General features: G+C 68.2%; 118 protein-coding genes, 1 tRNA gene, 2 pseudogenes and 1 riboswitch (1 of these 122 cut by a window edge). Of the genes and pseudogenes, 81 read left to right on the plus strand and 40 right to left on the minus strand.

Annotated features, from left to right (window positions below; genetic code table 11):
* Together ON37_RS01775 and ON37_RS01780 are read left to right on the plus strand one after the other, a co-directional pair.
* A pseudogene (locus ON37_RS01775) lies at window positions 1-515 on the plus strand (DNA polymerase III subunit delta'); the annotation flags it as partial.
* Window positions 516-595: 80 nt separating this feature from the next.
* A tRNA-Thr gene (locus ON37_RS01780) sits at window positions 596-671 on the plus strand.
* Window positions 672-733: 62 nt separating this feature from the next.
* Here the strand turns inward: ON37_RS01780 and ON37_RS01785 are convergent.
* The 3 genes from ON37_RS01785 to ON37_RS01795 all read right to left on the minus strand — a co-directional run bounded on the left by ON37_RS01785 (window position 734) and on the right by ON37_RS01795 (window position 2,745).
* Window positions 734-1,024, minus strand: coding sequence for a hypothetical protein (locus tag ON37_RS01785; protein WP_040715778.1), 291 nt, complete (start codon window positions 1,022-1,024; stop codon window positions 734-736).
* A gap of 120 nt (window positions 1,025-1,144) precedes the next feature.
* Complete coding sequence (locus tag ON37_RS01790; protein ID WP_040715780.1) at window positions 1,145-1,924, minus strand: MerR family transcriptional regulator; 780 nt, start codon at window positions 1,922-1,924, stop codon at window positions 1,145-1,147.
* Between the two features lie 23 nt (window positions 1,925-1,947).
* Complete coding sequence (locus tag ON37_RS01795) at window positions 1,948-2,745, minus strand: alpha/beta fold hydrolase (protein WP_245552929.1); 798 nt, start codon at window positions 2,743-2,745, stop codon at window positions 1,948-1,950.
* 141 nt (window positions 2,746-2,886) lie between these two features.
* Here ON37_RS01795 and ON37_RS01800 point away from each other — a divergent pair, with 141 nt between their 5' ends.
* On the plus strand, window positions 2,887-3,093 hold the full coding sequence (locus ON37_RS01800; RefSeq protein WP_040715783.1) for a CsbD family protein: 207 nt from the start codon (window positions 2,887-2,889) through the stop codon (window positions 3,091-3,093).
* A 154-nt stretch (window positions 3,094-3,247) separates the two neighbouring features.
* Here the strand turns inward: ON37_RS01800 and ON37_RS01805 are convergent, their stop codons facing one another.
* Together ON37_RS01805 and ON37_RS01810 are read right to left on the minus strand one after the other, a co-directional pair.
* Window positions 3,248-4,105: a cyclopropane mycolic acid synthase family methyltransferase gene (locus ON37_RS01805; RefSeq protein WP_040715785.1), complete on the minus strand. Its 858-nt coding sequence runs from the start codon at window positions 4,103-4,105 to the stop codon at window positions 3,248-3,250.
* Between the two features lie 96 nt (window positions 4,106-4,201).
* A complete protein-coding gene (locus ON37_RS01810; RefSeq protein ID WP_083892644.1) occupies window positions 4,202-6,205 on the minus strand; it encodes a heavy metal translocating P-type ATPase in 2,004 nt (667 codons plus the stop codon).
* Between the two features lie 44 nt (window positions 6,206-6,249).
* Between ON37_RS01810 and ON37_RS01815 the strand changes: the two genes are divergently transcribed.
* A complete protein-coding gene (locus ON37_RS01815) occupies window positions 6,250-6,612 on the plus strand; it encodes an ArsR/SmtB family transcription factor (RefSeq protein ID WP_040715791.1) in 363 nt (120 codons plus the stop codon).
* Window positions 6,613-6,756: 144 nt separating this feature from the next.
* Window positions 6,757-7,101 carry a YrdB family protein gene (locus ON37_RS01820; RefSeq protein WP_040715794.1) on the plus strand — a complete coding sequence of 115 codons (345 nt, stop codon included), beginning with the start codon at window positions 6,757-6,759 and terminating at the stop codon, window positions 7,099-7,101.
* Window positions 7,102-7,182: 81 nt separating this feature from the next.
* On the opposite strand, the gene ON37_RS01825 is transcribed toward ON37_RS01820, so the two are convergent.
* Entirely contained in the window at window positions 7,183-7,698 is a 516-nt protein-coding gene (locus ON37_RS01825; protein WP_040715797.1) for a L,D-transpeptidase, read from the minus strand.
* A gap of 177 nt (window positions 7,699-7,875) precedes the next feature.
* Window positions 7,876-8,664: an SDR family oxidoreductase gene (locus ON37_RS01830; RefSeq protein ID WP_040715798.1), complete on the minus strand. Its 789-nt coding sequence runs from the start codon at window positions 8,662-8,664 to the stop codon at window positions 7,876-7,878.
* 109 nt (window positions 8,665-8,773) lie between these two features.
* Between ON37_RS01830 and ON37_RS01835 the strand changes: the two genes are divergently transcribed.
* From ON37_RS01835 to ON37_RS01850, 4 genes are read left to right on the plus strand one after another with little or no spacing between them, the layout of a single operon-like run.
* Entirely contained in the window at window positions 8,774-9,388 is a 615-nt protein-coding gene (locus ON37_RS01835; protein ID WP_040716029.1) for a TetR/AcrR family transcriptional regulator, read from the plus strand.
* Between the two features lie 18 nt (window positions 9,389-9,406).
* Window positions 9,407-9,784 (plus strand): glyoxalase superfamily protein, encoded by a 378-nt coding sequence (locus tag ON37_RS01840; RefSeq protein ID WP_040716030.1) that lies wholly within the window; start codon window positions 9,407-9,409, stop codon window positions 9,782-9,784.
* A 46-nt stretch (window positions 9,785-9,830) separates the two neighbouring features.
* Window positions 9,831-10,283, plus strand: coding sequence for a DUF2752 domain-containing protein (locus ON37_RS01845; RefSeq protein ID WP_040715800.1), 453 nt, complete (start codon window positions 9,831-9,833; stop codon window positions 10,281-10,283).
* 29 nt (window positions 10,284-10,312) lie between these two features.
* Window positions 10,313-10,501 (plus strand): hypothetical protein, encoded by a 189-nt coding sequence (locus ON37_RS01850; protein WP_040716031.1) that lies wholly within the window; start codon window positions 10,313-10,315, stop codon window positions 10,499-10,501.
* Between the two features lie 83 nt (window positions 10,502-10,584).
* Here ON37_RS01850 and ON37_RS01855 read toward each other — a convergent pair whose 3' ends face one another.
* Both ON37_RS01855 and ON37_RS01860 read right to left on the minus strand, forming a co-directional pair.
* On the minus strand, window positions 10,585-11,997 hold the full coding sequence (locus ON37_RS01855) for an aminotransferase class V-fold PLP-dependent enzyme (RefSeq protein WP_083892662.1): 1,413 nt from the start codon (window positions 11,995-11,997) through the stop codon (window positions 10,585-10,587).
* 41 nt (window positions 11,998-12,038) lie between these two features.
* Window positions 12,039-12,152: riboswitch (SAM riboswitch) on the minus strand.
* 107 nt (window positions 12,153-12,259) lie between these two features.
* Window positions 12,260-12,724: a flavin reductase family protein gene (locus ON37_RS01860; RefSeq protein WP_083892663.1), complete on the minus strand. Its 465-nt coding sequence runs from the start codon at window positions 12,722-12,724 to the stop codon at window positions 12,260-12,262.
* A 170-nt stretch (window positions 12,725-12,894) separates the two neighbouring features.
* Between ON37_RS01860 and ON37_RS01865 the strand changes: the two genes are divergently transcribed.
* Window positions 12,895-13,716 (plus strand): crotonase/enoyl-CoA hydratase family protein, encoded by an 822-nt coding sequence (locus tag ON37_RS01865; protein ID WP_040715809.1) that lies wholly within the window; start codon window positions 12,895-12,897, stop codon window positions 13,714-13,716.
* Between the two features lie 106 nt (window positions 13,717-13,822).
* On the opposite strand, the gene ppa is transcribed toward ON37_RS01865, so the two are convergent.
* On the minus strand, window positions 13,823-14,314 hold the full coding sequence (gene ppa, locus ON37_RS01870) for an inorganic diphosphatase (protein WP_030517366.1): 492 nt from the start codon (window positions 14,312-14,314) through the stop codon (window positions 13,823-13,825).
* A gap of 211 nt (window positions 14,315-14,525) precedes the next feature.
* Between ppa and ON37_RS01875 the strand changes: the two genes are divergently transcribed.
* The 5 genes from ON37_RS01875 (at window position 14,526) to ON37_RS01895 (ending at window position 20,067) form a co-directional block, all read left to right on the plus strand.
* Window positions 14,526-15,983 (plus strand): D-alanyl-D-alanine carboxypeptidase/D-alanyl-D-alanine-endopeptidase, encoded by a 1,458-nt coding sequence (locus tag ON37_RS01875; protein WP_040715816.1) that lies wholly within the window; start codon window positions 14,526-14,528, stop codon window positions 15,981-15,983.
* A gap of 13 nt (window positions 15,984-15,996) precedes the next feature.
* Window positions 15,997-17,238, plus strand: coding sequence for an Rv3626c family coenzyme F420 biosynthesis-associated protein (locus ON37_RS01880; protein ID WP_210741001.1), 1,242 nt, complete (start codon window positions 15,997-15,999; stop codon window positions 17,236-17,238).
* Window positions 17,214-18,233 carry a tRNA lysidine(34) synthetase TilS gene (gene tilS, locus ON37_RS01885; RefSeq protein ID WP_051031045.1) on the plus strand — a complete coding sequence of 340 codons (1,020 nt, stop codon included), beginning with the start codon at window positions 17,214-17,216 and terminating at the stop codon, window positions 18,231-18,233. Before ON37_RS01880 ends, tilS begins: the two co-directional genes overlap by 25 nt.
* Window positions 18,234-18,257: 24 nt before the next feature.
* Window positions 18,258-18,812, plus strand: coding sequence for a hypoxanthine phosphoribosyltransferase (gene hpt, locus ON37_RS01890; RefSeq protein ID WP_040715817.1), 555 nt, complete (start codon window positions 18,258-18,260; stop codon window positions 18,810-18,812).
* Window positions 18,813-19,188: 376 nt separating this feature from the next.
* On the plus strand, window positions 19,189-20,067 hold the full coding sequence (locus ON37_RS01895; protein ID WP_040715820.1) for a LysR family transcriptional regulator: 879 nt from the start codon (window positions 19,189-19,191) through the stop codon (window positions 20,065-20,067).
* Window positions 20,068-20,080: 13 nt separating this feature from the next.
* Here ON37_RS01895 and ON37_RS01900 read toward each other — a convergent pair whose 3' ends face one another.
* The 3 genes from ON37_RS01900 to ON37_RS01910 form a co-directional block, all read right to left on the minus strand.
* The gene (locus tag ON37_RS01900; RefSeq protein WP_040716034.1) at window positions 20,081-21,415 is read right to left on the minus strand and encodes an amidase; all 1,335 of its coding nucleotides are present in this window, start codon (window positions 21,413-21,415) and stop codon (window positions 20,081-20,083) included.
* A 392-nt stretch (window positions 21,416-21,807) separates the two neighbouring features.
* The gene (locus ON37_RS01905) at window positions 21,808-22,647 is read right to left on the minus strand and encodes an SDR family oxidoreductase (RefSeq protein WP_040715825.1); all 840 of its coding nucleotides are present in this window, start codon (window positions 22,645-22,647) and stop codon (window positions 21,808-21,810) included.
* Complete coding sequence (locus tag ON37_RS01910) at window positions 22,644-24,212, minus strand: aldehyde dehydrogenase family protein (RefSeq protein ID WP_051031046.1); 1,569 nt, start codon at window positions 24,210-24,212, stop codon at window positions 22,644-22,646. The genes ON37_RS01905 and ON37_RS01910 overlap by 4 nt, the downstream gene beginning before the upstream one ends.
* A 73-nt stretch (window positions 24,213-24,285) precedes the next feature.
* On the opposite strand from ON37_RS01910, the gene ON37_RS01915 reads away from it, so the two are divergent.
* The gene (locus ON37_RS01915; protein WP_157171324.1) at window positions 24,286-24,609 is read left to right on the plus strand and encodes a hypothetical protein; all 324 of its coding nucleotides are present in this window, start codon (window positions 24,286-24,288) and stop codon (window positions 24,607-24,609) included.
* Window positions 24,610-24,697: 88 nt separating this feature from the next.
* Complete coding sequence (locus tag ON37_RS33390; RefSeq protein ID WP_051031047.1) at window positions 24,698-26,098, plus strand: helix-turn-helix domain-containing protein; 1,401 nt, start codon at window positions 24,698-24,700, stop codon at window positions 26,096-26,098.
* 34 nt (window positions 26,099-26,132) lie between these two features.
* Here ON37_RS33390 and ON37_RS01930 read toward each other — a convergent pair whose 3' ends face one another.
* Window positions 26,133-26,384: a DUF2277 domain-containing protein gene (locus tag ON37_RS01930; RefSeq protein WP_040715832.1), complete on the minus strand. Its 252-nt coding sequence runs from the start codon at window positions 26,382-26,384 to the stop codon at window positions 26,133-26,135.
* Between the two features lie 207 nt (window positions 26,385-26,591).
* On the opposite strand from ON37_RS01930, the gene ON37_RS01935 reads away from it, so the two are divergent.
* Window positions 26,592-27,413, plus strand: a complete 822-nt coding sequence (locus tag ON37_RS01935) for a DUF1266 domain-containing protein (protein ID WP_245552931.1) — start codon at window positions 26,592-26,594, stop codon at window positions 27,411-27,413.
* A gap of 7 nt (window positions 27,414-27,420) precedes the next feature.
* Here ON37_RS01935 and ON37_RS01940 read toward each other — a convergent pair whose 3' ends face one another.
* Window positions 27,421-28,344 carry a hypothetical protein gene (locus ON37_RS01940; RefSeq protein ID WP_040715835.1) on the minus strand — a complete coding sequence of 308 codons (924 nt, stop codon included), beginning with the start codon at window positions 28,342-28,344 and terminating at the stop codon, window positions 27,421-27,423.
* Window positions 28,345-28,655: 311 nt separating this feature from the next.
* On the opposite strand from ON37_RS01940, the gene ftsH reads away from it, so the two are divergent.
* From ftsH to ON37_RS33950, 21 genes are all read left to right on the plus strand, one after another.
* Window positions 28,656-31,031, plus strand: coding sequence for an ATP-dependent zinc metalloprotease FtsH (ftsH, locus tag ON37_RS01945; RefSeq protein WP_040715838.1), 2,376 nt, complete (start codon window positions 28,656-28,658; stop codon window positions 31,029-31,031).
* 126 nt (window positions 31,032-31,157) lie between these two features.
* Window positions 31,158-31,826 (plus strand): GTP cyclohydrolase I FolE, encoded by a 669-nt coding sequence (folE, locus tag ON37_RS01950; RefSeq protein WP_040715841.1) that lies wholly within the window; start codon window positions 31,158-31,160, stop codon window positions 31,824-31,826.
* A gap of 10 nt (window positions 31,827-31,836) precedes the next feature.
* Window positions 31,837-32,751: a dihydropteroate synthase gene (gene folP / locus ON37_RS01955; protein ID WP_083892647.1), complete on the plus strand. Its 915-nt coding sequence runs from the start codon at window positions 31,837-31,839 to the stop codon at window positions 32,749-32,751.
* On the plus strand, window positions 32,748-33,140 hold the full coding sequence (gene folB, locus ON37_RS01960; protein ID WP_040715844.1) for a dihydroneopterin aldolase: 393 nt from the start codon (window positions 32,748-32,750) through the stop codon (window positions 33,138-33,140). The genes folP and folB overlap by 4 nt, the downstream gene beginning before the upstream one ends.
* Window positions 33,137-33,673, plus strand: coding sequence for a 2-amino-4-hydroxy-6-hydroxymethyldihydropteridine diphosphokinase (gene folK / locus ON37_RS01965; RefSeq protein WP_040715847.1), 537 nt, complete (start codon window positions 33,137-33,139; stop codon window positions 33,671-33,673). The genes folB and folK overlap by 4 nt, the downstream gene beginning before the upstream one ends.
* 22 nt (window positions 33,674-33,695) lie before the next feature.
* Entirely contained in the window at window positions 33,696-34,166 is a 471-nt protein-coding gene (locus tag ON37_RS01970) for a DUF3180 domain-containing protein (protein ID WP_210741052.1), read from the plus strand.
* Between the two features lie 70 nt (window positions 34,167-34,236).
* Complete coding sequence (locus ON37_RS01975) at window positions 34,237-35,271, plus strand: DUF6779 domain-containing protein (protein ID WP_210741000.1); 1,035 nt, start codon at window positions 34,237-34,239, stop codon at window positions 35,269-35,271.
* Window positions 35,272-35,360: 89 nt separating this feature from the next.
* Window positions 35,361-36,344 (plus strand): AurF N-oxygenase family protein, encoded by a 984-nt coding sequence (locus ON37_RS01980; RefSeq protein WP_040715852.1) that lies wholly within the window; start codon window positions 35,361-35,363, stop codon window positions 36,342-36,344.
* 237 nt (window positions 36,345-36,581) lie between these two features.
* Window positions 36,582-37,565 (plus strand): Rossmann-like and DUF2520 domain-containing protein, encoded by a 984-nt coding sequence (locus ON37_RS01985; protein WP_083892649.1) that lies wholly within the window; start codon window positions 36,582-36,584, stop codon window positions 37,563-37,565.
* A gap of 23 nt (window positions 37,566-37,588) precedes the next feature.
* On the plus strand, window positions 37,589-38,515 hold the full coding sequence (gene panC, locus ON37_RS01990; protein WP_245552948.1) for a pantoate--beta-alanine ligase: 927 nt from the start codon (window positions 37,589-37,591) through the stop codon (window positions 38,513-38,515).
* A gap of 14 nt (window positions 38,516-38,529) precedes the next feature.
* Window positions 38,530-38,949, plus strand: coding sequence for an aspartate 1-decarboxylase (gene panD, locus ON37_RS01995; protein WP_040715858.1), 420 nt, complete (start codon window positions 38,530-38,532; stop codon window positions 38,947-38,949).
* Window positions 38,950-38,973: 24 nt separating this feature from the next.
* Window positions 38,974-39,768, plus strand: a complete 795-nt coding sequence (locus ON37_RS02000) for a type III pantothenate kinase (protein ID WP_040715861.1) — start codon at window positions 38,974-38,976, stop codon at window positions 39,766-39,768.
* A 181-nt stretch (window positions 39,769-39,949) separates the two neighbouring features.
* The gene (locus ON37_RS02005) at window positions 39,950-40,609 is read left to right on the plus strand and encodes a cysteine dioxygenase (RefSeq protein WP_083892650.1); all 660 of its coding nucleotides are present in this window, start codon (window positions 39,950-39,952) and stop codon (window positions 40,607-40,609) included.
* Between the two features lie 65 nt (window positions 40,610-40,674).
* Complete coding sequence (locus ON37_RS02010) at window positions 40,675-41,097, plus strand: rhodanese-like domain-containing protein (RefSeq protein ID WP_040716048.1); 423 nt, start codon at window positions 40,675-40,677, stop codon at window positions 41,095-41,097.
* Between the two features lie 165 nt (window positions 41,098-41,262).
* Window positions 41,263-42,729, plus strand: a complete 1,467-nt coding sequence (gene lysS, locus ON37_RS02015) for a lysine--tRNA ligase (RefSeq protein WP_040715864.1) — start codon at window positions 41,263-41,265, stop codon at window positions 42,727-42,729.
* A 115-nt stretch (window positions 42,730-42,844) separates the two neighbouring features.
* The gene (locus tag ON37_RS02020; RefSeq protein WP_040715867.1) at window positions 42,845-43,210 is read left to right on the plus strand and encodes a histone-like nucleoid-structuring protein Lsr2; all 366 of its coding nucleotides are present in this window, start codon (window positions 42,845-42,847) and stop codon (window positions 43,208-43,210) included.
* A 193-nt stretch (window positions 43,211-43,403) separates the two neighbouring features.
* Entirely contained in the window at window positions 43,404-44,027 is a 624-nt protein-coding gene (locus ON37_RS02025) for an FHA domain-containing protein (protein ID WP_040715870.1), read from the plus strand.
* 118 nt (window positions 44,028-44,145) lie between these two features.
* Window positions 44,146-45,120 (plus strand): esterase/lipase family protein, encoded by a 975-nt coding sequence (locus ON37_RS02030; RefSeq protein WP_245552933.1) that lies wholly within the window; start codon window positions 44,146-44,148, stop codon window positions 45,118-45,120.
* Between the two features lie 258 nt (window positions 45,121-45,378).
* Window positions 45,379-47,928 (plus strand): ATP-dependent Clp protease ATP-binding subunit, encoded by a 2,550-nt coding sequence (locus ON37_RS02035; RefSeq protein WP_040715876.1) that lies wholly within the window; start codon window positions 45,379-45,381, stop codon window positions 47,926-47,928.
* Between the two features lie 155 nt (window positions 47,929-48,083).
* Window positions 48,084-48,500 (plus strand): phytanoyl-CoA dioxygenase family protein, encoded by a 417-nt coding sequence (locus ON37_RS33945; RefSeq protein ID WP_245552935.1) that lies wholly within the window; start codon window positions 48,084-48,086, stop codon window positions 48,498-48,500.
* A complete protein-coding gene (locus tag ON37_RS33950) occupies window positions 48,467-48,859 on the plus strand; it encodes a phytanoyl-CoA dioxygenase family protein (protein ID WP_339374461.1) in 393 nt (130 codons plus the stop codon). The genes ON37_RS33945 and ON37_RS33950 overlap by 34 nt, the downstream gene beginning before the upstream one ends.
* A gap of 39 nt (window positions 48,860-48,898) precedes the next feature.
* Here ON37_RS33950 and ON37_RS02045 read toward each other — a convergent pair whose 3' ends face one another.
* The 4 genes from ON37_RS02045 to ON37_RS02060 all read right to left on the minus strand — a co-directional run bounded on the left by ON37_RS02045 (window position 48,899) and on the right by ON37_RS02060 (window position 52,173).
* The gene (locus tag ON37_RS02045; RefSeq protein ID WP_040715879.1) at window positions 48,899-49,693 is read right to left on the minus strand and encodes an LLM class flavin-dependent oxidoreductase; all 795 of its coding nucleotides are present in this window, start codon (window positions 49,691-49,693) and stop codon (window positions 48,899-48,901) included.
* Between the two features lie 33 nt (window positions 49,694-49,726).
* A complete protein-coding gene (locus ON37_RS02050; protein ID WP_040715882.1) occupies window positions 49,727-49,990 on the minus strand; it encodes an SHOCT domain-containing protein in 264 nt (87 codons plus the stop codon).
* Between the two features lie 100 nt (window positions 49,991-50,090).
* A complete protein-coding gene (locus tag ON37_RS02055; protein WP_040716050.1) occupies window positions 50,091-50,750 on the minus strand; it encodes a response regulator transcription factor in 660 nt (219 codons plus the stop codon).
* An 85-nt stretch (window positions 50,751-50,835) separates the two neighbouring features.
* Window positions 50,836-52,173, minus strand: a complete 1,338-nt coding sequence (locus ON37_RS02060; RefSeq protein WP_245552937.1) for a sensor histidine kinase — start codon at window positions 52,171-52,173, stop codon at window positions 50,836-50,838.
* A 125-nt stretch (window positions 52,174-52,298) separates the two neighbouring features.
* Between ON37_RS02060 and ON37_RS02065 the strand changes: the two genes are divergently transcribed.
* The 3 genes from ON37_RS02065 to ON37_RS02075 all read left to right on the plus strand — a co-directional run bounded on the left by ON37_RS02065 (window position 52,299) and on the right by ON37_RS02075 (window position 54,828).
* Window positions 52,299-53,327, plus strand: coding sequence for an ABC transporter ATP-binding protein (locus tag ON37_RS02065; protein ID WP_083892653.1), 1,029 nt, complete (start codon window positions 52,299-52,301; stop codon window positions 53,325-53,327).
* Window positions 53,324-54,250 carry an ABC transporter permease subunit gene (locus ON37_RS02070; RefSeq protein WP_306306445.1) on the plus strand — a complete coding sequence of 309 codons (927 nt, stop codon included), beginning with the start codon at window positions 53,324-53,326 and terminating at the stop codon, window positions 54,248-54,250. Before ON37_RS02065 ends, ON37_RS02070 begins: the two co-directional genes overlap by 4 nt.
* Window positions 54,251-54,384: 134 nt before the next feature.
* A complete protein-coding gene (locus ON37_RS02075; RefSeq protein ID WP_040715885.1) occupies window positions 54,385-54,828 on the plus strand; it encodes an OsmC family peroxiredoxin in 444 nt (147 codons plus the stop codon).
* A 160-nt stretch (window positions 54,829-54,988) separates the two neighbouring features.
* Here the strand turns inward: ON37_RS02075 and mhuD are convergent, their stop codons facing one another.
* Window positions 54,989-55,303 carry a mycobilin-forming heme oxygenase MhuD gene (gene mhuD, locus ON37_RS02080; protein ID WP_040715887.1) on the minus strand — a complete coding sequence of 105 codons (315 nt, stop codon included), beginning with the start codon at window positions 55,301-55,303 and terminating at the stop codon, window positions 54,989-54,991.
* A 44-nt stretch (window positions 55,304-55,347) separates the two neighbouring features.
* Between mhuD and ON37_RS02085 the strand changes: the two genes are divergently transcribed.
* The 3 genes from ON37_RS02085 (at window position 55,348) to ON37_RS02095 (ending at window position 58,421) form a co-directional block, all read left to right on the plus strand.
* Complete coding sequence (locus ON37_RS02085; RefSeq protein ID WP_040715890.1) at window positions 55,348-56,088, plus strand: alpha/beta fold hydrolase; 741 nt, start codon at window positions 55,348-55,350, stop codon at window positions 56,086-56,088.
* A gap of 138 nt (window positions 56,089-56,226) precedes the next feature.
* Window positions 56,227-57,396, plus strand: a complete 1,170-nt coding sequence (locus ON37_RS02090) for an acyl-CoA dehydrogenase family protein (protein WP_040715893.1) — start codon at window positions 56,227-56,229, stop codon at window positions 57,394-57,396.
* A 200-nt stretch (window positions 57,397-57,596) separates the two neighbouring features.
* On the plus strand, window positions 57,597-58,421 hold the full coding sequence (locus ON37_RS02095) for an enoyl-CoA hydratase/isomerase family protein (RefSeq protein WP_040715896.1): 825 nt from the start codon (window positions 57,597-57,599) through the stop codon (window positions 58,419-58,421).
* On the opposite strand, the gene ON37_RS02100 is transcribed toward ON37_RS02095, so the two are convergent.
* From ON37_RS02100 to carD, 6 genes are all read right to left on the minus strand, one after another.
* Window positions 58,418-58,714, minus strand: a complete 297-nt coding sequence (locus ON37_RS02100; protein ID WP_040716056.1) for a DUF4190 domain-containing protein — start codon at window positions 58,712-58,714, stop codon at window positions 58,418-58,420. The two genes, ON37_RS02095 and ON37_RS02100, sit on opposite strands and share 4 nt — an antisense overlap.
* 75 nt (window positions 58,715-58,789) lie before the next feature.
* Complete coding sequence (gene rlmB, locus ON37_RS02105) at window positions 58,790-59,755, minus strand: 23S rRNA (guanosine(2251)-2'-O)-methyltransferase RlmB (RefSeq protein ID WP_040715900.1); 966 nt, start codon at window positions 59,753-59,755, stop codon at window positions 58,790-58,792.
* Between the two features lie 61 nt (window positions 59,756-59,816).
* Entirely contained in the window at window positions 59,817-61,202 is a 1,386-nt protein-coding gene (gene cysS, locus ON37_RS02110) for a cysteine--tRNA ligase (RefSeq protein WP_040715903.1), read from the minus strand.
* Between the two features lie 239 nt (window positions 61,203-61,441).
* Window positions 61,442-61,924, minus strand: a complete 483-nt coding sequence (gene ispF, locus ON37_RS02115; protein ID WP_040716059.1) for a 2-C-methyl-D-erythritol 2,4-cyclodiphosphate synthase — start codon at window positions 61,922-61,924, stop codon at window positions 61,442-61,444.
* Between the two features lie 14 nt (window positions 61,925-61,938).
* Window positions 61,939-62,667 (minus strand): 2-C-methyl-D-erythritol 4-phosphate cytidylyltransferase, encoded by a 729-nt coding sequence (gene ispD / locus ON37_RS02120; protein WP_040715906.1) that lies wholly within the window; start codon window positions 62,665-62,667, stop codon window positions 61,939-61,941.
* A 10-nt stretch (window positions 62,668-62,677) separates the two neighbouring features.
* Window positions 62,678-63,166 (minus strand): RNA polymerase-binding transcription factor CarD, encoded by a 489-nt coding sequence (gene carD, locus ON37_RS02125; protein WP_019931623.1) that lies wholly within the window; start codon window positions 63,164-63,166, stop codon window positions 62,678-62,680.
* A 271-nt stretch (window positions 63,167-63,437) separates the two neighbouring features.
* Between carD and ON37_RS02130 the strand changes: the two genes are divergently transcribed.
* The 3 genes from ON37_RS02130 to disA are packed head-to-tail and all read left to right on the plus strand — an operon-like array spanning window position 63,438 to window position 66,812.
* Window positions 63,438-64,166, plus strand: coding sequence for a copper chaperone PCu(A)C domain-containing protein (locus ON37_RS02130; protein ID WP_051031050.1), 729 nt, complete (start codon window positions 63,438-63,440; stop codon window positions 64,164-64,166).
* A 58-nt stretch (window positions 64,167-64,224) separates the two neighbouring features.
* Window positions 64,225-65,628, plus strand: a complete 1,404-nt coding sequence (gene radA / locus ON37_RS02135; RefSeq protein WP_040715915.1) for a DNA repair protein RadA — start codon at window positions 64,225-64,227, stop codon at window positions 65,626-65,628.
* Window positions 65,625-66,812, plus strand: a complete 1,188-nt coding sequence (disA, locus tag ON37_RS02140) for a DNA integrity scanning diadenylate cyclase DisA (protein WP_083892654.1) — start codon at window positions 65,625-65,627, stop codon at window positions 66,810-66,812. The genes radA and disA overlap by 4 nt, the downstream gene beginning before the upstream one ends.
* Here disA and ON37_RS02145 read toward each other — a convergent pair.
* Both ON37_RS02145 and ON37_RS02150 read right to left on the minus strand, forming a co-directional pair.
* Window positions 66,809-67,465, minus strand: coding sequence for a DUF4232 domain-containing protein (locus ON37_RS02145; RefSeq protein ID WP_040715918.1), 657 nt, complete (start codon window positions 67,463-67,465; stop codon window positions 66,809-66,811). The two genes, disA and ON37_RS02145, sit on opposite strands and share 4 nt — an antisense overlap.
* 148 nt (window positions 67,466-67,613) lie before the next feature.
* A complete protein-coding gene (locus ON37_RS02150; protein WP_040716064.1) occupies window positions 67,614-68,237 on the minus strand; it encodes a carbonic anhydrase in 624 nt (207 codons plus the stop codon).
* 167 nt (window positions 68,238-68,404) lie between these two features.
* Between ON37_RS02150 and ON37_RS02155 the strand changes: the two genes are divergently transcribed.
* Together ON37_RS02155 and ON37_RS02160 are read left to right on the plus strand one after the other, a co-directional pair.
* A complete protein-coding gene (locus ON37_RS02155) occupies window positions 68,405-69,277 on the plus strand; it encodes an iron-sulfur binding domain-containing protein (protein ID WP_040716066.1) in 873 nt (290 codons plus the stop codon).
* Between the two features lie 68 nt (window positions 69,278-69,345).
* On the plus strand, window positions 69,346-69,720 hold the full coding sequence (locus ON37_RS02160) for a hypothetical protein (RefSeq protein ID WP_157171325.1): 375 nt from the start codon (window positions 69,346-69,348) through the stop codon (window positions 69,718-69,720).
* Window positions 69,721-69,789: 69 nt separating this feature from the next.
* Here ON37_RS02160 and ON37_RS02165 read toward each other — a convergent pair whose 3' ends face one another.
* Window positions 69,790-70,131, minus strand: coding sequence for a MerR family transcriptional regulator (locus ON37_RS02165; RefSeq protein ID WP_040715923.1), 342 nt, complete (start codon window positions 70,129-70,131; stop codon window positions 69,790-69,792).
* Window positions 70,132-70,194: 63 nt separating this feature from the next.
* Between ON37_RS02165 and ON37_RS02170 the strand changes: the two genes are divergently transcribed.
* Complete coding sequence (locus ON37_RS02170; RefSeq protein WP_040715928.1) at window positions 70,195-71,385, plus strand: MFS transporter; 1,191 nt, start codon at window positions 70,195-70,197, stop codon at window positions 71,383-71,385.
* Here ON37_RS02170 and ON37_RS02175 read toward each other — a convergent pair.
* From ON37_RS02175 to kstR, 5 genes are all read right to left on the minus strand, one after another.
* A complete protein-coding gene (locus tag ON37_RS02175; RefSeq protein ID WP_051031051.1) occupies window positions 71,375-72,298 on the minus strand; it encodes a metal ABC transporter permease in 924 nt (307 codons plus the stop codon). The two genes, ON37_RS02170 and ON37_RS02175, sit on opposite strands and share 11 nt — an antisense overlap.
* On the minus strand, window positions 72,295-73,296 hold the full coding sequence (locus ON37_RS02180) for a metal ABC transporter ATP-binding protein (RefSeq protein WP_083892656.1): 1,002 nt from the start codon (window positions 73,294-73,296) through the stop codon (window positions 72,295-72,297). The genes ON37_RS02175 and ON37_RS02180 overlap by 4 nt, the downstream gene beginning before the upstream one ends.
* 11 nt (window positions 73,297-73,307) lie before the next feature.
* Window positions 73,308-74,237 (minus strand): metal ABC transporter solute-binding protein, Zn/Mn family, encoded by a 930-nt coding sequence (locus tag ON37_RS02185; RefSeq protein ID WP_083892657.1) that lies wholly within the window; start codon window positions 74,235-74,237, stop codon window positions 73,308-73,310.
* Between the two features lie 141 nt (window positions 74,238-74,378).
* Entirely contained in the window at window positions 74,379-76,952 is a 2,574-nt protein-coding gene (otsB, locus tag ON37_RS02190; protein WP_040715930.1) for a trehalose-phosphatase, read from the minus strand.
* Window positions 76,953-77,117: 165 nt separating this feature from the next.
* Window positions 77,118-77,774 (minus strand): cholesterol catabolism transcriptional regulator KstR, encoded by a 657-nt coding sequence (gene kstR, locus ON37_RS02195; RefSeq protein WP_040715933.1) that lies wholly within the window; start codon window positions 77,772-77,774, stop codon window positions 77,118-77,120.
* A gap of 150 nt (window positions 77,775-77,924) precedes the next feature.
* On the opposite strand from kstR, the gene ON37_RS02200 reads away from it, so the two are divergent.
* The 16 genes and pseudogenes from ON37_RS02200 (at window position 77,925) to ON37_RS02270 (ending at window position 94,789) form a co-directional block, all read left to right on the plus strand.
* On the plus strand, window positions 77,925-80,180 hold the full coding sequence (locus tag ON37_RS02200; RefSeq protein WP_040715936.1) for an acyl-CoA dehydrogenase family protein: 2,256 nt from the start codon (window positions 77,925-77,927) through the stop codon (window positions 80,178-80,180).
* 56 nt (window positions 80,181-80,236) lie between these two features.
* A complete protein-coding gene (locus tag ON37_RS02205; protein WP_040715938.1) occupies window positions 80,237-81,304 on the plus strand; it encodes an acyl-CoA dehydrogenase family protein in 1,068 nt (355 codons plus the stop codon).
* Window positions 81,289-82,458: an acyl-CoA dehydrogenase family protein gene (locus ON37_RS02210; RefSeq protein ID WP_040715942.1), complete on the plus strand. Its 1,170-nt coding sequence runs from the start codon at window positions 81,289-81,291 to the stop codon at window positions 82,456-82,458. Before ON37_RS02205 ends, ON37_RS02210 begins: the two co-directional genes overlap by 16 nt.
* Window positions 82,459-82,470: 12 nt before the next feature.
* Complete coding sequence (locus ON37_RS02215; protein ID WP_051031053.1) at window positions 82,471-83,436, plus strand: bifunctional MaoC family dehydratase N-terminal/OB-fold nucleic acid binding domain-containing protein; 966 nt, start codon at window positions 82,471-82,473, stop codon at window positions 83,434-83,436.
* Complete coding sequence (locus ON37_RS02220) at window positions 83,433-83,852, plus strand: MaoC family dehydratase (protein WP_040715945.1); 420 nt, start codon at window positions 83,433-83,435, stop codon at window positions 83,850-83,852. Before ON37_RS02215 ends, ON37_RS02220 begins: the two co-directional genes overlap by 4 nt.
* Window positions 83,849-85,024: a lipid-transfer protein gene (locus ON37_RS02225; protein ID WP_040715947.1), complete on the plus strand. Its 1,176-nt coding sequence runs from the start codon at window positions 83,849-83,851 to the stop codon at window positions 85,022-85,024. The genes ON37_RS02220 and ON37_RS02225 overlap by 4 nt, the downstream gene beginning before the upstream one ends.
* A gap of 178 nt (window positions 85,025-85,202) precedes the next feature.
* Window positions 85,203-86,252 carry a cell division protein ZapE gene (gene zapE / locus ON37_RS02230; protein ID WP_245552944.1) on the plus strand — a complete coding sequence of 350 codons (1,050 nt, stop codon included), beginning with the start codon at window positions 85,203-85,205 and terminating at the stop codon, window positions 86,250-86,252.
* A 215-nt stretch (window positions 86,253-86,467) separates the two neighbouring features.
* The gene (locus ON37_RS02235; RefSeq protein ID WP_245552946.1) at window positions 86,468-87,409 is read left to right on the plus strand and encodes a DUF4129 domain-containing protein; all 942 of its coding nucleotides are present in this window, start codon (window positions 86,468-86,470) and stop codon (window positions 87,407-87,409) included.
* Window positions 87,410-87,414: 5 nt separating this feature from the next.
* A complete protein-coding gene (locus tag ON37_RS02240) occupies window positions 87,415-87,909 on the plus strand; it encodes a hypothetical protein (RefSeq protein WP_040716078.1) in 495 nt (164 codons plus the stop codon).
* A gap of 29 nt (window positions 87,910-87,938) precedes the next feature.
* Window positions 87,939-88,901, plus strand: a complete 963-nt coding sequence (locus ON37_RS02245; RefSeq protein ID WP_040715950.1) for an AAA family ATPase — start codon at window positions 87,939-87,941, stop codon at window positions 88,899-88,901.
* The gene (locus tag ON37_RS02250) at window positions 88,898-90,172 is read left to right on the plus strand and encodes a DUF58 domain-containing protein (RefSeq protein WP_040715953.1); all 1,275 of its coding nucleotides are present in this window, start codon (window positions 88,898-88,900) and stop codon (window positions 90,170-90,172) included. The genes ON37_RS02245 and ON37_RS02250 overlap by 4 nt, the downstream gene beginning before the upstream one ends.
* The gene (locus tag ON37_RS02255; RefSeq protein WP_040715957.1) at window positions 90,169-90,618 is read left to right on the plus strand and encodes a hypothetical protein; all 450 of its coding nucleotides are present in this window, start codon (window positions 90,169-90,171) and stop codon (window positions 90,616-90,618) included. The genes ON37_RS02250 and ON37_RS02255 overlap by 4 nt, the downstream gene beginning before the upstream one ends.
* Window positions 90,619-90,939: 321 nt before the next feature.
* Window positions 90,940-91,473 (plus strand): annotated as a pseudogene (locus ON37_RS33955) (YqgE/AlgH family protein); the annotation flags it as partial.
* Between the two features lie 48 nt (window positions 91,474-91,521).
* Window positions 91,522-92,817, plus strand: coding sequence for a tetratricopeptide repeat protein (locus ON37_RS30735; RefSeq protein ID WP_245552952.1), 1,296 nt, complete (start codon window positions 91,522-91,524; stop codon window positions 92,815-92,817).
* 350 nt (window positions 92,818-93,167) lie between these two features.
* Window positions 93,168-93,653: a pyridoxamine 5'-phosphate oxidase family protein gene (locus tag ON37_RS02265; protein ID WP_040715961.1), complete on the plus strand. Its 486-nt coding sequence runs from the start codon at window positions 93,168-93,170 to the stop codon at window positions 93,651-93,653.
* 380 nt (window positions 93,654-94,033) lie between these two features.
* Window positions 94,034-94,789: a hypothetical protein gene (locus ON37_RS02270; RefSeq protein ID WP_157171326.1), complete on the plus strand. Its 756-nt coding sequence runs from the start codon at window positions 94,034-94,036 to the stop codon at window positions 94,787-94,789.
* A 524-nt stretch (window positions 94,790-95,313) separates the two neighbouring features.
* Here ON37_RS02270 and ON37_RS02275 read toward each other — a convergent pair.
* The 4 genes from ON37_RS02275 to kstD form a co-directional block, all read right to left on the minus strand.
* Complete coding sequence (locus ON37_RS02275; RefSeq protein ID WP_040715968.1) at window positions 95,314-95,661, minus strand: hypothetical protein; 348 nt, start codon at window positions 95,659-95,661, stop codon at window positions 95,314-95,316.
* Between the two features lie 2 nt (window positions 95,662-95,663).
* Entirely contained in the window at window positions 95,664-96,116 is a 453-nt protein-coding gene (locus ON37_RS02280; protein WP_040715971.1) for a prevent-host-death protein, read from the minus strand.
* Window positions 96,117-96,305: 189 nt separating this feature from the next.
* A complete protein-coding gene (gene chsH3 / locus ON37_RS02285; protein WP_040715974.1) occupies window positions 96,306-97,169 on the minus strand; it encodes an enoyl-CoA hydratase ChsH3 in 864 nt (287 codons plus the stop codon).
* Between the two features lie 177 nt (window positions 97,170-97,346).
* The gene (kstD, locus tag ON37_RS02290) at window positions 97,347-99,059 is read right to left on the minus strand and encodes a 3-oxosteroid 1-dehydrogenase (RefSeq protein ID WP_040715977.1); all 1,713 of its coding nucleotides are present in this window, start codon (window positions 99,057-99,059) and stop codon (window positions 97,347-97,349) included.
* Between the two features lie 143 nt (window positions 99,060-99,202).
* Here kstD and ON37_RS02295 point away from each other — a divergent pair, with 143 nt between their 5' ends.
* From ON37_RS02295 to ON37_RS02320, 6 genes are all read left to right on the plus strand, one after another.
* Window positions 99,203-99,988, plus strand: a complete 786-nt coding sequence (locus tag ON37_RS02295; RefSeq protein WP_040715979.1) for a 2-keto-4-pentenoate hydratase — start codon at window positions 99,203-99,205, stop codon at window positions 99,986-99,988.
* A 10-nt stretch (window positions 99,989-99,998) separates the two neighbouring features.
* Window positions 99,999-100,910, plus strand: coding sequence for an acetaldehyde dehydrogenase (acetylating) (locus ON37_RS02300; protein ID WP_040715981.1), 912 nt, complete (start codon window positions 99,999-100,001; stop codon window positions 100,908-100,910).
* 12 nt (window positions 100,911-100,922) lie between these two features.
* Complete coding sequence (gene dmpG / locus ON37_RS02305; RefSeq protein ID WP_040715983.1) at window positions 100,923-101,975, plus strand: 4-hydroxy-2-oxovalerate aldolase; 1,053 nt, start codon at window positions 100,923-100,925, stop codon at window positions 101,973-101,975.
* Window positions 101,976-102,217: 242 nt separating this feature from the next.
* Entirely contained in the window at window positions 102,218-102,760 is a 543-nt protein-coding gene (locus tag ON37_RS02310; protein WP_157171327.1) for a hypothetical protein, read from the plus strand.
* 112 nt (window positions 102,761-102,872) lie between these two features.
* A complete protein-coding gene (locus tag ON37_RS02315; protein WP_051031064.1) occupies window positions 102,873-103,478 on the plus strand; it encodes a TetR/AcrR family transcriptional regulator in 606 nt (201 codons plus the stop codon).
* Window positions 103,475-103,894, plus strand: coding sequence for a cupin domain-containing protein (locus tag ON37_RS02320; RefSeq protein WP_040715989.1), 420 nt, complete (start codon window positions 103,475-103,477; stop codon window positions 103,892-103,894). The genes ON37_RS02315 and ON37_RS02320 overlap by 4 nt, the downstream gene beginning before the upstream one ends.
* A gap of 71 nt (window positions 103,895-103,965) precedes the next feature.
* On the opposite strand, the gene ON37_RS02325 is transcribed toward ON37_RS02320, so the two are convergent.
* Window positions 103,966-104,283 (minus strand): hypothetical protein, encoded by a 318-nt coding sequence (locus ON37_RS02325; protein WP_051031056.1) that lies wholly within the window; start codon window positions 104,281-104,283, stop codon window positions 103,966-103,968.
* Complete coding sequence (locus tag ON37_RS02330; RefSeq protein WP_083892670.1) at window positions 104,283-105,578, minus strand: 3-ketosteroid-9-alpha-monooxygenase, oxygenase component; 1,296 nt, start codon at window positions 105,576-105,578, stop codon at window positions 104,283-104,285. The genes ON37_RS02325 and ON37_RS02330 overlap by 1 nt, the downstream gene beginning before the upstream one ends.
* A 225-nt stretch (window positions 105,579-105,803) precedes the next feature.
* Between ON37_RS02330 and hsaA the strand changes: the two genes are divergently transcribed.
* From hsaA to ON37_RS02370, 8 genes are all read left to right on the plus strand, one after another.
* On the plus strand, window positions 105,804-106,973 hold the full coding sequence (gene hsaA, locus ON37_RS02335; RefSeq protein ID WP_040715993.1) for a 3-hydroxy-9,10-secoandrosta-1,3,5(10)-triene-9,17-dione monooxygenase oxygenase subunit: 1,170 nt from the start codon (window positions 105,804-105,806) through the stop codon (window positions 106,971-106,973).
* A complete protein-coding gene (hsaD, locus tag ON37_RS02340) occupies window positions 106,973-107,854 on the plus strand; it encodes a 4,5:9,10-diseco-3-hydroxy-5,9,17-trioxoandrosta-1(10),2-diene-4-oate hydrolase (protein WP_040715995.1) in 882 nt (293 codons plus the stop codon). Before hsaA ends, hsaD begins: the two co-directional genes overlap by 1 nt.
* Before the next feature lie 67 nt (window positions 107,855-107,921).
* On the plus strand, window positions 107,922-108,821 hold the full coding sequence (gene hsaC / locus ON37_RS02345; protein ID WP_040715997.1) for an iron-dependent extradiol dioxygenase HsaC: 900 nt from the start codon (window positions 107,922-107,924) through the stop codon (window positions 108,819-108,821).
* Between the two features lie 23 nt (window positions 108,822-108,844).
* Window positions 108,845-109,432 carry a 3-hydroxy-9,10-secoandrosta-1,3,5(10)-triene-9,17-dione monooxygenase reductase subunit gene (hsaB, locus tag ON37_RS02350; protein ID WP_040716082.1) on the plus strand — a complete coding sequence of 196 codons (588 nt, stop codon included), beginning with the start codon at window positions 108,845-108,847 and terminating at the stop codon, window positions 109,430-109,432.
* Between the two features lie 105 nt (window positions 109,433-109,537).
* Window positions 109,538-110,818 (plus strand): threonine/serine exporter family protein, encoded by a 1,281-nt coding sequence (locus ON37_RS02355; protein WP_040715999.1) that lies wholly within the window; start codon window positions 109,538-109,540, stop codon window positions 110,816-110,818.
* Between the two features lie 18 nt (window positions 110,819-110,836).
* Window positions 110,837-111,211 carry a type II toxin-antitoxin system RelE/ParE family toxin gene (locus ON37_RS02360; RefSeq protein ID WP_040716001.1) on the plus strand — a complete coding sequence of 125 codons (375 nt, stop codon included), beginning with the start codon at window positions 110,837-110,839 and terminating at the stop codon, window positions 111,209-111,211.
* A complete protein-coding gene (locus tag ON37_RS31445) occupies window positions 111,208-111,492 on the plus strand; it encodes a helix-turn-helix domain-containing protein (protein ID WP_040716002.1) in 285 nt (94 codons plus the stop codon). Before ON37_RS02360 ends, ON37_RS31445 begins: the two co-directional genes overlap by 4 nt.
* Window positions 111,493-111,546: 54 nt before the next feature.
* Window positions 111,547-111,805, plus strand: partial view of an AraC family transcriptional regulator gene (locus ON37_RS02370; protein ID WP_040716005.1) — the 5' end (the start) only. 650 nt of this gene lie beyond the right edge of the window; the window shows 259 of its 909 coding nt (coding positions 1-259); it begins with the start codon at window positions 111,547-111,549; its stop codon lies off the right edge, out of view.

A 111,805-nucleotide genomic window follows, 5' to 3' on the forward strand; every position in this document is an offset into this window, starting at 1 on the left:
CCGTCGCCCGGCCGGCGGCCGCCTACGCCGCGGGCGACGAACTGGTGAAATCCGCCGAGGAGGAAGCCAAGCAGGTCAGCGCCGAACGCGACGAGCGTGAACGTGACGAGTTGGCGACGGCGCTCGGCGCGGGCGGCACCGGCAAGGGCGCCGCATCGGCCACCCGGGGATCCGCCGGCGTGCTGAAGGATCTCGAACGGCGGCAGAAATCGCGTGCGACCCGCACCAGCCGCGACGCCCTGGACCGCGCGCTCATCGATGTGGCCGGTCTGTACCGCGACGCCCTGGCGCTCCGATTTCGCACCTCCACCACGGATCCGTCCCCCACGATCACGCTCACCCATCCGGATCTCTTCGACCAGATCCGCGACCTGGCCGACGAGGTCCGCCCCGAAGGTTTGCTGCGGTCCATCGAGGCGGTCCTCGCCTGCCGCGAGGCCCTCGACCTGAACGTCAAGCCCCGCTTCGCCGTCGCCGCCATGGTCGCCGGATTGATCGCCGCCCGATCCGCCTGACCAGCATCGACCGCCGCCGCTCACCGGCCGATTTTCGTCTTGCGCCCCCGAGGCGATAGACTCGCACCGCCGAACGGCATGCCGCCTTAGCTCAGTCGGTAGAGCGCTTCACTCGTAATGAAAAGGTCGGGGGTTCGATTCCCCCAGGCGGCTCCACATTTCTTCTCATCCCCACCGCTCGATGCCGTCGAGGACGGTCGTCGATGCCGAGCGTCCGCCTACTCGTCGGGGGACAACGGCCGGGCGTACATGTGCCCGTCGCGGATGCCGAATTCGATGCGGCAGGGGAAGACCGGGACTTCCTCGTCGGCGCGGTGGTGGTGGGTGACGAGCATGCTCATCGCCCAGTCGCGCAGCGGTAGCGGCAGCGGAACGGTGCTGCCGTCGCGCAGCTGCAGGTGGGGTTCGCCGCGGCCGAGGGGGTCGGCGATGGTGATGGTGGTGATGTCGAGGACGAGGCCGGTATCGGTCGCGGAGGCGACCACGGGTGGGTCGAGCGCGAGAACCATATCGGCAACTTAGCTGGTAGAGCCGGTCGGAAGCATCGTCTGCGGCTCGTGTCGCGGGGAGTGGCCGGACGGGGATTCGGGTCGCGGCACGACCGGCCGCGTCTACTCGCCGGCAACTCGCTATCGGTGATCGGGCGGGGTCAGTGGCCGGAGTTTGGTCCAGCCGGTCCAGCCGCGTTGCTCCAGGAGTTCGACCAGGCGGCGGGCCGGTGGCCAGGTGTCGAATGCCAGGGTGTCCAGTAGTTGAGCCATCGCCGGCTCGATACCGGTGTCATCGAGGGAGTCCGCGCCCTGCGCGGTGGTCAGGTGCGCGAGATAGGCGGCCATCCGGTCGGCCAACCGGGACAGCTGATGGTCGTCGGGTCGATCCAGAGCCTGGCCGAGGGTTCGGTAGAAGTCGACGAGTTGTGGGTCGGCGATCTGTTTCCGCTTGCGGGCGATCAACTCCGCGGCACGCTCGGGGGAGCGAGCCAGTAGCGGCAGCCAACCGTCGCGTTCGACCCGGATGATTCGTTCGTCGACGCCGAGTGTTCGCAGGTGGTCGAGAAACTCGATCAACGGCGCCGGCAGCGCCAGGTCGTCGCCGGCGGCGAGGCGGGCGATCCGCTCGCGGAGGCATCGGCGCTGCCGAATCTCTGCCCGCAGCTGTTCGTCGATTTCCGCGATCGCTGCCGCGAATTCCTCCGGCCCTGCCCGGAGCAGCTCGCGCACGCGTGCCAGCGGAACCCCGGCTTCGGCGAGGGTCCGGATCCGGATCAGCTCCACCACGGTCGCGGCGTCGTATCGCCGATAACCGGAGTGGTCGCGCATCGGCTCGGGGAGCAGTCCCTTGGCGTGATAGTGCCGCACGGTGCGGATCGTCACCCCCGCGTACGCGGCCACTTCACCGATGGTCAGCATCGAATCAGTGTCTTCCTCCCGGGTTACGTGTTGCCCGCCGGCTCGGGCATGTCCCGAATGATCCGGGCGATTTCCCGCGCGTGCGTGCGCACCGATCCGTGCCCGGCCGCCAGCCACCGGACGCCGATGTGCGGTTGCTCGCGTACCAGGCGCCGAATCCCGGCCTGCCAGTTCCGATTACGCCACGCGGCACGTTCGGTATCGCTGTCGCCGGCCATCGAGGTCGACATGATCATGCTGATCGGACAGTCGATGGCGCGGAATCGGTCGAGGATCTCCGTCCGGACCTTCTCCACTTCGAGGTTCAGATCGAGTATTTCCCGGCCGGTGAGCCGCACGGTCGGCGCACCGGCCTCGCCCTCGCGCACGAGGCTGTCGAACAGCGCGCGGAACTCCGGTAGGTCGGCGGCGGTGATGAACGGCTCGGGGACCGGATTCGCGCCGTCGACCAGAACCAGCCCGGCGACGGTGCCGGGATGTGCCGCCGTGTAGTGGACGATCAGGTCTGCGCCGAGCGAATGACCCACCAGGATGGGCCGGCCGGTCGGATCGAGCCGATTCACGTGGGCCAGGACGGCGGTGAGATCGTCCAGGAAGGATTCGAAGGAGTACCGGTCCGCGGCCGCGGAGTCGCCGTGTCCGCGCAGGTCGAAGGCCACCACATCGTGATCGCGGCGAAGCGACGTGATGAGCTCGTGCAAATCTGCCTGCGTCGTCAGCAGTCCCGGGCAGAGCACGAGCGGCCGTCCGCTACCGCCGCGCGATGCCGCGATCGTGACTCCGTCTCGGCGGACCGTGAAATGGTCGGTATGCGCGGTCATGCCGACCATGCTGCGAGGTTGACCCAGGGTCAAGGTCAACTGTGACGGGGCTCTCGGCCGCGGGCCCGTGCCGTTCGATCGTCACCGGTGTCCTATCAGTGCTGCAGCAACGTTGACGAACTACCGAAATGGAGAGTTTCGATGTCGTTGGGTGACAAGATCGGAAACAAGGCCGACGAGTTCGGGGGCAAGGCGAAAGCGGCAGCCGGAGCGGTGACCGGTGACGACGACTTGCGCGCCGAAGGTAAGGCCGATCAGGCGAAGTCGGCGATCAAGGGTGCGATCGAGAACGTCGAGGACGCCGTCGGTGACGCGGTCGCCAAGGTCCGGAAGGCGCTGCAGGACTGATCATTGTGCCCGGCATGCTGCCGGGTCCGAGACTCGGCGTCGGTGCCCGGGTCTGAGCCGCCCCACCGACGTCGCCGGGCCTGCCGGTCCCGCCCCGCAATCGCGGATTCGTGCGGGATCGGCAGGCCCGAAACCTGTTGCCGGACAAGAGTTCTCAGCTGACCAGAAGGTGTTGGCGGACGTCGATGTAGCCGTCGCGGAACAGCTCGGCGCAGCCGGTGAGGTATCGCAGATACCGTTCGTACACGGTTCGCGAGGTGAGGTCGATCGCCTCGTCGCGGTGCTCGCGCAGGTTCTGCGCCCACAGGTCGAGGGTGCGCGCGTAGTGCGGTTGCAGGGATTGGACGTCGGTGAGCGTGAAACCCGCGCGTTCGGCGTACTCCCCGATCCATTGGGGTTGGGGGAGTTGGCCGCCGGGGAAGATCTCGTCGAGGATGAACTTGGCGAAGACGAGATATTCGTGGGTGAGCGGAATGCCCAGCTCACGCAGTTGATGGCGGTGGAAGCCGATGATGGTGTGCAGCATCATCCGGCCGTTCGCCGGCAGCAGCTGATGACAGCGGTCGAAGAACGCCGCGTAGCGCTCGCGCCGGAAGTGTTCGAATGCGCCGATCGAGACGATCCGGTCGACCGGCCGGTCGAATTCCTCCCACCCGCGCAGCTGCACCTCACCGCACGGCTCGGGCAGCGCGGCCAGCCGTTCGCGGACGTGCTCGTACTGGTTGCGGCTCAAGGTCAGTCCGATCACCCGCACCTGGTACTTCTCGATCGCGCGCAGCATGGTGGAACCCCAGCCGCAGCCGATGTCGAGCAGGGTCATGCCCGGACGCAGATCGCATTTGCCGAGCGAGAGATCGATCTTGGCGAGTTGCGCCTGCTCGAGGGTGAGATCCGGCTCCCGGAAGTAGGCGCAGCTGTAGGTGCGGGTCGGGTCGAGGAAGAGGGCGAAGAATTCGTCGGACAGGTCGTAGTGGGCCTGCACGTCGGCATAGAACGGTGACAGATCGGTCATGGCGACCTCTGATCGGGTGAAACGAACTGTGGAACGTTGTGTCGGGAGAACGAAGTGGGTCGCTAAAGGGTTCGGAGCGGCGCGGCTTTCGGACGATCACCCGGCCGCGCGGTCCCACGCCCGGCGACGGAGCAGGCGTAGCCCGTTGAGGCCGACGACGACCGTGGAGCCCTCGTGGCCCGCGACGCCGAGGGGCAGCGGCAGGTGGCCGGCGAGATCCCAGGTCACCAGGACGGCGATGAACAGGGCTGCGATCACCAGATTGGCGATGACGATCCGGCGGGCGCGGCGGGCGAGGGCGATCACCGCCGCAACCGTGGTGAGGTCGTCGCGGACGATGACGGCGTCGGCCGTCTGCAGGGTGAGGTCGGCCCCCGCGCCGCCCATGGCGATACCCGTGGAGGCGGCGGCCAGCGCGGGCGCGTCGTTGATGCCGTCGCCGACGACGGTCACCCGGGCGCCTGCGGCCTCGAGTTCGCGGACGGCGGCCACCTTGTCGTCGGGCAGCAGTCCCGCGCGCAGATCGGTGATACCGACTCGTTCGGCCAGCGGCCGGGCGGCGGCGTCGATGTCGCCGGTGAGCAGAACCGGTGGGGCGCCGGTGATTCCGGTGACGGCGGCGACCGCGGCGGCTGCCTCGGGCCGCAGCTGGTCGGTGATCCCGAGCACCGCGACCGGGCGGTGGTCACAGCGCACGATCACCGCGGTGCGCCCCGCGCGCCGCAGCTCGGTGACCGTACGGTCCAGCTCGGCGGAGGTGGTGTCGGCCAGGGCGGCGGGTGAACCGATTTCGACCAGGTGTCCGGCGACGTGGGCCGTGACGCCGCGCCCGGGTTGCGCGCTGAACCGGTCGGCCGGTAGCAGTGCGAGTTCCCGCTCGCGAGCTGCCCGCACGATCGCGGTGGCCAGCGGATGTTCACTGAAATGCTCTGCGGCAGCGGCCCATTGGAGGATCTGCTCCGCCGGGTGGTCGCAGTCGGAGAGGACCCGGATCGATTCGAGTTCCGGCACGCCCCGGGTGAGGGTTCCGGTCTTGTCGAAGGCGACCCGGGTGGTGCTGCCCAGGCTTTCCAGTACGGCGGCGGATTTGACCAGTACGCCGTGGCGCCCCGCGTTGGCGATCGCGGCGAGCAGGGGCGGCATGGTGGCCAGCACCACGGCGCAGGGCGATGCGACGATCATGAAGGTCATCGCCCGCAGCAGTGCCTCGCGAAGCGCCGCACCGAACAGCAGTGGAACGACGAAGACCGCGACCGTCACCGCGACCATTCCGATCGAATAGCGCTGTTCGATCTTCTCGATGAACAGCTGGGCCGGCGCTTTGGTCCGGCTCGCGTGCTCGACCAGTGCGGCGATCCGGGCCACGACGGATTCTTCGGCGCGGCGACCCACTCGGACCTGGAGGGCTCCGGTGCCGTTCAGCGTTCCGGCGAACACCTCGTCCCCGGGCGCCTTGTCCACCGGCATCGGTTCCCCGGTGATGGTGGCCTGATCCACCTCGCTCGCTCCGGCGAGTACCGAGCCGTCGGCGGCGATCCGTTCGCCCGGACGGACCAGTATCACATCGTTCACCGCGAGATCGGTTGCGCGGACCGCTCTTTCGCCGGTGTCGTCGAGCAGAGTGGCGGTCTCCGGCGCCAGGTCGAGCAGGCCGCGCACCGAGTCCTCGGTGCGGGCGGTCGCGAAGGCCTCGAGCGCGCCGGAGGTGGCGAAAATGACGATGAGTAGAGCGCCGTCGGTGATTTGCCCGATGGCCGCGGCCCCGATCGCGGCCACCACCATCAGCAGATCGACATCGAGTGTCTTCTCGCGCAGCGCCCGCAGTCCGGCCAGCGCCGGCTCCCAGCCGCCGGCGAGGTAGCAGGCCAGATAGAGCGTCCACCACAGTTCGGGCGGGCAGTGCAGCAACCGCGCGACCGAAGCCACTGCGAAGAGGGCGGAAGCGACTGCTGCCCAACGAATTTCGGACAGTTCGAACAATCCGGTGCGATGCAACCGCGGTGGCGCGGCCACGGCCGGACGAGTGGTCGTGGCGGACGGTGCGGACACGGTGGACCTCCGGCGGATCGGGGAGCGAACGATCCGAGAATAACAGAACATGTGAAGAGGTCTTCATGTGTGCTGCTCGGCTAGAATGCACGTCTATGGGACATGGGGTCGAGGGCCGTGATCGGCCGGTTGCTCGGCTGGACGGCGAGTCGGCCGCCCATGTCGCAACCACCCTGCAGGCCTTGGCCACTCCCAGTCGCCTGTTGATCCTCAGTGAACTGCGGCAGGGTCCGCGTCCGGTCTCCGAACTGGCGGAGGCGGTGGGAATGGAGCAGTCCGCGGTATCGCATCAGTTGCGACTGCTGCGCAATCTCGGCCTCGTGATCGGAACGCGGGCCGGCCGCAGCATCGTGTACAGCCTCTACGACAACCACGTCGCCCAGTTGCTCGACGAGGCCGTCTATCACAGCGAACATCTCCGGCTCGGGCTGTCGGATCGGGCCGAGACCGCCGGCTGAGCCCCGGCCTTCCTGTCCGTCGTTCCCGGGGCTGCGGCGCGGCAGCTCGTTGCCGGCTCGTTCGCGCCTTTCGGTTGACAACCGTCGCTGCCGCGAGCACACTTCTCTCACTAGAGAGCGCTGCTCTCGGAGAATGAGGCGGACATGCACGAATTGTGGAAATGGGCGAATCTCTCCCTGGCCCTCGCCGTGGAGATGGCGGCGCTCGTCGCGCTGGGGTGGTGGGGCTGGCAGGTGTCCGATGTGCTCGCATCGAGGATCGTGGCCGCTATCGGCATCCCGCTGGCGGCGGCCGTGCTCTGGGGTTTGTTCGCCGCTCCCAAGGCCGCGTTCGACATTCCGCTGCTCGCGATCGCCACCAAGGTGGTGGTATTCGGTGCGGCGACCGCGGCGCTCTGGGACCTCGGTTTCGGAGCGGCCGCGATGATCTTCCTGATCGTCGTGGTCGCCAATCTGTCGGTGATCGAGCTCGGTCATCTCGCGGCGTAATGCAGGGGCGTGGGCCGCGGCTCGCACGACAGCGACGGCCCACGTGATCGGCGGGCCGTCGGCACATACCGGGAACCGGCGCTACGGCACCACTTCGAAAACGTCACCCGGGTTGACGTAGTCGTAGAAGGCCTTGGCCCCGTCCGGCGTCATCCGGATACAACCGTGGGATTTCTCCTCGATCGGCCCGATATGGGTGGCGATATCGCCGTTGAAGAAGACTGCCCACCGCATTTCGGCGTTGTGCATGGTGCTCCAGTGATAGGGCTCCTTGAACGCCACGTGGAAGGTGCCGGGCGGGGTTTCGTAACCGGGACGACCGTGGGAAATCGGCGTCGGCCCGTAGACGACGCGCCCGTTGTCCATCAACCAGCCCTGATTAGCGGACAGGCTCAGGCAGGCGCGGGCCGCCGCCGAGCAGGGTGCGCTCACCTGGCCGGGCGGTGCGGGCACGAGTTGCGGAATGCCGGGGATGTCGGGCCCGCCGGGCCACACCGGATCGGCGCCCGCCGGAACCGTGACGGCGAATCCGGCGGCCGCGATCGCCGTCGCGGCCGCCGCTCGGACCGTCCATCGGGTGATACTCGCGCGGTTCATATGCCTCCGACCTCTCTTACCCGGCCCGCCGGTCCGGGCCGGGCCGGAGCAAGCGGGCGCATTCGTCGACGAGCTGGACGGCACCGTATGCGATCGATATGGGCTCGATCACAGTGCGTTGATGATCATTGTGAACCGCCGTCACCACCGATGGTGGCAAAAGACGCGCGGTCGATATCACAAATCGGGCAGGCCGAGTTCGAGATTGGGCGCCGCGATACCTCCGTCGATTTCCAGGATCTTCCCGGTGAGGTAACTGCCGGCCGGGGAGCACAGGTAGACGATGCCGGCCGCGATATCGGTGGGATCGCCCAGTCGGTGCAGCGGCGTATCGGCCTCCATCTTCGCCTTGACCTCGGGGTTCTGGGCCACCACCTCGAGTGCCGAGGTCAGCACCGAACCGACCGCGATCGCGTTCACCCGGATCCGGGGCGCCAGATCCGATGCGGCCAGCCGGGTCCAGTGCGCGAGGGCGGCCTTGGCGGTGCCGTAGGCCAGGAACCCACGCCCGGGCGCCCGGCCCATCATCGAGGAGATATTGACGACCGAGCCGCCGTCACCGGCGAGCATGTGCGGGACCGCGGCGCGGGTCAGCGCATGAGCGGTGGAGACGTTGAATCGGAATGCCTCCTCGAGGAATTCCGGCGAGGTGGTCAGGAATGTGTTCGGCATGGTGCCGCCGACATTGTTGATCACGATATCGATGCGGCCCAGCTCGGCCGCGGTGGTTTCGGCCAATGCCGTGACGGCGTCCAGGTCGGACAGGTCGCAGGCCACGGCGACCGCGCGGCGGCCCGCCGCCCGGATCTGTTCGGCGACGGCGTCCAACTGGGACCGGGTTCGGGCCGCGATCGCCACATCGGCGCCGGCTTCGGCGAGCGCGACGGCGGTGGCGGCGCCGATGCCGCGGCCGGCGCCGGTGACGATGGCGACGCGGCCGTCGAGGCGGAATTTGTCCAGGATCATTGCGAGTCCTCTCGATAGATCGTTCTCGCAGTGTTAAGACTTAATTCTTAACTGTCAAGGTGTACTTCTCAAACGCCTGGTAGCGCCTATTGTGCTCAGGGTGGAACCGATGAGTGCCCGGGAGCGGTTGATGGTGGCGGGCGAACGGCTGATCGCCGAACGCGGATATCTGGTACCGCTGCGCGATATCGCGGCCGCGGCCGGGCAGCGCAACAATTCGGCGATCCCCTACCACTTCGGATCGCGCGACGGACTCGTCGAGGCGATCGTGCAGCAGCGGCTGGCCGTCCTGGAGGTGCGGCGGCTCGAGTTGCTGGCGCAGCGGCCACCGGCGGACGCCGACGAGGTCCACACCCTGCTCGCGGCGTTGGTGATCCCCATGTTCGAACTGGGCGAGCGAAACGAAAGCGCTTACTACGCAAGGTTTCTCGAACAGATCCGCACCCATCCGGCCGTCTCCGACGCGGCCAACCTCGACAGCGCCGAGCGGACCTCGGTGCGGGTGATCGTCGGCGGCCTGGACCGCGCCCTCGCGGAGCTGCCACCGCGGTTGCGGCATCGCCGCCTGCGCAGCCTGACCACGGTGCTGTTCGCGCTGCTGGCCGACCACGAGCGTGCCGTGCAGGACGGGCGGGTCGCCGCCGCCGACCGCGACGCGTGGGCCGAGGTGATCGACATGCTCGCGGGCATCCTCACCGCGCCGGTCACCACGCGGGACCGCTGAATGTGTGACGATCGCAGCATGTCCAGCGATGTCATCGGTTTTGCCGCTCCCGTCCCGGTCCTGCGGATCTACGACATCGACAAGGCATACGAGTTCTATCGCGATTTCCTGGGTTTCACCGTCGACTGGGAACACCGCTTCGAACCGAATTTCCCGTTGTACGCACAGGTTTCGCGCGGACGCGCCCGGCTGCACCTCAGTGAGCACCACGGTGACGGCACCCCCGGTTCGGTGGTGTGGATCGCGGTGGACGATATCGACGCATGGCAGGCCGAATTGGCCGCCACGGAATACCGGTTCGCCAAACCGGGCCGCCCGGAGGACGGCCCGGACGGTCGCGAATTCGAGGTGACCGATCCGTTCGGCAACATCCTGCGGTTCGCCCAGCCGAGCTGACCGGCGACCTGGCGGCCGGCCTCGCCCCCCGATTACCGTGAACCCTGTGGATATCGCGTCCGAACTGCCCGCTGAACGGTCGGCACCGCGTACGGGCTGGCGCAGCCAGGGCGCCCCGCTGCTGGTGGCGGGAGCGATGGCCGCGGCGGCGACGGTGCTGCACTTGCGTGATCCGCACGCGCCGGGCGCCTACGGGATCTGCCCGTTCTACGCGCTGACCGGCTGGTGGTGCCCGGGGTGTGGCGGCCTACGGGCGATGCACAACCTCACCGAGGGGCGGCTGTTCGAGGCCGTGCACAGTAACGTCTTCCTGCTGCCGCTGCTGGTCACCCTCGCGCTCTGGTGGGGGCGGTGGGCGCTCGGGCGCTGGCGCGGCCGATCCGAGACCGACTTCCCGTTCACGCTGCGCGGCCGGGCCCAATGGTGGCTGATCGCGGCGCTCGCGGCGTTCACGATCGTCCGCAATACGCCCTGGGGCACGTGGTTGGCCCCGGTATAGGCGGGCATGCTGAAGATATGACCCAGGAAATCACTGATTCGCTGAAAGCCCGGGTGCGCGAGAAGATGGTGCGCCAACTGCACGAGGACGGCGCGCCGAGCACCGAGCAGGACGACCCACGCCAGATCGCGATCGAGCAGGATCTCGAGGCACTCGACTCCGTCGCCGAGGGCGACCCGCTGGTCGAGGAACTGGCCGCCCGCTACCTCGTCCCGTGAATCGGATCTTCCCGGGTGATGGGCCGTATCGGAGTGCGCACCGTGCCGCGCGGTATCGGATTGCGTGGGCCGGCCGCGCCGGATCAGATCGTGCAGGGCGCCGCGCCGTCGGCGGTCGCCGTCAAACCGGGCCGCGTCTCCGGCGACGGTGACCACTGCCCGTCGGCGCACGTGTAGTTCCAGGACGCACCGTCGCGAACCAATCGGCGCAGGGCGTCGATGAGCCGGTCCACGTCGGCGGCGGAGGTGCCGAGGCCGACACTGGCGCGCACCGCACCGTCGATCCCCAGACGCCGCAGCAGCGGATGGGCGCAGAATTTTCCGTCCCGTACACCGATGCCGTGCTCGGCCGACAGATAGGCGGCGATCCGGCCGGGTTCGAAGCCGTCGACGGTGAACGCCACGATGCCCACGCTGTCGTCACAGTCGGAGAAGATGCGAAGCTGCCGAACGCCCGCAATGCTGTTCAACCCGGCGCGCAACCGTCCGATCAGGTGGCGCTCGTGGGCGGCCACGGCCGTTTCGTCGAGCGTGGCCAGGGTGTCGCAGGCCGCCGCGATCGCCGCCGCACCCAGGACGTTCGGCGACCCGCCCTCGTGCCGCTGCGGAGCGGGCGCCCAGTGGGCGGTCTCGGTGCTGACGGCGGTGACCGCGCCACCGCCCGCCAGATACGGCGGCGCCGCGTCGAGCCAATCGCGGCGTCCGACCAGTACGCCGACGCCGAACGGCGCATAGAGCTTGTGTCCGGAGAAGGCCAGATAATCGATGCCGGACCCGCCGGACTCCGGCGAGGCGAACGATTGCAGGTCGATGCGACGGTGTGGCGCCAGTTGCGCGGCATCGACGAGAATGCGCGCTCCACAGCGGTGTGCGATAGCGGTCAGTTCGGCCAGCGGCAACACCTCGCCGGTCACATTCGACGCGCCGGTAACAGCAAGCAGTGCAGCGGGTTTCGCGCACAGCTCGGCAACGATCCGGCGCAGCGTCTCGGCCACGGTATCGGCGGCCGGCACCACCCGCCGGCCGTGCCGCGCCCAGGGCAGGAAGTTCGCGTGATGTTCGATATCGAGCACCACGGTGTCGCCCGGGACGCAGGCCGCGAGCAGGTTCAGCGAGTCGGTGGTGTTGCGGGTGAACACCACCACCTGATCCTCGGCGGCGTTCACCGCGCGAGCGACCGAACGGCGAGCTGTCTCATAGCACTCCGTGCTGATGCGGGAGGCGTACCCGGCCCCGCGATGCACGCTGGCGTACGAGGGGAGCAGCTGATTCACCCGATCGGTGACCTGTGCCAGCGCGGGTGCGCTGGCGGCGTAGTCGAAGTTGGCATAGGTGCGAAAACCGCCTTGTACCAACGGGACTCGGAGATCGCAGCCGGAGACTCGGGCGAGCGGCGCGCCGGCGCCGCACGTGCACAGCGCCGCCGAGTCCAGCGGGCCGTGGCAGCAAACCCCTTCGGGGGCAAGAGTTTCGGAGGAGAATACGGCAGTGCTCATCAGACATCCCTCGTGCCAGGGACTCCGGAACGGATGATCGGAGTCCGCGCTTGCCGCGCCCGGTCGGGCAGCAGCCAGGTCGTCACCCGGAGCACCCCACCGCGGAGGAGGGTTGCCGACCAGCTAGCCGGGGCTTGACGCTGGTACTCGTGACCTGAGCCGAGAGTGGCAGAAACCGGCCGGACTTGTCAAGGGCGGCCCCGGCACGAGGGCCGGCGACGCCCTCGGCGGTTGCCGGGCTGGAATCGAAAAGTGCTGTGCCTCAGTCCAATCCGACCGGCCGGTGATAGCTGCCGTTGTAGTACAGCAGGGGATTGCGCATCGGTTTGCCACCGGTTTCGTCGTGTACCCGGGTCACCAAACCGACCACCAGGGTGTGGTCGCCGATCGGCATCAGCCGGTCCACCGTGGCGCGCACCCAGATGGGAGTGCCGTGCAACACCGGCTCCCCGGTGTCGAGCGTCGACCACAGCGACGGGTCCGCGAATCGCTCTTCGGCGGCGCGGGAGAAGCGCTGGGCGAGGTGCTGTTGATGGTCGCCGAGGAAGTGGACCACCACCGAATCCGCCTGTGTCATCGCGTCGATGGAGGAGGAGGTGTGCGCGATGTTGAACGAGATCAGCGGCGGATCGAGCGAGAGCGAGGCGAAGGAGGTGGCGGTGAAGCCCACCGGCCGATCGGGACGCGACAGCGTGACGATCGTCACGCCCGCCGGATAGTGGCGCATGGCCGCTCGGTACTGGGCTGCGGTGACGCCGTCGTGTGCGGGGTCGAGATCGGCCAGCTCGGCGTCGGGTCGCTGGGAACTGCTCACGCCCCCAACCTACGTGCCGACCGAGCCCGGCGTAGCCGGACCACTGCCCGTCGGCCCCCGAACTGCCCCGATACGCTGAGCGAATGAGTGATTGGAAGGCTTTCGATGTCGAGCGCACCGGTCACGTCGCGCGAGTGACGCTGACCGGCCCCGGCAAGGGCAACGCGATGGGCCCGGATTTCTGGCGGGAACTGCCGCAAGTCTTCGGGGAGCTCGACGCCGACCCGGAGATTCGGGCGATCGTGCTCACCGGTTCGGGGAAGCACTTCTCCTACGGCCTCGATCTGCCCGCGATGAGCCCGACCTTCGGTCCGCTGCTCGCCGAGAAGGCCCTGGCCGCACCGCGCACCGATTTCCTCTACGAGATCCGGCGCATGCAGGCCTCGGTCACCGCGGTCGCCGACTGCCGCAAACCGGTGATCGCCGCCGTTTCCGGCTGGTGTGTGGGCGGCGGGCTGGACCTGATCGCCGCCGCCGATATCCGCCTGGCCAGCGCCGAGGCCACCTTCAGCCTGCGTGAGGCGAAGGTCGCGATCGTCGCCGATATCGGATCGCTGCACCGGCTGCCCGGGATCATCGGCGAGGGGCATGTCCGCGAGCTCGCCTACACCGGCAAGGACATCGATGCGGCCCGCGCCGAGAAGATCGGCCTGGTCAACGACGTCCACCCGGATCAGGAGGCGGTGCTGGCGGCCGCGCATGCGCTGGCCGAGGAGATCGCCGCGAATCCGCCGCTGGTGGTGCAGGGCATCAAGGATGTGCTCGACCAGCCCAAGGCCGGCAAGGTGGCCGACGGGCTGCGCTACGTCTCGACCTGGAATGCGGCGTTCCTGCCCTCGGAGGACCTGACGGAGGCCATCCAGGCCGTATTCGAGAAGCGCAAGCCGAACTTCCAGGGCAAGTAGGGCATTCGCCGCGCGGAAAGCCGGCGAGGGCGCGCGGACGGCATCCGCCCGCGAACGCCCTCGCTCGCTCCGTCGGCGGTCGCCCGCTCGCGGCGACCGGCGGGAATCAGTGCCCGCCCTGCTCCTGCAGCCGCTTGAAGGCCTCGTCGGCCAGGGTCTCGGCCTTCGCCCGGCCGTCCCAGCCGTCGACCTTGACCCACTTGCCGGGCTCCAGGTCCTTGTAATGCTCGAAGAAGTGCTCGATGGCCTTGCGCTCGAATTCCGGGATGTCGTTCACGTCCTGGATGTGGTCCCACCGCTTGTCGCCGGCCGGAACCGCGACGACCTTCTCGTCGCCGCCGGCCTCGTCGCTCATCAGCAGCACACCCACCGGGCGGGCCTCGACGATCACGCCGGGGAACACGGATTCGGGCAGCAGCACCAGGCAGTCCAGCGGGTCGCCGTCGGAGCCCAGGGTGTTCTCGATGTAGCCGTAGTCGGCCGGGTAGACCATCGGGGTGTAGAGGTAGCGGTCCAGCCGCACTCGGCCCGTCTCGTGGTCGACCTCGTACTTGTTGCGCTGACCCTTGGGGATCTCGATGGTGACGTCGAACTCCACGTCATCTCCTTCGCTCGGTGCGTATGCGGGTGGTGCGTATGGCTGCTCGCCGGCCCGCGCGGTGGGCTGCCGACTCGCCAGCTCGTTCGAGGGAACGCCGGCGAGGTGAGGATAGTGTGGTCGATGCGCGCATGGGTGCGGCAGGGAGCGTCCGCCTCACACGGGTGAATAGGGAGACAGCTGTCACGTGGTAGGTCGAGGTAGGAAGAACATGGGTGGGCTGGCCGCTCGCCGACGCCGCAATATGTGGGTCGCGGTGCTGGTCGCAACCGTTGTCGCCGTGGTGGTGGCCACGGTCGCCCTGGTGACGGTGCGTCCGTGGACCGAGGAGTTCCGGCACGGTGGTTTGACGATAGCCGCACCGCCGGCGCCCGTGAAGCCCTTCCCGCAGCTGAGCCCCGCCGCGCCGACCGCGCCCGAACCCAGCCGCAGCGGGTTGGCGAACGCGCTCGCCCAGGTGGCCAAGAGTCCGGACCTGGGCAGTTTCGCCGGTTCGGTCTCCGACCCCGATACCCGGGACACGCTGTGGAGTGTCGATGCCGACAAGCCGATGATCCCGGCCTCCACGCTCAAGGTGATGACCGCCGCCGCGGCCTTGCTGGTGCTGCCGCCGGACCATCGGGTCACCACCCGGGTGGTGGCCGGTACCGCGCCCGGTGAGGTGGTGCTGGTCGGTGGCGGCGATCCGACGCTGACGGCGCAGGCCGACGGGAAGGGCTATTACCCGGACGGCCCCAAACTGTCGGATCTGGTGGCTCAGGTCCGGGCGAGCGGGCACCCGGTGGATTCGGTCGTGGTCGACACCTCGCTGTACTCGGGTCCGGCCTGGCCCGCGGGCTGGGATCCGATCGATATCGCCGGCGGTTCCTGGGCTCCGATCGAGCCGGTCATGATCGACGGCGGCCGGCTGGATCCGCTGGTCGAATACTCTCCCCGCTCGGCCACGCCCGCGCTGGATGCCGGTCGCAGGCTGGCCTTGGAGCTGGGCGCGGACCCGGCCAAGGTGCGGTTGGGCCAGGCGCCGGCCGGTGCGGCGGAACTGGCGCACGTGGATTCCGCGCAACTGCGGGATCGACTGCGGGACATGATGATTCACTCCGACGACGTGCTGGCCGAGACGATCGGCCGGGAGATCGCCGCCGCCACCGGCGGGGAGCAGTCCTTCGCCGGGGCGGCCGGCGCCACGCTGACCGCCCTGCGGGCCGCCGGATTCGACACCGCCGGCGTCACCCTGATCGACAACAGCGGACTGTCCACCGACGACCGGGTTCCGGCCCGGCTGCTCGATCGGATCCTCGCCCAGGCGGCCGCGTCGCCGCAGCCGGAGAATTCGGGGTCGACCGGGACGGCCGTTCCGTCGGTCGTCGCCACGGGCGACAGCGCCACGGTCGCCTCCCCGCTGGCCCCGCTGCTGGACTACCTGCCGGTGGCCGGGGGGACCGGTTCGCTGGCGGTGCGGTTCGTCAACGGCGGTGAACACGCCGGCGCGGGCTGGGTGCGCGCCAAGACCGGAACTCTGTCGGTGTCGAGCGCGTTGGCTGGATATGTGTTGGATCGCGACGGGCGGGTCATGACCTTCGCTCTGATGTCGAACGATCGGCCGCCCGAGGCCAGTCGCCCGGCACTGGACGCGGTCGCCGCCACGCTGCGCAACTGTGGATGCTCCTGACGGGTGGTACACGATGACCGGATCCGGTGACCCCGCCGATGGCCGTACCGCCGACGACGCAGTGGTCGCCGGTAGCGATTCCGCGGCCACCGACAGACCGCCTGCCGACAGATCCCCGGCCGAGCAGTCCGCAGCCGAGAAGTCCGCAGCCGAGAAGTCCGCAGCCGAGAAGTCCGCAGCCGAGAAACCCGAGGCCGACGGAACGTCCGGAAAGCGGTCGGTACTCGCCGGCTCGGTCGACTGGCAGCTCGCCGCGCGGACCGGCAGCGCCGTGGTTCCCTCCGGACCTCGGACCACCCGATATTCCGCCGAGCAGGTGGTGGCCGAACTGTCCGAGGCGTCGGTGCGCGCCGAAGGGCCCGTCCGCGAGGTGAGTCTGCTCGCCGACGAGCTGCCGATTCCGCAGGCCACCATCGTCGATCGGCGCGGCTGGATCCGGGCCGCCGCCGAATCCATGTCCGAACTCACCGGGTCCGGCGCCGACGCCGAGCGCGGCCGGTTCGCGGGAAAGCCGGCCGGCGTGCAGGCCGGCGCGATGCTGGCCTTCCTCTCGACCGCGATCCTCGGGCAGTACGACCCGTTCAGCGGGCCCGACGGCACGCTGCTGCTGGTCGCCCCGAACATCATGGCGGTGGAGCGGGCGCTGGGCGTCGTACCGAGCGATTTCCGGCTGTGGGTCTGCCTGCACGAGGTCACCCACCGGGTCCAGTTCTCCTCGGCCCCCTGGCTGGCCGACTACATGAAGCAGAACGTGGACACGCTCGGCGCGGTCGGCGACGAATCGCTGAACGAGGTGCTGACCCGGCTGCTCGAGGAGGTCCGCCGCCGCCGCGAGAACGGCGTCGGCGACGACCCGGCCGATCGTGGTGTGCTGGGCCTGCTGCGCGCCACCCAGCCGCCCCCGCAGCGCGAGGCACTCGATCGCCTGCTGATGCTCGGCACCCTGCTCGAGGGACATGCCGACCACGTCATGGATGCCGTCGGCCCGGCAGTGGTGCCGACCGTCGCCCAGATCCGTGCGGCGTTCGACCAACGCCGTCGACGGCCCGCCAATCCCATTCAGCGCTTGCTGCGCGCGCTGCTCGGTGTCGATGCCAAGGTCGCCCAGTACGTCCGGGGGAAGGCGTTCGTCGACGAGGTGGTCGGCAAGGTCGGGATGCAGCGTTTCAACACCGTGTGGACCGATGCCGACACCCTTCCGCGCCCCGACGAGATCACCACACCGCAACGATGGATCGACCGCGTCCTGGTGTGAGCGGGCCCGGTCGCCCGGCGCCGGGCCGCGCTCGGCTCCCCGAGACCCCGGCGGTGCTGGAGATGCGGCATGCCGTGCGTGATTGGCTCGCACGGTATCGGCCGGAAGGCGCGGTCGCGGTGGCGTTGTCGGGCGGCGCCGATTCGCTGGCACTGACCGCCGCGGCGGTCGCAGAGGCCGCAGCGGTCGACGCCGTCGTCGTCGATCACGGTTTGCAGGACGGATCGGCCGAGGTCGCCGCCGCCGCGGCGGGTGTTGCCCGGGAGCTGGGCTGCCGATCCGCGCGGGTGTCGCGGGTACGCGTGCAGGGTCCGGGCGGGCTCGAGGCCGCGGCCCGGCGGGCCCGCTACCGGGCGCTCGACGAGGCCCGCGCCGGCTTGCCGGTGCTGGTCGGGCACACCCTCGACGATCAGGCCGAAACGGTGCTGCTCGGTTTGGCGCGCGGGTCGGGGCAGCGGTCGATCCAGGGGATGGCGGAATTCGACGATCCGTGGGGCCGGCCGCTGCTGGCGGTGCGGCGCGCGGTGACCTGGGAAATGTGTCGCGATCTGGGACTCGAACCGCACGTGGATCCGCACAATAGCGCATCGGAATTCGCTCGGGTGCGGTTGCGGACCGAGGTGCTCCCGCTGCTGGAGGAGGTCCTCGGCGGCGGCGTGGCCGCGGCGCTGGCGCGCACCGCCGCGCACCTGCGGGAGGACGGCATCGTCCTGGACGAGATTGCCGATCGATTGCTGTCCGAGGCGTGTGATGGTTCGACGCTGTCGGTCGAGATACTCGCCACGGCACAGCCCGCGATCCGTCGGCGCGTCATTCGCTCCTGGTTGCTCGCCGGTGGTGCAAAAGCCTTGACCGACAAGCATTTACGCGCGGTGGAAGCGTTGGTCACCGATTGGCACGGCCAGGGCGGGGTCGCGGTCGGCGGTGGAAAGCCGGGGATCAGGTTGGTTGCCAGGCGCGAACATGGCAGGCTGACGTTGGCGTTCGCACGATAACGACCCGAAGGGAAGCCAGCACACGTGTACGGGGACGACATTGCGTCGGTGCTGATCACCGAGGAGCAGATTCAGGCCAAGGTCGACGAGCTCGCCGAACTGATCGCCAAGCGGTATCCCCCCGATGCGCCCGAAGGCGACCTGCTGCTGGTCGGCGTCCTCAAGGGCGCGATCTTCTTCATGACCGACCTGGCCCAGGCGCTGCCCATCCCCACCCAGATGGAGTTCATGGCCGTCTCCTCGTACGGGTCGTCCACCTCGTCCTCGGGTGTGGTGCGGATTCTCAAGGACCTCGACAAGGACATCGCCGGGCGCAATGTGCTCATCGTCGAGGACATCATCGATTCCGGTCTCACCCTGTCCTGGCTGATGCGCAACCTGTCCAGCCGCAACCCGGCCTCACTCGAGGTCGTGACGTTGCTGCGCAAACCCGATGCGCTGCGCACCCACATCGACGTGGCGCACGTCGGTTTCGACATTCCGAACGAGTTCGTGGTCGGTTACGGCCTGGACTATGCCGAGCGGTACCGCGATCTGCCGTATATCGGCACTCTGGATCCGCGGGTGTACAGCGCCTGAACCGGGCGAGTAGCGGGCGAAACGTCCGAATCCCGCCGGAGTGTGGCGAAGATCACCGTTTGAACATGTGCCCTGCGCAACCGGTATGACCGGAAGTTGCTGGGCGCTCGTATTCGCGCGCAGTGATGCGGGTCGCCTCGACCGAGTCCGTCCACCGCTCGGCATCGCTGCTGGTCATCGGTCCGACTTTGCTGTGATTGTCGGGCCCGTTGAAGGCCGGCTGGTTCGCTGGAGATTGTCCGGGGCGATTGTACTGGGATTATGGCGAAGCCCTATGCTGTCGGTAACAAACCGTTCGGCTGTTTATGACCCTCTATTCAAACTCGAAGGTCTGAACCGGCTGGATTTCCAAGACCGATTCTGATAGCAAGGTGCTATGGACCCGCATTTGCGCGACCTGCGGTACTTCGTCGCCGTCGCTGAGGAACTGCACTTCACCAATGCCGCTCAGCGGCTGCACATCGCTCAACCCACGCTGTCGCGGCAGATCCGTCAGCTCGAGCGTCAGCTCGACGTGGTCCTGTTCGACCGGAACCAGCGCAGCGTGGCGCTGACCGTCGCCGGTAAGGAACTGCTGGAGGGCGCTCGCCGGATTCTGGAGCTGTGGGAGGTCACCAATGTGGCCCTGCAGGAAGCCGGCGAGGTGCTGCGCGTCGGTATCCAGAGCTCGATCGGCCGCGGCCTGATCGCCGAACTGGAGAGCGCCAGCGGGCATCGGCTGGCCCTGCACTCGGCCTCGTGGACCGATCCGTCCAGCGGTCTGTCCGGGCGGCAGGCCGATCTGGCGCTGATGTGGTTGCCGGTTCCCGATTCCGGCCGCTACCGCTGGCAGGTACTGCGCACCGAGCCGCGGTGGGTCCTGCTCCCGGAGAACCATCGCCTGGCCGATCAGGAGAGCATCGACTTCGCCGATCTGATCGACGAGCCGTTCATCGCGATGCCGGCCGAAGCCGGTGCCGCCCGCGACTTCTGGCTCGGCAACGACGCGCGCGCCGGCCGGCAGGCGAAGGTGGGCGGCGAGGCCGCCACCGCCGAGGAACGGCTCGAGGCGGTCAGCCTGGGCCTGGGTGTGTGCCTGCTCGCCGAGAACAATGTGCCGATGTACCGCTGGCCCGGGCTGACCGCCCGCCCGGTCGCCGGCCTGGCGCCGTGCGAACTGGCCATGGTCTGGCGCGCCGACGACGATCGGCCCACCATCCTCGACTTCGCCAATCGCGTTGTCGCCGGTGGGTTTTCCGTCGTCGAAGCCGAGTAGCCGCCGGCCGTCCTCAGGCGCCCGGTGTGCGCTGCCAGGGCTGGGCGGCTTCCAGCTGCGCGGCGAGCCGCAACAGCGTCGACTCGCTTCCCGGCGGGCCGGCCAGTTGGGCCGCCAGCGGCGTCCCGGTGCGCGGATGCCGTCCCATCGGCACGCTCGCCGCGGGCCAGCCGATCAGATTCCACAGCGGTGTGAACGGCGAGAAGCGGACGCTGGCAACGACATTGGCCAGCCAGCCGCGGGCATGCCAGTTCCGCGCCGCGGGCGCCGGTGCGGCCAGGGTCGGGGTGATCACCACATCGTGCTGTTCGAAGAAGTCCAGCATCCGGGCCTCGATCCGGTCGACCTGACCGGCGTGCACCAGACCGGTCCGCAGTACCGCCCGGCCCAGCGCGATGTGCACCCGGGTACGGCGTTGCAGCAGCCGGTGATCGGCGACCGCACCCGCCTCCCGGGCCGCGTTCGCCGGCCAGCGTAACGCCAGTGCCGTGGTGGCGCCCTGATAGGGAAGTTGGGTCGGCGTGACGTCGTGCCCGACCGCATCGGCCAGCCGGGCCGCGGTCCATGCGGCCGCGGTCCAGTGCCGGTCCACGCGGATCAGCGGCGAGGGCGATCCGGCCGCCAGGGCGATCCGCAAGGTGCTCGGCGGCTCCAGATCGGCCAGGGCGGGCCGGTCGGCCAGTACCGACAGCATGAGCGCGGCGTCGGCGACCGTGGTCGCCAGCACCCCGTTCTCGGTCATCCCACCCCAGGAATCGACGCCCACCTGGGACGGAACCACACCCCGTCCCGGCTTGATCCCGAAGACGCCGCAGCAGGCCGCCGGAATCCGGACCGAACCCAGACCGTCGTTGCCGTGCGCGATCGGCACGAGACCGGCACTCACCGCCGCACCCGAACCACCCGACGAACCACCCGCGCTGTAGCGAAGGTTCCACGGCGACCGGACGATTCGGTCCGGGGTGTCGGAAACGCCCCACAGGCCACCCTCCGGCATCTCGGTGAGACCGACGATCACCGCTCCGGCTGCCCGCAGCCGACGCACCACCGGGTGATCCGTTTCCGCCGGGACGCCCGTACCGGCCCGCGACCCCGCCGCGGTGATCTCGCCGGCCACATCGATGTTGTTCTTCACCGCGACCGGAACTCCCGCCAGCGGAAGGATATCCAGATCGGCACGATCGGCCAGGGCGCGACTTTCGGCGCGCGCTCGCTCGTCGCGGACGGTGGTGAAGGCATCGATACGGGCATCGCCCCGGTGGATCCGGTCCAATGCGGTATCGACGATCTGCCCGGCCGTCACGGTACCGTCTCGCACCGCCGCCGCGATCGCCGTCGCGGTGCGCAACGAGGCCGGATCCGGTGCCGGCTCCGCCGCCGTCTCCCCACTCTGCCGCCGGCTCGAATTCGCTTCGGCCGGGGACGAATCCGCCTCGGCCGCAGCCGCATCCGCTGATCTCGAACCGCTGGTCTCGTCTGCGTCCACTGCTACCTCCCGAGCGGCGCGCGTGACGGCGTTCGAAGTCGCGTCGGCAAGTGCGGTGCCCTCGTTGTGCATATGTCAAAGCCCCCGTCGCGTCGTGGTCGATATGGGCTGTTTCGATGTTCTCGCGCAATTATCACTTGCCCCGACCCGCCCCGACGGTGATCACGGGGCGTGGCGAACGCATTCGCGGCCCGAACCGGCGATGGCCGCGGTGCCCGGTGGACACCGCGGCCGGACAGCCGAATTCGAGCGCGCTACTGCGTCCCGCTGCGGACCCGCTCCTCGTAGGCCTTGCGCGCGGCCGAATCCACATCGCCGAGGAAGGCCTGCTGCGCGCCCAGCGCGCGGCCGATCGCATCGCCGACCGCTTGCGGCAGCAAACCGACGACCTGGGAGATCACCCCCGCCACCCGGGTGACCCGAACCTTCGCCTTCGGCTCGACCAGCAGTTCGGCGATGGCCTCGGCGATCTCCTCCGGTTCGGCGGGGCGCAACAGCTTCGGTGCCGTCACACCGGACCCCAGTTCGGTATTGGTCAGTGTCGGCAGCACCGAGGAGAACGACACACCGGTATCGCGATACTCCTCGCGCAGGGTGTCGGTGAAGCCCAGCACTGCGTGCTTGGTGGCGTTGTAGGTCGCCAGTCCCGGGATGTGGGTCTCGCCCGCGAGTGAGGCGATGTTGACGACGTGCCCGCTGCGCCGGGGCAACATGCGGGCCAGTGCCAGCTTCGACCCGAGGATGACGCCGTAGACGTTGATGTCGATGATGCGGCGGGTCAACGCGTCCGGCTCGTCGACCACCCGGCCGGTGGGCATGATGCCGGCGTTGTTGATCAGCACATCGATCGGGCCGAGCTGTCGTTCCACCTCGTCGAGGAAACCGCTGAACGATCGATGGTCGGTGACGTCGAGGACCCCGTAGTAATCGAAATCGTGATCGGTGCCGGACTGTTTGACCGCGGTCTCGTCCACATCGCCGATCGCGATCTTCGCGCCCAGCTGCTGCAACCGGGTCGCGGTCGCCAAACCGATGCCGCGCGCGCCGCCGGTGATGACGACGACCTTGCCGTTGATCTTGCCGAAGTCGGTCACTTCTTCCCTCCGACCGTGTCGAGCACGTCCTTGATACCCAGGCGGCGGATGCCCCGCGCCCCGGCGGCGCGCATCGCGGCGAGCGCGAAACCGAGTTTGGTGGTGTTGTACGGGAACCACAGGAGTTCTTTTTCCTGCGTGGGCAGGATCGGAACGGTGATGGCCTGTTTGCGGCAGTACTTGCGCACGCCGTCGGCACCGCCCCAGCGCGCGCCTACCCCGGACTGCTGCCAGCCGCCCATCGGCAGCGCGAAGCTGAACATGTTGGCGAAGACGTCGTTGATGTTCACCGCGCCCGCGTTCAATTGCCGCGCAACGCGTTCCCCCCGCGCCTTGTCACCGGTCCACACCGATGCGGACAGGCCGTAGATCGAATCATTGGCCAGCCGAACGGCTTCCGCTTCGTCGGCGACCTTCATCACCGGAATGGTCGGGCCGAAGGTCTCCTCGGTCATACACGTCATCGAGTGGTCGACATCGGCGAGGACCGTCGGCTCGTAGAAGGTGCCGACGCCGGTGGCCTTGCCGCCGGTGACGGCTCGGGCGCCCTTGGCGATCGCATCCGCGACATGGTCGGTGACGATGGACTTCTGCGCGTCGTTGGCCAGCGCGCCGACATCGTATTTCGGTTCCCGGCCGTCGGCGCCCTGCCGCAGTTCGCGCACGTGCGCGGCCAACTTCCGAACGAAGGTGTCGTAGACCGGCGCCTCGACGTAGACCCGCTCGACCGAGATACACACCTGGCCCGCGTTGAACAGCCCGCCGAAGGCGATGCCGTAGGCGGCGCGGTCGAGATCGGCGTCGGCGAGCACGATCGCCGGATCCTTACCGCCGAGCTCCAGGCTGTAGGGAATGAGCCGCTCCACACAGGCGGCCGCGATCCGCTTACCGGTCCTGGTCGAGCCGGTGAACTGCACGTAGTCGACATTGTCGACCACCGCGGCGCCGGTCTCCCCGGCCCCGGTGACCACCGCCAGCACCGGCGGCGCACCGATCTCGGCCCAGCCGCGCGCCAGCTCGAGCGCCGACAGCGGCGTGACCTCCGACGGCTTCAGGATCACCGCCGCGCCGGCCGCCAGCGCCGGAATCACATCGATGACCGGCATGGCCAGCGGGAAGTTCCACGGCGTGATCACGCCCACCACCGGATACGGGCGGTAGGCGGTGGTCAACTTCTTCACCCGGGCCAGCGGACTGTGCGGCGACGGATGCTCGTCGGCGAGGAATTTACCGGCGCGACGGGCGTAGTAGCCGGTGAGATCGACCGAGAAGCTCGGATCGATCAGCGCGTCCACCCGGGCCTTGCCGGTCTCGGACTGCAGCACGTCGGCGAGATGATCGGTGTGGTCGATGATCCAGTCCTGCAGCTTCAGCAGCCACTCCTTGCGCCCCTCCGGGCCGATGGCCTCCCATTCGGGTTGGTAGAGCCGCAATTCACGGACCTTGGCGGCCACCGCGTCGGCGGATTCGGCGGGTACGGTGCCCACCACCTCGCCGGTCGCCGGGTTGTGCACCTCGATCTCGGCGGGCGTCGCTGGTTCGGCCGGGGCGGACTCGGTCGCCACGGCCGCGCGCCGACCGTTCGCCGAGGACTTCTCGGCAGCCGCCCGGCCGGTGGTGGCCGGGGCCGATCGGGTGGTGGCGGGTGCTTCCTGCTCGGTGTCGGCCGTCCGGTTCTGCTTCGCGGTGGCCGCGCCTCGCTTCGCGGCGGGCGGGGCCGACTTGTCGGTCGCTCTCGTGCGTTTCGCGGTGGCCGATTTCGCGGTCGATGCCGACTTCGCGGCCGCTTTTTCAGCCGCCGGACGACCGGTGCTCCTGCGGGCGGCCGGCTTATCCGCGCCGGACGATGGACCGGCGGTGGATTCGCCGGGTGACGGTTCGGTATTCGGCACGATGCTGTCTCTCCCCACGTGCGCTGCGCTGCGAACGGTTGACACTGTGAATCACTTCACTGATCTATGATCGTGGCACAACGGGCCTCGCTCTGCTTGGTCTCCGCGGTCAACGATGTGACCGGAATTTGTACTCGAAACACAAACGGAGGTCGGCGATGGCCACAGCACCGTCCGGTGTGGCCGTCCGGCGGTGGATGGCCGATTTCGTCGCCGAAACGCTGCGCGGTGAAGCTCTCGACCGGTTGGTGACCCGGCTGGACGCCGTGATCCTCGACCGGGTTCCGGAACTCACCGACCGAGATATTCGCCGCGACCTCGAATCCAGCACCCGGGCACACGCGTTGGCGGTGCTCGGCGGGCTGACCCAGGACACGATGGACTACTCGGTCCCCGAGCAGGCCCACGCCTTCGCCCGCACCCTCGCCCGGCGCGGCTACGACCTGCGGTTACTGCTGCGGATCTATCACATCGGGCAGGAGGCGGCGATCGACTATCTGACCGATGTGATGGACGAGCGGCGGCTGCCCGAGGAATTCGAGCGTTCGGCGCTGCTGCGGCTGTTCGAGCGGTCGACTCGCTGGATCAACACGTCGGTGGAGGCGCTCACCGACACCTATATGCGCGAACGGGAGCGCGGGCTGCGCGCGGCCCTGAACCAGCGCACCGAGATCGTGCGGGCGCTGCTGTCGGGCGAGGACGTCGACACCGATTACGCCTCGGCGCGACTGGGTTTCCGCCTCAACCAGCGGCACCTCGCGGCCGTGGTCTGGACCGATCCGGACCCGGGACCACAACCGGGTGCGGGGACGTTCGACGGCACCGAAGGCTTCGGCGCCCGACGTCGAGCCGATCGCGGGGCGCAGCGGGGCGGGTACGACGGAATCGGGCTCGATGCCGCCGCCGGGCACCCGGCCCGGGTCGGCGAGCCCGCGGGCGAGGGGGAGTGGGACGATCGGACGGCCGCGACCAGCGACGAACTCGTCCGGCTCGAGCGTGCGGTGACCAGGCTGGCCAACGCCCTCGGCGGCGCGGGCGTCCTCACGGTTCCGGCCGGATCATCGGCGCTGTGGGCCTGGATCGCCGTCGATGCCGACGAGATCGCGATCCCGTCCGATGTCGTCGCCGCACCGGTGCGGGTCGCGCTGGGCGTGCCCGCTACGGGTGCGGCCGGGTTCCGGCAGAGCCACCGCGATGCGCTCGCGGCGCGGCAGGTGGTCGAGCGAGCGGCCGTGGATCTCGGTCGGGTGCTGTCCTACAGCCAGGTGGAAACGGTATATCTGGCCGGCGCCGACCCGGTGGCCATGCGGGCGCTGATCGGTCGGGAACTCGGGTCGCTGGCCGTGGCGGACGCGAACGCGGCGCGGCTGCGCGAAACGCTGCTCGCCTATCTGCGTTGCCATCGCAGTCCGGAGGGTGCGGCGGCGCGCCTGGGCGTGCACAAGAACACGGTGCGCTATCGGATTCAGCGCATCGAGGAATTGCTCGGCCGCCGCGTCGAGGAATGTGGCCTGCGGCTCGAGCTGGCGCTGGAATGTGTCGCGGTCTACGGGGTGTGACCGGCGGAATCGGTTCGGGGCGAACTCGATGCGCTCACACCAGATCGCCGGTGCGGCGCAGCGGCGGTTCGGCCGCCGGCGTCACCGGATGATCGGGTAGTTCCGCCAGCAGTGTGGTGGTCGCCGCGGCCACCGCCGCCACCGCCTTGTCGAAAGCCGGCTTCGTGGCGTACGACAGACCGGTCAGGCCACCCACCCGGCGCACGTATTCCTGTGCGGCAGCGAAGATTTCCTGTTCGGTGGCGCGGGGTTCGAGCCCGCGCAGCACGGTGATGTTGCTACCCATGGCGCCGAGAGTAGCCCTCGGTCGGGGCTTGCGGCGCCCGATGAAACGGCAAATGTGAAAAAAGTGTGTATCGGAATGTGGCGGGATGTCCGGACGCACCGATCCGCGGCCGATTCCCGCGGTGTCCGGCCCGGCTCCGGACCCCCGTCGACACGGCATCGGAAGATAATCGAACCCCGGCCCGGCCGATGCGACACAATCGGAACCATGGCTGCCCGCGACATGCCGACCCTGACCACCTTCCCCTATCCGGAACTGGACGAGCGCGAGGACGATCACTGGTCCGGCGCCCAGGTTTCCGACGACGAATTGCGCGCTCTGTCCCTCGGCGCCTTCTATTCCGCCCGGTGGGACGCCTTCCACGACGCTCTGCTGCTCGGCCCCGAACGCGAACATCCACTGGGCGACCGGCGCGAGCTGGCCATCGACACCCTGACCGGGGCGTGGGGGATCACCGACGGCACCGAGGCGATGGCCTCGATGGAGCAACTGCTGGAGGGCATGCACGCGCCGCTGTACGCGCTGGTCCATCCGCTGGTGATGGCGGCGGTCAACTCGCCCGAGCGGGATCGCTTCGGTGAGCGCGCCGACCGGCACCGCGCCTTCCTGCGGCAGGTCGGGTCGTTTCGGGGGATGGACAATCCGGAAGCTCTGGTCCGCGATTACGACATCTGGTCGCAGGCGATCAAACTCGACCTCACCGGCCATCTGGTGCAGCCGCTGCCGGCCGATATCCAGGCCTGGGATCTGGCCCGGGTGGTCGCGGTGGCCCGGATGGCGTTCACCGCGGGCTATCTCGAGGCCGATGCGGCCTGGGATTACGTGATGCGCGCCCTACCCGCGGCGCAGAAGCGCTACCGCAACTGGCGGCAGTTCGGCGACGCCTACCTCACGGGCTGGACCTATTGGCAGGCGTGCGAGGACCTGGCGGAACTGAAATCGGGCGGGATCGACCGCCGGCTCGAGCTGGTTCGGCTGTGGATGCGCCCGACCAGCCCGTGGCGCCGGATCACCCTGCAGGGCGAGTAGCGGGCGATCAGTCGGGGAGCGAGCGCAGGATCCCGCGGCCGTAGCGCTGGAACTGCGCATCGTCGACCATCGCCAGCGAATGCCGCTCGACCAGCAGTTCCCACTCCGAATACAGCTGGGCCACCCCGGGATCCGGCGGCGCCACCGCGCCGTCGGCCGATTCCCGCTGAATCGCGAAGTTGACCGCGCCGACGATGCGGTCGGTATCGGCCCGATCGGTGCCGAGGAAGCGCAGCGTCGTATTGCCGTCGGTCAGATCGATGCCGTATTCGCCCTCGGGCTCGTCGCCGGTTCCCTTCCCGACCTCGGCCGAGATCAACGCCGATACCGGCATCTCGTGGGCGTATCGGGGGGTTGACCCGATCGACAGGAACAGCACCCGCCCGGTGGTGACGGCCAGGAGTCCGCGCCCCCGGCCGGCCGGGGGCACGGCGGTGACGAGAGCCGTCTCGAGCATGAATTCGTCGGGAGTGACCATCGAATGCAGCGCGCTCGCGGCCGAGCGGGTCTCGCGCCGCGGCGCCATCCGGCGCACGGCCCGATCCACATCGGCCCGGGTGGGGCCGGATCGACCCCAGACCGGGGCGGGCGGAACCAGATCCGGTGCCGCCATGTCGATACGTTGAGTGGCCAGGATCTGGGAGTTGATCCGCTCCACGATCACGGTGGCGGCCGGCACGTCGTGCTCGGCGATCAGTACCGGAAGCGGGGTGCGGTCGGCCGGAACGCCGGTGAGGACCGGACTGGGATAACGCAGATAGATCTCGATCACGACGGCGTCGTCGGCGCGCCGGTTCAGCCGGACCTTGAGCAGGTCCGACACCGGAACGTCGAGCACCCGCTCGCCGTCGGTGCCCGGCCGCAGGACCTGTAGCCGCCCGCCGCCGTGGCGCAGAATCGCCGTGGGTGTCCGTAGCTCGACTATGTCCATACCCCCTGCGTTCGTCCTGTGTTGTCGCTCACAATAGGTCGTGCATGCCATGATTGGGACCACTTGGACGGACACCGCGAGGTGATCGCCCGATAGGTCGGGAACCACCTGCGTTCTCCGACCGTTTACCTGTTGAACTGCATCAGCTGCCGAACTGCGCGATGTATCGAGTAGACCGTACGCGGTAACGTGGCTTGTCCGCATCCGTTCTGCCCGACCCGGTCGGTGCCGGTATGGATACGGCCCCGCCCGACGCATAGTAGGCATACACCGGAAACACCGGAAAGGACTGGCCCGCCGGCCGACGCTCTATGAACCGCAAGACAGTGTTTCGCAACCTGGCCATAGTCGCGGGCATCCTGCTCGTGATCTATCTGGTCAGCTACTTCAGCAACGACACGCGCGGCTGGAAGAACGTCGATACCTCGGTGGCGCTCACCCAGCTTGCCGACAAGCAGAACGTCAAGCAGGTGCAGATCGATGACAAAGAGCAGCAGCTGCGCATCACCCTGAAACAGGGCAACGACGCCACCGACGGCCAGACCCAGATCATGGCCAAGTACCCCGGCGGCAGCGAGGTCTCGGCGCAGATCCTCAAGGACGTGCAACAGTCCGGCGCGCCGTACAACACGGCGGTCAAACAGGACAGCTGGTTCACCCAGGTGCTGCTGTTCGTCCTGCCGATGGTGATTCTGCTCGGCCTGTTCGTCTTCGTGATGGCGCGGATGCAGGGCGGTGGCCGCGGCGGCATGATGGGCTTCGGCAAATCCAAGGCCAAACAGCTGTCGAAGGATATGCCCAAGACCACGTTCGCCGATGTGGCCGGCGCCGACGAGGCCGTCGAAGAGCTGTACGAGATCAAGGACTTCCTGCAGAACCCGGCCCGCTATCAGGCGCTGGGCGCCAAGATCCCCAAGGGTGTGCTGCTCTACGGCCCGCCCGGAACCGGTAAGACGCTGCTGGCCCGCGCGGTCGCCGGTGAGGCCGGGGTGCCGTTCTTCACCATCTCCGGTTCGGACTTCGTCGAGATGTTCGTCGGTGTCGGCGCCTCCCGGGTGCGCGACCTGTTCGACCAGGCCAAGCAGAACAGCCCCTGCATCATCTTCGTCGACGAGATCGACGCGGTCGGCCGCCAGCGCGGCGCGGGCCTCGGTGGTGGGCACGACGAGCGCGAGCAGACGCTGAACCAGCTGCTGGTCGAGATGGACGGATTCGGCGACCGCACCGGTGTGATCATCATCGCGGCCACCAACCGGCCCGACATCCTGGACCCGGCGTTGCTGCGTCCGGGCCGTTTCGATCGCCAGATCCCGGTCGGCAATCCGGATCTCGCCGGTCGGCGCGCGATCCTGCGCGTGCATTCACAGGGCAAGCCGATCGCGCCCGATGCCGACCTGGACGGCCTCGCCAAGCGGACCGTCGGCATGTCGGGTGCCGATCTGGCCAACGTGATCAATGAGGCGGCGCTGCTCACCGCGCGTGAGCACGGCAACGTCATCACCGGTCCGGCGCTGGAGGAATCGGTCGACCGCGTGATCGGCGGCCCGCGGCGCAAGAGCCGGATCATCAGCGAGCACGAGAAGAAGATCACCGCCTACCACGAGGGCGGCCATACCCTCGCCGCCTGGGCGATGCCGGATATCGAGCCCGTCTACAAGGTCACGATCCTGGCCCGCGGTCGCACCGGCGGTCACGCCATGACCGTGCCCGAGGACGACAAGGGCCTGATGACGCGCTCGGAGATGATCGCCCGCCTCGTGATGGCGATGGGCGGCCGGGCGGCCGAGGAGTTGGTCTTCCACGAGCCGACCACCGGCGCCTCCTCCGATATCGACCAGGCCACCAAGATCGCCCGCGCGATGGTCACCGAATACGGCATGAGCGCGCGGCTGGGCGCGGTGCGCTACGGCCAGGAACAGGGTGATCCGTTCCTCGGTCGCACGATGGGCACCGCGTCGGACTACTCGCACGAGGTCGCCCGCGAGATCGACGAGGAGGTGCGCAACCTCATCGAGGCCGCGCACACCGAGGCCTGGGCGATCCTCAACGAGTACCGCGACGAGCTCGACGCCCTGGCCAGTGCCCTGCTGGAGCGGGAGACGCTGCACCGCAAGGATCTCGAACAGGTGCTGGCGACCGTGGACAAGCGGCCGCGCATCACGGCGTTCAACGACTTCGGCGAGCGGGTGCCGTCCGATCGGCCGCCGGTGAAGACCCCGCGCGAGCTGGCCGCCGAACGCGGCGAGCCGTGGCCCGACGAGGACGAGACCCGCAAGTCCGGTCAGCCTGCGCCGCAGCCGGTGCCGGCCAACGGCTACCCCCATCCGCAGGAGGGGTATCGCAACCCGACCCCGGCGTACGGCTACCCGGCGCCGCAGCCCGGTGGCTATCAGCGCCCGGCAGCCGGCCCCGGATATCCGCGGCAGGGCACCCACGGGTCCCGTCCCGATTACGGCGCTCCGGCCGGCTGGTCGGCCCCGGGCTGGCCGCCGCAGGAGGACTCGTCCGCGGGCGGGGCGCAGCAGCCGGAATACGGCGGCGGATACGGCGGCCCGCAAGGGTACGGCGATCCGCAGCGTTACGGTGGCGGCCACCGGCGAACCGAGTGGTCCGGCGATCAGGAGGGCTCGCCGCAGAACGGCACCCAGGATCACGACGAATGGAACGGACCGAACAGCCGGCGCTGACCGCCTGCGATTAGGCTCGACGGTCGGATGCGGCGGGAGAGCCCGGCGCATCCCGCGGCGGGCGGTTACCGCCGCGAACCGCGCTCTCGGCGCGTTGATTACGTGATTGTGTGGAGGTGTCCTCGAATGTCGGCCAACAACAGCGCTCCCGCTGGGTCCGATTCGGCGTCCACGGGTGTCTCCGTGGCCACGGAGGCGCCTGCCCTGGTCGCGTTGAGTACCGGACGACCGTTCGACCAGGACCGCGCCGAGGCCGCCGTACGGGAATTGCTGATCGCGGTCGGTGAGGACCCGGATCGCCCCGGCCTGCTCGACACTCCCGCCCGGGTTGCCCGGGCCTATCGGGAGATGTTCGCCGGGCTGTACGTGGAGCCCGATTCGGTGTTGAACACAACCTTCGACGAGGGACATCAGGAACTCGTGCTGGTCCGCGACATCCCGATGTACTCCACCTGCGAGCACCACCTGGTGTCCTTTCACGGGGTCGCCCACGTCGGCTATATTCCCGGCCCGCAGGGCCGCGTGACCGGCCTTTCGAAACTGGCCCGCCTCGTCGATCTGTACGCCAAGCGGCCGCAGGTGCAGGAGCGGCTGACCAGCCAGATCGCCGACGCGGTGATGCGCAAACTGGATCCGCGCGGTGCGATCGTGGTGGTCGAGGCCGAACATCTCTGCATGGCGATGCGCGGTATCCGCAAGCCCGGCGCGAGCACCACCACCTCCGCGGTGCGCGGGCTGTTGCAGACCAACGCGTCCTCGCGCGCCGAGGCGCTCGACCTGATCCTGCGCAAGTGAGCGGTCGCCCATGAGCCCATTGATCACGCCGCGGGACGGCCGTTCGTGTGTGGTGATGGGCGTGGTGAACGTCACCAGCGACTCGTTCTCCGACGGCGGCCGCTACCTGGACCCGGCCCTCGCGGTGGCGCACGGGATCCGGCTGTACGAGGCGGGCGCCGACATCATCGATGTCGGCGGGGAATCCACCCGGCCGGGTGCGGTGCGCATCGATCCCGAGACCGAGGCGGCACGCGTGGTTCCGGTGATTCGTGGCCTGGTCGAAGCCGGGGTGCCGACCAGCGTCGACACCATGCGCGCCGGGGTGGCGGCGGCGGCGATCGAGGCCGGGGTGAGTGTCGTCAACGACGTCTCCGGTGGCCGCGCCGACGCGGATATGGTGAAAGTCGTTGCGGCGGCCCAGATCCCGTGGATCCTGATGCACTGGCGAGCCAACGCCGACCATCGTCACCTCGGTCCGGCCGAACAGTACGACGATGTGGTGCGCGAGGTGCTGGCGGAACTGTCGGCCCAGGTCGATCTCGCGATGGCGGCCGGCGTCCATCCCGATCGCCTGGTGCTGGACCCGGGCCTCGGATTCGCCAAGAACGCCGAACACAACTGGGCACTGCTGGGTGCCCTCCCGGAACTGACGGCCCAGGGTCTGCCGATTCTGGTCGGCGCCTCACGCAAGCGTTTCCTGGGTTCGTTGCTCGGCGACGCCGCCGGCCCGCGCCCGCCGGACGGGCGCGAGGTCGCCACCGCGACGATTTCCGCCCTCGCCGCCGAACACGGCGCCTGGGGCGTGCGCGTGCACGATGTGCGGTCCTCACTCGACGCCATCGCAGTCGCGGATGCATGGCGGCGAGCCGCCGATCGAGAACAGCGGCGAGCCGCCGATCGAGCCGCCGAACAGGGACGTTCACACAGTCAGGGGAGCCGGTGAGTACCGATCGCATCGAGCTGCGCGGCCTGCGCGCCTACGGTCATCACGGCTGCTTCGATTTCGAGCGCCGCGACGGTCAGGAATTCGTCGTGGATCTCACGTTGTGGCTGGATTTCGCGAAGGCGGCCGCCACCGACGAGCTGTCGGCGACCGTGGACTACGGCGAGTTGGCGCAGCGGGCCGTCGCGATCGTCTCCGGGCCGCCCCGCAATTTGATCGAGACGGTCGCCGCCGAAATCGCCGACGACGTGATGCGGGACGAGCGGGTCGCCGCGGCCGAGGTGGTCGTGCACAAGCCCGCCGCGCCGATTCCGCACACCTTCGCCGATGTCCGGGTGGTGGCCACCCGGCGTCGGGATTCGGCAACCGGGCCGGGGGTAGCCGGATGAGCCGTGCGGTGTTGTCGATCGGATCGAACCTGGGGGATCGGTTCGCCCATCTCCGCAGCGTGGTCGAGGCGCTGGAGCCGCAGTTGGTGGCGGTGTCGTCGGTCTACTCCACGCCGCCGTGGGGTGGCGTGCCGCAGGAGAACTATCTCAATGCCGTGCTGGTGGTCGAGGATTCCGCCCTGGGGCCGCGCGATTGGCTCGAACGCGGGCAGGAATTGGAGCAGCGCGCCGGACGGGTTCGCGAGATCCGCTGGGGGGCACGGACTCTCGATGTCGACGTGGTGTGGTGCGCGGTGCCGCGCGCCGACGGTCCGCATCCGGTGGTCAGTACCGATCCCACTCTGACGCTGCCGCATCCGCAGGCGCACAATCGCGCGTTCGTCCTGATCCCGTGGCTGGAGATCGAGCCGGAGGCGACGTTGGCGGTCGGTGGCCGGGTGCGCCCGATCCGCGAGCTGCTGGCCGAACTCGATCTCGCCGAAATCGATGGTGTGCGGGCCACCGAACTGTCGCTGCACGCGACCGATCGATGAACGGTGAGCGGGCATGAATGTGATGCGGCCGACCAAGGTCTTGGACCTGCTCGCGAACGTGGCGATCGCCGCGGCGGTGGCGTGGGTGGCGACCCGGTGGTCCTACTCCAGTTTTCCGCCGATCACGGTGATCGCGGGTGCCTCGCTGTATCCGGTGGCCGCGCTGGAGGCGGTGCTGGCCTTCGTGATCCGCGCCCGGGTGGGTGATCAGCGCATCGGCGACGGGCCCAAGCAGTTGCATCCGATCACCGCGGCTCGTGCGGTCGCGTTGGCGAAGGCTTCCGCGCAGGTCGGTTCGCTGGCGGCGGGGGTCTGGCTCGGCTTCCTGATCTGGGTGCTGCCGCAGCGCTCGCAGGTGCGAGCGGCGGCCGCGGATACTCCCGGTGCGATCGTCGGTCTGGTGGCCGGTGTGGTGCTGGTGGCGGCGGCGTTGTGGCTGGAGTATTGCTGTCGCGCGCCACACGAACCACCAGACGAACCAGCTACCCCATAGCTATCACTGTTCACTGAGGTTCCGAGGTGGCTGCGAGCCGAAATCCGCTATTCGAGCTACCCTTGCGGGCATGGTTTCACCCTCCCGTAGCAGTGCTTCCCCGCGACAGCGGGACAACGCGGGAAAAATCGTCGTCGGCGTATTAATTCTGCTCGGTCTGATTGCCAGTGTGTTTCTGATTTTCAGTGACAACGTGCAGTTGGTCCGGGTCGGTTTGGTCGCGGCCCTGTGGGCTGCCGCGGTGGCCGCGTTGGCGGCGACCCGCTATCGCCGAGATGCGGCGATCGATCAGGCCAAGGCGCGTGACCTGCAGAAGGTCTACGAGCTTCAGCTCGAACGCGAGATCACCGCGCGCCGCGAATACGAACTCGGCGTCGAATCGCGAGTGCGTCGCGAAGTGGGTGCGGATGCGGCTGAACTGGCCGCGCTGCGCAGCGAGCTCGCGGTGCTCCGGCAAAGTCTGCAACGGCTCTTCGAGGGCGACCTGCTGGTCGATCGACCGGCTCTGCGTGCGGAGGTGGTGCGGGTGCAGGAGCTGACCCGTGCGACCGTGGCGAACGGTAGCTCGCAGGAAACCGACAACTGGGACGCGTGGAGCGCGCCGGCCGTTCCGCTGCACGTGGTCGCGCCGATCTTCGATCCCGATCATCCCGAGCCCCCGGCCTTCGCCAGCCCGTACGACGACCCGGTGACGGCGGAAACGGCGGTGGTGTCGGCGGATACGCCGGCCGAGGGCGACGAGCCCGATGAATCCAGCGACGCGAAGGCAGCAGCCCCGGACTCGCCCGATGCCGCGTCGGACGCCGCGGCGACCGAGCCGGACGGGGCCGAATCCTCCGAGACGGCGGAAGCGGCGACCTCCCGAACTCCGGGGCAGCCGGGAACGGACGGTGCGTCGAATTCGAAAGCCGGTGGTGATGCGGCCGAATCCGTCACGGCATCCGCGGTGCCTCGGCTGGCTCCCGTGCAACCGGCGACGACGATGGGGACCGCCGGTTCTCGGCGCCGCCGGCATGCCGATTCGGATGGGGACCATCGCGGCCGCAAGCTGACCGTCGCGGAGATCATGGCGAATCTGCGTTCGGAGCAGAACGGCGCCCAGTGATTCCCGGAAACGGTGGCTTGAAACCTGTTGCATGTAACACGCAGTATCGGTAACTTTCGGTGTAGGAGCACGCGAAGGAGACACCGAAGATGCTGTCCACTGCCGTAAAGAACACCTCGGTCGATCCCGAATATCACGAGATCCTGCGCGGTCTGTCCGAGGGATCGGTGCACAAGAATTTCGACCCGTATGTCGATATCGACTGGGACTCACCGGAATTCGCGGTCGACCCGACCGATACCCGCTGGATCATGCCCGAGGAGGACCCGCTCGGTCGTCATCCCTGGTACAAGGCGCAGCCGGTGGAACGGCAGATCGCGATGGGTATGTGGCGGCAGGCCGGAATCGCCAAGGTCGGCCTGGATTTCGAGCAGCTGCTGATCCGCGGGCTGATGCAGTACCTGGTCTCGGTGCCCAACGGTGACCCGGAGTTCCGCTACGTGACCCATGAAGCGGCCGAAGAGTGCAACCACACGATGATGTTCCAGGAGATGATCAACCGCATCGGCGAGGATGTGGTCGGCATGGGCACCATCGACCGCAAGCTGACGATGATCATCTGGCCGGCCGTGAAGTACTTCCCGGAACTGTTCTTCACGATGGTCCTCGGCGGCGAGGAGCCGATCGACCACCTGCAGAAGTCGCTGCTGCGCGGGGGAACGGATCTGCACCCGATGGTGCAGCGGGTGATGCAGATCCACGTGGCCGAGGAGGCCCGCCACATCTCCTTCGCGCACGAGTACCTGCGCCGCAACGTGCCCGGTATGAACCCGGCCATGAAATTCGTGCTGTCGCTGCTGTTCCCGACCGCGATGCGGATCATGCTCGACATGATCATGACTCCGCCGAAGGAATTCGTGGAGAAGTTCGACATCCCGGCCGAGGTAATGCGCGAAGCGTACTGGAGCAGCCCGAAATCCCAGGCCACCATGCGCGGTGTCTTCGGCGACGTGCGTGCCCTCGCCACCGCCAGCGGCCTGATGAACCCGGTCGCGAAGCTCGCCTGGCGCCTGCTCGGCATCGACGGCCCGGCCTCCCGCTACCGCAGCGAACCGGACCGCAAGGTCGCCTGACCCCACCCACCGAAAACTGAACAGCCCCTCCGGTCGAGGTACACGTCCACGAGACGGATACCTCGGCCGGTCTCGGCCCAGGGGGCCGAGACCCGCCGCAGCGAAGCGGAGGCAAAAGGCACTGAGGTAAATATCACGCGCCCCCGCTCTGGTAGCGCCCCCGGTCACTCCCTATTCTCGACTCGTAACGTCCGGTACCCGCCAAGCGGGACTGGAACGCCTTCCGAGAGGACAACGGTGACCTCCGATTTTTCGCGGCCCGACGAGGCCGGTTCATCGCGCCCCGCCGCGCCCGCGGTTCCGGGGTCTTCGGCTGTCCCCGATGCCGATCCTGCTCCCGCTCGCCTGACGGTGGGCATTGTTTCCGCAGGCAGGGTGGGTTCGGCGCTGGGTGTCGCGTTGGAGCGAGCCGGGCATGTGGTGTTCGGTGTCTCGGCGATTTCCGATGCTTCCCGGCACCGGGCTCGCACGCGTCTACCGGAGTCGCAGATTCTGTCGCCGGAGGAGATCGCGGCCCGTAGCGAACTGCTGATTCTGGCTGTTCCGGATGACGAGTTGGCGGGTCTGGTGGCAGGTTTGGCCGCGGCGAAGGTGGTTCGTCCCGGGACGATCGTGGCGCACACCTCGGGCGCGAACGGGGTGGCGGTGTTGTCGCCGCTGGCCGATATTCGGCCGCTGGCGATTCATCCCGCGATGACGTTCACCGGGCACGACGAGGACACCGCCCGGCTGGCCAACGCCTGTTTCGGCATCACCGCGGCCGACGAGATCGGTTACGCGATCGCCCAGTCGCTGGTGATCGAGATGGGTGGGGAACCGGTGCGGGTTCCGGAGGAGAATCGCGCGCTGTATCACGCGGCCCTCGCGCACGGCAGTAATCACCTGGTCACCCTGATCGTGGATGCGGTCGCCGCGTTGCGATCGGCCTTGGCCGGTCCGGGGTTGCTGGGGCAGCCGGTGGTGGACGATCAGCCCAACGGTTTGGCGGAGCGGATGCTGGCGCCGCTGGCCTCGGCGGCCCTGGACAATGCGTTGCGGCGTGGGTTGCCCGCATTGACCGGTCCGGTGGCGCGTGGTGACGCTCCCGCGGTCTCGGCTCATCTGGAGGCGCTGGCCTCGGTCGATGCGGAGCTGGCCGCGGGGTACCGCGCGATGTCGCTGCGGACCGCGCAGCTGGCCCGGACGAATCCCGATCTGATCGGTCTGCTGGAGGGACACTGATGTCGAATTCGCGCGTGCGGAAGCTGACCCCCGAGCAATTGCGCAACCTGTACCGCCCGGGCGAGTTGACGGTCGTCCACGAGCCGGCGGCGCTGTCGGCGGTGACCTCCGCCCTGCGTGGGGTCGGTCGCACGGTCGCCCTCGTGCCGACGATGGGCGCGTTGCACGAGGGGCACCTGGAATTGGTGCGCCGGGCCAAGCGCACGAATCAGGTTGTGGTGGTGTCGATCTTCGTCAATCCGCTGCAGTTCGGCGAGAACGAGGATTTCGACAAGTACCCCCGCACGCTGGACAGCGACGTGGCGTTGCTGCGTGCGGAAGGTGTCGCGCTGGTGTTCGCGCCGAGCGTCGCCCAGATGTATCCGGACGGCCCGCGCACCTCGGTTCATCCGGGTCCGCTGGGTGCGGAGCTGGAGGGTGCGAGCCGCCCGACCCATTTCGCCGGAATGCTGACGGTGGTGGCGAAGCTGTTGCAGATCGTCCGCCCGCACGAGGCCTTCTTCGGTGAGAAGGACTATCAGCAACTGACGTTGATCAGGCAGATGGTCCGGGACCTGAACTTCGATGTCGATATCGTCCCGGTGCCGACGGTCCGGGAATCCGACGGCCTGGCGCTGTCGTCGCGCAACCGCTATCTCGACGAGCGGCAGCGCGAACTGGCGATCACCCTGTCGGCGGCGTTGGCGGCCGGCCGGCATGCGGCCGGGCTCGGCCCCGAGGCGGTGGTGAACGCCGCCCGCTCGGTGCTCGACGGCGCGACGGGTGTCGATGTGGACTATCTGGAGCTGCGCGGTGCCGATCTGGGTCCCATCCCGAGCAGCGGCAATGCCCGCCTGCTGGTGGCCGCCCGGATCGGCAGCACCCGGCTGATCGACAACATGCCCGTCACGATCGCCGTGGACGGTCACTCCACCACTCCCGATTTCCAGCCTGCCCAGGCCGACGCATAGGAAAGGCGAGCACGATGTTGCGCACCATGATGAAGTCCAAGATCCACCGTGCGACGGTGACTCACGCCGATCTGCACTATGTGGGCTCGGTGACCGTGGACCCGGATCTGATGGATGCCGCCGATCTGCTCGAGGGCGAGCAGGTCTGCATCGTCGATATCGACAACGGCGCCCGGCTGGAAACCTATGTGATCGCCGGTGAGCGTGGTTCGGGGGTGATCGGAATCAACGGCGCCGCAGCCCATCTCGTCCATCCGGGTGATCTCGTCATCCTGATCGCCTACGGCATGATGGACGAGGCCGAACTGCGCGAGTATCAGCCGCGGGTGGTGTTCGTCGACGACCGCAACCGCCCGGTGGAGCTGGGTTCGGATCCGGCGCACGCCCCGGAGGGTTCGGGGTTGTCCTCGCCGCGCTCGCTGACCTTCGCCTGAGCCGCGGACAGCGGGGCATCGAGGATGCTGCTCACGATCGACGTCCGCAACACCAGCATCGAGATCGGCCTGTTCTCGGGTAGTGGCGCTCATGCGAAACTGGTGCAGACCTGGCGGGTGCACACCAATCCGCTGCTGACCGCCGACGAATTCGCCATGCAGGTCCGGGGTTTGGTGGGCGAGCGGCTGGAACAGGTGGTCGGGGTTTCGGCGCTGTCCACGGTGCCGCCGGTGTTGCGCGAGTTGCGCACGATGTTGGGCCGCTATTGGTCGCACGTGCCGCATGTGCTGGTGGAACCTGGTGTGCGGACCGGGATTCCGCTGTTGGTCGACAATCCCAAGGAGGTCGGCGCCGACCGGATCGTGAATTGCCTGGCGGCGTATCACCGCTTCGACTCACCGGCGATCGTGGTCGACTTCGGCACCGCGATCTGTGTGGATCTGGTGTCCGCGAAGGGTGAATTCCTCGGCGGGACAATCGCTCCCGGCGTGGAGATATCCACCGAGGCGCTGGTGGCCCGCAGCGCGTTGCGGCGGGCGGAGTTGACCCGGCCGCGTTCGGTGGTGGGCAAGAACAGCATGGAGTGCATGCAGTCGGGTGCGGTGTTCGGCTTCGCGGGCCTGGTGGACGGATTGATCGATCGGATCCGGGACGAGTTGGACGCCTTCGCCGGTGACGACGTGTCGGTGGTGGCGACCGGCCCGACGGCTCCGCTGATCGTGCCGGAGTCCGAGACCATCGACCATCACGAACCGCATCTGACGCTGGACGGCCTGCGCCTGGTGTACGAGCGCAATCAGCAGCGCCGTCGGCCGTGACCTGCGCCACGAAGTGGTGCGGTGCGACACACGACGGTTGCGTCCCGCGATCGCCCTGCTAGACTTCGGCTCGTGACTTTTCGCGTGAGCATTCAGGAGTGTTGTCGAGGCTGATTCGCCTCGGCTGATGTCGAGGCTGCGTATCCGCCCTCGGCCATCCACTACTCCTGGAGCTTCGCTCATGCGTTCCTCTGTTATCACCTCCGCTGTCGATTCCGCCCGCACCGGCGATGCCTCCCGGCGTCGATCGGGTCAGCTCCCGCCGGCTCGGCCGGGTAGCCGCCTGGCGGCCGACCTCGCCGAGCGTTCGGTGTCGCCCGCGCTGCCGACGCGGCTGCGCCCGGCGGATCTGCTGCGACTGACCGACGAGGGCGCCGAGGACGTCCTCGCGGGCCGGTTCGATCATCTGTTGCCGGCGGGCGGGGCCTGGCCGACCGAGAATCGTTGGGCGGTGCGAATTCTCGCCGACGAAGAGGTCGATGTCTGGCTCATCAGCTGGGTTCCGGATCGGTCGACGGAATTGCACGACCATGCCGGATCGCTCGGCGCGCTGACCGTGCTCAGTGGCGCCTTATCCGAATTCCGCTGGAACGGAACGGAATTGCGGCAGCGCACGCTGTCCGCCGGCGATCAGGCCTCGTTCCCGCTCGGCTGGGTGCACGACGTGGTGCGTGCCCCGGATCAGTTCGCCGGCGTGCCCGAACCGTCGAATCCGACGCTGTCCGTACATGCCTATTCACCACCGCTGTCCGCCATGTCCTATTACGAGGTGACCGGTCACGGGACGCTGCGGCGTACCCGCACGGTGCTCACCGATCAGCCCGAAGGCGATGTGAAATGACGCACACGCATACTCAGTCGACCGCCCGCGGCGAGCGGGCAGAGGGCGGCACCGTGCCCGCTCGCATGACGATCGACGACATGCTGGCGGCCGCGCGGAGTCGGCTGAAGCGGATGTACGCCTTCGAACTGCCCGAAGCGATCGCGCGCGGCGCCCTCCTGGTGGATATTCGGCCGCAGGCCCAGCGGGTGCAGGAGGGCACTCTGCCGGGCGCGCTGGTGATCGAACGCAATGTGCTGGAGTGGCGGCTGGATCCGTCGAGTTCGGCGCGGCTGGCCCTGGCCACCGATCACGACCGGGAATGGGTGATCGTCTGCTCCGAGGGCTACACCTCGAGCCTGGCCGCGGCCTCGTTGCAGCAACTGGGCCTGCACCGGGCCACCGATCTGGTCGGTGGCTATCAGGCGGTGAAGGCGGCGGGCCTGCTGTCGGTGGCCGCGGGCGCGCCGCATCTGGCCGGTGAGATCAACGCTCTGGTGTCGCTGTAATTGCCTGGATGAGCGGGGGTCGGGCGCACGCGAAAGGATTTCCGGCGCACGATAGGGTAGGTGGCTGTGAGCACCCCGAACAGCCCTTCGTCCGGTGGCTCCGCGGGCCGGGTTCCTGCGGGGCAATCCCGTCCTGCCGCAGCGGAAGTCGACGTTCCCGAGCAGATGCGGATTCGCCGGGAAAAGCGTGAGCGGCTGCTCGAATCGGGCGTGGAAGCCTATCCGGTGGTGGTGCCGCGCACGCACACCCTCGCCGAGATCCGCGCCGCCTACCCCGCTCTGGAGCCCGATACCGCGACCGGATTGCAGGTGGGGGTGGCCGGCCGGGTCATTTTCATGCGCAATACCGGCAAATTGTGCTTCGCCACCCTCCAGGAGGGTGACGGCACCAAACTGCAGGCCATGGTCAGTCTGAACGGCGTCGGCGCGGAGGCGCTGGCGGCCTGGAAGGCCGATGTGGATCTGGGCGATTTCGTCTTCGTGCACGGTGAGGTGATCTCCTCGCGCACCGGTGAGTTGAGCGTCATGGCGGACTCCTGGTCGATGGCGGCGAAATCGCTGCGCCCGTTGCCGGTCGCGCACAAGGAGATGAGCGAGGAGTCGCGGGTCCGGCAGCGTTATGTCGATCTGATCGTGCGGCCGGAGGCGCGGGAGATGGCCCGCACTCGGGTGAAGGCGGTGCGCGCGCTGCGAAACGCGTTGGAGCGCAGGGGTTTCCTCGAGGTCGAGACGCCGATGTTGCAGACGCTGCACGGCGGTGCGGCGGCCCGGCCGTTCGTCACCCACTCCAATGCGCTGGACATGGATCTGTATCTGCGCATCGCGCCGGAGTTGTTCCTCAAGCGCTGTGTGGTGGGTGGGATCGAGAAGGTCTTCGAGATCAACCGCAACTTCCGCAACGAAGGCGCCGACTCCACGCATTCGCCGGAGTTCGCGATGCTGGAGACTTATGAGGCCTACGGCACCTATGACGATTCCGCGCGGATGATGCGGGAATTGATCCAGGAAGTCGCGCAGGAGGTCTTCGGCACCCAGGTTGTGACGCTCGCCGACGGTACGGAATATGACCTGAGCGGTGAGTGGAACACGGTCGAGATGTATCCCTCGCTGTCCGATTCTCTCGGCGTCGAGGTAACCCCGGAAACGACGGTTCCGGAATTGCTCGCACTTGCCGACCGAGTGGGTCTGGAAATTCCCCCGGACAAGGGTTACGGCCACGGCAAACTGGTCGAGGAACTGTGGGAACACAGCTACGGCGACAAGCTGTATGCACCGACTTTCGTGCGTGACTTCCCAGTGGAGACATCTCCGTTGACGCGTCAGCATCGCAGTAAGCCGGGCGTCACCGAGAAGTGGGATCTCTACGTTCGCGGATTCGAGTTGGCCACCGGCTATTCGGAACTCGTGGATCCGGTCGTGCAGCGGGAGCGGTTCGTCGACCAGGCTCGATTGGCGGCTGCGGGTGACGACGAGGCGATGCGCCTGGACGAGGACTTCCTTGCCGCGATGGAACATGGTATGCCGCCGACAACCGGAACCGGTATGGGAATCGATCGGTTGCTGATGGCACTGACCGGGCTCGGAATCCGGGAAACCATACTCTTCCCAATTGTGCGGCCGTCCGCTCGCTGAGTACCGGGATTGAATGCCGAATCCCCCGTCTTGGAAAATGGGCATTTAGAGGTATTCTCGACTCGGGCATCGGCCTGGTATCCGGGTCGCACGATTTCGAGAGGACGTTCATCTCATGGCAAAGAAGGTCACCGTTAGCCTGATCGACGATGTCGATGGTGAGTCCATTGCGGACGAGACCATCGAGTTCGCGATCGACGGTGTTTCGTACGAGATCGACCTGTCCGCGGCAAATGCGGCGAAGCTGCGTGACGGGTTGGACGTGTGGGTCGCCAATGCCCGTCGGGTGAGCGGTCGTCGGCGCGGCAAGGCGGTGACCCCGGGTACCGGTGCTCCGAAGGGCCGAGTTTCCATGGATCGTGAACAGAGCGCGGCAATTCGAGAATGGGCCCGGCGCAAGGGCCACAAGGTTTCCGCGCGTGGCCGCATCTCGGCCGATGTCGTGGAGAGCTACCACAAGGAAGTCGGTCGCAACAACTAGTGCGGTCGAGAGGCCCGGCTGCGTTCGTGCCGCTGCCGCCCGGAGGAATCGTGCGACGTCCGGGCCGCAGCGGCATTTCGATACCGGCGACCGCCGCGGCGTGGTGATCTTGCTCGCCGCTACGTCGGCGCGGCACCATGGGGCATATGCACAACGACGTCACTGGCGGTACGAGAGTGGGGGTAGCGACGCGGTGACGGAAACTCATGAATCGTTTCTCCGTTTCATCGATCACACGGGCCGCCGGCACGAACTGGCATTGACTCCGGACCGCCAGCGCATCACCATCGGGCGGGCGCCGCAGGCGGATCTGGCCCTGCCCTGGGACGCCGAGGTATCGCGCCTGCACGCCGCCGTGGAATATCTGGGGACGCACTGGACGATCGTCGACGACGGGCTCTCCCGCAACGGCACCTTCGTCAACGGGGAGCGACTGTCCGGGCGCCGCCGCCTCGAGGCCGGCGATCGGATCCGGGTCGGCACCTCGATGCTGTCGTTCCACGATTACACCGGCGCGGTCGACGATGCGACGCGAACGTCGGTGGGTTCGGTGCCGAGCCCGCGATCGCTCACCGAGACCCAGCGTGCGGTGCTGATCGCGCTGTGCCGTCCCTATCGCGGCAATACCGAATTCGCCACCCCGGCCTCCAACCAACAGATCGCGGACGAACTGTATCTGAGCGTGGACGCGATCAAAACCCATCTGCGCGCGCTGTTTTCGAAGTTCGGCGTGGAGGATCTGCCGCAGAATCAGAAGCGCGTGCGGCTGGCGGCACTGGCGATTCAGAACGGAATCATCTCCCACCGCGAGCTCTGACCACGGCGGCGTCACCAGCTATGTAACCGATGGTTCCGGTTACTCGTCGGTATCGCCCCGGTTCGGTCCCGGCCCGGCTAGCGTGTCGAAACACGTTCTAGTTTGGGAGGGATCCGCGATGCCATCTCGTACGCCGCGCGCTGCCGGCCGGATACGCCGGTTCTCCGGTTCGATGCTGGTGCTGGCGGTGCTGGGCGCGCTGTGGGTGACCGCCGCCGGCGCCGCTCGGGCCGAATATCCGGTGGATTACAACTTCTTCGCGGGCATTCCGTACGAGTTGCGAAATCCGGGCGGATCGCTGCCCGGCGCGAACGACTGGTCCTGCCGGCCGAGTGCCGCGCATCCCCGGCCGGTCGTGCTGGTGCACGGCACCGGCGGTGGCGCGCAGACCAACTGGGGCGTCTACGCGCCGCTGCTGGCCAACGAGGGGTATTGCGTCTATTCGCTGACCTACGGCGCCTACGACCTGCCCTGGCCGCTGTCGGCGATCGGCGGGATGGGACCGATCGAGAACAGCGCGGCGCAGCTCGCCGCGTTCGTGGACCGGGTCCGCGCCGCCACCGGTGCCGCGCAGGTCGATCTGATCGCGCATTCGCAGGGCAATATCGTCGGCAACTACTTCGTCAAACGACTGGGTGGTTCCGATCGGGTCGACAAGTTCGTGGCGATCGCGGCACCGTGGCTGGGCACCTTCGGCCCGGTAATCGATCCGGCCCGCGATTTCGCGCGGCGGCTGGGTGCCGGACCGGCCTTCGACGCCACGCTCGGGGTGACCCCCTGTGCCGCCTGCGCCCAGATGACGGGCAGCTCGGACCTGATCACCTCGTTGAATGCCGACGGCGTTTACGACCCGCACGTCACCTACACCAATATCGAGACCCGCTACGACGAGCTGGTGGTGCCCTACACCGTGGCACTGGTTCCCGGGCCGAAGACGACGAATATCGTGGTCCAGGACGGCTGCGCGGCCGATTATTCGGAGCACGCGGGTATCGCGGGCAGCGATCGGGCGGCCGCGTTCGCCCTCAACGCCCTGGATCCGGCCCATCCGCGCGAGGCTCCTTGCCACTTCATCCCGCCCTTCACCGGATAGCCGGACCGTCCGGCGCTGTTCGCTGTGGGCGTAGCTGCTGGGGAAACGTTCCGGGGAGGGGTCACGTTATGACTGAATGAGTCGAGTTGTCGCCGGTTCGCAATAGGGTGGACGGACGACGGCCGTGACCCCCGGCAACTAGAGTGGAGTCGGGGGATGCAACCCCAGGGCTTCATGGCAGGCTGGCGCCACGGGTGTGAAGCACGAAGCACAGCAGCGCCGGATGCCGTAGATAGCGGAGCAGGAAGTGAGGGAGCGATGTTCGAGAGGTTCACCGACCGCGCGCGGCGGGTCGTTGTCCTGGCCCAAGAAGAGGCTCGGATGCTCAACCACAACTACATCGGCACCGAGCACATCCTGCTGGGCCTGATCCATGAGGGTGAGGGTGTCGCGGCGAAGTCCCTGGAGTCGCTGGGAATTTCGCTCGAGGGTGTGCGCAGCCAGGTGGAGGAGATCATCGGGCAGGGCCAGCAGGCGCCGTCCGGCCACATCCCCTTCACCCCCCGGGCCAAGAAGGTGCTGGAGCTGAGTTTGCGCGAGGCGCTGCAGCTCGGCCACAACTACATCGGCACCGAGCACATTCTGCTCGGCCTGATTCGTGAGGGCGAAGGCGTCGCGGCCCAGGTCCTGGTGAAGCTGGGCGCCGACCTCAACCGGGTGCGGCAGCAGGTCATCCAGCTGCTGTCCGGCTACCAGGGCGGTAAGGAGGCGGTGGAGTCCGGTGCTCGTGGCGAGTCCGGGACCCCGTCCACCTCGCTGGTCCTCGACCAGTTCGGCCGCAATCTGACCCAGGCCGCACTCGAAGGCAAGCTCGACCCCGTCATCGGCCGCTCGAAGGAGATCGAGCGCGTGATGCAGGTGCTGAGCCGCCGCACCAAGAACAACCCGGTCCTGATCGGTGAGCCCGGCGTCGGTAAGACCGCCGTCGTCGAGGGTCTCGCTCAGGCCATCGTCAACGGCGAGGTGCCGGAGACGCTGAAGGACAAGCAGCTCTACACCCTCGACCTGGGTTCCCTGGTCGCGGGCAGCCGCTACCGCGGTGATTTCGAGGAGCGCCTGAAGAAGGTGCTCAAGGAGATCAACACCCGCGGCGACATCATCCTGTTCATCGACGAGCTGCACACGCTCGTGGGTGCGGGTGCCGCCGAGGGCGCGATCGACGCGGCGTCCATCCTGAAGCCGAAGCTGGCCCGCGGTGAGCTGCAGACCATCGGTGCCACCACCCTCGACGAGTACCGCAAGTACATCGAGAAGGACGCCGCCCTGGAGCGCCGGTTCCAGCCGGTCCAGGTGGGCGAGCCGACGGTCGAGCACACCATCAACATCCTGAAGGGTCTGCGCGACCGCTACGAGGCGCACCACCGGGTGTCCATCACCGACGGTGCGCTGGTGGCCGCGGCTACGCTGGCCGACCGGTACATCAACGACCGGTTCCTGCCGGACAAGGCGATCGACCTGATCGACGAGGCGGGCGCGCGGATGCGCATCCGCCGGATGACCGCTCCGCCGGACCTGCGCGAATTCGACGACAAGATCGCCGATGCCCGCCGGGAGAAGGAAAGCGCCATCGACGCGCAGGACTTCGAGAAGGCCGCACGGCTGCGCGACAAGGAGAAGCAGCTCGTCGCCAAGCGCGCCGAGCGGGAGAAGCAGTGGCGTTCCGGTGATCTGGACGTCGTGGCCGAGGTCGACGACGAGCAGATCGCGGAGGTGCTGGCCAACTGGACCGGTATCCCGGTGTTCAAGCTCACCGAGGAGGAGACCACCCGTCTGCTCCGCATGGAGGACGAGCTGCACAAGCGGATCATCGGCCAGGAGGACGCGGTCAAGGCCGTGTCGAAGGCGATCCGCCGTACTCGTGCCGGCCTGAAGGATCCGAAGCGTCCGTCCGGTTCGTTCATCTTCGCCGGTCCGTCCGGTGTCGGTAAGACCGAGCTGTCCAAGGCGCTGGCGAACTTCCTGTTCGGCGACGACGACGCGCTCATCCAGATCGACATGGGCGAGTTCCACGACCGCTTCACCGCCTCGCGGCTGTTCGGTGCCCCTCCGGGCTACGTCGGCTACGAGGAGGGCGGCCAGCTCACCGAGAAGGTGCGCCGCAAGCCGTTCTCGGTCGTGCTGTTCGACGAGATCGAGAAGGCCCACCAGGAGATCTACAACACCCTGTTGCAGGTGCTGGAGGACGGTCGCCTAACCGACGGCCAGGGCCGGACCGTGGACTTCAAGAACACGGTGCTGATCTTCACCTCGAACCTCGGCACCTCGGACATCTCGAAGGCCGTGGGTCTGGGCTTCTCGCAGTCCAACGCCGAGGGCTCGAACTACGAGCGGATGAAGCTCAAGGTCAACGACGAGCTGAAGAAGCACTTCCGTCCGGAGTTCCTCAACCGTATCGACGACGTCATCGTCTTCCACCAGCTCACCAACGAGCAGATCGTGGAGATGGTGGATCTGATGATCAACCGTGTCGCGACGCAGCTGCGGAACAAGGATATGGAGATCGAGCTCACCGAGAAGGCCAAGAACCTGCTCGCCAAGCGCGGTTTCGACCCGGTGCTGGGCGCTCGCCCGCTGCGCCGGACCATCCAGCGCGAGATCGAGGACCAGCTCTCGGAGAAGATCCTGTTCGGCGAACTCGGCCCCGGCCAGATCGTCGAGGTCGACGTCGAGAACTGGGACGGCGAAGGTACCGGCGAGGACGCCAAGTTCACCTTCTCCGGTAAGGCCAAGCCCGCCAAGGCGGAAGCGGAACCGGTCGCGGCTCTGGCCGGCGCCGGGGAGGCGGCCACCGAGGCCTCGGGCGAGTAAGTAGTCCGTACCCGACGACGAGCGCCGGCCACCCTACGCGGGTGGCCGGCGCTCGCGTCTGTGTGGAGGTCGATCGCCGGACCCGCAAAATTGAGTGGCGGCCCGGCCGGCGCGTGGTGCAACCTGGCGAGGTTCGCGAGAGGAATGAGGGCCGGGTGCTGACCGATGCCGAAGTGGAGAACTTCATCGCCACGGGTTTCGTGCGCATCGCGGGGGCGTTCTCCGAGTCCACGGCGGCCGAGGCGCGGAAGATCCTGTGGGCGGCAACCGGGTGCGACCCACACGACACCGAGACCTGGACGCAGCCGGTGATCCGGCTGCCCGGCTTCGCGGACCCGCCGTTCGCCCGAGCCGCGCGGAGCCCGCTGCTGACAGAGGCATGTGACCAGCTGGTCGGGCCCGGGCGGCGGGTGCCGCGTCAGGGCTTGGGCACACCTTCCCGATTCGCTTTCCCAGCGCGCAGCCACCCGGCGACGACGGCTGGCATATCGACGCGAGCTTTCCCGGTGACGACCCGGCGGATTTCCTGCGGTGGCGGATCAACGTGCGGTCGACGGGACGAGGGCTGCTGATGCTGTTCCTGTTTTCCGACGTCGGCCCCGACGACGCGCCGACCCGGATCCGGGTGGGCTCCCATCTGCGGATGGCGAAGGTGCTGGAACCGTACGGTGCGGCCGGGGTCGCGATGATCGATCTGGTGCCGGACTTCGCCGCCACCACGGACCTTCCGGAAGTGGCGGCGACCGGCCGCGCCGGGGACGTCTACCTGTGCCACCCGTTCCTGGTCCACGCCGCGCAACCCCACCGGGGCAGGCACCCGAAATTCATGGCGCAGCCGCCGCTGGAACTGCGCACGGAACTGGAACTCGACCGGTCCGACGGCAAGTATCTGCCGGTCGAAGCCGCTATCCGGCGCGGGCTGGCCGGATAGCGACGGCGGTGCTTCGACGGCAGGGCTTCGACGGCGGGCTCAGCGGAAACGCTCGAGGACCGGGGCGAAGGCCGCGGCGAGCTCGCCGGGCACGATCAGCTCGTCGATGCCGTATCGGTCGTGGCGTTCGCGCAGAATTTCGGCGGCCCGATCGGGATCGCCCGGAAGCAGACCGAAGGCTCCGGCCTCGCGAAGTTGCCCGGCGTTCAGCCCTTGATTCGCCGGTCCCCAGCCAGGGAGTCGATCGCCGATGCCGACCAGTTGGGTGGTGAAGGCAATCGGTCGGTCGGTGTGCTCACGGACGACGGAGACCAACTGCCCGACCTCGCGTTCGGTGGCCTGGGGCCGGGTGGCGGTCAGCACACGGTCCGCGAATTCAGCTGCGGCGATGAGCATTCGGGGCCCGGCGGCGGCGACGACGATCGGCGGCACCGGATCGACAGCGGCCCGCACGGCGGCGACGGTCTCGGCCAGCTGGGCGCGGCGCCGGGCGGCCGTTTCCCAGGGCCGCCCCAGCGCCTCGGCCTCGGCTCGGGCGGCCGGCCGGCCGGTGCCCAGACCCAGTTCGAACCGGCCGTCGGAAAGTAGTTGCAACGCAGCGGTTTCCCGCACGACCGTGGCCGCGGTGCGGAGCGGAACCGCGAGCACGTTGGGCCGCAGCCGCAGCGTCGTCGTCACCGCGGCGGCCGCGGCCAGGGCCGGGAAGGGTGACGTGGTGGCGAGCGTGTCCGGGAGGAGCAGGGTGTGATAACCCTGCCGCTCCGCGGCGCGCGCGGCCTCGACCCAACGGCTGCCGGACTGGGGAACGAGCATGGTTCCGAAGCGAATCGTCATGGGATCTCCGATCTGGAAGGGGTGCGACCGTGCCTACGATTCGGTGCGCCGCCGCCGGGTCCGGCGCAGTACGTCCAGCCGGTTCAGATAGTCCTGCTCGCTGATCTCGCCGCGTGCGAAGGCCGCACGCAACGTCGCGACTCCGGGGTCACGGAATCCACCGCGCCGTGCCACCAGCACGACCGCGGTGGCGACGAGAAGCCAGAAGACGACGGGGAAGATCCAGAAGAACGGCCATGGATGCCAGCCGTAGCCGTGATGATCGGCGAGGTATGTCGTGGCGAGGTAAGTAGTCATGTCCTCAGCGTCCCGCGGTCGCAACGTCGGGGCATCGGCTGCGAGGCCATGATCGCCGTACGTCGCGGTGCGTAGGCGAGCCCGGCGCCGCGGCGACCGTTCACTGCCAGCCGGGCCGGACCAGTCCCGATTCGTAGGCCATCACGACCAGTTGTGTGCGGTCACGGGCGTTGAGTTTCAACAGGATTCGGCTCACGTGGGTGCGTGCGGTAGCGGGGCTCATGAACAGTCGTCGGCCGATCTCGGCGTTCGTCAGGCCCTCGGCGACCAGCGTCATCACCTCGCGCTCGCGGTCGGTGAGTTCGGTCAGGGCCGCCGCGGGTGCCGGTTTGGCACGTGTTGCGAATTCGGCGACCAGGCGACGAGTCACGCTGGGCGACAAGAGCGCATCGCCCGCGGCCACTACTCGGACCGCCTTCACCAGGTCGGCGGGTTCGGTGTGTTTGACCAGGAAACCCGTTGCCCCCGAGCGCATCGCCTCGAAGACGTATTCGTCGAGTTCGAAGGTGGTCAGCACCACGACCTTGACATCGGAGAGACCGGGATCGGTGGCGATCTCGCGGGTAGCGGCCAAACCGTCCAGGACCGGCATCCGGATGTCCATGAGCACCACGTCCGGACGCAGTTCCCGGGTCATCCGCAGGGCCTGTTCGCCGTTGTCGGCCTCGCCGACGACTTCGATCCCGTCCTGAGCGGCCAGCAGCGCGGCGAAGCCGGCGCGGACCAGAGCCTGGTCGTCGGCGACCAGCACGCGGATCACGTTCACGAAACCTCCCGCGGGTAGGTGTAATCGATCGAGGTGGGGCGAACCCGAGTCCGGATGGTGGTGGGCATGGCCGCTCCGTTCATTGCCGTGGCGAGGGGTCGGCGCGGTGCCGGGCCGCGGGATCCGGATCGCGGTGATCGTCGGACAGTCCATCCGTCGCCGCCGAACTCGCGCCGCCATCGGCGAGGCCGCGGAGGCCGGCATCATCGGCGGGATCTTCCGGCCGGGCAGGGGTACCCGACGGAACCGGCAGGCGGGCCCGCACCCGGAATCCGCCGTCCGGCCGGCGCCCCGCCGAAAGCTCGCCGCCCACGGCGTGCGCGCGCTCGATCATGCCCGGAATCCCGTTTCCACCGCCGCTTGTGGACGAGTGTGGAGAATTCGCGGCTGCCCCGTTGTCCACAGTTATGCACAACTCGTCCGGTGAATAATCCACAGCGACAGTCGCTTCCGTGCCGGGGGCATGCCGGAGCACATTGGTCAGCGATTCCTGCACGATGCGTGCCGCCGCCACCTCGATCACCACCGGCAGCCGGCGCTGCGTCCCGGAAACCCGGGTGTGTACCACCGTCCCGGCCGCGCGGGTCGGAGCCAGCAATGATTCCAGATCGCCGATTCCGACCGCCGGACTGATCGGCGCCGCAACATTTTCCGCACCGGCGCGAATCGAGCGCAGCAGACTGTGCACGTCCTCGAGTGCGTCCCGGCTGACCTCCTTGATCGCTGCGAGCGCGGTGGAGGCCTGCTCGGGTTTGCGATCGAGCAGTTCCAGCGCCACCGAGGACTGCACGTTGATCAACGACAGGCTGTGCGCGAGCACATCGTGGAGTTCGCGCGCGATGGCGAGTCGTTCGCGGGTCGCGCGCTGTTCGCGTTCGGCCAGTTCGCGAGCGCGTTCGGCCTCCTGGTTGCGACGCGCGGCCTCCGCACGCTGGTGCCGCGCGATCAGCACCGCACGTCGTTGCCGGATGCCCTCGGCGATGGCGATCAGCACCATCAGCCAGGCCAGAATGCCGATTGCGGGCCAACCGCCGGCGCCGTGTCCGCGCATCGCCGGTACCGGCCACACCATCAGCAGGTATCCCAGCGGCACCAGCGGATAGGTGTACCAGCGGGAACCGGACGACGCCGCGGTGAGGAACGCGATCACCAGCGAGACGAAGATCGGTCCGTAACCGTAGCCGGCCAGCAGATAGGTGGCGGTGACGGCGAGCACGCCGAGCAGGACGGTATGCGGCAGGCGGCGACGCAGCAGCAGAAGTACCGGGCCGGCGACCAGCAGGGCGTAGCCGAGCCCGTCCAGGGGCCGCAGCCCGGACTGATGCATATTGGCGGCGTGGCCGCCGACGAGCTGGACCGCGGCCACGACCAGGCTCAGCGCCACCTCCCGGGTCAGAGTCCGCCTCGTCGATTCCACTGCTCGAACGTAACCCCGCGACGCCGCGTACGGTCGGTGCGCACGGCGAATTACGTCCGGATACGTACCCCCGGCCGGGCCCGCCGACGGATGTGCCACCGCCGGTGGGAGCGGATGGTCGAGATATGAACAGATCGAATTCCGGCGATCGCCGCGACCTCCCCGTACCGGGTGGGCACTCGGAGGCCGTCGGCTCCGACCCGGACCGCGTGGTTCGGCCCGCTGCCCAGGCGCGGGCGAACGACGTCGTCGTCACCCGGGCACTCACCAAGAGATACGGTGACCATACGGCCGTCGATGCGGTATCCATGGCCGTGCGCCGCGGCGAAATCTACGGCTTCCTCGGGCCCAACGGCGCGGGAAAGACCACGACGCTACGGATGCTGGTCGGCCTGATCACCCCGACCTCCGGGTCCGCGTCGGTCCTGGACCGCCGGCCGGGGGACCGAGAGGCGTTGCGCCGGACCGGCGTGCTGATCGAAGGCCCCGGTTTCCATCCCTACCTGTCCGGCCGCGACAACCTCCGGGTGCTGGCCCGCTACCGGCACGCCGGTTCCCCGCGTCGTCATCGGTTCGCGGAGGTCGACGAGGTGTTGGGCCGGGTCGGCCTGGCCGACCGGGCCGACGACCGATTCCGTACCTACTCGCTCGGCATGAAGCAGCGTCTCGGCGTGGGTGCGGCGTTACTCGGAAATCCCGATCTGCTCGTGCTGGACGAGCCGACCAACGGACTGGATCCGGCGGGGATGGCCGAGATGCGGGAGCTCGTCATCGGATTGGCGGCAGAGGGGCATACGGTCCTGCTCTCTTCCCATCTGCTCGGTGAAGTACAGGAGATCTGTGACCGGGTCGGCGTCATCGCGGGCGGGAAATTGCTCACCGAGGCCACGGTGAGTGAATTGCGCGGGGCGGCAAGCCTTCTGGTGCGGGCCGAACCGCTGGCGGCGGCCTATCCGGCGGTGCGCCGGGTGGTCGGCGAACATCGCGCGTTACTGACCGCCACCGGCATCAGAGTGGATGCCGGTAGGGCAATGGCGCCCGAGGTGGCGCGCGCGGTGGTCGCGTCCGGCGCGGATCTGCTGGAACTGCGGACGGACGAAAAGTCGCTGGAGGAAGTGTTTTTCGAGATGACGAAACAGGAGGTGCCGGCATGAGCGCGAGGTCCCGAGCCGGCAGTGCGGGCAACGACGGCGAGGCCGCGAATGCCGCCCGGCGCTATCGCATGCGGATGGGCGATGTTTTCGCCTGCGCCCGAGCCGAATTCGCCCGGTTGCGGAAATGGCCGGCGTTCTGGGTCGTGCTCGGCACCTGGATTGTGCTGAATCTCGTCTTCGCCTACCTGTTCAACTATCTGGCGTACACCTCGGGAACGGGATCCCGGATGTCGAACGGGCAGCCCCGGGAGGTGCTGTTACAGCTGATGCTGCCCGCGGCCGTGCCCGAGGTGTTCACCCAGGGCATGGCGATGTTCGGCGGTGCGCTGATGCTCGTCCTGGGCGCCCTGGTGGTGGGCAGTGGATACGGTTGGGGTAGTTGGAAAACCGCCTTCACGCAGGGGCCCGCCCGGGGCGCGGTGGTCGGTGGCACCGTGCTGGCGCTGGCCGTCGTGGTGGTGGGCCTGGTCGGCACCGCATTCGTCGTGGATACCGGTGTGGCCGCGGCGATCGGTGCGGTCGAACATCAGGAGCTCACGCTGCCCACCGCCGCACATGCCCGCACCGGACTGATCACCGGCGTCGCGATCCTCGGCATGTGGACCCTGGGTGGTGCGCTCATCGCGGCGATCGCCCGCGGTCCGGCGCTGGCGGTCGGGCTGGGGCTGGTCTGGGTGCTGGTGGTGGAGAACCTGCTGCGCGGCGTCGCGTCGATCTTCGCGCCGATCCGGGCGATCACCGACCATCTGCCGGGGACCGCGGCGGGTTCGGCGGCCGGGGCCATGCGCAGCGTCGGCGGTGCGGCGACGCCGGGCGTGCTGGATGTCCTGTCGCGGCCGGCTTCCTTCCTGGTGCTGGCGGTGTACATCGCGATATTCGCCTGCGGCACAATTGTTTTGATGATTCGCCGCGATATGGCCTAGGTGCCGGCGAGCGTGCGATCCGGTTCCGGCAACGTCCCGCCGGAACCGCGCCGCGCCCGACAACGGTGAGTCGAGCCGCTGTGGCGAGTAGGTTCGATCGCGACGGCTCGTACTCACTCGATGAAAGGACAGCGATGCCCACACGTAGCGCGCGTACCGCCTGGACCGGCGGCCTGCAGGACGGATCCGGACAGGTCGAGCTGGCCAGCTCCGGCGTCGGCAAGTTCGACGTCTCGTTCCCCAAGCGCACCGCCGATTCCGCCGAGGGCACCACGAGCCCGGAGGAACTGATCGCGGCCGCACATTCCTCCTGCTACGCGATGGCACTGTCCGGTCAGATCGGCGCCGCCGGCGGCAGCATCCAGAGCCTGGACGTGAACGCGGACGTGACACTCGGCCCGGACCCCGCGGGTGGTTTCCGGATCTCGACGATCAAGCTGACCGTGCGCGCCCGCGTCTCCGGTATCGACGCCGCGGCCTTCGAGCAGGCCGCCCAGAACGCCAAGGCCGGCTGCCCGGTCAGCAAGGCCCTCGCCGGTGTCGAGACGATCGAACTCGACGCCGCGCTCGAAGGCTGAGCTCACCCGTCGACGCGGACGGAAGTAGTCGCGGGCAGCGGCCGGCGAACACGGCCGGGAGCGATCAGCGCCGCGGCCACGTGTGCGGTGCGCAGCAGTGCCACCGCCGTGGCCGCGTTGTCGCCCGGTGACCGGTGCGACCACCGGGCGAGGGCGAGGTTTACTGTGCCGCTTTCCCCGCGACGTCGAGGACGACCTCGAATTCCAGCAGTGACGCTCCGGTGGCCACCGGCCGGCGAGCCTCGCCGGCGTGCGCCTCCTTGGCCGGCCCGTCCCGCCAGGCCGCGAAGGATTCCTCCGAATCCCACTGCGTCACAACGAAGTACCGGTTGTCTCCGGCGACCGGCCGCAGCAACTGGAAGCCGAGGAAACCCGGCGAATTCTCCACGGCGTGCGCACGGTGCGCGAAGCGCTTCTCGAGTTCGGGTCCGGCTCCCTCGGGAACCTCGATCGCATTGATCTTCACAACAGCCATGAGCACAGGCTAGCCCGGCCGTCCGGCACGTATCGTCGGTGCCGATGTTGTACGACGAGGGCGGCACCGGGATGCCGATTCTGCTGTTGCACGGACTGATGGGCAGTGCGCGCACCTGGGCAAACCAGGTGCCGTGGCTGCGCGAGTTCGGGCATGTGTACACCTTCGACGCCGCAGGGCACGGCCGGCCCGCGCCGCCGGAGCTCACCACCGAGGCGTTCGTCGACGATCTCGCCGCGGCGACCGCGGCGATTCCGGAGCCGATGGTGGTGATCGGCCATTCGATGGGCGGACTGCACGGGTGGATGTTCGCCGCGGCTCATCCTGCTCGGGTGCGGGCCCTGGTGGTCGAGGATATGGCCCCGGATTTCCGCGGCCGCACCGCACAGCACTGGGCGGAGATGATCGAGGCCTGGCCGCAGCCGTTCCCGGACGCCGAGGCGGTGCTGGACTATTTCGGCCCGGTCGCCGGGCGCTACTTCCTCGCATCCTTCGCCCACGGCCGCGACGGATACCGCTTGCACGGTTCGGTCGCGACCTTCCGCGACATCTCCGAGGAGTGGGGAACCCGCGATTTCTGGGCCGAATGGACCGCGCTGCGAGTCCCGGCCCTCGTACTCGAGGGCGAATACACGATCACCCCGCCGGGCCAGATGCGGGAGATGGCGGCGGTGCGGCCGGGAGTGCGGCATGTGTTGGTCGGCGCTGCCGGCCACCTGATCCACGACGATCAGCCGGCGGTATATCGGGCCGAAGTCGAGCGGTTTCTGCAGGAAATAACCTAGTGATCGGCCGATGGCCGGAGCGCGGCGAGCCGGCGGCGGGCCGCTGTGGCGAGGAGTTTCGTTCGCTGATGGCAGTCGCCTTCAGTCTGCGCCCGAGCCGACGTATGCTCTTCTCCAGTCCCGACGACAAGGTGAAGCATGATTAACTTCTCGATTCCCGCCGAGCTCGCCGCCGAACGCGACCGCATCCGCCGGTTCGTCATCGACAAGATCGTCCCGTTCGAGCGCGACCCCCGGCTGACCGCCCACGGGCCGAACGACGAACTGCGGCAGGAATTGGTCGAACTGGCGCGCGCCGAGAAGCTGCTCACCATCCAGGCGCCCGAGGAACTCGGCGGCCGCGGGCTGACCCACGTCGAACAGGCCGTGCTGTACGAGGCGGCCGGATGGTCCACCCTGGGCCCGGTCGCGATGAACTGCGCCGCGCCCGACGAGGGCAATATGTTCCTGCTCTCCAAGGTCGCGAACCCGGAGCAGGTGGACCGCTACCTGATGCCGGTGATCACCGGACAGCAGCGCTCGGTCTTCGCGATGACCGAACCCGGGGGCGCCGGATCCGATCCCGGCCAGCTCGCCACCACCGCCACCTTCGACGGCGAGAATTTCACCGTCAACGGCCGCAAATGGCTGATCACCGGGGCCGACGGCGCCAGGACGTGGATCATCATGGCGAACCTGGCGGCCAACGATCACCTGCCCGCGGGGCCCACCCTGTTCCTCACCGAGGGCGACACCCCCGGCATCGTCATCGAACGCACGATGAACACCATGGACCGCAACTACGTCGGCGGGCACGGCGTGGTGTCCTTCGAGAATCTGGTGCTGCCCAAGGAGGCGTTGCTCGGCGAGAGCGGTCAGGCGCTGCGCTACGCCCAACTCCGGCTGGCTCCCGCCCGCCTCACGCACTGCATGCGCTGGCTCGGCGCCGCCGAACGCGCCCAGAGCATCGCCGTCGAACACGCCAAGACCCGCACGGCCTTCGGCAAGCCGATCGGTGAACACGAGGGCGTGTCGTTCATGCTGGCCGACAACGAGATCGCGCTGCACCAGTGTCGCTTGACGATCTGGCACGCCTGCTGGCTGATGGACCAGGGCCACAAGGCCCGGCACGAGAGCTCGATGGCGAAATCCTATGTCTCCGAGGAGCTTTTCAAGGTCGCCGACCGCTGTGTCCAGGTCCTCGGCGGCATCGGCATCAGCGACGAAACGGTGGTCGAGATGATCTTCCGCGATATGCGCGCCTTCCGCCTCTACGACGGCCCCACCGAGGTCCACAAATACGCCATCGGCCGCCGGATACTGCGGTAATTTCGGCCTCCGCTTCGCTCCGGCGGGGGTCTCGGCCCCTGAGCCTCGATTTTTCACTCCTCCGAAATCGAGGCGGGCCGAGACCCACCATGGTGAACGGCTCGCAGCACTGCGCTTCCGATGCACCGAACTCCGCTTGTGGTGATTACGGACCAGTAAGGTGGGGCGGGAAAGATCGCCCAAACCTAGGATTGTGTCGCATGAGTTCGGAACTGCAGGTCGATGTGTCCGCCGGTGTCGCCGTACTCACGCTCAATCGCCCCGCGCAGCAGAACGCGATGACGCCCGCGATGGCGGCGGAACTCGGGACGGCCCTGCGCCGCTGCGACGCCGAGGACGCGATTCGCGCGGTGGTGATCACCGGGACTCCACCGGCCTTCTGCGCCGGCGCGGATCTGTCCGCTCGGGTGGGGGACGTCAGCGGAACCATCGATCCGCCGCCCTGGCAGGTCCGCAAGCCGGTGATCGCCGCCGTGAACGGCCATGCCGTGGGTATCGGGCTGGCGCTGGCACTGCAGTGCGATCTGCGCTACATGGCGACCGACGCCGTCTACGGCCTGAACCAGGTGCGTCGCGGTGCGATGGCCGACGGTTACGCCCATTGGACGCTGCCGCGGCTGGTCGGCATGGCCAATGCGGCCGACATCATGTTGACCGGCCGGACCTTCGACGGCGAGGAGGCTCGGCAGATGGGGGTGGCCAACAGCAGCCTGCCGGCGGGGGAGGTGCTGCCGACGGCATTGGCGGTGGCGCACGACCTCGCCGCGGGTTCCGCCCCGCTACCGACCGCCCTGACCAAGCGGCTGCTGTGGGAGGGTCTGGGGATGAGCCCGGAGGCGGTCGGTGAATTGGAGTCCGAGCTGCACGGGTACGTCGGCCAGAGCGCCGACGCCAAGGAGGGGATGGCCGCGTTCCGGGATCGGCGCCAACCGCAGTGGAAGGGCAGCATCAGTGCCGAATGGCCGGCGGGGGAGTTGGCGCCGCCGGCGCGACCCGGTCTCGACGCCGGTTCCGACGAGAGCTAGTCCCCGCCGATCAGCATCAGCAGGAAGACGCAGGCGGTCACCACCATCATGACGGTGCCGATGATGCCGACCACATAGCCCACCAGCACCTGTGATCGGCCGCCGATCGTACCGCCGGACCATTCGATCTGGTCGAGCGCGCGCTTGCCCATCACCCAGGCCACCGGACCCAGTGCGCCACAACAGAAAAGGCTGAGGACGCCGAGGATGAGCACCGTCGTCGCGTGCGGATGCTCCACCGGATTACCGGTGGGCGGCTCCGGCAGTGAGCCCCAGTACTCGGGTTGGTTCATGGCCACCACCCGATTTTAGGGTGGAAGCGGCCCGAAAGTGCGCTGCCGCGGTAGTTTCGGGCGCGCCGACGCTCGCTAACGCCGCTGCCGGGCGATATCGGCGAGAACCACGCCGGCGGCGACGGAGGCGTTGAGCGATTCCACCGGACCGGCCATCGGGATGCTCAGGATGCTGTCGCAGGTCTCGCGCACCAGGCGGGACAGGCCTTTACCCTCGGAACCGACCACCACGACGGTCGGTGTGGTGCCGTCGAATTCGTCGAGAACGGTGTCACCGCCGGCATCGAGACCGACCACCTGCAGCCCGGCCTTGGCCCAATCCTTCAGTGTGCGAGTGAGATTGGTCGCGCGCGCGACGGGCAACCGGGCCGCGGCGCCGGCACTGGTGCGCCAGGCGACCGCGGTGACGCTGGCGCTGCGGCGCTGCGGGATCACCACGCCGTGGCCACCGAAGGCGGCCACCGAGCGAATCACCGCACCCAGGTTGCGCGGGTCGGAGATGTTGTCCAGCGCCACCAGCAGCGGCGCGGTTCCGGACGCGCGGGCGGCGTCGAGCAGATCGTCGGGGTGGACGTACCGGTAGGGCGGCACCTGCAGCGCCATCCCCTGATGTAAACCGTTGGTGCTCATCCGATCCAGGTCGGTGCGCGACACCTCGAGGATGGAGATTCCGGCGTCGGCGGCGCGCTGCACCGCCTCGGTCAGGCGGTCGTCGTTCTCGGTACCGAGCGCGACGTACAGTGCGGTGGCCGGCACCTCGGCCCGCAGACACTCCACGACCGGGTTGCGGCCGAGCACCAACTCGGGTCCGTCGTCACTCTTGCGAGCGGCCGGTCGGCCGCGAGTGGCGCCCTGGGCCTTGGCCGCTTTCGCCGCTGCCGCAGCGCGTTTGGCCGCCGGATGGTTCTTGCGCATGGTCGCGGGCGGGGTGGCGCCACGACCCTCGAGTCCGCGTCGGCGCTTACCGCCACTGCCGACCACGGCGCCCTTCTTGGTGCCGCTCTTGCGAATTGCGCCGCGGCGCTGTGAATTCCCTGCCATCAGTCTGCCTTTCGTGTGGGTCGCGACACCCGCACCCGATCAGCAGGCTTCGCTCGGTGGATCATTTGGCCAGTGACCAATCGGAGCCGTCGGGCGTGTCCACGACTTCGATTCCGGCCGCGCCGAGGCGGTCGCGCACGGCGTCGGCGGTGGCCCAGTCCTTGGCGCTGCGGGCCTGCTGGCGGCGCTCGAGTTCGGCGCGCACCAGCACGTCGAGCGCCGATTCGGCGGCCGAGGTGTCCTTCGGACCGGCCCAGTGCGCATCCAGCGGATCGACGCCCAGCACGCCGAGCATGGCCCGGACCTGTCCGGCCGCCTCCCGCGCCGACTCACCGGCGCCCGCCTCGAGCGCGCGATTACCTTCGTGGACGACGCGGTGAATTTCGGCCAGCGCCTTCGGAATTGCGAGATTGTCGTCGAGCGCCTCGGCGAACGCGTCGGTCCATTTACCGATCGCGACCTCACCGACCCGCTCGACGGTGCGCTGGACGAAGGCCTCGAGCCGCTGATAGGTCTGCGCGGCATCCCGCAGCGCCTGCTCGGAATATTCGAGCATGGACGCGTAATGCGCACTACCCAGATAGAACCGCAATTCCACGGCCCGCACCTGGGTGAGAATATTCGGCACGGAGAGGGTGTTGCCGAGCGATTTCGACATCTTCTCCCCGCCGAGCGTCACCCAGCCGTTGTGCAGCCAATATTGCGCGAATCCGTCACCGGCGGCCCGGGATTGGGCGATTTCGTTCTCGTGGTGCGGGAAAACCAGATCCATACCGCCGCAATGGATATCGAATTCCGGTCCGAGATAGAACTCGGCCATCGCGGAGCATTCCAGATGCCAGCCCGGTCGCCCCGGCCCCCACGGCGACGGCCAGGTCGGCTCGCCCGGTTTGGCGGCCTTCCACAGGGTGAAATCGCGCGGGTCGCGTTTGCCCTCGCCGGCGCTCTCGCCCTGCTGCACATCCTCGAGTTTGTGTCCGGACAGCGCGCCGTAGGCGGGGAAGCTGCGCACGTCGAAATACACATTGCCGCTGGACGCGTAGGCGTGCCCGCGGTCGATGAGCCGCTGCATCAGGTCGATCATCTGAGTGATGTGTCCGGTGGCGCGCGGCTCCACCGAGGGCGGCAGCACACCGAGCGCCTCGTAGGCCCGGTCGAAGGCGCGCTCGTGGGTGGCGGCCCATTCCCACCAGGGCCGGCCTGCGGCGGCGGCCTTGTTCAGGATCTTGTCGTCGATATCGGTGACATTTCGCACGAAGGCCACGTCGTAGCCGTTCGCGGTGAGCCAACGGCGCAGAACGTCGAATGCGACGCCGCTGCGGACATGTCCGATATGCGGTTCGCCCTGCACGGTGGCCCCACACAGGTACACCGAGGCACGTCCGGGGACCAGCGGGGTGAAATCCCGCATGGTCCGCGTCTCGGTGTCGAACAGGCGCAGAGTCACGACCAGCCATCCTAAGGCTTGTTGAACAACGGTACGGGTGGGCCCCTCCTATGGTCCACGGTGCATCGAATGCGATGACACCGCGGGTCCGGAACGGATTTTGCCGGGGCAGGTTTTCCGGAGCGAAGTTATCGGCCCGCGTCGGCCGAATCGACGAATAGTCGATACCGCGCCGCGAATGCAAGTACGAGGGATCGGACCCGACGAGCGGGTGGACCTGCGGTATGTCTATCGCGGCATTACGACGTACTACATCGTCCGTCGTGTACCAGCAGTGCGGTGGCCACGGCCGCGATGCCTTCACCGCGGCCGGTGAGTCCCAACCCATCGGAGGTGGTGCCGGAAACCGACACCGGCGCGTCCAATAATTCGCCGAGTACTTTTTGCGCCTCGGCGCGTCGCGGACCGATCTTCGGCCGATTACCGATGATCTGCACCGCCGCGTTGACGATCCGATACCCGGATTCGGCGAGCAACCGCCGCACCTCGGTCAGCATCGCGGCGCCGGATACGCCCTCCCATTCGGGTCGTCCGGTGCCGAAGACGGCGCCCACATCACCGAGGCAGGCCGCCGACAGCAGGGCGTCGCAGAGCGCGTGAGCGGCCACATCACCGTCGGAGTGGCCGGAGCAGCCGTCGTCGCCGTCGAACAGCAGCCCCGCCATCCAGCAGGGGCGGCCGGGTTCGATGGGATGGACATCGCTGCCGATGCCGGTGCGCAGGCCGGTGAGATCGCTCATCCCGTCACCGCCGGCGTGGAACCGACCGTCATATCCGCTACCAGCGTGTTCGCGAGTCGCAGATCGAGCGGCCCGGTGATCTTGAAAGCCATCGCATCGCCGGGAACGACGTGCACGCTCGCGCCGATCGCCTCGACCAGGCCCGCGTCGTCGGTGGCCGGCAGGCCGAGGGCGTAGGCCTCGCGCAACAGTGCGGCGTCGAAGCCCTGGGGAGTCTGGATCGCCCGCAGTTCCGACCGATCCGGCGTGCCGGTCACGTCACCGGCCGCGTCGACGGCCTTGATCGTGTCGGCCACGGGCAGGCCGGGTACGACCGCGCGGTGACCGGTGCTCAGCGCATCCACGACCCGCGCGATCAGCGACGGTGGCGTCAGGGCGCGGGCCGCGTCGTGTACGAGGATGTGGGTGGCGTCCGCGGCGGCCGCTAAACCGGCGCGGACGGAATCGGTGCGTTCGGCGCCGCCGGCCACCACGTCGACCGGAATCGAGCTGGCCGCGTGGGCACGGGCGGCGAGCAGTTCCCGGGCCGCATCGATCATCTCGATGGGCGCCATGATCACGATGCGGTCGACGACCCCGGACGCGATCAGACCGTCTACTGCGTGTACGAGCATGGGACTGCCGCCGACCGGAACGAACGCCTTGGGTGCGGATGCACCCAGGCGAACGCCCCGGCCGGCGGCAGGAACCAATGCCACAACGCGGCGTGTGGAGTCGAGCGTCAAGGCGATGCGGTCAGGAAGCCGCGGCGAGAACCTCGTCGAGCAGGGTCTCGGCCTTGACGTCGTCCGTGCCCTCGGCGAGCGCGAGCTCACCGACCAGGATCTGCCGGGCCTTGGCCAGCATCCGCTTCTCGCCGGCGGACAGGCCGCGGTCCTGCTCCCGACGCCACAGGTCGCGGACGACCTCGGCCACCTTGTTCACATCGCCGGAGGCGAGCTTCTCGAGGTTGGCCTTGTACCGCCGAGACCAGTTCGTCGGCTCCTCCGTGTGTGGAGCGCGTAGCACCTGGAAGACTCGATCGAGACCTTCCTGGCCGACGACGTCGCGGACGCCGACGTACTCCGCGTTCTCTGCGGGAACCCGAACGGTGAGATCGCCCTGGGCGACCTTCAGGACCAGATACTCTTTCTGAACACCCTTGATGGTGCGAGTCTCGATTGCTTCGATCAGCGCCGCTCCGTGGTGGGGGTAAACGACGGTGTCTCCGACCTTAAAAATCATGTGTCCCGTGCCCCTTTCGATGTTCACAGTTTAACATGCGACTCGATAACGCCGCGATCAACGGCGCAGGTCAGGGCCACAACAGGCCGACGCTGGGGCTTGACAGATCGCGATGCGTGTGCATCTTGTTGCGGCAGAACGTGATACGCGGCTCGCGGGTCGCCGCGGAACATTACACCGGACCGGTCCGCACCGACCACCCTGCCAACTACTACGCTGCCTACTACTACTCTCCATCGTGGAGTGAGCCGGTCGACATGGAGGACAACCCGTGACTGCCCTGAAAGCCACCACAGCGTCGAAAGTGACCAAGGTGTCGCGCTGCGCAATCGCTGTCGCCGCGCTGGCCACCGGTGCGGCGCTGACGTTGTCCGGATGCGGTGCCGGTCAGATCTCGCAGACCGCGAGCCAGGTGCCGGCCGTCAACGGCAACGCGGCGACCGTCGGCTCGGTCGCGCTGCGCGATGTGCGCATCCTGCTCCCGCAGTCCGAGCAGTACACCAACGCCAAGGGCGGTAAGGCCGTCCTCGCGTTCAGCGCGATCAACCAGGGCTCCTCCAAGACCGACGAGCTGGTCAGTGTCACCACCGACCTCGGCCAGGTGAAGTTCACTCCGGCCGCGCCGCAGCTCGTGCCCGGACAGACCGTCGTGGCCGCCGGCCCGGAGGCCGTGCGCGCGGGCGAGGCGAGCGGTGAGGCCGCCACGCCTACCCCGACGCCCACGTCGGCCACCAGCACCCCGGCCACGCCGACCCCGGAGCACGGCGCGTCCGCGCGCGAACAGGGCGCCGGTTCGCCCGATCATCCGGCCGATCCGAACGCGCATCCGATCCTGGTCGAGATCAACGGTCTCACCAAGGACGTGGTGCCCGGCCTGACCTACGGCGTCACCTTCAACTTCAAGGACGCCGGCACCGTGCAGGTGCAGGTTCCGGTCGACGCCGGCCCGGACACTCCGCGGCACGAGGGTGCCACCATCGCCGAGCACAACGGCCACTGACCCTCGGCCGTCCCCATCCGGCACCGGCGATGTCGGTCCAGGTATCTAGGCTGCGCCCGTGGCCAAGGTGAAATCGCTGTACCGGTGCTCGGCGTGCGGTAACGAAGTTGCCAAATGGGTGGGTCGCTGCCCCGGATGCAGCGAATGGGGGACGGTCGACGAGGTGGTAGCCGTCGGCGCCGCGGCGGGCTCGAATTCCGCCGGGCGCCGGGCGCTGCTGCCGTCGACCGCCGCGGCTCCCATCTCGACCATCGACTCGCAGATCACGCGCGCCCGGCCGACCGGCGTCGCCGAACTGGACCGGGTGCTGGGCGGGGGAGTGGTGCCCGGCTCGGTGGTGCTGCTCTCCGGCGAACCGGGCGTGGGCAAGTCCACGCTGCTGCTCGAGGTCGCCCATCGCTGGGCCCGGCAGCGCGACGAACGCGCGCTCTACGTCACCGCCGAGGAGTCGGCCGGGCAGGTCCGGCTGCGGGCCGACCGGACCGGCGCGGTGCACGAAAGGGTTTATCTCGCAGCGGAATCCGACCTGGCCACGATTCTCGGCCACGTCGATCAGGTGCGGCCGACGCTGCTCGTGGTCGACTCGGTGCAGACCATGCTGGCCGCCGACGCCGACGGCGTGATCGGCGGCGTCACCCAGGTCCGCGCCGTCACCGCGGCATTGACCTCGCTGGCCAAGGCGAGCGGTATCGCCGTCCTACTGGTCGGTCACGTCACCAAGGACGGCAACGTCGCCGGACCCCGCACCCTCGAACATCTGGTGGACGTGGTGCTGCAGTTCGAGGGCGACAAGCACTCCACGCTGCGGATGGTGCGCGGCATCAAGAACCGCTTCGGCAGTGCGGACGAGGTCGGCTGTTTCGAACTCCACGACGACGGCATCGTGGGGGTGAGCGATCCGTCCGGACTGTTCCTGCATCATCGCGCCGATCAGGTGCCCGGAACGGCGATCACGGTGGCGATGGACGGTAAGCGGCCGTTGCTCGGTGAGGTGCAGGGTCTGACCGTCGCCACGCAGGTGCCCGCGCCGCGCCGGGCGGTGAGCGGACTGGACTACAACCGGGTGTCGATGGTGCTGGCGGTCCTGCAGAGTCGCTGCGGGGTCTATCTCGGTAAACACGACGTCTACGCGGCGACGGTGGGTGGAATGCGGCTCACCGAGCCCGCCGCGGACCTGGCGGTAGCGGTCGCGATCACCGGCGCCGAACGCGATATCCCGCTGCGCACCGGCATGGTGGTCCTGGGCGAAGTCGGTCTGGCGGGTGAGGTGCGGCGTGTCACGGGGGTCGGCCGTCGGTTGCGGGAGGCCGAGCGGCTAGGTTTCACGGAGGCGTTGGTACCGCCGGGAACCGACCTGTCCGGCATCACCATGAAGGTGCACGAGGTCGCGAGTGTCCGTGCGGCACTTGCCTCGAGTGGTTTGTCGAAGCGACGACGCGAGCGTGTGGAGGCTGTGGAATGATCCCGGGCCGTTGGGTGACCCACCTGCTCGGCCGTCCCGGGCCGCGCCGATGGGATGCGGCGCCGCCGGCCGCGGCGGAGTCCGGCGCCGACGGTGACGACCCCGGCCTGAGCTCCACCATCGCCCGCCTCGTGCCGGGTACCGAACTGCGGGACGGCATCGACCGAATCCTGCGCGCCCGCACCGGCGGGCTGATCGTGCTGGGCTACGACGAGGCGCTGGAACGGATCTGTGACGGCGGCTTCGAACTCGATGTCGAATTCTCACCCACCCGATTGCGGGAGCTGTCGAAAATGGATGGCGCCGTGGTGCTTTCGACCGACGGCACCCGGATCCGGCGCGCCAACGTCCATCTGGTGCCCGACCCCGCGCTGCCCACCACCGAATCCGGTACCCGGCACAAGGCGGCCGAGCGCACGGCCGCGCAGACCGGATATCCGGTGGTATCGGTGAGCCGCTCGACCGGCATCGTGACCGTCTACCTCAGTGGGCACCGGCACACGATCCAGACCTCGGAGACGATCCTCTCGCGGGCCAATCAGGCGATGGCGACCCTGGAGCGTTACCGTTCCCGCCTCGACGAGGCCACGCGGCAGCTGTCGCTGGTCGAGTTGAACGACTGTGCCACGCTGCGCGACGTCCTGGCGGTGGTGCACTGCCTGGAGCTGGTCCGCCGGGTCGCGCGCGAAATCAGTTCCGATGTCGCCGAACTCGGTGTCGACGGTAGGCAGTTGGCGCTGCAACTGGCCGAACTGGTGGGCAATACCGACACCCTGCGCCGGCTGCTGGTGCGCGATTACCTGCGCACCGAACCGGTCGACGACGCGACGGTCGAGCGGGCCCTGGCCGATCTCGACGCACTCCTCGAGGTCGATCTGCTGGAACTGACCAATCTCGCTCCGCCGCTGGGCTTTCCGGCATCGTTCGAGGCACTGGACACCGCCGTCGGCCCGCGCGGGTTCCGGGTGCTGGCCGAAATCCCGCGCGTGCCCCTGCGCCGTGCCGAACCGGTGATCGCCGCGTTCGGCTCGCTGTCGGGGCTGGTGTCGGCCAGCGCCTCCGACATCGCGGGTGTCGCGGGGGTCGACGCGGATCTGGCCCGTCAGATTCGCGAGGGCCTGTCCCGACTCGCCGAATCCGGATCGGTTCGCCTCGGCGACTCGTCCGACGGGCGCAGCGCCTAGGCGAAGTTGAACGTCTCCGGTGCGCTGCGCACCGACCCGAACTGCGCCACCACGGCGTAACCACCGGCCGGCACCGGAACTCGGTCGCCCGCACAACCCGGCTGCGAGGTGGTGCCCGACCAGGTCAGGGTGAACGCCGCCTGCTGACCGCCGTTCAGGGTGCGCACATCCGCGGGACCGCCCTGATCGCAATCGGTACTCGACCACAGCCGCCGCTGACCGTCCAGCGACTGGACCCAGACCTGCTGCAGACCGGAACCCATATCGCGGGTACAGGCGGCGGTCGAGATGTTGGTGATGACGATGGTGAAGACCGGTTGCTCACCCGCCTTGTAGGTGGGCTGGCCGACGCTCACCTTCACCGCCAGCGACTGATCCGGACATTGCGCCGGAGTGCCGCTGGCCGTCGAGTTGACCGTGCCCGAAGCGGGCGGGTTGGCACCGCTGGGACCGGTGGTAGCGGCGCCGCTCGGCGAGACGGAGGTGGAGCTCGCCGCCGCGGCCTTGGGATCCTTGGCGTCGCCGCCACCCCCGCGTAGCAGCATCATCGCCAGCCAGATGATCAAGGCGAGCGCGACGATCAGCGCGCCGATGGCGAGCAGGCGACGACGCCAGTAGATCTCCGGCGGCAGCGGTCCATTCGGTTCCAGCACGGCAACAACGGTAAGGGCACGGTCGGGCCGTCTCGCTCAGGTACGCGGCGTGTCGCCGCCGAAATGGCGGTGATGCCGGGTACATTTTCGCGCCCCCGCGCGCGAACGGCCCGACCGTAGCCCGATGACTAGCGGAAACGACTGCGGCTCAGACCGTTTCGCCGATATCGCCGATCACCTTGTGCAGCTGGGCGCGGCCGTCGGCGAGTTTGTAGTTCACGCAGGCGATGGCGCAGCGGCCGCTCTCGACCCGATCGGAAACGATCTTGGAACGTTCGGTGAGCAGGCGCGCGGTCTCCTGCACGTGCCGGGCCTCGAGCTCGTCGACCTCGGCCAGGCCGTCGCGGCGGCCGGCGAGGATCGACGGGGCCACCCGCTCGACGAGACTGCGGATGAATCCGCCGGGCACCTGACCGTCGTCGAGCGCATCGATGGTCGCGCGGACCGCGCCGCAGCTGTCGTGCCCGAGCACGACGATCAACGGAACATTGAGGATCTCGACACCGTATTCGATCGACCCGAGCACCGACTCGTCGATCACATGGCCCGCGGTGCGGACCACGAACATATCGCCGAGGCCCTGGTCGAAGATGATCTCGGCGGCGACCCGGGAGTCACCGCACCCGAACAGAATCGCCCGCGGCTGCTGTCCGCCGACGAGCTTCGCGCGGTCGGCGGCGCCTTGGCCGGGGTGCTGGAGTGTGCCGTTGACGAACCTGTCGTTACCCTCGCGGAGAGACTTCCAGGCACTGATCGGGTTGGTATGAGGCATGTGTCCCATTTTCCACAGCTCCGGGGCTACCGGCGAGTCCGTTCGGCTACGGATGGGCAAATTCGGCATCACCGGCCGGCGGACGCGGCGGTGATTTCGTGAGGCCGAGCGACCGGGCCGAGCGCGGTGGGCCGAACCGCGCGGACACCGTCGAGACGATCGCCGGGATCGACAGTGATGTCCTGATCGACTGGTACCGGCACACCGCCCGCGATCTGCCGTGGCGCCGCCCCGGCGTGACAGCCTGGCAGATCCTGATGAGCGAGATCATGTTGCAGCAGACCCCGGTGGCGCGGGTCGAACCCGTGTGGCGGGAGTGGGTCGCGCGGTGGCCGGTGCCCTCCGCCATGGCCGCGGCCACGCCCGGCGAGGTGCTGCGGGCCTGGGGCAAGCTCGGCTATCCGCGCCGGGCGTTGCGGCTGCACGAATGCGCCGGGGTGCTCGCCCGCGAGTACGGCGACGTGGTGCCCGACGATGTCGACACGCTGTTGCAACTGCCCGGTATCGGCGCCTACACCGCGCGGGCGGTCGCCTGCTTCGCCTACGGTCAGCGAGTTCCGGTGGTGGACACCAATGTTCGCCGAGTGGTTGCCCGCGCGGTCCACGGTCGCGCCGAGGCGGGGAACCCGCGCGCCCGCGATCTCGCCGAAACCGAGGCGCTGCTGCCCATCCGGGTCGACCGGGCGGCGGTCTTCTCCGCGGCGCTGATGGAACTGGGCGCGACGGTGTGCACGGCGCGCAATCCCGACTGCGACCGCTGCCCGCTGCCGCGCTGCACCTGGGTCACCTCCGGCCGCCCCGCCTCGGAGGTGGTGCGCCGCACGCAGAAGTACGACGGCACCGACCGGCAGGCACGCGGCCGGCTACTCGATGTGCTGCGTGGCGCCTCCGGCCCGGTGGAGCGAATCGCCTTGGATCTGGCCTGGACTCACGATCCCGGACAGCGCGATCGGGCGCTCGATTCGTTGCTCGTCGACGGTTTGGTCGAACAGACCGCCGCCGGTTTGTTCGCGTTGGCGGGCGAGGGTGGATCGGACTGACCGAAGTTCGGCGCAAACGTGTCGGTCCGCCGAATTACCGCTGCCGGCAAGCGACTAGAGTCCGGCTGGTGCCAGTGTCCCTGAAGCACCCCGGCGTGCTCGCCTGGATCTACGTACTCGCTTCGGTCGTGGTCGGGCCCGCCGTCTACCTCGGCGGCTATTCCCTGTTCACCCACGGCGTCGGGGACTACTGCGACGCGGTGCACGGTGGATTCGCCCAGCGGGATGCGGAATTTCGGGCGGCGCAGAATTTCCAGCTGACCGGTGCCGGCATCATGCTGGTCCTCGGCTGTCTCGTGCTGGGACGCCTCTGGTCCCACCGGCGCCGGCTCCGGTGGTACTTCCTCGTCCCGAGCGCCTGCATGGTCGTCGTGATGATGCTCGGATTTCTCTTACTGGTCCGGGTCTCCGGGCCGAGCGGTCAGAGCTGCTGGCCGTACTGATTCGCATCGCGAACCCGTCCGCCGAACCGCTGAGCAGGCCCCGGCGACCGGGTGCCCGGTCGGTGCGGATCAGGCGGGGGTGGACGCGAGCAGGTCGTCCAGCAACGACCGGGTGTGGACGAGCTGGTCGATATCGGCGGTGATGCGGCGGCGTTCGACCTCGAGCCGTTGCCGGCAGCCGTCGAGCAGCAGGGATTCGCCGGACAGGCACGAGAGGATTTCGGCGATGAGCTCCATCCGCAAACCGGCCGCGAGGAGGGTGCGGATGTGCTGCACCGTGCGGATGTCCGACTCGTCGAAGATCCGGTAACCGGTGGCGGTCCGGCTCGGATTCAGTACGCCTCGTTCCTCGTAGTAGCGCAGGGCGCGCACGCTGACTCCGGTCCGCTGTGCCAGTTCTCCGATCTGCACTGGCCGCTCCGTTCGCAACTCGGGCTTGACTCTCACACCGACGTGAGAGTTTAGCGTCCGGGCATGCTCCGACCAGCCATACTCATGTTCTGTGTATTCACCATCACCACGGGTGAATTCGTCGTCGCCGGGATTCTGCCCGAGGTCGCGAGTGACCTCGATGTCACGGTCGGCGCCGCCGGTCTGCTGGTCACCGCGTATGCCGTCGGCATGATCGTCGGCGGTCCGGTGCTCACCGCGGTGACCGCCGGCGTCGATCGGAAACGGCTGATGGTGGCGCTGCTGGCGGTCGCGTTCGTCGGCAACGTCGTCTCCGCCCTCGCTCCCGATTTCCGGCTGCTGTTGGTGGCCCGGGTGCTCACGGCATTGGTGACATCGACCTTCTTCGCTCAGGCCATCGTGATCGCGGTGCAGTCCTCGGCCCCGGAGCGCGCGGGCAGCATGGTGGCCCGGCTGGCGTTCGGGATGAATCTCGCCATGATCCTGGGCGCCCCGATCGGCACTCGAATCGGCGACCAGTGGGGGTGGCGGGCGACGTTCGCGACGATCGCCGGGGCATGCCTGCTCGGGCTCGTCGCGGTCGTGTGGGCGTTCGAGTCCGGCGGTGACCGGCCCGCGACCTCGGCGGTGACGGAGTTGCGGGTGCTTCGGCAGCGGCCGGTGCTGATGGCACTGGCGATCACAGCGGTCGGCAACGCGGGCGTGCTGATGGTATTCAGCTACCTCGCCCCGCTGCTCACGGACGTCGCCGGACACCCGGCGACCAGGCTGCCGCTGTTGCTCCTCGCCTACGGTGTCGGCGCGACGCTGGGCAACCTCGTCGGCGGCGCGCTCTACGACCGCAACCCGCGGCTGTTCCAGCCGGTGCTGCTCGCACTGCTGGCGGCGACACTGCTGGGCATCTGGTCGGTTGCCGCGGTCACCTCGCTGACCGTGGTCGCGGTCGTGGCGATCGGCCTGTTGGGCTTCGCGATCATTCCGGGGATGCAGGCACGCGTGCTCGCGACCGCCGCTGCGGCGCCCACGTTGGCCATGGCGGTGAACGCGTCCGGCTACCAGGTCGCGGCCGCGTGCGCGGGCCTGGTCGGCGGTCTGATCGCCGATTCGGCCGCGGGCCCCCGGCCGATCTACCTCGTCGCCGCCGCGCTGACCTGCTGTGGTTTGGTCATGACCGTCGTCGCCGGTCGCGGACCGGGGGCGCGTGGCGAATCCGCGTCTGCGACGGTGGATCGGCCGGCCACCGCTAGTCGCTAGCCGTGGCCGGAACCGCTGCCCGGGTGGTCGTCGTCGCGACCGGCACCACCCGGCGGCGGGCCTGCAGCAGCGGCCGCCCGATCACCCGGCAACCCAGGTAGATCACGAACGAGATCGTGGTGATGAACGTGGAGACCGGTACGCCGGGGGCCAGCGACAGCAGAATTCCGCCGACGGCGGCGATTTCGGCGAACAACACCGACAGCAGGGTTGCGCGCAACGGGCTGGCGGTCAGTTGGGCGGCGGCCGCGGCGGGGGTGATCAGCAGCGACAGCACCAGCAGGGCGCCGACGATCTGCACCCCGAAGGCGGCGGTCACGCCGAGCAGCACCGCGAACACTACCGACAACGCGCGGACCGGAACGCCGCGTGCCACCGCCACCTCCGGATCGGTGCTGGCGAAAAGCAGTGGGCGATAGATGAATGCGAGGACGGCGACGACGCCGACGGTGCACAGCGCGAGTGAGGTGAGTCCGGTGCCGCCGACACTGACGACCTGCCCGGTGAGCAGGGAGAATTTCGATCCGGCCCGACTGGGCCCGAGCCACAGGAACAGCACGGACAGGCCCAGACCGAACGACATCACCACCGCGATCACCGAATCGCGTTCGCGCGCTTTGGAACCCAGTAGGCCGAACATCACGGCGGCGATCACCGAGCCCGCGATGGCCCCGGCGCCCACCCCGATGCCGACCAGCAGCGCCGCCGCGGCGCCGGTGAGCGACAGCTCGCTGGTGCCGTGCACCGCGAACGACATCTGCCGGTTGACGATGAGCGGCCCGATCACCCCGGCCAGCAGTCCGAGCAGCGCGGCGGCGATGACGGCCTGCTGGACGAAGTCGTAGGACAGCAGGTCCGCGGTGGTGTGCAGATCGAGCATCTTGGTGAAGACGTCGGACAGTTTCTCGTTCATTCGCCGGCCCCTTCGGTGTGGTGGGTGCCGAGCGCGTCGATCTCGTCGCCGGTGCCGACGACCACCAGCCGCCCGCGGACCCGCAGCACGTCGACCTCGGTGCCGTAGAGTTCGGACAACACCTGGGAGGTCATCACCTCATCCGGCGGGCCGATCCGGAACTTGCCCTCGACCAGATACAGCACCCGATCCACCAGCGGCAGAATCGGATTGATCTCGTGGGTGACGAACAGCACCGCGGTGTCGTGCGTGCGGCGGCGCCGGTCGATGAGTTCGGACACCAGCCGCTGATTGGCCAGATCGAGACTCAGCAGCGGCTCGTCGCACAGCAGCACTCGCGGATCGCCGGCCAACGCCTGCGCCACCCGTAACCGCTGCTGTTCGCCGCCGGACAGCGATTCCAACGGCGCGTTCGCGTACCGCTCGGCCCCCACCTGCGCGATGGCATCGGCGACCAGGCGCCGTCGCTCGCGCCGGCCGCGCCAACCCAGCCCCCAGCGGTGCCCGTCCACGCCCAACCCGACCAGGTCGACACCACGCAACTGCACGCCGGCGTCGATCGTCTTCTGCTGCGGGATGTAGCCGATCCGCGGATTGCCCAACCGCGCCGGCGCCCCGTCCACCTCGACCGTGCCCGCGCTGGGGGCGAGCTGTCCGAGCAGCATCCGCAACAGTGAGGTCTTTCCGGAACCGTTGGGGCCCAGCACCGCGACGAATTCACCGGGCGCGACGTCGAGATCCAGCCCTTGCCAGAGCGTGCGCGGGCCGAAGGCCAGGCTCGCGCCCCGCAGCGACACCGCGGGGGTGGTGCGGGCATCGGCCGCGGGCTTCCCGTCCGCCGCGTCGTCGGTATCGCAGAACGCGCACTCCGCGCCCCCGAGACGGGACGAGCCCGCGCCGGAATCGGCGCGGGCTACGGACGACCTGTCGTGGTCGGATTCCGGCGACGCGGAGACGGCCGGATCGCGGCGGTCTTCGGTACGGATATCTCCCGGCATCACTACTCTCCTCAGCCGAGCGCGGCGGCCAGGGCGGTCGCGTTGTCGGTTTGCCACTTCACGAAATCGGTATTCGCCGGGAGGGTTTCGGTCACCTCGACGATCGGAACACCCGCGGACCGGGCGGTCGCGGCCACATCCTTCGTGGTCTTGTCCTCGGTTTGGATGTTGTAGATCAGGGCGCGAACCTGCTTGGTGGTCAACAGGTCTCGGATCGCCGCCAGATCCGCCGGCGCCGGATCGGTGCCCTGTTCGATCGCCTCCTCGAAGGCGTGTGGCGTGCGGTCGTCGGTGCCGGCGGCGACCAGCAGGTAGTGGGCCAGCGGCTCGGTCTGCAGAATCGGCGATTTGGGATGGGTGGCAGCGATTTTCGCGGTGATCGCGGTGACGTTCGCCAACCGGCCGCGCAGGGCGGCGGCGCGGTCGGCGAAGGCCTGCTTGTGCTCCGGGGCGATCTGCCCGAGTTCGTCGGCGATCTTGTTCGCCACAGCGCCGACGGTGCCCATGTCGTACCAGAGGTGTTCGTTCTCGTCGTTCGGCGCGGTGCGCAGATCGAAGGCCGAGATAGTGGGCTCGGTGCGGCCCTGGGCGGCCTTCTCGGCGAATTCGTCGTAGTGCCCGCCGTTGTAGACGACCAGGGCGGCATCGTGGATGGCCGCCGCATCCGCCGGGGTGGTCTGATAGGAATGCGGATCCTCGGTCGGGCTGTCGATGATCGACTTCACCTCGATATCGGGCCCGCCGACGGCGGCGGCCACACTGCCCCACACATCGGTGGAGGCTACGACGGTCGGTTTGCCGGAATCCGAGTCCGAGCCCGAGCAGGCGGCCAGCGTGAGTGCGGTGGTGACTCCCAGCGTGGCGACAGCAATTCGGACGGCGAAATTTCTGATCACGCGGGGTACTCCTGCACACGAGCTCTTAACGGAAACGATTTCCATTTAAATGTAGCGCATGGGGCCGGGTGCAGTGCTATCGATTCGTCCGGATCGGGTGTGAACCCGGACACCGAGCGGGGCCCGGCTCCGGCTCGGTCGATCCGAGCGGAGCCGGGCCCCGACGAGTTGCCTACCGGTTCGCCGCTACTGCGCGAGCGCGGCGACCGGCTGACTGAGCAGCTGGGCGCAGCGCAACAGACCCAGATGGCTGTAGGCCTGCGGGTGGTTGCCGAGCGACCGTTCGGCCACCGGGTCGTACTCCTCGCTGAGCAGACCGGTCGGTCCGGCGACATCCACGAGCTGCGCGAACAGCGCCTCGGCGTCCTCGCGTTTGCCGATCAGTAGATAGGCCTCCACCAGCCAGGCCGCGCACAGGTGGAACCCACCCTCGCCGCCGGGCAGGCCGTCGTCGTGGTGGTAGCGGTAGACGGTGGACCCGCTGCGCAATTCCGCCTCGGTCGCGACCACGGTGGCGGCGAAGCGGGGATCCGAGGGGTCGATCAGACCGCTCAGTCCGATGTGCAGGGTCGCGGCGTCCAGATCGGTGCCGTCGTAGGCCGCGGTGTAGGACTGCACCTGCTCGTTCCAGCCCTTGGCCTTGACCTCGTCGGCGATGGTCTCGCGCAATTCCACCCAGGCCGGGTCGGCGGTGCGATCGAACCGCTCGGCCAATTTCAGCGCGCGATCGACCGTGAGCCAGCCCATCACCTTCGAGTACACGTGGTGCCGGGGATTACCGCGGATCTCCCAGATGCCGTGATCGGGTTCGCGCCAGCGCCGCTGCACGGCCGAAACCATGGCTTCGACCAGTTCCCAGTCGCGATCCGGCAGCGCCTTGGCGGGATCCGTGATGCCCTTGGCCTCGCGCGCCTGGGCCAGCGCCGCGATCAGATCCACGATCGGCCCGAAGACGTCGAGCTGAACCTGCATATTCGCCGCGTTGCCCACACGCACCGGCCGGGAACCGGCATAGCCCGGCAGCTGGTCCAGCACGGCCTCGGGCGGCAGCGTCTCGCCGTAGAGGGTGTAGAGCGGGTGCAGGCGTTCGGGTCCGGCCAGTGTCTCGAGGACGCGATGGGTCCAGGCCAGGAAATCCTCCGCCTCGCTCAGCGATCCCAGGGTGACCAGAGCGTGTGCGGTGAGGGAGGCGTCACGCAGCCAGCAGTAGCGGTAGTCCCAGTTGCGGACGCCGCCGATGTCCTCGGGCAGCGAGGTGGTGGCCGCGGCCAGGATCGAACCCGAGGGCGCGTGCACCAGCCCGCGCAGGGTGAGCGCCGAACGCTTCATCAGATCCGGCTTGAGCGGCGGCAGCTTCAGCTCGTTGGCCCAATCGCGCCAGTACCGCTCCGCCTCGTTCCGCCGTTCCGCCTCGCTCACCATGGCGGGGGCGAGATCGGAGGTACCACAACGCATTTCGAGGACGATCGGTCCCTCGGACGGATCCACCACCGCGCGCGCGACATGGTGGATGCCCTCCTCGAAGATCTCCCACTGCACGCCGGGCGAGCGCAGCACGATCGGATCGTTGGTGCCGTGTACGCGCAGGCCCGCGGGTTCGCGGACCAGGGTCACCGGCACCTGGCCGAATTCCGGGCGCGGCGCGAAGGTCACGACGGCCTTGGCGTCACCGGTGATGACTCGGGTCAGATCGGTCCGCTCCAGGGCCACGTCGTGCGGCAGGTAATCGACGATTTTCAAACTGGACCAACGGGTTTCGACCGTCATGGTCCCGTCGACGTAGCGCTGCGACAGCGGCAGGCTCTGGCGTTCGGGGGCGACGGTGAAATGTCCCGCCGCCGGGCCGCCCAGCAGATGGGCGAAGACCGCGGCCGAATCGGGTTCCGGATGGCAGAACCAGCTGACCGTTCCGTCCGGGGTGAGCAGCGCCTTCGACCGCGGCGAGGCCAGCATCGTCAGCCGCTCGATCCGGGGTGCGGAGGCGCCGGCGAGCCAGGTGCGCCGCTCCTCCAGCAGGAACGCCAAGGCCTTGGCGACCTCTTCGGTGCTGGGCACCCGGTATTCGGCCAGGCTCTCGCCCTCGCCGACCTTGATGCCGATATCGGGTCCGGACAGCCGGGCGAAGGCCTTCTCGTCGGTGACGTCGTCACCGAAGAACACGGCCGCCGAGGCGCCCTCCTGATGCCGGATGATGTCGAGGGCAGCGCCCTTGTCGGTCTGAATGACGGCCAATTCGATGACCGCCTTGCCCTCGGTGACCTGCACGCCGACCCAGCTGGCCGGGCCCTGCCGGGCCTGCTGCAGCGCGCGCCGGCCCACCTCGGGGGAGGCGTTGCGCACGTGCAGCGCGATGCTGGCGGGTTTGGCCTCCACGGCCACACCGGGATTGTCGTCGGCGATGGCGGCCAGGGCGTGCCGCACCTCGGTCAGTAATTGTTTGGCGTCGTTGTCGATGGCGTGGACGAAGCCCACATCGAATTCCGAGCCGTGGCTACCGATCAGTTGGACCTCGACCGGTAGCCGGGACAGCGCCGCGAGATCTCGCAGCGCGCGGCCGGAGATGACGGCCGCGGTGGTGCTACTCAGGCCGGCGAGCGCGCGGAGGGCGCTGACCGATTCCCGATGGGGATAGGCCTTTGCCGGATCGGACACTATGGGCGCGATTGTCCCGTCGTAGTCCGAAGCGACCAGTAGCCGCGGCACGCGCGCTACGGCCGACAAGGCACGGCGAAGTTCGTGTGGCAGATCCTGTGCGCTCACGCATCCAACCTAGTGATCGGAGGAGATTTTTCAGGGCGCGAGAAACTTTACTGGGTGACGTTTGCCCGCGTGTTCGCGCAGTGATACGTGCTGTTTACACGAGCCTCGCCGAACCCGATCGGCCGCGGGGAGGCGGCCGGCCGGGCGTGCGATTATCGGCGTGGATCAGGACTTTTCGCCCAGCAGCAGATCGACCGTCAGATCGAGGCGTTCGGCCACATCGGTTGCCGACGCCCGGCGAGTGAGCCACGCCACCAGATTCGACAGCCACACATCGCTGATGACGCGGGCGATGGCCAGATCCCGCTCGGTGGGTTCGCCCTCGTTGACCGCCCGGGCGAAGAAGCGGTCCATCACCTTGCCGACCCGATCGACCTCGGCGGCGGCGGACGCGTCGGCGAACATGAAGGCTCGGGTCATGGCCTCGGTGAGCAGCGGATCGCGCTGCATGGCCCGGGTGACCTGGGTCAGCATCAGGTGCATGCGCTCCTGCGGGGTCTGCCCGGCCAGCGGTTTGCGTTTGCTGTCGAACTGCTCGAATTCGCGCGCCAGCGCCGAGACCAGCAGGTGCACCTTCGACGGGAAGTATCGGTACAGCGTCCCGACCGCGACATCGGCGCGTTCGGCGACCGCGCGCATCTGCACGGCGTCGTAGCCGCCCTTGGAGGCGAGCGCGAGGGTGGCGTCGAGGATCCGCTTGCGTCGCTCGCGCTGGGCCGCCGAGCTCAGCTCGTCCTCGCTGAGGGTGCTGACCGTCGTGCGATTGCGGGCGCCGTTGCGCGCACCCGAGTCGGCTGCCTGCTCTCGGGAGGGACTGGCCATTCGTGAAAGTCCTTTCCTACACGCCCGTCGGTTCCGGTGGCCGACGAGCGTAGTCCAGCGGCGGCGACGAGCGCCTCTTGACTTACGCCCGACCGTCACATTAGAACATGTTCTAGGTGTGGGAGTCACGCCGGAAAGGCGGTATGGAGTGTGACCATCGCCACCACTGACGAGCATAAAGCCGTTCAGGAGTCGATGCGCGGATGGGCCGCAGCGGTGCACCCGATTGCAACAATGCGCAGTGGCGCGCCGGGGTATTGGCGTGAGTTCTGGCCGGGCCTGGTGGGCCTCGGCGTCTTCCGCGTCGCGGTCCCGGAGGAGGCCGGCGGCGCGGGCGGCTGCGTGCGCGATCTGGCCGTGCTGATCGAGCAGGCGGCGCACGATCTCGTGGGCGGACCGGTGACGGCTACCGCGCTGGCCGGCCTCGTTGCCGGCGACACCCTCGACGAGGATACGCCCTGCGGGGTCGCACTGAGCGAGCCGGTTGTGGTGTCGCACAACACAACCGACGGACTCGAGGTGTCCGGCACCTGGGCGACGGTCCTCGGCGCCGACGAACGGACCGCGCTGTTGCTGCCGGTGCGCTCCGGCGACCGCGAGCTGTGGTGCCTGCTGCCGGCCGGCGCCGCGGGCGTCCGGGTCGAGGTGCTCGACGCGCTCGATCCGAGCACCCCGCTGGCCCGGGTGGAGTGTTCCGGTACCCCGGTGCCCGCCGACCACATCTTCGAACCGCCCTGTTCGGTGCGCGATCTCGCAGCGGCGCTGATCGCGGCCGAGGCGGCCGGGATCGCGGGCTGGTGCCTGGAGACCGCGGTCGACTACGCCAAGGTGCGCGAACAGTTCGGCCGCAAGATCGGCGAGTTCCAGGCGGTCAAGCACATGTGCGCCTGGATGCTGTGCCGCACCGAGCAGACCCGCGCCGTGGCGGCGGACGCCGCGGCAGCGGCAGATTCGGCCACCGCCGCGGCAGCGGCAGATTCGGCCACCGCCGCGGCAGCGGCTGATTCGGCGACCGCCGCGGCAGCGGCAGATTCGGCACCAGCTGAGTCCGGTGGCAGCGAGTTGCGGTTGGCCGCCGCGGTGGCCCTGACCGTCGCACTGGATGCCGCCGTGGAGAATGCCAAGGACTGCATCCAGGTGCTGGGCGGGATCGGCTTCACCTGGGAGCACGACGCGCACCTGTATCTGCGCCGCGCTACCGCGCTGCGGGCGCTGCTGGGTGGCTCCGCGCGGTGGCGCGCCGAGGTGGCGAAACTGACCCACGCCGGGGTGCGGCGCACAGTATCGATCGATCTCGGCGAGGGCGCGGACAACGGATCTGCCTGGGAGGCAGCCGGTTTGGATGCCGCCGAGGGGGCGGTGCTGGCCGCCGACCTGGCTCGGATCGCGGCGCTGCCCGCCGGCGAGCAACGCGCCGCGCTGGCCGACGCCGGACTGCTGGCCTGCCATTGGCCGGCTCCCTACGGCCGCGACGCCGGGCCGATCCAGCGCAGCCTGATCGAGGATCAGATCCGCAAGGCCGGCATCGAACTCCCGGACCTCGTGATCGCGAACTGGGCGATCCCCACGCTGCTGCAGTGGGGCACCCCCGAGCAGATCGAGCGCTTCGCCCCGCCCACGTTGACCGGCGAGGTGATCTGGTGCCAGCTGTTCTCGGAGCCGGGCGCCGGATCGGATCTGGCCTCCCTGCGAACCGTCGCCGAACGGGTCGACGGTGGCTGGAAGCTGCGCGGCCAGAAGGTGTGGACCTCGCTGGCCGACCGCGCGACGTGGGGTATCTGCTTGGCGCGCACCGATCCGGCGGCGCCGAAGCACAAGGGCATCAGCTACTTCCTGGTCGATATGAAAAGTCCGGGACTCGAGATCCGGCCGCTGGTGGAGATCACCGGTGAGGCCCGGTTCAACGAGGTCTTCCTCGACGATGTGTTCGTGCCCGACGACTGTCTGGTCGGCGAACCGGGCAACGGCTGGCGGATCGCGCGCTCCACCCTCTCCGCGGAACGAGTCGCCATGGGCGGCAAGGGGATCGGTGCGGAGTTGGAGGCCGTGATCGCGGCCGCACCCACCACGGGCCCGGGTGCGGAGGTGGTCGCCGACCGCCTCGGCGCGCTGATCGCGGAATCGGTGGCGGGCACATTGCTGGAGGCGCGCGCGGCGCGGAAGCTGCTGGCCGGCGGGGATCCCGCCGCGGAGAGCAGCGTGCGCAAACTGGTCGGCGTCCGGCACCGGCAGGCGGTGGCCGAATTCGCGGCCGAGCTGGCCGGCCCGGCCGGCGCGCTGGACACCGACGTGGTGAAGGAATTCCTGCTCACCCGCTGTCTGTCGATCGCCGGCGGCACCGAACAGATTCTGCTGACCGTCGCCGGGGAGCGGATTCTCGGGCTGCCGCGCGAAACGAAGGGCTGAACTCGCCGGGCCGGCCCTTTCGACGGAGCAGCCCATATCCAACAGGGAGCAATGCATTGGACTTCACCAGGGACGAAAGTCAGGACGCGGTCGCCGAAGTCGTCGTGAGCCTGCTCGAGCACGACGGGGCACGCGACGACGCGTTGTGGCCGGCGCTGGTCGAGAGCGGGCTGTTGGCGCTACCGCTGCCGGAACAGTACGGCGGCGACGATATGGGCCTGCTCGAGGTTTCGACCATGCTGACCGAACTCGCGACCGACGCGGTCGCGACGCCGGCGCTGTCGACCCTCGGCTTCGGGGTGCTGCCACTGGTCGGGCAGCTCGGCGGCGAGCTGGCGGGTGAGGTGTTCCCGGCCGTCGCCAAGGGTGCCGTGCTGACCGCCGCGCTGCACGAACCGGGCGCACCGTTCGCCACCGAACCGCAGACCAAAGCGGTGGCCGACGGCGACTCGGTGCGGATCACCGGTCGCAAGATCGCGGTGCCGTATGCCGAACAGGCGCAATGGATTCTGGTGCCGACCGACCGCGGTATCGCGGTGGTCGACGGTGCGGCGAACGGGATCACCCGCACCGAGAGCCCGAGCTCGACCGGGGCGCCGGAATACTCGGTCTCGTTCGACGACACCGTGATTCCGGCGGCGCAACTGCTGAACGTTCCGCTGGTGACGCTGCATCGCATCGCGCTGGCCGCGATCGGTGCGGTCGCCGACGGCCTGCTCAAAGGCGTGCTGGCGCTGACCTCGGAACATCTGCGGACCCGGCAGCAGTTCGGCCGGCCGCTGGCCGAATTCCAGGCCGTCGCACAGGAAATCGCCGACGTCTATGTCGTATCGCGGACGCTGCAGGTGGCCGCGACCTCCGCGAACTGGTCGCTGGCGCGGTATCTGCGCGAGGGCGGCGCGATCGAAGGCCGCGTCGACGACGATCTCGACGTGCTGGCGTTCGTCGTGGCCTCCGAGCTGCCCGCGGCCATGCAGCGATGCCATCACCTGCACGGCGGTATCGGCGTCGATATGACTCACCCGCTGCACCGCTACTACTCACAAGCCAAGGACATCGCCCGCTGGCTCGGCGGTGCGTCGTTCCGGCTGGACCGGTTGGGAGCCAGATGTACATCGATCTGACCGCGCAGCAGCATCAGTTGCGCGACGAGTTACGCGCCTACTTCGCCGATCTGGTCACTCCCGAGGAGGAGGCCGAGATGGCGGTCAACCGCCACGGCGACGCGTATCGCGCGGTGGTGAAGCGGATGGGACGCGACGGCCGGCTCGGCGTGGGCTGGCCGAAGGAATACGGCGGCCAGGGCTTCGGCCCGCTGGAACAGCAGATCTTCTACAACGAGGCGGTGCGCGCCGATGTGCCGGTGCCGCTGGTGACGCTGCTGACCGTGGGCCCGGCGCTACAGTCGTTCGGTACCGAGGAACAAAAACGCAAGTTCCTGCCCGGAATCCTCACCGGCGATATTCATTTCGCCATCGGCTACTCCGAACCCGATGCCGGCACCGATCTCGCCGCGCTGCGCACCTCGGCCGTCCGCGATGCGAACGGCGACTGGATCGTCAACGGGCAGAAGGTGTTCACCACCGGTGCGCACGAGGCCGACTACATCTGGTTGGCGGTGCGCACGGGCACGGTCGAATCCCGGCACCGGGGTATCTCGATCCTGATCGTCGACACCAGCGATCCCGGCTACTCGTGGACGCCGATCATCACCGCCGACGGCGCGCACCACACCAACGCCACCTACTTCGACAATGTGCGGGTCCCCGCGGACATGCTGGTCGGGGAGGAGAACGGCGGCTGGAAGCTGATCACCACCCAGCTCAATCACGAACGGGTGAGCCTGGGCCCCTCCGGCAAGATCGAACAGCTCTACGAGCGGGTCCGTGATTGGGCGCGCGCCCAGGGTGTGCTGGATCGGGACGAGGTGCGCCGTGCGCTGGGCCGGCTGCACGCCATGGTCCGGGTGAACGAACTGCTGAACTGGCAGGTCGCCTCGAATATGGAACGCCCGGATACCGACCAGCGTGACGTGATCGCCGACGCCTCGGCCACCAAGGTCTTCTCCACCGAGGCACTGCAGGAGGCGGGCCGCCTGGCCGAGGAGATCGTAGGCCGGTTCGGCGACCCCGCCGACCCCGCCACCGCGGAACTGCTGACCTGGCTGGACAAGCGCACCAAGCAGAACCTGGTGGTGACCTTCGGCGGTGGTGTCAACGAGGTCATGCGCGAATTGATCGCGCAGATGGGCCTGCGCCTGCCCCGCGTACCGAGATAGGAGTCAGCAACCGTGACACAGTCTTTCACGGCCGACGAGATTCGCGCGGGTCTCGAGCGGATCAAGGCCGACGGGGAATCCGCGCCGCGTGCCGGCCGCGATCCGATCAACCAGCCGATGATCAACAACTGGGTCGAGGCCATCGGCGATCGCAACCCGATCTATGTGGACGAGGCGGCGGCGCGCGCGGCGGGACACCCCGGCATCGTCGCGCCGCCGGCGATGGCCCAGGTGTGGACCATGCTGGGACTGGGTGGCACTCGCGCCGCCGACGATCCGATGACCCGCACCAACGACCTGTTCGATGCGGCCGGTTTCACCTCGGTGGTAGCCACCAATTGCGAGCAGATCTACCACCGTTACCTCCAGCTCGGCGAGCAGGTGACAGTGCGGTCGAGCGTCGAGGAGATCGTCGGGCCGAAGCGGACCGCGCTGGGGGAGGGCTGGTTCACCACCTATCGCACCAATTGGTACGTCGGTGACGAGCTGGTCACCGAGATGCTGTTCCGCATGCTGAAGTTCGCCCCGGGAACCGGAAAGTCCGCCGGCCCGGTGGAATCCGGCGACATCTCGGCCGAGGATCTGGCGAAGCGGGTGCGGCCCACCGTCTCGAAGGACACCGAGTTCTTCTGGGAGGGAACGAAACTCGGTGAGCTGCGGATCCAGCAGCGGCCCGACGGCACGCTGCAGCACCCGCCGGTTCCGGCGCTGTGGAAGGACCACACCGAGCAGACCGACTATGTGGTGGCCTCCGGGCGCGGCACCGTGTTCAGCTTCGTGGTTCATCATGCGCCGAAGGTGCCCGGCCGGCAGGTCCCCTACGTGGTAGCGCTGGTGGAACTCGAGGAGGGGGTGCGCATGCTGGGGGAGCTGCGCGGCATCGACCCCGCGGAGGTCGAGGTGGGCCTGCCCGTCGAGGTGGGCTTCCAGCAGCTCGACGACGACAACACCGTGCCCTACTGGAAGGCAGTGCGATGACCTCGACGATCGAGCCGACCGCGGTGCAGGTCGGAACCGCGTTGCCGGAGTTGGTGATTCACGCCGATCCGACCTTCGTGATCTCCACCGCCCTGGCGACCCGGGATTTCCAGGATGTGCATCACGATCGGGACAAGGCGGTCGCGCGCGGATCCAAGGACATCTTCGTCAACATCCTCACCGATACCGGCCTGGTGCAGCGGTTCGTGACCGACTGGGCGGGACCGCGTGCGCTCGTGAAATCCATCGCCCTGCGGTTGGGCGTCCCCCTGTACGCGGGGGACACGCTGACCCTGACCGGCACCGTCGCGGCGGTCGACGGCAACGACATCACCATCGACGTGGTCGGCAAGGACAGCCTCGGCGACCACATCACGGCGAAAGCCGTCATCTCCCTGCAGGAGGCACGCCAGTGACGGGTCTGAGCCGTAGCGCCGCGATCGTGGGTATCGGCGCCACCGACTTCTCGAAGGACTCCGGCCGCAGCGAACTGCGCCTGGCCGCGGAGGCCGTCACCGCCGCGCTCGCCGACGCCGGGCTGACGCCCGCCGACGTGGACGGCCTGACGACCTTCACCATGGATACCAACACCCAGGCCGCGGTGGCGCGGGCCACCGGCATCCCGAGTCTGAAGTTCTTCAGCAACATTCCGTTCGGCGGAGGTGCGGCCGCGGCGACCGTGCAACAGGCGGCGATGGCGGTGGCCACCGGTATCGCGGATGTGGTGGTGGCGTATCGGGCGTTCAACGAGCGGTCCGGAAATCGATTCGGGCAGTTCGCCACTCATCTGGCGACCGGGAATCCGAGCTCCTCCGGCGTGGACAACGCGTTCTCCTACACCCACGGCCTCGGTACCCCGGCCGCGCAGGTCGCGATGGTGGCCCGCCGCTATATGCACGTATACGGTGCGCGCAGTACGGATTTCGGCCGGGTGGCGGTGGCCGACCGCAAGCACGCCGCGGTGAACCCGGCTGCCCACTTCTACGGCAAGCCGATCACCCTCGACGACCATCAGGCGTCGCGCTGGATCGCCGAACCGCTGCACCTGCTGGACTGCTGTCAGGAAACCGACGGCGGTGTGGCGCTCGTGATCACCAGCGCCGATCGGGCCCGCGACCTGCCGAACAAGCCGGCCCTGATCGCCGGTGCCGCCCAGGGTTCCGGCGCGGACCAGTACGTGATGACCAGCTACTACCGCGATGCCCTGACGGGTCTGCCGGAAATGGGGCTGGTCGGTGACCAGTTGTGGGCGCAGAGCGGATTGCGGCCGGACGATATGCAGGCGGCGATTCTCTACGACCACTTCACCCCGTTCGTGCTGATGCAGCTCGAGGAACTGGGCTTCTGCGGTCGCGGCGAGGCCAAGGATTTCGTGGCCGACGGGGCGATCGAAATCGGGGGCCGACTGCCGCTCAACACCCACGGCGGGCAGCTCGGCGAGGCTTACATCCACGGCATGAACGGCATCGCCGAGGGGGTGCGCCAGATCCGTGGCACCTCGGTGAATCAGGTCGAGGGCCTGGAGAACATCGTCGTCACCGCCGGCACCGGCGTGCCGACCTCCGGACTCGTACTCACCGCGGCCTGACGCTCGGGGAGCCGCCACACCACCCGCCGACGACCCGGATCACTCTCCGGGTGTCGAACACCGGAGGGTTCGTCCGGGCGTGGTGTGTACATCGTCACCTTCCCTCCTCTCGCGCCGAGAGATCCTCTACAAGTGTAGAGGCGCTCTGCGGGTGCAGGGCCGTCAGGAGGTGGAGGCCGTGGACGGACTGGTTCTCGATGACGATCAGCGCGCTGCCGCGGCGGCACTGGCTACCGTGGCCGGGCCATCGACCCGGCGCCGGTGGGCTTTTCCGCGCGGCTTCGGCTCGCATCTCCGGCCGAGAGGCGCGCGGCCCCTACCGCGGGGGGTCTACCTGTACGGCCGTCCCGGCCGCGGCAAGACGATGCTCATGGACGAGTTCTACGAGCGGGTGGATTCGAAACGCAAGGCCTGCTACCACTTTCACCAGTTCTTCGCCCGGCTCCATCTCGCGATCGCCGAATCCGGTGCGCTGCCGCCGGCATTGGACATCCTGCTCGGCGACACCGAGTTGATCTGCTTCGACGAATTCCACGTCCACGACGTCGGTGACGCCATGCTGATCACCCGCCTGCTCGAGGCCTTGTTCGCGCGCCGCATCGTGCTGGTGGCGACCTCGAACTACCCACCCGAGGAACTGCTGCCCAATCCATTGACGCACGCGAAATTCGAACCCGCCATCGCCCTGCTGCGTACCCACCTGGCCGTGGTCGCGGTCGACGGGCCGCAGGACTATCGCGCTCGCGCTTGCCGGGACGACGACCGGACCGGATTCGCGAGCGGGCGCTACGTGCACGGGGACCGGCCCGGCCCCGACCGGCCGGCGCAGGTGCCGATCGCCCATCGCCTGCTGCGAGCACGAACCGCGGCGGCGGATCTGCTGGTGGTCGACTTCGGCGAAATCTGCGCGAAGCCCTTGTCGGCCGCCGACTTCTTGGCCCTCACCCAGACCTACCGGCGCTGGGGCGTGTGTGCGGTGCCGCCACTGCGGCGGGTTCCGCTCGATGCGGTGACGCGCTTCGTCAACCTGATAGACGTGCTCTACGACGCCGATCTGGCACTGACGCTCTACGCCGAGGTTCCGCTGCCGGAACTGGTCCGCGACGTTGCCGCCGCCCCGGATCTGGAGCGCACCGCGAGCCGGCTGGGCCGGTTGTCCGGCGCCCGCCCGCCGAGCGCCGTCGAGCCGGCCGGGTCGGCGGCAAGCGCGGTGGCCGAGCCCTCGTGAGCATCCGGTGAAGTGAAGTGCGTTCGTTTGAACGAATCTGCCGTCGACGAGGTCATTTGCTGTGTCCGGTCACAGTTTCTCCGGCTGTCAACTGGCGGCCAGGGGCATTGACCGGATCGGTCACCGTCCGGTGTCACGATTTCCCTCCTCACGGACCGTTCGGCATGTAACGATGTGCCTGTTTGTGCAGTTCGGATGTTTTCTGGGAGAGGCCCGTGGCCGGGGTGAGAACGGCGATACCACGCGCGATCGGGCTGATCGCCCTGATGGCGTGCGTCGTGTTCGCGCTGCGCGGATATCTGCCGGGAACGGGTGGCCCGCATGCGGTATCGCCGCCCTCGGCCGTGACGGTCGCTCTGATGCCGGTGCTGTCGCTGGTCTCGGTGGTGATCCTGCTGGCCGGTGTGCTCACCAGCCAGCACCACCTGCCGCTGGCGATGGGCGAGGAGGACCGGGAGCGGGAACGCCAGCCGTTCCGGCTCAGCCGGTTCGGTCTGGTGGTGTTGATCGCGATCGCTGTCGCGGGAGTGCTGAGCGCGATCGTGTGGGCGATCTACCTGTTCGTCGGCAACAGTGGTGAACCGTCGACTCCCGCGCACCCGCCCGCCACGGCAACCCCGCAGCCCGCGGAAACATCCGCGCCACCGACCTCGCAACCGTTCTCCGGAACTCCCGAATTGAGCGGGAATGCCCTGATCTTCGTCGGTGCCTGTGCCGCGGCCCTGGTCGCCGTCGCGGTGATCGGTCTCGCCGTGGTGGCCTTCGGCGCGCGCGACCGCCGCGGCGCCCCGTCCGTCGTGCCCGCGTCGCCGGCGACCGAGGCGCCCGTCTCATTGGCCCAGGTGGCCGAAATGGGCCTGGCCGCGATGATGGCCTCGGGAAAGGACGCACGCACCGCGATCATCGCCTGCTACGTCGCGATGGAGAGCGGTCTGGCGCAGGCCCGTGAGGTAGCGCCCCTGGCCTCGGACACCCCCTCGGAGGTGCTGGCCCGCGCGTTCGACCGCGGCGTCCTGCACGATGCCTCGGCGCGCGAGCTGGTGACCCTGTTCGAGGAGGCGCGCTTCAGCCCGCATTCGATGCTGGAATGGCAGCGCATGCGCGCAGAACAATTGCTGCGCATCGTGCTCGCCGATCTCCAGGGGGCGCGGCTGTGACCCGGATGTCGATCGTGATCGGTGCGGTCGCACTGATCGGGCTGATCGAACTGGTCGGCCTGAGCAATCAGCGAGAACTGCTGCCCGTCCTGGTCGGCGTCCCGGTGATCGGCGCCCTGGCGCTGCTGCTGTGGTCGCTGATCGAGCGCGCCCGCGCCCAACAGCGCGCCGATCTCGACGATCAGGAGATCGAGAACGGACCGGCGGAGATGTTGGCCCGGTGGCGCGCACGCGCCCAGATGCTCGCCGGCCGCGCCGACGGCACCCGGGCCGACTGGGACCGCTATCTGCGGCCGCTGCTGGCCAAGGAGTTCGAACTGTCCAGCGGTCATCGAATCGCGAAGAACCGCAAGGCTACCGAGGCCGCCGGACAGTTGCAGTTCGGGCCCGAACTGTGGCGCTGGGTGGATCCGGCCAATTCGGCGCCGCGTGATCAAACCACGCGGGCGCCCGGCCGGGCCGCACTGGACGAGATTCTGCGCCGTCTGCAGAACATGTGAAATGGGTTGGAACTAGTGCGAGATCGGATATGACGACACCTTTGGATGTGACCATCAAACGCACCGATGCGGTGCTGCGGGAGATAGCCCGGGTCGTGGTCGGCAAGCGCGAAGAGCTGCAGCTGATCATGGTCGCGGTGCTGTCGGGCGGCCACGTCCTGATCGAGGACCTACCGGGTCTGGGCAAGACACTCATCGCCCGATCCTTCGCCACGGCACTGGGTCTGGACTTCACGCGCGTGCAGTTCACGCCGGACCTGTTGCCCGCGGACCTGATCGGATCGACCATCTACGACATGGCCTCGGGCCGGTTCAATTTCCGCCGCGGCCCGGTGTTCACCAATATGTTGCTCGCCGACGAGATCAATCGCACGCCGCCCAAGACGCAGGCGGCGCTGCTGGAGGCGATGGCCGAGGGGCAGGTCAGCATCGACGGTGAAACCTTCCCGCTGCCACAGCCGTTCATCGTGCTGGCCACCGATAACCCGATCGAGTACGAGGGCACCTATCCGCTGCCCGAGGCTCAGCTGGACCGTTTCGCGATGCAGTTACGGCTGGGATATCTGTCGGAGAAGGACGAGACACAGATGATCCGCCGGCGGCTCGAGCGCGGTGCGATCACCCCGCAGGTCGGACAGGTGGTGGATGCGCAGGGCCTGCTGGAGATGCGGCAGGCGGTCGAATTCGTGACCGTCCATCCGGATGTGGTGACGTATGTGGTCTCGTTGGCGGCCGCGACCCGCGGACATCCACAGGTGGAGGTGGGCGCCAGCCCCCGCGCGGAACTGGATCTGGTGCAGATGGCCCGTGCCCGCGCCCTGTTGCTCGGGCGGGACTACGTGATCCCGGAAGATGTGAAGGCGCTGGCGGTTCCGGCGATGGCGCACCGGATCACGCTGCGCCCGGAGATGTGGGTGCGCCGGATCCGGGGTGAGGACGTCATCTCCGAGCTGCTGCGCCGCCTGCCCGTGCCCCGCGCGACGGTGACATGAGACATCGCGACACCACATCGGCCACCGAGGTCGGGTTGCGTTGGCGGCCCGCACCGCTGGTGTACATGCTGGCGGTGACGGCCGCCCTGGCCCTGATTCCGGCGATCATGTTGCAGCGGTGGCAGCTGGCGATTTTCGCGGCGCCGATGCTGGGCGTCCTGGCGACCGCGCCGATTCAACTGTCGCGCACCAGGATTCAGGTCGACGGCGGCGGGGTGCTGCGATGCTTCGAATCCGAGGAGGTGGAGCTCGCGGTCGCCGCCTTCGTCGAACAGGGCCACGCGCTGCTGCGCTGCCGTCCCGAGGAGGCGAACGGACTCGAACTGCGAGTCGAGGAGGCCTCCGATTCCGGGCCCGCACCGGCCGGTCTGCGGCTGGCGTTGTCGACCGAGCGCTGGGGCCGCTATCCGGTCACGGTCCGGTTGACGGCATTGAGTCCGGCCGGGTTGGCGCAGGCGTCGGCGAGCGTTCCGGCCGGCGAGGTCTACGTCTATCCGATCGCAGATCCGCAGCGAATGCGCCTGCCGCGCACCGAACTTCCGGAGCGGATCGGCACCCACCTCACCCGCCGCCACGGTCCCGGGGTGGAGTACGCCGATATCCGCGCCTACGCACCGGGCGACCAGCTACGCATCGTGAACTGGCCGGTGAGCGCCCGGCGGGGCCGCCTCTACGTCACCGAACGCCTCACCAACCGAGCCGCGGACGTCGTTGTGCTGGTGGATACTTCGCTGCAAGCGCCCGGACCCGCATCCGATTCGATGGAGCTGACGGTGCGCGGCGCGGCGCAGGTGGCGCAGACCGCGCTACAGGCCGGTGATCGCACCGCGGTCGTCTGCCTGGGACGGGCGCCGCGCTGGCTGCGCCCCGATATCGGCCGCCGCCAGTTCTATCGCATCGTCGACACCGTGCTCGGCGTCGGCGACGAGCACATCCCGAACGCCGGCACCCTGGCACCCCACGCGGCCGTCCCGATCGGCGCCATCGTGGTGGCCTTCTCCACCCTGCTGGACACCGAATTCGCGCTGGCGCTGATCGATCTGCGCAAACGTGGCCATGCCGTGGTGGTGGTCGACGTGCTGCGCGGCACGCCGTTCAAGGACGGCCTGGATCCGACATTGGCGCGGATGTGGCAGTTGGAGCGCACCGCGATGTATCGCGATATGGGCACCGTCGGCGTCGACATCGTCGCCTGGCCCGACGGCGCCCGGCTCGATCAGGCGATGCGCCTGCTTCCGGAACATCGACGACTGGTGCGGGTGAGGCGATGACCAGATTTCTGGCCGTCCTCGCCGGCCTGCTGCTGACCACGGCGGTGGGAATCGTGCTGCCCTGGGCCGCGATCCCGGTGGGCGTCGCGGTGGTCGCCGGCTGGCGATGGCGGGTGGCGGCGGTGGTGGCCGCGCTGATCGCGTTGGGCGCGCTGACCTGGGCCGACACCGGTGCCCTGGCCGCCGCGGGCACGGGCCTGGTGGCAACCACCTACCTGCTCAACACCGCCACTCTGCACGCGCCCGCCGGCGTGGTCCCCACCACCCTGCCCTCGGTGATCGGCGCCCTGGGCTTCGCCGCAGCGGCGGTCCTGGCGACGCTGATCCCGGCCCGCTTGGCATGGCTACCGCTCGCGGCCCCGGTACTGGTGATCGCGCTGTTCGCCGCGATCGTGCACGGCGCGGCGCCACAGGAGACCGAGCCGGAGCGCTCCGGCGGGTCATAAGTACGGCGACCGTCGTGCCGCCTTCCCCCGATCCAGCCGTGCGCCGACGGGTTACTGTCACTGCCCCCGACGGGACTCATCGTCCTAGGGCGGTGATTTACCACTGTCGCTCGACAAAGCGGCAGAAGCGGATATCGGCTGCCGACGCCGTGTTCACCGGCGCGACAGCCGAATTCCCCTGCGCATTGCCCGCGCGACGGCGTGCACATCGGCGAGGCGGGAGCGCGCGGCGAGGCCCGAATCGCACCTGCGTAGGAACTCGCCGCCGGATATCTTGGGGCAGTGCCCGATCAATCTGTCTCCACTGGGGGCGAGCCTGCCATGGCCGGTCAGCCGGCCCGCTCGACCGCCCGGGACGTGCGCGCGGGGGTTCTGCTCGCGTCCGGAGCGGAACTTGTCCAGCCCGGGTTCTCGAATACGGTCTGTTACGTCTTCCAGCACAACGGCGACGGAAGCCTGTGTGTCGCGCTCGACCGCCCGAGTGATACGGCCGTGCGAGATGTGCTGCCGCAGTGGGCAGAACTTGCCGCATCGCCACAGGTGGTGTTCATCGGCGGCCCGGTCCAGGGGGACGAGACGATGTGCCTGGCCGCCTTGCGTAACGACGCCCCGAGCGACGAGGTCCCCGGTTTGTACCGGATAGCTGGTCGGGTCGCGGTGGTCGATCCGAATGCCGACCCGGCACGGATCGCCCCCTTCGTGGAGGGTGTGCGAATCTTCAGCGGCTATGTCGGGTGGGAGGCCGGCGAGTTGGAAACCGCGGTGGAGCGCGGCGCATGGCTTGTGCGGGACACCTCCACCACCGACCTCGTCACTACTGACCACGCCGGCCTCTGGGCACAGGTGCTGCGCCGTGGCGATCCGGACGGCACCGACACGTTCGCGGCGGTTCTTGCCACGCGCGTGAGCCTGGCCGAGACGCACAAATCTGCCGGGCGATTCGATGAAGCCATCGCTGTGCTGCAGGCCGCATTGCACGGCTCCGGGAATGCTTTCGACCACGACAGCGAGCACACCGTCACGATCCGGTTGAGCCTCGCCCAGACATTGCGGTCCGCCGAGCGATTCGATGAGGCCGGCGCGCTCCTCGAGGCGGCCGTCGCCGGATACGCCCACGCCGGCGTTGCGGATCATCCGTACGGGCTCGCACACCGAGTCCTTCTTGCCGCGTTGTACCATTCCGCCGGGCGCCACGGCGACGCCATCACACTGGCCGGGAACACCTACGACGACTGCGTGCGTACGCTCGGGCCGGTTCACTCGTTCACCTTTACCGTCCTGGATACCCTGCTCGCGGGTTATCTGGCCGACGGGCAACTCGATGCCGCGATCGGACTGGCCGAGAACGTACTCACCGAATGCGGGCCGGACCTTGGAGCTGACCACCCCGCCCTCTTCGCGGTCCGCGCCTATCGCGCCGAGGCGTACCGGAACGCGGACCGGCTGGACGAGGCGATACCGCTGCTCGAATCCCTTGCGGCCGATCGCGAACGAATTCTCGGCGCAGAACACAGCGATACGCTGCATACCCTGGGCCGCCTCTTGGGCGCCTATTGGTCAGCATCGCGTTTCGATGAGGCCGGCGCGCTGGCAGAGCGGATGCTGGCCGATCACGAGGCCACGATGAGCATTGCCGACCTGCTCGCCGTCCGGCGAAAGCTCGCCGACGTCTACTGGGCCACAAACCGTTTCGATGAGGCAGCGGAGGTCTTGACGATCGCTGCCACTGCGGCCGGCCGGCACCTCGGGTCCGAACATCCCGAGACTCTCGAAATATCGGTTATCATTGCCTACGCTCATACCTGCGCCGGCCGATTCGATACAGCCATTCCCATGTACGAGGGCATATTGACGCGGATGCAGCGGGCGCTCGGCCCAGACCACATCGAGACCCTGGGCGTCAGCCACAATCTCGCCCATGCCTACGCATCCGTCGGCCGGCACCGGGATGCGGGCAACCAGTACCAAGCCACCATGTCCGGCCTCGAACGAGCGGTCGGTCCCGACGACCCCCGGACATTGACGGCCCGCGGAAACGTCGCGCGCATGCACCTCGCCGACCGCAGATTCGACAGCGCGATCCAGCTCTACGAATCCACGCTCGCCGACTTCGAGCGCGTGCGCGGCCACGACCACCCGGAAACAGGCGCCATACGAGACGCCCTCGCCGCCGCCTACCAGGCAGCGCGAACACAATAGGGCGGCAGCTGCTGCTACGGGTCTCGAATCCGTCCGGTCCGGTGCGGCAGGCGCAACCATCACCGACCCGCACAACGTCTCGGACCGGAGCCGCACTCGGAATGTGAGTGTCACGGCTCGGTGGGCCGCGCGCGCACCCGCCGACCCAGGTGGAATCACGGCGATCGGGTCCGATTCATACCTATTCCTTACCTATGCGAGGGACAGAAATATGGCATTAGATGTCGTGTGAGCAATCGGCCACGATGTAGTGCGTCCGACGTATCACGCGGCAGATCCGCTGCGGACCGGGCTGCCGGACACGGCGCTGAAGCCCACCACAATCCCCCGCGACTTCGAGGAGCACGATCATGGATGCCCAGCAGATCAAACAGGAATTCGATGACGCCGGGGAGCTGTTGAACCAGGCGTCGATGGCGCGGCTGGCATACAACGGACTCGACGGGCTGCCCCGCGTCGTCCCCATCGGCATCTTCTGGACCGGTGAGGAGATCGTCATGTCCACCGCGGCCACCGCACCCAAGGTCGCGGCATTGTCCGCTCGCCCCGAGGTGGCCCTGACGGTGGACGCCGGCGACACCCCCGGATCCGCGAAGAACCTGTCGGTGCGCGGCATCGTGCATCTGACCATCGTCGACGGAGTGGTTCCGGAGTACCTCGCGGCCGCGCGGAAGAACTTCGACCCCGAGTTCGCCGCCGAGTTCGAGCGCAACTGCCGAGCCATGTACGACCGGATGGCGCGCATCGCACTCGAGCCCCGGTGGGCACGGTTCTACGACTTCGGCACCGGCCGTATGCCACAGTTCCTCGCCGACCTGGCCGCAAGGTCGAGCTGATCCGACGGGCGAAACATGCTGTGCGGCAAGTCATCAGCCGCAGAACCCGGTCGATACGACGGCTCGGGGCGAGTAGGGCGAATTCCGCCGCCACGTAGAGCTGGAACCCACGAGCAGCGACTTCGACGTTCCGCCGGCCCTGGGAGCGTTCTCGATGCGGTCGAGTCCGGCGACGACGTCGGGCCCGAGGACATCTGTCCGTGCATACCTTCCTCGAAACTCGCTCCGGCAAGATCGCGCCGCCCTGCGCCTCAGACCTGGCAGAGCAGGGCATCGAGCAGTGTCGAATCGGTCCTACCGCTGGAGGTCGTCACAGCTGAGGCGGTGGGGCTGATTTTCGCGGGACGCGAGGTCGAGCGGAAGGCGCGCAAGCTATGGGGATGAGTTTTTTCTACGACATATATTTCCCGAGGAGTAATGTCGCCCGGGCACTTCGCCGGCTCGCTGTGAGCGCGTCACGCCCATGGGAACGAAATGTCGTACAGATACCCGGTGGCGAGCAGATTGCGTTACCGTTCGCCGGCGTCGAACGGGTTGACGATAATACCGTGAGCATGTGGTTGTCCGTCGATGTCGATATCGACAGGGAAATAGCAAGAATGAACCGCTTGGACGATGAATTTCCGGGCGGTCTCATCGAAGTCGACGGACAATTCTACAAACACCGCGCGGATCTGGACAGTAAAGGCGTTTTGGACGCATGGGACTACGGCGTATACGAACAACTCGAGCGGGGCCTGCTCGTTCCTGCCGGAACCAGCTCGGTCAGTGTCTACCTGAAGGTCGATTTCGTCTCGGGCCGTGACCCCTGTGCCGCGCGATTGCATGTCTGGTCCTGGAGCAAGGCAACCCATCGCCTGTTCTACGAGTCGACAAGTTTTCACAATTTGTTCGCGGGTCTCGTCGCCGATGTGGAGGCGGTGTTCTGGGGGCAGGGCACCGACCTCGATGACGACCAGCTGGTCCATTGGTTCGACGGCCGTCCGGTGCCCGGTGTCAAGGTGGCGCTTACGGGTTCGACCACCTGGGACGAGGTCCGGATGGCCTTGACGGCGCCCGGCCGGTCCGCTGCGCACAGGGCAGCCACCCACGATCCGCGGCGAACGCGTCACACCGACAGTGGCCCGCCGGGGTGAGAGGCGGCCGGTCTTTCGGAACGTAACGGGCACTGACCGAAGGTGAGATGCCCCACAACCAGGGTGTTTGCCCTACTACGCGATGTCGTGGTTTTCTACTACACCTTGTAGTCTGGAGGCATGTGGATTATCCCGATCATCGCCGTCATCTGTTCCGTCGCGATCGCCGGCCTGTTCGCCACCGGCTTCCCGGACTGAGGCGAGCTCGGACCGCCCGCCCAGTCGGCGGACCTACTCCGGTAACCGCCCGATCGGCTCACCGCCGATCGGGCGGTTCGTCGTTTTCGGGGGTCGATGGACCGGGTCGAGGCCCAGTGCACGGATGAGATGCGCGACATCGGGTTCGCCAGCGCCCAGTCTCGAAACCGCACGCCCAGGCCATGATTCGTCCGGACACGTCGTCGGCCCGCCTTCGGCCATCAGACGCAGCACCACCTCCTTGATCTCCGCCGCGGTTTCCCGCCGGCATCGTTCTCGCCGGGGCGGGCGCAGGATCGTCAGCCGATGCGCTTCGGAGACACTGCCTACTTCGTCTCATTCGGGCCGCTGGTGTGTACCTGTTCGAGGTAAACCGTGTGGTCCTCGACGTAGAACCAAATGCGGGCGGTGCCTTTGAGTGTCGGTTTGTGCTGCCAGCGCTCATGGACCTTCTGCCCGCGGGTAATTGTGCCGAGGTCGCCGCGCAGCGGGTAGTTCGTCGGTGTCCTGGCGAGGGGTGTTCGCGTCAGGAAGTCCCATGCATCGGCCAACGAGTTGCGAATCGTTGCAGTGAGATCCTGCCAACCCTTACGGGCATTGGCGGTGGCGAAGCGGATCTCGTACTCGATCTTCTTCGGAGGGCGAGGCACGAGCTCGCCGCGTTTGCCTGCCACCGCTACGGCCGCGTCACAACGTCGTCGGAATCCAACCAATTCACCTCGGCTTGGCCGAGACCGGCTGCGATCGCGATCGCGGTCTCGCGCCACGAGGTAAGTTCTGCGAGCGCCAGGTGCGGCTGGTCGGTGGAGAACGATGCCCGCGCGGCGTCGACGAGGTCCTGGGCGCAAGTGGCTCGGTCCTCCGGGGACAGTGCGAGCATCCACGGGAACGCTCGAGACATCCGTCCGGCGAGGGGGCCCTCGTCGTCCACAGCTACGCCGATGAGCTGCGCAGCGAACTCGAGCAAGCGAGCGCGTCCCTCGGCCTCGCGCTGTGACATGAGCACGAGGTTCTCGCCATCGCGCCGGGTCACCGTCACCGGATGGTCCTCGGCCTCGGCGAACACCTCGGCGGAGTGCTTGCTCAGGTCTGACGAGCGACGCGTGGTGTGGAGTGCCGTTGTGGACATGTTCCCATTGTATTCGGAACGTGTTCGGAATTCGAGGTGGGATGATCCCCACGCAGTCACTCACCCTTGCGTCTCGTCGGGAACGCACTGGGTACTGATTCGCCCGATCTGTGCGCCGGCCCTCCAGCTCCCGCGCTGAGCGCAGACCTCTGGAGGGTCGGCGATGGACAGATGGCGTCGTATGCCGGATCAGGCGGTGAAGCTCAGGCGCACATCGCCGAGTACGGGCGCGTCCTCGCGTTCCACCACGGTGGCCGCGATGACCAGCGCTTCGCTGTCACGCCAAATTCGGGAACGGATCGTCTCGCCCGGGTACAGCACGCCCGCGAACCGGGCGCGGAAGCCGGTGACGCGGCTGGCATCCGAATCCAGCACGGTATCGGTCGCGGCCTTGCAGACCAGTCCGTAGCTGCACAGACCGTGCAGAATCGGATTGGGAAAGCCTGCGGCACGGGCGAATTCGGGGTCCGAATGCAGCGGGTTGCGGTCACCGCACATGCGATACAGCAGGGCCTGCTGCGGCAGGGTCGGCGTCAGTACCTCGAAATCCGGGGCGCGATCGGGCAATTCGGCCTTGGTGCTGGGGCCACGTTCGCCGCCGAAGCCACCCTCGCCCTTGGCGAAGATGGAGGAGCGTGCCGTCCACAGCGGCTCACCGTCCGATCCGGTGATCACCGTTTCGTGGGCGATCACGGCTGCCGAGCCCTTGTCCCACACCTCGGTGATCCGGCCGGTGCTGCTCGCTTTGCCCTCGGCCGGAATCGGCCGGTGCACCACGATTTCCTGGCTGCCGTGCACCACTTTCGCCAGGTCGATCTCGACGCCCGGGTAGCTCACCCGGGGCGGTTCGGTGACCCGCATGGTCGGCGCGACGGTGGCGAACGTCGGCAGTACCTGCGGCTGCTTGTCGTCGAGGTAGCGCAGCTCGCTCGGGTCGGTCCAGCGCGTGCCCGCGCCCAGCCCGAGGTGGTAGAGCTGCACATCCGACGGTGTCCAGGAGAACTCCTGGCTCGGAAGTTCCGCTCCGAGAGCGGTTTTCAGATCAATGGGCATGATTTTCCTTGTTCGCCGACGAATCACGAGGACCGGCCGGGCGGCCCGGAGGACCGCCCGCGGTCGAAAAGGTGCGCGGGTGCCGAGGGTCGATGCGCGCCGGCCGGGTGGTCCGATCGCTCCCATGGTGCCGGGGTCGCGGCCGGGCGCGGCGGTGGGTCCCGCTCATCGGTGTGCCTACTTGCTCGCGGCCTCGGCCGTGGCCTGCTGGCCGCGCGCCTTCTCGACGATATCCATCACCGCGAGATATCCGAAGGTCAGCGCGGGTCCGATGGTGGCACCGGGTCCGGCGTAGGTGTGGCCCATCACCGGCGTCGAGGTATTGCCGGAGGCGTACAGGCCCTCGATCACGCTGCCGTCCGCCCGCAGCACCCGGGCCGCGGTGTCGGTGACCAGGCCGCCCTTGGTGCCGAGGTCGCCGGGCACGATCTTGGCCGCGTAGAACGGCCCCTGCACCAGTGCGGCCAGGCACGGGTTCGGCTTCACCGTCGGGTCGCCGTAGTAGCGGTCGTAGTGGCTCTTACCGCGACCGAAGTCCTCGTCGACACCCTTCTCCGCGAAGGCGTTGAAGCGGGCGACGGTCGCGGCGAGGTTGTCGGCCGGCACGCCGATGTGGGTGGCCAGCTCCTCGAGGCTGTCGGCCTTGACGATGTTGTCGTTTTCCATCCAGCGGGACGGAAAACGCTGGCCCGGCTGTAGCCCGGCGAAGATGTAGCGGTTGCGGTAGCGCTGGTCGAACACCAGCCAGGCGGGAATGTTCTCGCCCGGACCCTCACCCTGACCCCATTTACCGCCGTACATGGTGTGCACGGCCTCGACGTAAGGAGCGGACTCATTACCGAATCGCTTACCGTCGGCGTTCACCATGATCGCGCCCGGCAGGTTGCGCTCGGCCAGGGCGAACCACGGTTTGCCGCCCTTGAAGATGGTCGGCCCCCACCAGGCGTCCTCCATGAACCCGATATCGCCGCCGACCTCCATTCCGGCCCGGATTCCGTCGCCGGTGTTGGCGGCCGCGCCGGTGGTCCACTCGGTGGTGATCGGCTCGCGCTGGTACTGCTTGCGCATCTCGGCGTTGTGCTCGAAGCCACCGGTGCCCAGCACCACGCCGTAGCGGGCCCGGAAGATCGTCGGCTCACCGTCGACGGTCGCCTCCACGCCGACGACCCGGTCGCCCTCGGTGATCAGCTTGGTCATCGGGGTGTTCAGCAGGACCGGGACGTTCGCGTCCATCAGTCCCTTGCGCATGGCCGCGATGATCGCCTGCCCCATGCCGACGATGTGCTTACCGGTGAATTTCGCCAGGTAGGTGCGGGCGCCGACGCGCATGGCCCGCATCATGCCCTTCGGGTGCCGGCGGATCAGGTTCAAGCGGACGAAGTCGGCCTGCATGACCACGACGTTCAGTGGCGCCTTCGCATAGGGCGGCTCCAGATTGGCCGCCTCGGGCCCGAGCGTCTTGAGGTTGAACGGTTTCGGCTCGCAGGAGCGGCCCGAGCCCAGTCCGCCCGGGGCTTCCGGGTGGTAGTCGGAGTAGCCCGGCACCCAGGTCATCTGCAGCGGGCTGTGATCGAGAACGAAGTCGAAGGCCTCCGCGCCGCGGTCGATGTAGGTATCGATCTTCTCCTTCGGCACCACGTCACCGATGATGCTGTGCAGGTAGCGGCGGGCCTCCTCCCGATCATCGGGCCGGCCGGACGCCTTCAGCGCCTTGTTGCCGGGGATCCACACCCCGCCACCACTACGTGCGGTCGAACCGCCGTAGTGCGCGGCCTTCTCGATGAGCACCGCACGCAGGCCGTGGTGCGCGGCGGCGAGGGCGGCGGTCATTCCGGCGGCGCCGCTGCCGACCACCACCACGTCGTATTCCCGATCAGTCATGTAGAACACGTTATAGAATCGGATCAGGTTCGGTCTATATTGGTCTGGCAGATGGGACTACTGTCACGAGAAAATGCAGGAAAACTCGTTTCAGTTTCCGTCCCGGTAACCGGCTGGTCCCCGGACCGAGCGACCCAATGGAAGGAACAAGCGTGCTGTCCGACGCGGTACGGAGTGAACTGGCCGCGGAGCTCGCGGTCGCAGAACGAGACCGGACGCCGATCGATCCGCTGGTCACCAGGTATCCGGCGATCGACGTGGTCGACGCCTACGAGATCCAGCTCATCAACATCCGGCAGCGGCTCGCCGACGGCGCGAAGGTGGTCGGGCACAAGGTCGGCCTCTCGTCGAAGGCCATGCAGGAGATGATGGGCGTCGACGAGCCCGACTACGGGCATCTGCTCGCCGATATGCAGGTCTTCGAGGATGTTCCCGTCGACACGTCGAAGTATCTGTTCCCGCGCGTCGAGGTGGAGGTCGGTTTCGTCCTGGGCGCGGATCTGCCGGGTGCGGACTGCACCGAGGCCGACGTGCTGGCCGCGACGGTCGCCTACGCCCCCGCGATCGAGCTCATCGACACCCGGATCAAGAACTGGAATATCGCCCTGTGCGACACCATCGCCGACAACGCGTCCTCGGCCGGCTGGGTGCTCGGGCCCGAGCGGGTGGCGCCGGACCAGCTGGATATCAAGGCCATCGACGCCCGGCTGACCCGCAACGGTGAGGTGGTCGCCGAGGGGCGCAGCGATGCGGTGCTCGACGATCCGACCATCGCGGTGGCCTGGCTGGCCCGCAAGGTCGCCTCGTTCGGGGTGCGGCTGAAGGCCGGGGACATCGTGCTGCCCGGCTCCTGCACCCGCGCGATCGACGCCCGCCCGGGCGACGACTTCCATGCCGAGTTCTCCGGACTCGGTTCTGTCCGTTTGCAATTCAGCTGAGGAGATTCGAGTGCCTAGCAACGGAAAAGTCACCGCCGCGATCGTCGGCTCCGGCAATATCAGCACCGATCTGCTGTACAAGCTGCTGCGGTCGGAACGGATCGAGCCGCGCTGGATGATCGGCATCGACCCGGACAGCGAGGGTTTGAAGCGCGCCCGCGGACTGGGCCTGGAGACCTCGCACGAGGGCGCCGATTGGCTGCTGGCGCTGCCGGAGAAGCCGGACATGCTGTTCGAGGCGACCTCGGCCTATGTACATCGCGAGTACGCGCCGAAGTACGAGGCGGCGGGGATTCGCGCGGTGGATCTCACCCCGGCCGCGGTCGGCCCGGCGGTGGTGCCGCCGGTGAACCTCGGTGCGAACCTCGATACGCCCAACGTCAACATGATCACCTGCGGTGGACAGGCGACGATTCCGATCGTCGCGGCCGTCTCCCGGGTGGTCGAGGTGCCCTACGCCGAGATCGTCGCGTCGGTGTCGTCGGTGTCGGCAGGCCCCGGCACCCGCGCCAATATCGATGAGTTCACCAAGACCACCAGCCGCGGCGTCGAGACGATCGGCGGGGCGAAGCGCGGTAAGGCGATCATCATCCTGAACCCGGCCGAGCCGCCGATGATCATGCGCGACACCATCTTCTGCGCGATTCCCGAGGACGCCGACCAGGACGCGATCAGCGAATCCGTCCACAGGATGGTCGCCGACATCCAGGAATACGTGCCCGGCTACCGGCTGCTCAACGAGCCGCAGTTCGACGAGCCGAGCGTCATTTCCGGTGGGATGGCGAAGGTTTCGGTGTTCGTGGAGGTCGAGGGCGCGGGCGACTTCCTGCCGCCCTACGCCGGCAATCTCGACATCATGACCGCCGCCGCCACCCGGGTGGGCGAGGTCATGGCCGAACAGATCCTCACGGCTCGGGTCTAGGAGGGACCAGACATGAACTACGTATTGCAGCCGTTCTCCCAGGAACTCGACGTCCGGGTCACCGACACCTCGCTGCGCGACGGCTCCCACCACAAGCGCCACCAGTTCACCGCCACCGAGGTGCGCGATATCGTCGCGGCGGTCGACGCCGCGGGCGTGCCGGTCATCGAGGTCACCCACGGTGACGGGCTGGGCGGTTCCTCGTTCAACTACGGGTTCTCCAAAACCCCGGAGCAGGAACTGATCACGATCGCGGCGCAGACCGCGAAGCAGGCCAAGATCGCGGTCCTCATGCTGCCCGGTGTGGGTGTGAAGGAGGACATCAAGATCTCGCAGGACAATGGTGCGTCGATCGTCCGCATCGCCACCCACTGCACCGAGGCCGACGTCTCGATCCAGCACTTCGGTTACGCCCGCGATCTGGGTATGGAGACCGTCGGCTTCCTGATGATGTCGCATTCGCAGCCGCCGGAGGTGCTCGCGAAGCAGGCGCGCATCATGGCCGACGCGGGCTGCCAGTGCGTCTACGTGGTGGACTCGGCCGGTGCGCTGGTGCTGGACCAGGTCACCGATCGCATCGCCGCCGTGGTCGCCGAACTCGGTGACGACGCGCAGGTCGGCTTCCACGGCCACGAGAATCTCGATCTCGCCGTGGCCAATTCGATCTACGCCGTGAAGGCGGGCGCCAAGCAGATCGACGGCAGCGCGCGGCGGTTCGGCGCCGGTGCGGGCAACACGCCCGTCGAGGCGTTCATCGGCGTGTGCGACAAGGTCGGCATCAAGACCGGGATCGACTTCTTCGCCATCGCCGACGCCGCCGAGGATGTGGTGCGCCCGGCCATGCCGCAGGAATGTCTGCTCGACCGCCAGGCCCTGATGATGGGCTACGCCGGCGTGTACTCCAGCTTCCTCAAGCACGCCGAACGCCAGGCCGAACGCTACGGTGTCTCCGCCGCGGAAATGCTGGTCCGCGCCGGTAAGCGCAAGCTGGTCGGCGGCCAGGAGGATCAGCTGATCGACATCGCGCTGGAACTGCAGCGGGAGCAGGCCGCCGCTACCGCCTGAGCGCGTGGGAGTCGAAGGGCCGCGAACGATCGTTCGCGGCCCTTTCCGTGCGTCCCGGGTGGTTGAAGCCCACCGGCCCGAACGGCGCGCCGCTCGAGCTGCCCAGCCGACCGAACTTCGGCTGCCGCGGCATGTGATCGACTCCTTCCCATCAGCGGACAGCCCGAGGGCGCCGGCGAGAGTAACGATCGATAGCATCGGTGCGATTCGGAAATAGTGGGGCGGAAGACACTGAACCTCTTGTGCCCGAAGTGTTTTCAAATGACGGCATTTCGGGCAAACGACGCATAGGAGCTGCTGTGAAAATACGAGCGCTGATCGGTGGATCACTTGCCGCCGTGGCGATTTCGATGTTCGGCGCAGGCGCGGCAACGGCGGCTCCGGAGATTTCTCCGACCGCGGGAACGGTGCTGAACCCCGCGGATTATCTCGTCGGCGACACCGTCTATTTCAGTGCCGGTTACGCGAATTGCTCCATGCACCCCAACGGTGATGTCGGCTGCGATATCAACCCCGGAGTCGCGAACCTGTACGGCATCCCGATCAACAACCTCGCCATCGATCTGCCGTTCCTGCCGGCGCACCCGACCTTCGGCCTGACCGGCCCGCTCGGCCGCCCCGGCAGCCGCTCGATCGACCCGGGACCGGCCGCCGACGGCTACGACTACGGCGGGACCATCAACTACGGCGGTGCGAGCTGCAGCGGTGGTGGACGCGGCGCGATCACCTGCTATTCGAAGGGGCACAGCTTCAACTTCGGCTGGTCGGGGACGAACCTGACGTAGCCGGGCCGTCCTGGGCGATTGATACACTCGTGTATCCAATCGCCCAGGGAGAGGAACGGCCGTGACGTCCGTCGATGCCCGATCGGCCGCGGCCACCGCCCGCGAGCCGCGGATGACCAAGCGCCGGGCGGAGACCCGGCAGCGATTGCTCGACGCCGCGTTCGACGCGTTCGCCGACGAGGGGTTCGGACGCTGCACGGTCGAGCAGATCTGCGAGCGGGCCGGGTTCACCCGGGGTGCGTTCTACTCCAACTTCACCTCGCTGGAGGAACTGTTCCTGGCGATGTGGGAGCTGCGGTCGGCCGAGATGCTGCGCGAGCTGACCGGGGTGCTGGCGTCCGAGACCGCCCGCGACGTGCCCGACCTGCGGGCCGGGGTCGAACAGGTGTTGCGCTCGGTCCCGTTGGACGACAAGTGGTTTCGGATCACCGCCGAATTCACCGCGCACGCGCTGCGCAATCCGGCGCTGCGCCGGGTGATGGTCGCGCGGGAGAAAGCGATCGTCGCGGCTCTGCTACCGGTCCTCGAGGCCTTGCTCACCCGCGCCGGGCGCACCGTCACCGACCGCGAGGGGCTGGGGCGGGCCGTCGTCGCGGTGTACGACGGCACCACCCAGCAATGCCTGCTCGAACCCGGCGACGCCACGGTGCGGGAGCAGCGCATCACGCTGTTCACCCACGTCGCGATGGCCTACAGCGTCGCGCAGGACGCTCGATGACGAACGCGCCGTCCGAACGGCCCGCACTGGCCGCAGCGCTGGACCTGCAACCGCACCCGGAGGGCGGCTGGTTTCGCGAAACCTACCGCAGCTCGGTCGAATTCGAACCCGAGGGTTACGACGGGCCCCGTGCCGCCGCGACGGCCATCCATTTCCTGCTGCTACCGCACGAGCGTTCGGCACCGCACACCGTGGGCTCGGACGAGATCTGGTTGTGGCAGCGCGGCGGCCCGCTGCTGTTGAACATCGGCGGTGCGGAAGTGACCCTCGGCCCGGATGTCGAACGGGGACAGCTACTTCAGGCCGTCGTTCCGGCGGGCGTCAGCCAGGCCGCGCGCCCGGCCGGCGACGAATACGTACTCGTCAGCTGTGTGGTCGCGCCGGGGTTCGATTTCGCGGACTTCCGGTTGGACTGAGGGGTGAACAGTTCGGGCCCGCCCGCCCGAATCCGTGGGATTCGGCGGGCGGGCCCGAGACCGGGGCCGGCCTATTCGTCGACGATCAGGATGCCCTCATCTATCGCATACTGGATCGACTTCTCCAGGTCCGGGCACGGATCCGGCCGGCCCGGACCGGCGAGCTTCGCGAAGACCGGGCAGTGTTCGGCCGGGCTGACCGTCCACTGCACCGAACGCTGATGCGAGGAGGACTTGCGGACCAGCACTTCCACTCCGCAGGACCGGCAGGCCACCGGCGTCAGGCCGGCTTCGAGGTAGCGCTGCTTGTCGACGACCGTCTGGGCGCGCACCTGCTCCCGGCGCTCCGGGCGGTCCGCGAAATCGGGTGCTTTCGCCCAGGTCGCCATCAGGCACCCGCCTCCTGCTTGACGGCGGGATCCTGCTGCGCCGCCTCTTCCTCTTCGCGCTTGCGCCGCAGATTCTCCGCGACCTCGGCCTCCCAGTGCTCGTTGGCCTTGGTGGTGTCGACCTCGAATTCGAAGCGCTGCACCATCTTCGGATCGATATCGGCGACGTCGACGTAGAACTGCTCGTACCAGCGGCGCAGCTGGTAGACCGGGCCGTCCTCCTCACAGAGCAGCGGATTGTCGATCTTGGACTTGTGCTTCCAGATCTCCACGTCCTGCAGGAAGCCGTCACCGAAGAAGTCGGTCATCGACTTGGCCAGCTTCTCCGCGGTCGCGTCGTCGATGCCCTTGGGCTTCTCCACCGACAGGCCGTATTGCAGCACGAACGAATCCTGCGTCACCGGGTAGTGGCAGTTGATCAGCTGCACCTTGATCTGGTATCCGCCGTAGATGTTGGTCAGCGGATTGATCATGTAGGACGGGCCGAAGTAGGACGCCTCCGACTTCAGCAGCGTCTCGCCGCCGTACTTGGCGGCCATGCCGACGTCGGGACGGCCCTTGGTCTCGAGGAACTGCGTGGCCACGTGGCCTTCGAAGACGTTCTTGAAGTACGTCGGGAAGGCGAAGTGGATGTAGAAGAAGTGGGCCATGTCCACCACGTTGTCCACGATCTCGCGGCAGTTGGCGCCCTCGATCAGCATGGTGTTCCAGGTGAACGGGGTCCAGTCGCTGTTGCGCTCCTCGAGCGGGTTGCCGTCGGCGTCGGTGTAGGGCCCCTCGATATAGGGGATGGTGACGTCGTCCGGCGGCGGATTGCCCTCGTGGTCGTGCCAGACGTACAGCTGGCCGTTGCGCTCCAGGGTGGTCCAGGCGCGGGTACGGGCCAGCGGCGGCACACGCCGCGCATAGGGGATCGAGGTGCAGCGGCCGTTGCCGCCCCAGCGCCAGTCGTGGAACGGGCACGCGATGGAGTCACCCTTGATCTCGCCCATGCTGAGATCGCCGCCGAGGTGGCGGCAGTAGGCGTCGAGCACCTTCAGCTCGTCGTTGCTGTCGGCCCACACCACGAGTTTGGTGCCGAATGCCTGCACGGCATGCGGCTTACCATCGCGAAACGTCTCGGCCAGACCCAGGCAATGCCAGCCCCGCGCATACCGCGTCGGCGTCGAGCCGACGTCGATCTCGCGGACCTTCCCGCCCCGCTGGGTAGGATTCGCGGCCTCCCGGGTCCCTCCGTGGTTACGCGCGCTGCCTCCTCCGGGCCCGTCGCTCGGCCGCGGTGCGGTCTCTGCCATCGTCATCCCTCCTCTGGAAGTACTAGAACACGTTACAAAATTGAGCGGCGCAGCGCCAGCTATTCCGTTGACTACCAGGCAAAGGTGTTCGTTGTGGGACAATGAACACCCGTTCTCGACATAAATAAGAACGTGTTCTAGTCTCAAGACAAGTATCGGTTCCGCAGAACGGAATGCGACCGATACACCCGTTCCGATTTCGATCAGGCAGGAGCAGCCCCCGAGATGACGCAAGAAGTGACCGAGCGGGTCGAAGCGCTGTTGCCGAAGCTGCGCGAACAGGCGCAGGAGGCAGAAGATCTGCGCCGGATTCCCGACGAGACCATGAAGGCGCTGCAGGAGACCGGTTTCTTCAAGCTGCTGCAGCCGCGCCAGTGGGGCGGATACGCCGCCGATCCGGTCGTGTTCTACGACACCGTGCGCAAGATCGCCAGCGCCTGCGGTTCGACCGGCTGGGTGGCCGGCATCATCGGCGTGCACAACTGGCATCTGGCGCTGTTCGACCAGCAGGCGCAGGAGGAGGTCTGGGGCGAGGACACCCAGGTCCGCATCTCCTCCTCCTATGCTCCGATGGGCGCCGGTGTGGTCACCGAGAGCGGCGACGGCTACATCGTCAACGGCTCCTGGGCCTGGTCGTCCGGTAGTGATCACGCCACCTGGACCTTCGTCGGTGGTCCGGTGATCAAGGACGGCAAGCCGGTCGACTTCGGCAGCTTCCTGGTGCCGCGCACCGACTACCGCATCGACGACGTGTGGAATGTGGTGGGCCTCAGGGGCACCGGCTCGAACACCCTGGTGCTGGAGAACGTCTTCGTGCCGCGGCACCGGTTTCTCAGCTACAAGAGCATGAACGATCTGACCGCCCCGGGCCTGCAGCAGAACACCGATCCGGTTTACAAGATGCCCTGGGGCACAATCCATCCCACCACCATCTCCACTCCGATCGTCGGCATGGCCTACGGCGCGCTCGACGCGCACGTCGAGCATCAGGGCAAGCGCCTGCGCGCGGCCTATGCCGGGGAGAAGGCCAAGGACGATCCGTTCGCCAAGGTGCGCATCGCCGAGGCCGCCAGCGATATCGACGCCGCGTGGCGGCAGCTCTCGGGCAATGTCGCCGAGGAATACCGCCTGCTGGTCGCCGGTGCGGAGATTCCGTTCGAGCTGCGGGTGGCGGCGCGCCGCGATCAGGTCCGCGCCACCGGCCGGGCGATCGCCTCGATCGACAAGCTGTTCGAGAGCTCGGGCGCCACCGCGCTCGCGAACGGCACTCCGCTGCAACGGTTCTGGCGCGACGCACACGCCGGTCGGGTACACGCCGCCAACGATCCCGAGCGCGCCTACCTGATGTACGGCACCCACGCGTTCGGGCTGCCGGTCACCGACGGGATGGTGTGATGACCGCCGTTTCGGAACTGACCTACGAATCCACCTCGAAATTCGCGCAGGTGCGGCCGGATCTGAGGCTGCACTACCATGAGGCCGGTGAGGGGAACGGGCCCACCATCGTGCTGCTGCACGGCGGCGGTCCGGGCGCCTCGTCGTGGTCGAACTTCGCGCGCAACATTCCGGTGCTGGCGCAGCACTTCCACGTGCTGGCCGTGGATCAGCCGGGCTTCGGGCAGTCGGACAAGCCGACCGACCACCCGCAGTACTTCGTGCACAGCGCCTCGGCGTTGAAGGATCTGCTCGACACCCTCGGCATCACCGATCGGGTTCACCTGCTGGGCAATTCGCTCGGCGGCGGGGCGGCGGTACGTTTCGCCCTCGACTATCCGGACCGGGCCGGCAAGCTGGTCCTGATGGGCCCGGGCGGTTTGAGCACCAACCTGTTCGCGCCGGATCCCACCGAGGGCGTCAAGGCGCTGGGCAAGTTCAACGTCGAGCCGACCCGCGAGAACCTGGAGAAGTTCCTGCGGATCATGGTCTTCGACCAGTCGCTGATCACGCCGGAACTGCTCGACGAACGCTTCGCCTCGGCGAGCACGCCCGAATCACTGGCCGCGACCCGCGCGATGGGGAAATCCTTCGCGAGCGCGGACTTCGAGAAGGGCATGCTGTGGCGCGAGGCCTACAAGCTGCGCCAGCCGGTGCTGCTCATCTGGGGCCGTGAGGACCGGGTGAATCCGCTCGACGGCGCGCTGGTCGCGCTGAAGACCATTCCGCGCGCCCAGCTGCACGTGTTCGGTGGTTGCGGGCACTGGGCGCAGCTGGAGAAGTTCGACGAATTCAACCGTCTGGCAACCGATTTCCTCTTCGGCGTGAAGGAGGCGCGATGACCTCCGAGGGTGCAGCCGATCGTCGGGCCGACCGGGTGCGGGTGTGTCGCAAAGCAAAGGAGTCACGATGAGTATTCGGGCGCTCGGATACATGCGCATCGAGGCGACCGACGTGGCCGCCTGGCGCGAGTACGGGCTCAAGGTGCTCGGCATGATGGAGGCCGACGGGCCGAACCCGGATGCCCTGTATCTGCGGATGGACGATTTTCCCGCCCGCCTGGTGATCGTGCCCGGCGACAAGGACCGTCTGCAGGTCTCGGGCTGGGAGGTTACCGATGCTCCCGCGCTGCAACGGCTTCGGGAGACACTGACCAAGGCCGACGTGCCGTTCGAAGAAGGCACCAAGGAGGAGCTGGCGGAGCGGCGCGTCGAGGGCATGATCCGCTTCCAGGACCCCTCCGCCAATACGCTCGAGGCGTTCTACGGAGCACAGTATCTGGCCCGGCGCTTCGTCAGCCCGTACGGCCACAAATTCGTCACCGCCGAACAGGGCCTCGGACACGTGGTGCTGACCTGCAACGACGATGCCGAAGCGCAGGCGTTCTACCAGGACGTGCTGGGCTTCCGGCTGCGCGATTCGATGCGGCTGCCACCCCAGGTCGTCGGCCGGCCGGCGGACGGCGAACCGGCCTGGCTGCGGTTCTACGGCTGCAACCCGCGCCATCACGCGCTGGCGTTCCTGCCGTTGCCGAATCCGACCGGCATCGTGCATCTCATGGTCGAGGTGGAGAATTCCGACGACGTCGGACTCTGCCTGGATCGCGCGCTGCGCAAGAAGGTGAAGATGTCGGCCACCCTCGGCCGGCACATCAACGACAAGATGCTGTCGTTCTACATGAAGACCCCCGGTGGATTCGACATCGAATTCGGCTGTGAGGGTTTGGAAGTCGACGACCACTCCTGGATCGCCCGCGAGTCCACCGCGGTCAGCCTGTGGGGGCACGACTTCTCGGTGGGATTCAAGTAGTGAGTGCGGAGAGGGCGGCAACCATGACCACGACCGGCGAATATCCGGAGATCGACGGCCGGCAGTTCCGGAACGTGCTGGGGCAGTTCTGCACCGGCATCACGGTGATCACCACGTTCACCGAGACCGAGGCCGAACCGGCGCCGATCGGTTTCGCCTGCCAGTCGTTCGCCGCCCTCTCCCTCGATCCGCCCCTGGTGCTGTTCTGCCCGACCAAGGGCTCGCGCTCCTGGGCCGCGATCGAGAAGTCCGGACGCTTCTGCGTCAACGTCCTCGCCGAGGAACAACAGCAGGTGTGCGCCCGCTTCGGTTCTCGCGAAGCCGACAAGTTCGCCGGAATCGACTGGCGCACCTCGGATCTGGGACTTCCGGTCCTGGACGACGCGCTGGCCACGATCCAGTGCACGGTGGACAGCGTCGTCGACGGCGGCGATCACTACATCGTGATCGGCCGCGTGCTGGCCCTGTCGGAGTCCACCGACTCCGGCAGGCCGCTTCTCTTCTATCGCGGTCAATACACCGCCATCGAGCCGGAGAAGACCACCCCCGCGCCGTGGCGTGCCGACCTCGAGCACTTCCTCACCACCACCACCCTCGACACCTGGTTGTAGACCCGGCCGGCGGCGGCGTCGCCGGTCGCGGCCGACGCCACGTTTCCGGGGATATCCGCGGTTCGGTGCACGGCAGCGGTTCCGCGCGGCCTTAGATTTGCCCCCATGGCGATTCGGGAGGGTGCGGATCGGGAGGTTTGGGGCGCACTGGACTTTCTGACCCGGCTGGCGGTGTCGATGCTGGAGGCCGGCTTCCCCTCGGAGCCGATGACCGACGCGGTGGCCGCGTGCGCAGCGGCGATGGGCCTCGACCGGGTGACGGTGATCGGCCTGGGGCGGGTCGTGACGATCGAATACCTGGCCGTCGACGGCCGCGCCCTGACCCGGACCGCGACCGCCGCGACGGTCGACGCGTTCGACTGCGAACGGATGAAACGCCTGCTCACCGCCGCGCGGGAGGCGGCGGTCAGCGGTGCCGACGCGGAGACGGCGCATCGCATCCTGGATGCCGCCGAGACTCGTAAGCTGCCCTGGCCGCGGTGGTTCGTCCCGTTCGGCGGCGCATTGCTCGCGCTGTGTATCGCCTTGCAGGTCGGCGGTTCGGGCGCGGCGGCGCTCGCGGCGGCCGTCGTACTGCTGCCGGTGTTCTGGCTCGGGCAGGGCCTCGGTTCGCTGGCGATTCCGCGGTTGTACGGGGTGGCGTTGCAGGCCCCCCTGGCCGCCACGCTGTGCGCGCTACTGCATCTCGTGGGTGCGCTGACCATGACCGAGGTGGCGGTCGCGATCGCCACCAACTGGGTACTGCTGGTGCCGATGCCGCAGCTGGTGGCGACCGCGATCGATGCCGTGAGCTCGGATACGGTGGCGGCGACCGCCCGGGCCGCCTCCGCACTGCTCGCGGTCGGCGGTATCGCGATGGGCGGTGCGCTGGTTTTCGCTGTCTCGCAACGCTTCTCGTTCGGCGAGTCGATCGACCCGACGCTGCCGCAGCTACCCATCTGGTTGGCGATCACCTTCTCCATCCTCGGTGCGCTGGGCAACGCCGTATTCAATCGCGGCGGCCCGGATCTGCTGCTGCCCGCCGCGGCGGCCGGCCTGCTCACCGCGTCGGTCAACCAGCCCCTGATTCATGCCGCGCACATCCCGCCCGACTGGTCCGGACCCCTGGCCGCGGTCGCGCTGGGCTTCGCGGCCGCCGCCTGCGCGCTCCCACTCCGGCTGCCGATGACCGCGCTGGCCCTCGTCGGAATCACCGGCGCGCTGCTGCCCGGTCTCACCCTCTACCAGGGCCTGGTCCTGGAGCTTTTCCACGTCTCCGGCATCGGCTACTTCGTCCGCACCTTCGCCGTCTGCGTGGGCTTGGGCGTGGGAGCGGCCCTGGGGGTGATCCTGAACTGGCTGCTCCAGCGCGCCCGGGCGCATGGACATCGAGTCATTATCACATAGATGTGATAATGTCAGGTCATGCTGTATGCGATAGAGGTCGAGCCGGAGGTTCGCGCCTTTCTCTCCGGCCTCTCGCCTGCAGACTTGGCGCGTGCCGACTTCGCTGCTGGGCTGCTTGCCACATATGGCCCGGAGCTGTCCGAACCTTACTGCCGCCATCTCGGTGACTGTGTGCGGGAACTTCGCTTCACCCTGTCTCGCAATCGCGCGACCCGGATCAGCTACTGGTTTCCCGGCGGTCGAAAAGCGGTGCTGCTGACCGTGTTCCATAAGACTCGGCAACGCGAATCACAGCAAATCGAGCGTGCGAAGCTGGCCCGCAAGGTATGCGAATCGCAGCATACCGGGCCCGCGCACCTGATATTCGACCCGATGGGAGACCTCGAAACATGACTACTCAGAAAGACTTCGATGCGGTCCTAGCTGCGAAGCGCGCTACTCCCGAATATCGGGCTGCCTATCGCGCCGCCCAGTTGGCGCACACCCTTGGTGTCCAGATCCGTGCGGCTCGTGAAGCGCGCGGATGGTCACAAACCGAATTGGCCGCCCGCGCGGGATTGCGTCAGCATGCGGTAAGTCGTCTGGAGGCCGGAGATGTCGTACCGACTTTGACCACACTCGAGCGCATCGCCGAAGCGCTCGAGGCTGAGCTGTCGGTTTCGCTGGCGGCATAGGTGTGCGCTGCGGTTCGGGCGGATGATCTGGTCGCCGTTCGAACGGGTCGACGCGTGGACATTTTGAGTGAGACCGTGGTGGCGGTGCGAACCGGAATGCCGGCGTCCGGGTTGTTCGTGCGACATGCGCCGTGGGGGAGACAGTATCCGGTGGTGCCCGGGGTCGGATTTCATATCGTGGTCGACGGTGAGTGCTGGTTGCTGGCTCCCGAGGCGGAACCGGTGGCGATGGGGCCGGGGGATGTGTTGTTCATGCCGCGCGGGGCGGCGCATGTGATCGCCGACCGTCCGGACAGCCCGGTTACCGAAGTCG

It is taken from the genome of Nocardia veterana NBRC 100344 (genome assembly GCF_000308855.1).
In the GTDB taxonomy this organism is placed as follows: Bacteria; Actinomycetota; Actinomycetes; order Mycobacteriales; family Mycobacteriaceae; genus Nocardia; species Nocardia veterana.

What these genes read in the sequence shown, in the direction of transcription:
- ON37_RS01785 (WP_040715778.1), bottom strand. Translation starts at nt 1,024, where the DNA reads ATGGTTCTCGCGCTCGACCCACCCGTGGTCGCCTCCGCGACCGATACC.
- ON37_RS01790 (WP_040715780.1), bottom strand. Translation starts at nt 1,924, where the DNA reads ATGCTGACCATCGGTGAAGTGGCCGCGTACGCGGGGGTGACGATCCGC.
- ON37_RS01795 (WP_245552929.1), bottom strand. Translation starts at nt 2,745, where the DNA reads ATGACCGCGCATACCGACCATTTCACGGTCCGCCGAGACGGAGTCACG.
- ON37_RS01800 (WP_040715783.1), top strand. Translation starts at nt 2,887, where the DNA reads ATGTCGTTGGGTGACAAGATCGGAAACAAGGCCGACGAGTTCGGGGGC.
- ON37_RS01805 (WP_040715785.1), bottom strand. Translation starts at nt 4,105, where the DNA reads ATGACCGATCTGTCACCGTTCTATGCCGACGTGCAGGCCCACTACGAC.
- ON37_RS01810 (WP_083892644.1), bottom strand. Translation starts at nt 6,205, where the DNA reads ATGTTCTGTTATTCTCGGATCGTTCGCTCCCCGATCCGCCGGAGGTCC.
- ON37_RS01815 (WP_040715791.1), top strand. Translation starts at nt 6,250, where the DNA reads ATGGGACATGGGGTCGAGGGCCGTGATCGGCCGGTTGCTCGGCTGGAC.
- ON37_RS01820 (WP_040715794.1), top strand. Translation starts at nt 6,757, where the DNA reads ATGCACGAATTGTGGAAATGGGCGAATCTCTCCCTGGCCCTCGCCGTG.
- ON37_RS01825 (WP_040715797.1), bottom strand. Translation starts at nt 7,698, where the DNA reads ATGAACCGCGCGAGTATCACCCGATGGACGGTCCGAGCGGCGGCCGCG.
- ON37_RS01830 (WP_040715798.1), bottom strand. Translation starts at nt 8,664, where the DNA reads ATGATCCTGGACAAATTCCGCCTCGACGGCCGCGTCGCCATCGTCACC.
- ON37_RS01835 (WP_040716029.1), top strand. Translation starts at nt 8,774, where the DNA reads ATGAGTGCCCGGGAGCGGTTGATGGTGGCGGGCGAACGGCTGATCGCC.
- ON37_RS01840 (WP_040716030.1), top strand. Translation starts at nt 9,407, where the DNA reads ATGTCCAGCGATGTCATCGGTTTTGCCGCTCCCGTCCCGGTCCTGCGG.
- ON37_RS01855 (WP_083892662.1), bottom strand. Translation starts at nt 11,997, where the DNA reads ATGAGCACTGCCGTATTCTCCTCCGAAACTCTTGCCCCCGAAGGGGTT.
- ON37_RS01860 (WP_083892663.1), bottom strand. Translation starts at nt 12,724, where the DNA reads ATGCGCCACTATCCGGCGGGCGTGACGATCGTCACGCTGTCGCGTCCC.
- ON37_RS01865 (WP_040715809.1), top strand. Translation starts at nt 12,895, where the DNA reads ATGAGTGATTGGAAGGCTTTCGATGTCGAGCGCACCGGTCACGTCGCG.
- ON37_RS01875 (WP_040715816.1), top strand. Translation starts at nt 14,526, where the DNA reads ATGGGTGGGCTGGCCGCTCGCCGACGCCGCAATATGTGGGTCGCGGTG.
- ON37_RS01880 (WP_210741001.1), top strand. Translation starts at nt 15,997, where the DNA reads ATGACCGGATCCGGTGACCCCGCCGATGGCCGTACCGCCGACGACGCA.
- tilS (WP_051031045.1), top strand. Translation starts at nt 17,214, where the DNA reads ATGGATCGACCGCGTCCTGGTGTGAGCGGGCCCGGTCGCCCGGCGCCG.
- ON37_RS01895 (WP_040715820.1), top strand. Translation starts at nt 19,189, where the DNA reads ATGGACCCGCATTTGCGCGACCTGCGGTACTTCGTCGCCGTCGCTGAG.
- ON37_RS33390 (WP_051031047.1), top strand. Translation starts at nt 24,698, where the DNA reads ATGGCCACAGCACCGTCCGGTGTGGCCGTCCGGCGGTGGATGGCCGAT.
- ON37_RS01930 (WP_040715832.1), bottom strand. Translation starts at nt 26,384, where the DNA reads ATGGGTAGCAACATCACCGTGCTGCGCGGGCTCGAACCCCGCGCCACC.
- ON37_RS01935 (WP_245552931.1), top strand. Translation starts at nt 26,592, where the DNA reads ATGGCTGCCCGCGACATGCCGACCCTGACCACCTTCCCCTATCCGGAA.
- ON37_RS01940 (WP_040715835.1), bottom strand. Translation starts at nt 28,344, where the DNA reads ATGGACATAGTCGAGCTACGGACACCCACGGCGATTCTGCGCCACGGC.
- ftsH (WP_040715838.1), top strand. Translation starts at nt 28,656, where the DNA reads ATGAACCGCAAGACAGTGTTTCGCAACCTGGCCATAGTCGCGGGCATC.
- folE (WP_040715841.1), top strand. Translation starts at nt 31,158, where the DNA reads ATGTCGGCCAACAACAGCGCTCCCGCTGGGTCCGATTCGGCGTCCACG.
- folP (WP_083892647.1), top strand. Translation starts at nt 31,837, where the DNA reads ATGAGCCCATTGATCACGCCGCGGGACGGCCGTTCGTGTGTGGTGATG.
- folK (WP_040715847.1), top strand. Translation starts at nt 33,137, where the DNA reads ATGAGCCGTGCGGTGTTGTCGATCGGATCGAACCTGGGGGATCGGTTC.
- ON37_RS01970 (WP_210741052.1), top strand. Translation starts at nt 33,696, where the DNA reads ATGCGGCCGACCAAGGTCTTGGACCTGCTCGCGAACGTGGCGATCGCC.
- ON37_RS01975 (WP_210741000.1), top strand. Translation starts at nt 34,237, where the DNA reads ATGGTTTCACCCTCCCGTAGCAGTGCTTCCCCGCGACAGCGGGACAAC.
- ON37_RS01980 (WP_040715852.1), top strand. Translation starts at nt 35,361, where the DNA reads ATGCTGTCCACTGCCGTAAAGAACACCTCGGTCGATCCCGAATATCAC.
- panD (WP_040715858.1), top strand. Translation starts at nt 38,530, where the DNA reads ATGTTGCGCACCATGATGAAGTCCAAGATCCACCGTGCGACGGTGACT.
- ON37_RS02000 (WP_040715861.1), top strand. Translation starts at nt 38,974, where the DNA reads ATGCTGCTCACGATCGACGTCCGCAACACCAGCATCGAGATCGGCCTG.
- ON37_RS02005 (WP_083892650.1), top strand. Translation starts at nt 39,950, where the DNA reads ATGCGTTCCTCTGTTATCACCTCCGCTGTCGATTCCGCCCGCACCGGC.
- ON37_RS02010 (WP_040716048.1), top strand. Translation starts at nt 40,675, where the DNA reads ATGACGATCGACGACATGCTGGCGGCCGCGCGGAGTCGGCTGAAGCGG.
- lysS (WP_040715864.1), top strand. Translation starts at nt 41,263, where the DNA reads ATGCGGATTCGCCGGGAAAAGCGTGAGCGGCTGCTCGAATCGGGCGTG.
- ON37_RS02020 (WP_040715867.1), top strand. Translation starts at nt 42,845, where the DNA reads ATGGCAAAGAAGGTCACCGTTAGCCTGATCGACGATGTCGATGGTGAG.
- ON37_RS02030 (WP_245552933.1), top strand. Translation starts at nt 44,146, where the DNA reads ATGCCATCTCGTACGCCGCGCGCTGCCGGCCGGATACGCCGGTTCTCC.
- ON37_RS02035 (WP_040715876.1), top strand. Translation starts at nt 45,379, where the DNA reads ATGTTCGAGAGGTTCACCGACCGCGCGCGGCGGGTCGTTGTCCTGGCC.
- ON37_RS02045 (WP_040715879.1), bottom strand. Translation starts at nt 49,693, where the DNA reads ATGACGATTCGCTTCGGAACCATGCTCGTTCCCCAGTCCGGCAGCCGT.
- ON37_RS02050 (WP_040715882.1), bottom strand. Translation starts at nt 49,990, where the DNA reads ATGACTACTTACCTCGCCACGACATACCTCGCCGATCATCACGGCTAC.
- ON37_RS02065 (WP_083892653.1), top strand. Translation starts at nt 52,299, where the DNA reads ATGAACAGATCGAATTCCGGCGATCGCCGCGACCTCCCCGTACCGGGT.
- ON37_RS02070 (WP_306306445.1), top strand. Translation starts at nt 53,324, where the DNA reads ATGAGCGCGAGGTCCCGAGCCGGCAGTGCGGGCAACGACGGCGAGGCC.
- ON37_RS02075 (WP_040715885.1), top strand. Translation starts at nt 54,385, where the DNA reads ATGCCCACACGTAGCGCGCGTACCGCCTGGACCGGCGGCCTGCAGGAC.
- mhuD (WP_040715887.1), bottom strand. Translation starts at nt 55,303, where the DNA reads ATGGCTGTTGTGAAGATCAATGCGATCGAGGTTCCCGAGGGAGCCGGA.
- ON37_RS02085 (WP_040715890.1), top strand. Translation starts at nt 55,348, where the DNA reads ATGTTGTACGACGAGGGCGGCACCGGGATGCCGATTCTGCTGTTGCAC.
- ON37_RS02090 (WP_040715893.1), top strand. Translation starts at nt 56,227, where the DNA reads ATGATTAACTTCTCGATTCCCGCCGAGCTCGCCGCCGAACGCGACCGC.
- ON37_RS02095 (WP_040715896.1), top strand. Translation starts at nt 57,597, where the DNA reads ATGAGTTCGGAACTGCAGGTCGATGTGTCCGCCGGTGTCGCCGTACTC.
- ON37_RS02100 (WP_040716056.1), bottom strand. Translation starts at nt 58,714, where the DNA reads ATGAACCAACCCGAGTACTGGGGCTCACTGCCGGAGCCGCCCACCGGT.
- rlmB (WP_040715900.1), bottom strand. Translation starts at nt 59,755, where the DNA reads ATGGCAGGGAATTCACAGCGCCGCGGCGCAATTCGCAAGAGCGGCACC.
- carD (WP_019931623.1), bottom strand. Translation starts at nt 63,166, where the DNA reads ATGATTTTTAAGGTCGGAGACACCGTCGTTTACCCCCACCACGGAGCG.
- disA (WP_083892654.1), top strand. Translation starts at nt 65,625, where the DNA reads ATGATCCCGGGCCGTTGGGTGACCCACCTGCTCGGCCGTCCCGGGCCG.
- ON37_RS02150 (WP_040716064.1), bottom strand. Translation starts at nt 68,237, where the DNA reads ATGCCTCATACCAACCCGATCAGTGCCTGGAAGTCTCTCCGCGAGGGT.
- ON37_RS02170 (WP_040715928.1), top strand. Translation starts at nt 70,195, where the DNA reads ATGCTCCGACCAGCCATACTCATGTTCTGTGTATTCACCATCACCACG.
- ON37_RS02175 (WP_051031051.1), bottom strand. Translation starts at nt 72,298, where the DNA reads ATGAACGAGAAACTGTCCGACGTCTTCACCAAGATGCTCGATCTGCAC.
- ON37_RS02180 (WP_083892656.1), bottom strand. Translation starts at nt 73,296, where the DNA reads ATGCCGGGAGATATCCGTACCGAAGACCGCCGCGATCCGGCCGTCTCC.
- ON37_RS02185 (WP_083892657.1), bottom strand. Translation starts at nt 74,237, where the DNA reads ATGGAAATCGTTTCCGTTAAGAGCTCGTGTGCAGGAGTACCCCGCGTG.
- kstR (WP_040715933.1), bottom strand. Translation starts at nt 77,774, where the DNA reads ATGGCCAGTCCCTCCCGAGAGCAGGCAGCCGACTCGGGTGCGCGCAAC.
- ON37_RS02210 (WP_040715942.1), top strand. Translation starts at nt 81,289, where the DNA reads ATGTACATCGATCTGACCGCGCAGCAGCATCAGTTGCGCGACGAGTTA.
- ON37_RS02220 (WP_040715945.1), top strand. Translation starts at nt 83,433, where the DNA reads ATGACCTCGACGATCGAGCCGACCGCGGTGCAGGTCGGAACCGCGTTG.
- ON37_RS02240 (WP_040716078.1), top strand. Translation starts at nt 87,415, where the DNA reads ATGTCGATCGTGATCGGTGCGGTCGCACTGATCGGGCTGATCGAACTG.
- ON37_RS02245 (WP_040715950.1), top strand. Translation starts at nt 87,939, where the DNA reads ATGACGACACCTTTGGATGTGACCATCAAACGCACCGATGCGGTGCTG.
- ON37_RS02250 (WP_040715953.1), top strand. Translation starts at nt 88,898, where the DNA reads ATGAGACATCGCGACACCACATCGGCCACCGAGGTCGGGTTGCGTTGG.
- ON37_RS02255 (WP_040715957.1), top strand. Translation starts at nt 90,169, where the DNA reads ATGACCAGATTTCTGGCCGTCCTCGCCGGCCTGCTGCTGACCACGGCG.
- ON37_RS02265 (WP_040715961.1), top strand. Translation starts at nt 93,168, where the DNA reads ATGGATGCCCAGCAGATCAAACAGGAATTCGATGACGCCGGGGAGCTG.
- ON37_RS02270 (WP_157171326.1), top strand. Translation starts at nt 94,034, where the DNA reads ATGAGTTTTTTCTACGACATATATTTCCCGAGGAGTAATGTCGCCCGG.
- ON37_RS02280 (WP_040715971.1), bottom strand. Translation starts at nt 96,116, where the DNA reads ATGTCCACAACGGCACTCCACACCACGCGTCGCTCGTCAGACCTGAGC.
- chsH3 (WP_040715974.1), bottom strand. Translation starts at nt 97,169, where the DNA reads ATGCCCATTGATCTGAAAACCGCTCTCGGAGCGGAACTTCCGAGCCAG.
- dmpG (WP_040715983.1), top strand. Translation starts at nt 100,923, where the DNA reads ATGAACTACGTATTGCAGCCGTTCTCCCAGGAACTCGACGTCCGGGTC.
- ON37_RS02315 (WP_051031064.1), top strand. Translation starts at nt 102,873, where the DNA reads ATGACCAAGCGCCGGGCGGAGACCCGGCAGCGATTGCTCGACGCCGCG.
- ON37_RS02320 (WP_040715989.1), top strand. Translation starts at nt 103,475, where the DNA reads ATGACGAACGCGCCGTCCGAACGGCCCGCACTGGCCGCAGCGCTGGAC.
- ON37_RS02325 (WP_051031056.1), bottom strand. Translation starts at nt 104,283, where the DNA reads ATGGCGACCTGGGCGAAAGCACCCGATTTCGCGGACCGCCCGGAGCGC.
- ON37_RS02330 (WP_083892670.1), bottom strand. Translation starts at nt 105,578, where the DNA reads ATGGCAGAGACCGCACCGCGGCCGAGCGACGGGCCCGGAGGAGGCAGC.
- hsaA (WP_040715993.1), top strand. Translation starts at nt 105,804, where the DNA reads ATGACGCAAGAAGTGACCGAGCGGGTCGAAGCGCTGTTGCCGAAGCTG.
- hsaD (WP_040715995.1), top strand. Translation starts at nt 106,973, where the DNA reads ATGACCGCCGTTTCGGAACTGACCTACGAATCCACCTCGAAATTCGCG.
- hsaC (WP_040715997.1), top strand. Translation starts at nt 107,922, where the DNA reads ATGAGTATTCGGGCGCTCGGATACATGCGCATCGAGGCGACCGACGTG.
- hsaB (WP_040716082.1), top strand. Translation starts at nt 108,845, where the DNA reads ATGACCACGACCGGCGAATATCCGGAGATCGACGGCCGGCAGTTCCGG.
- ON37_RS02355 (WP_040715999.1), top strand. Translation starts at nt 109,538, where the DNA reads ATGGCGATTCGGGAGGGTGCGGATCGGGAGGTTTGGGGCGCACTGGAC.
- ON37_RS02360 (WP_040716001.1), top strand. Translation starts at nt 110,837, where the DNA reads ATGCTGTATGCGATAGAGGTCGAGCCGGAGGTTCGCGCCTTTCTCTCC.
- ON37_RS31445 (WP_040716002.1), top strand. Translation starts at nt 111,208, where the DNA reads ATGACTACTCAGAAAGACTTCGATGCGGTCCTAGCTGCGAAGCGCGCT.